The following is a 115,343-nucleotide window of genomic DNA, read 5'->3' as shown; positions in this document are numbered from 1 at the left end:
CATCCGGCGTCTTCGCCCCACCACCACCGCCAGCGGAGGCAGCGACTTCCATCCCTTTGCATTCCTGCCCCTGAACGCACACCTGGCCGACCGGCTCGAGGCGCTTGGCAATGTCGTCATTCGTCGCAGCTTGAGCGCTGACAGCCCAGAGGGCCAGTACGGTTGCTGGTGCGGCCAGCATTTTCATAATTAGGTTCACGCGTTCACCCTCAATGGTGGCTATTCACGCCTGCGGCCACGGTTCGCAGGCGGGCGCAAGTATAGCGGGTAGCCCGCCACACTGAAACAACCCCATAGTCGAAGGGGTTATACCGCGCTGTGGAAAAACTCATCGGATGCCTTCACCGTCATGGCCTGGCACCTCTGTCTTTAAAAATTCGCCGGCGTGGCTGCGCTGATTAGTCGCGCGGGCGCGTCGAACGGATTACGGAAACGGTGCGGCTTGGTACTTTCAAAATAGTAGCTGTCGCCGGCTTCGAGAATAAAAGTTTCCAGACCCACCACCAGTTCCAGACGCCCTTCCACCAGAATCCCGGTTTCTTCGCCTTCATGGGTGAGCATTTCTTCGCCGGTATCAGCGCCCGGCGGGTAGATTTCGTTGAGAAACGCGATGGCCCGGCTCGGGTGCGCGCGGCCGACCAGTTTCATGGTCACCGCGCCGTCGGAGATGTCGATCAGCTCGTTGGCCTTGTAGACGATCTGGGTCGGGACTTCCTGCAGGATTTCTTCGGAAAAGAACTCGACCATGGACATGGGAATCCCGCCCAGTACCTTCCTCAGCGAACTGATCGAAGGGCTGACGCTGTTCTTTTCGATCATCGAAATGGTGCTGTTGGTGACGCCCGCGCGTTTGGCGAGTTCACGCTGGGAAAGCCCTTTGAGCTTGCGGATCGATTGCAGTCGTTCACCGACGTCCAAGGCGGGAGCCTCCTGATGTTGTAAGAATATTGAGCGTTATCATGGCGACAGCGTTCAGTATTTACAACACTTGGCCCCCGCAGCGGCGTCAACCCTCGGAATAGAGCCTTGGTACGCGACGCAGGTTGCAGAAGATCTGATACGGAATGGTGTCCGCCCACTGCGCCACTTCGCTGGCGAGGATGTTCTTGCCCCACAGCTCGACGGTCGAACCGAGGTCGGCTTCCGGCACATCAGTGAGGTCGATGCAGAGCATGTCCATCGATACGCGGCCAAGCAGGCGGCTGCGTTTGCCGGCCACCAGCACCGGCGTGCCGGTCGGGGCATGACGCGGGTAGCCATCGGCATAGCCCATGGCAACCACGCCGATGCGCATCGGCTTGTCGGTGATGAATTTGGCGCCGTAGCCGATCGGCTCGCCGGCGGGCAGTTCACGCACGCAGATGACTTTCGATTCGAGGGTCATCACCGGTTGCAGACGCTCGGCCACGGCGTTGGCTTCTTCGAACGGGGTCGCGCCGTAGAGCATGATGCCCGGGCGCACCCAGTCGCTGTGGATTTGCGGCCAACCGAGCACGGCCGGCGAGTTGCGCAGGCTGACTTCAGCCGTCAGGCCCTGACGCGCCGCCTCGAACACCGCGACCTGATCGGCGCTGCTCTGCTCATGCAGTTCATCGGCGCGGGCGAAGTGGCTCATCAGCACGATTTTCGCCACTTTGCCGCTGGCCAGCAGGCGCTGGTAGGCCGCCGCGTAGTCCTTCGGATGCAGGCCGACGCGGTGCATGCCGGAATCGAGCTTGAGCCACACGGTGATCGGTTTGCTCAGTGCCGCCTGCTCGATGGCTTCAAGTTGCCACAGTGAATGCACCACGGTCCAGAAATCATGCTCGACGATCAGTGCCAGTTCATCGGCTTCGAAGATGCCTTCGAGCAACAGCACCGGGGCCTTGATGCCGGCGGCGCGCAGCTCCAGCGCTTCTTCGATGCAGGCCACGGCAAACCCGTCGGCCTCGGCTTCCAGCGCCTGGGCGCAACGCACCGCGCCGTGACCGTAGGCATCCGCCTTGATCACGGCCAGCGCCTTGGCGCCGGTGACTTCGCGGGCAATTCGGTAGTTGTGACGCAGGGCTTCTAGGTCGATCAGGGCACGGGCAGGACGCATGGCGGCAGACTTCTAGGCGGTCATGGAAATAAAAAACCGGCGCCGACTGACGACGTGAACCGCCAACAGCGCCGGGAGAGGGATCTTTGAAACGGTTACGGCAACGCGGCGACGATGGAAATCTCGACCAGGATGCTCGGCTTGGCCATCTTCGCTTCGACGGTGGCCCGGGCCGGCGCGGCGCCTTTGGGCAGCCACTGATCCCACACCGAGTTCATCCCGGCAAAGTGCGCCTCGATGTCGTTCAGGTAGATCGTTGCCGACAGCAGATGCTGCTTGTCAGTCCCGGCCAGATCCAGCAAACGCTCGATATTGGCGAGCACCTCGCGGGTCTGCTGCTCGACCCCGGCGTCGAAGTCGTCGCCGACCTGCCCGGCCAGATACACGGTGCCGTTGTGGGTGACGATCTGACTCATGCGCTCATTGGTGAGCTGGCGCTGGATTGCCATGTTTTGCGGACTCCTGAGGCTTGTTGCCGTAACGGGAAATATCGAGGCCTTCGGCGCTGATCTGCGGCTTTTTCTTCGCCATCAGATCGGCCAGTAAACGACCGGACCCGCACGCCATGGTCCAACCCAGGGTGCCGTGACCGGTGTTGAGGAACAGGTTCTTGAACGGCGTGGCGCCAACGATCGGCGTGCCGTCCGGGGTGGTCGGACGCAGACCGGTCCAGAAGCTCGCCTCGGCCAGATTGCCGCCCTGAGGATAAAGGTCGTTGACGATCATCTCCAGGGTTTCGCGCCGACGCGGGTTCAGCGACAGGTCAAAACCGGCGATTTCCGCCATGCCGCCGACGCGGATGCGGTTATCGAAACGGGTGATCGCGACCTTGTAGGTCTCGTCGAGAATGGTCGAGGTCGGGGCCATGGCCGGGTTGGTGATCGGCACGGTCAGCGAGTAACCCTTGAGCGGATACACCGGCGCCTTGATGCCCAGCGGCTTGAGCAGTTGCGGCGAGTAGCTGCCGAGGGCCAGCACGTAGCGGTCGGCGGTTTCCAGCTTGCCGTCGATCCACACGCCGTTGATGCGGTCGCCGGCGTAGTCGAGGCGCTGGATGTCCTGACCGAAGCGGAATTCCACACCGAGTTTCACGGCCATTTCCGCCAGACGCGTGGTGAACATCTGGCAATCGCCGGTCTGATCGTTCGGCAGACGCAGGGCGCCGGCGAGGATGTCGGTGACATTGGCCAGGGCCGGCTCAACGCGGGCAATGCCGGCGCGGTCGAGGACTTCAAACGGCACGCCGGACTCTTTCAGCACGGCGATGTCTTTAGCGGCGCCATCGAGCTGTGCCTGAGTGCGGAATAGCTGGGTGGTGCCGAGGCTGCGGCCTTCGTAAGCGATGCCGGTTTCGGCGCGCAGTTCATCGAGGCAGTCGCGACTGTACTCGGACAGACGCACCATGCGCTCCTTGTTCACTGCGTAACGGCTGGCGGTGCAGTTGCGCAGCATCTGCGCCATCCACAGGTACTGGTCGATGTCGGCAGTGGCTTTGATCGCCAACGGCGCGTGGCGCTGCAGCAACCACTTGATGGCCTTGAGCGGCACGCCCGGCGCGGCCCACGGCGAGGCGTAACCCGGCGATACCTGGCCGGCGTTGGCGAAACTGGTCTCCATGGCCACGGCTGGCTGCCGGTCGACCACCACCACTTCAAACCCGGCACGGGCCAGATAGTAAGCACTGGCGGTACCGATAACGCCGCTACCCAAGACCATTACGCGCATTTTTGTATCCCTCATCGCGGCGGGGCCGCGTACGTCTGTTGTTAGAGCAATGATGCGCGCAGTGTAAAAAAGAATGGCCAGTGCATTTCACTATATAAGCGCCTATATTTGGCGACAATTCTCGGCAAAAACCCTTTTCACGGAGGCGCATCCCCTATGCGTACCAACACTCAGACCAAACGTGAGCTGGACAAGATCGACCGCAACATCTTGCGGATCCTGCAGGCGGACGGGCGCATATCGTTTACCGAACTCGGGGAGAAGGTCGGACTGTCCACCACGCCGTGTACCGAGCGGGTGCGGCGGCTGGAGCGCGAGGGGATCATCATGGGCTACAACGCCCGCCTGAATCCGCAGCACTTGAAGGGTAGCCTGCTGGTGTTCGTCGAGATCAGCCTAGATTACAAATCCGGCGACACCTTCGAAGAGTTCCGCCGCGCGGTGCTGAAACTGCCGCACGTGCTGGAATGCCATTTGGTGTCAGGGGATTTCGACTATCTGGTGAAGGCGCGGATCTCCGAGATGGCCTCGTACCGCAAGCTGCTGGGCGACATTCTGTTGAAGCTGCCGCATGTGCGTGAGTCCAAAAGCTATATCGTGATGGAAGAGGTGAAAGAGAGCCTGAGCCTGCCGATTCCAGACTGAAGATTGGCATCGCTCCATTCGCGAGCAGGCTCGCTCCCACAGGGGAATGCATTTCAAATTTGGGAGCGACCCTGCTCGCGAAGGCGTCAGCTCGGTTCCAAGTGAACCGGTTAAACCAGCACCTGCCGATTCGCCGCCATGTATTCGAAGATCTGCTTTTCAACGCGTGGATGAATCAGCTCTACCGGCCCTCGCCCGTTCGGGCATGGCAGGGTTTTGGTGGTACCGAACAACCGGCAAATCAGCGGTCGCTCGCCATACACCGTGCAGCCATTCGGCCCCAGGTGTACACAGTTCAGTTCTTCCATCGCCGCATCCTGCTCGGCGCGGGTCTTGCGCGGCAGGCGTGACATTTCTTCCGGCGAGGTGGTCACCGGCCCGCAGCAGTCATGGCAGCCCGGCACGCACTCGAACGTGGGGATCTGCTGACGCAGGTCGCGAATGGTCTGGCGGTTGCAACTCATCGAAACGGTAATCCACATGAAATAGGCGGCAATTGTGCCGCAAAAGCCGAGATCCACACAGCAACGGCCGACCAGTGTTGCCCGTCTTCGGCCGTGCGGCTTATGCTCCGTCAAATTTTCTCGACACCCAGCCGTTGGATGATGCCCATGAATGCCCGCGCCCGAACCTTCGCGAGCCAACCCCACGTTGCCTCTTACTACGCCGCCAGCAGCCTGCCGCAGCCCGACTATCCGGCGCTGCAAGGCGAGCTGAGCGCAGACGTGTGTGTGGTCGGCGGCGGCTTTTCCGGGTTGAACACCGCGCTGGAACTGGCCGAACGCGGCCTCAGTGTGGTGTTGCTGGAAGCGCACCGGATCGGCTGGGGCGCCAGCGGCCGCAACGGCGGACAGTTGATTCGCGGGGTCGGCCACGGTCTCGACCAGTTCAGCAACGTCATCGGCGCTGACGGCGTTCGCCAGATGAAACTGATGGGCCTGGAAGCGGTGGAAATCGTCCGCCAGCGCGTCGAGCGTTTCCAGATCCGGTGCGATCTGACCTGGGGCTACTGCGATCTCGCCAACAAACCGGCCGATCTCGAAGGCTTTGCCGAAGATGCCGAAGAGCTGCGCAGTCTCGGCTATCGCTACGAAACCCGCCTGCTGCAAGCGGATGAAATGCACACCGTGGTCGGCTCCAAACGCTATGTCGGTGGCTTGATCGACATGGGTTCCGGGCATCTGCACCCACTGAACCTGGCGCTGGGCGAAGCCGCTGCCGCACAGCAATTGGGCGTGCAGCTGTTCGAGCAATCGGCGGTGACGCGTATCGATTACGGCCCCGCAGTTCGCGTCCACACCGCTCAAGGTTCAGTGCGGGCAAAAACCGTGGTGCTGGGCTGCAACGCTTACCTCAACGATCTCAATCCGCAACTCAGCGGCAAAGTACTGCCCGCCGGCAGTTACATCATTGCGACCGAACCGCTGTCCGAAGAACTGGCGCACAGCCTGCTGCCGCAAAACATGGCGGTCTGTGACCAGCGGGTGGCGCTGGATTACTACCGGCTCTCGGCGGATCGGCGCCTGCTGTTCGGCGGTGCCTGCCACTATTCCGGGCGCGACCCGAAGGACATCGGCGCCTACATGCAGCCGAAGATGCTCGAAGTGTTTCCGCAACTGGCGGGCGTGAAAATCGACTATCAATGGGGCGGCATGATCGGCATCGGCGCCAACCGTCTGCCACAGATCGGCAGGCTCAATGATCAACCGAACGTGTATTACGCCCAGGCCTATTCCGGGCACGGAGTGAATGCCACCCACCTGGCGGGCAAGCTGCTCGCCGAGGCGATCAGCGGGCAGCACAGCGGTGGCTTTGATCTGTTTGCCAAGGTGCCGCACATCACCTTCCCCGGCGGCAAGCATTTGCGCTCGCCGTTGCTGGCGTTGGGGATGTTGTGGCATCGGATTAAAGAGTTGGCCTGACGGATATGTGGCGCCTTTGCCGACGCCTTCGCGAGCAGGCTCGCTCCCACACTTGGAATGCATTTCCCTGTGGGAGCGATCCTGCTCGCGAATGGTCCTCACGATCACTGAAGGTTTCAGATCCGCCAGAACGGCTTCAACCCCTCTTCATTTGCCTGCTCCCGGGTCAACCCGACGTCCTTGAGCTGCTCCGGCGTCAGATTCAAAAGCGCCTTGCGCGTGTGCAGACGATGCCAGAACAGGCCCCAGCGACTCAGGCCGGATGGCGCGTTACGCATGGCGCTATTCCATGCACTGTCCTCCTGCCCTGCCGCCAGTTCCTGACTGCGTAACGTCAGCCGCACATCGCTCAAGCCGTTCATTTTTGTTGCTCCTGTTTACTTGGGTAGCCAGAGATTCCATGATGCGCGGGTCGGCAAAAGCATTACAGATTCAACACATCTGTATTAATTCCATACAGATTTGCCATTCCTGAGACTGAATCACCGATTTTTGCTGCATCTGTACTGGTTTAACGAATCACCTGCATCGAGGCAGTGCCATGACCCTGTATGTGAACCTCGCCGAGCTGCTCGGCACCCGCATCGAACAAGGCTTCTACCGTCCTGGCGATCGCCTGCCTTCGGTGCGCGCCTTGAGCGTAGAACACGGGGTCAGCCTCAGCACGGTGCAGCAGGCCTATCGCATGCTTGAGGACAGCGGTCTGGCAACGCCGAAACCCAAGTCCGGCTACTTCGTGCCGGTGGGTCGCGAGCTGCCGGAACTGCCCGCGGTCGGGCGTCCGGCGCAGCGACCGGTGGAGATTTCACAGTGGGATCAGGTGCTGGAGCTGATTCGCGCGGTGCCGCGCAAGGACGTGGTGCAACTGGGTCGCGGCATGCCCGACGTGACCACGCCAACGATGAAACCGCTGTTGCGCGGACTGGCGCGGATCAGCCGCCGCCAGGACATGCCCGGTCTGTATTACGACAACATCCACGGCACCCTCGAACTGCGCGAACAGATCGCCCGGCTGATGCTCGATTCCGGCTGCCAGTTGAGCGCCAGCGACCTGGTGATCACCACCGGTTGCCACGAAGCGCTGTCCACCAGCATCCACGCGATCTGCGAACCGGGCGACATCGTCGCGGTGGATTCGCCGAGCTTCCACGGCGCCATGCAAACCCTCAAAGGGCTGGGCATGAAAGCCCTGGAAATCCCCACCGATCCGCTCACCGGCATCAGCCTCGAAGCGCTGGAACTGGCGCTGGAGCAGTGGCCGATCAAGGTCATCCAGATCACCCCCAACTGCAACAACCCGCTGGGCTACATCATGCCGGAGTCGCGCAAGCGCGCCCTGCTCAACCTGGCACAGCGTTTCGACGTGGCGATCATCGAGGACGATGTGTATGGCGAGCTGGCCTACACCTACCCGCGTCCGCGCACGGTCAAGTCCTTCGACGAAGATGGTCGAGTGCTGCTGTGCAGCTCGTTTTCCAAGACCCTGGCGCCGGGGCTGCGCATCGGCTGGGTCGCGCCGGGTCGTTATCTGGAACGGGTGCTGCACATGAAATACATCAGCACCGGTTCCACCGCACCGCAGCCGCAGATCGCCATCGCCGAATTTCTCAAGGGCGGCCATTTCGAACCGCACTTGCGGCGGATGCGCAGCCAATACCAACGCAATCGTGACGCGATGATCGACTGGGTTACCCGCTACTTCCCGGTCGGGACCCGCGCCAGTCGTCCACAGGGCAGCTTCATGTTGTGGGTCGAATTGCCGGAGGGTTTCGATACGCTGAAACTCAATCGCGCGCTGCATGACCAAGGCGTGCAGATTGCCGTCGGCAGCATCTTTTCCGCATCGGGCAAGTACCGCAATTGTCTGCGGATGAACTACGCGGCGAAACCGACACCACAGATCGAAGAGGCGGTTCGCAAGGTTGGCGCGGCGGCGATCAAACTGCTGGCCGAAGCCTGATCATTCCAGCTGAAACGTACCGAATCCCTCAAATCGCTGAAGGTCGGCGACACGACTTGAGGCATCACTGACGCGCGCTTCGATTTCCAGCTCCACCTCCAGATGGCGCCCGGCGGCGAGGCTGCCAGAGCGCCAGGCGGTAATGCGATCGCCAGGCTGCAACAGGCCCGCCTCGCCATCATCGCGCTGCCATTGCACCGGCGCGCCATCCAGACGCGCCGCCACAATGCGTATCTGCAACCGTCCCGGTGCCCAGCGGTAATGCAGCGCATCGCTGCTCGGGGCAGCAAAGTACCACCTGATCGCGCGCGCAGCCGGACATTGAATCCGTATATGAACCGTGCGCACACCAAAACTGCCGTCATTGCCCGATGGCCGGGCGAGCAGCTCCGCCCGCGTCGAAACGCCATAGTCCACAGCGCTCGGTGAGAGTGTCATCTGACAGGCCTCGCTGGCCATGACCGAGGTCGATGCCAACGATGCCAGCGTGATCAGGACAATCCATCGATGCATGCGCAATAACTCGGTCATGTAAGGTTCAAAGGCCGACAGAGCGCGTCGACGGGCTCGATCAATGCTTGCTCGTCCGGCGCTTCAGCCAGATTGAATTGCAGGTCGCAGTGCGCGCTATCCGACAGTTGCACCCGCAGCGACTGACCGGGTTTGATGTCCGGTAGAAAGATCGCCCCGGCCTCAAGCACCGTGGTCACGTATTCGCCTTGCCCGTTGTGTACGGCGAGGCCACTGGGCAACCATTGCCGGTCAAGCGTCCTGGCCTTCAACAGCACACGCCGCACGCGGGTGATGGAAAAATCCATATGCTGAACCGAGCCACGCCCGGCCTCGACCTCCTGATAACCGTCGAGCACCTCGACGTTGCGCGGCAAACTCAACGGATCGACTTCCAGCCGGGCTGTGGAATAGGCCGGCAAACTCGCCACCACCGCCCGGCCCAATCCATCCGTCCACACCGGGCCTTGCGGCGTGTACAGCTTCAGACCCGCACGGTCGCCAGCCTTGAGCACGGCAAAGGTCTCGCGCAGCGGATACGGCGACAGCGTCACACCGTCGCGATGCAACGCCATGCCACCGCGCAGCCCCAGGTCAAATTCGCTTGCCCCTGCTCGCTGGTTCAGGCCCAGATCCAGACTGGTGTAATGCGCCAGTGCGTTGACCCGCAAACCCAGCGATGGCGCCGCGGCTTCACGCTGTTCGGCACTGGCGCTATAGGCCAGGGTTTCACTGAGCACTTCACTCATCGACACGCCACGGCGCATCCCGGATCGCGGATCGCTGCGCAGGTAGCTGCGAGCCCTGCGCTGATCGCCCAATGGCATCCCGGCCGTCAGATAGACCGAGGTGCCCCGCTGCCTCGCGTCGGCATCGCCGATCCCTCGCTCCAGACTCAACGACAGGCTGATGCGCGCGGGCAGTGTCTGCGACCAGGACAATCCCAGGCGCATGTTGGGTGGCTCGTCCTCGCTGGTGTAGTGCGACCAGGTCATGCCGAATGCCCCCCAGCGCTCGACAGTACCGTTGAGCGAAAATGTCCAGTGATCTCGCCCGGGGGCGTCGGCCCGTCCCTGCTGCTGGCTCCAGCCGGTGTCCGACAGGCTGCGAAAGCCCTTGCCACGGTGCACCGCAACCACACTGGTGGACAGATTCGGCGACAACACGGCACTGACGGTCATTTGCACCTCATGACCTGCAATGCCTGTGTCTCGATCGCTGGACAGCACCTGGCGCACGCCGGTGCTCAGATTGCCTGGCCATTGACGCTGCAGCCCCCAGCCTGCCGACAGATAATCCGCTCCACCGAGGAACCCGCCGCTCACGCGCAACGCTCGTGACAGACTCCACTCTCGGCCAAGGGTGGCAAATGACGGCGCCTGACGATCATCCGAACCTTGGCGTCGCACCGTGCCCAGCGCCAGATTGAAGCCGTCGGCGCGATCGAATTGTGGATCCTGCAGGCTGGCTGCCGGGACGCGAAAGCGCCGCACTGGCCCTTCCTGCTCGTGCACGCTGACTTCGAGGTCGAGCTGGTTGCTCAACAACGGCAGCGCGCGCAAGGTGAAGGGGCCGCCGGGAACCAGCGTGGTGTAGATCAGCACGCCGTTCTGCCGGACTTCGATTCGCGATGGCGACCAGGCTATGCCCTCGACCTCGCCACGTGTACCCTCCTGTGCCGCGCGCATTTGCGCGAACGCACCTTCCGGCAGAATCTGCACACCGTTGAACGATTCGCCGGCGAACAATGGCGACTGCAGGTTCAACTGGCCGATCTGCACGTTGGCTTCGTAGTCTTCCAGGGTGCGCGTGCCGTAGGCATACAGATGCTCGAAGCGAGTGCTATCGGGCAATTGCGTATAGGACTGGCGACTGCGCAAGACCCAGTTGCCGGCATTCAGGCCGAACTCCGAACCCAGTCTGCGAAAGTCACTACGTTGCCCCTCGTGCTGGCTGCCCATGACCAAAACATCGTAGTTGAACACGCCGCCCACTCCGCCATTGGCGAAGCTGCGTGGCTGGAATTCCGGCAACGCCAACAGGTCCGTCGGCAGCAGCAGGTCGATCTGTTCCTTACCGGGATGCAATGCAATGGTGGCCGCTGGCAGACCTTCACCCAGCGTCAGGCACTGCTGCCGTTCCGCGCGGGTCAAAGCCGCTTGCGCGCGCACGCCAGCAGCCTTGAGCAAGGCCGGTTGCAGGCACGGCTCGCCCTGTTCATTGAATGTCACGAACACCCGCCCCCGTGGCTGTCCATTGACCTCAAGCGCGACCAGCCAGGTGCCTTGGGAGAAACGCGGTGCCTGGCGAAAGTACTCAGCCAATGCGGGGTCGAGCCCGCGCTCGCGAAGCACCTGCGCATCGAATTCCACCCCTTCACTGGCCATCGTCATGCCGATCGCATTCGCAATCAGCAGTGCCAGTCCCTGACGGGCACACGCGCGCATCAGTGCGTAACCGGGGCATCAAAGTGATCGACCGCAAAGCCATATGTGGTCGCCGGAAAGATCCGCACTGCCATGGTTCGCACTGTCACGTTCAACGGCAACCCGACAGACAGGCGCTCCCCTGGCAGGATCCAGGTACGCGGCAGATCCACCGCCTGCGTGCCCGGTAGCGGAACAATCGCTTTAGCCAGGCGCACCACGTAAGGACTGGGATTACTGACCAGCAAACCTTCAGCCGTGGCTGACCAGCTCAGGCGTTTCCATGGCTCGCGCTCCACTGGCAGACCGGCGGGACGCAGGATCACCGGCAGGTTTTGGCGAACCCCCAGATTGACCCGGGCACCGTCGACACCTGCCACAGGATTGATCCCCTCAAAAATCACCCGTTTCAGACGCTCGGTCTGCAATGGTTCGGTGCTCTGCAACATGAACCGTACCTGCTGCACCGCACCAGGCTCGACACGGGCAATCGGCGGACTGAACAGCAACAGCTGTTGATCGTGCGGCTCGATATTTTCGACCGTGGTGTGCAGCAGGGCCGGACGCGTTTCGGTGTTTCGCACATTCATCGTCGCTTCACCGACACCCTCATCCACCACCAGCACAGGGGTTTGCGGCACCATTCCGGCAGCGTGAACCCCGGGCATCAAAATCAAGACGAGCAGGCACAGTGGCAACGCCCGCAAGCCTGGGCGGCACATTGAAATCGGCATCGGTATTGCTCCGCAGGGGGCAGCGCACCCGGCAAAGGGCGCGCTGAATGAACCTGAAAGAACCCGGTAATGGCCGGGTTCTGACGATCAGAGGTAGAACATCTCGAAGGTCACCGAGCCATCGAGCGGGATCTCGCTGGTGATCGGCAGCGCGTTGCTCGGGCCGATGATCGGCAACAGGCTCATCGGAAACCCGTGGTGACGGGCCGCGACCGGGCCAGCTGCCACGCCGGGACCCCATGAGTAGAGCGCCGGGGCATTGCCCACCAGCGGCGAAGCAGGCAATTGCCACGCCGGTGCTGCCAGAGTGCGTGTCATCAGAGTCTGCGGCGCACCGTCGGCTTCCGGACGACCGTGACGCAGCGCAAATCCGCCGATACGGATGCCGTTGATTTCACCCAGGCCGTAGAACAAAGCCGGATCGTTATTACCGGCACCATCGTTGATGCCCGGCAATTTGGTGGCTGTACGATTGTCTCTGACCGACACCTCGACCGATGCCTCTGCATCACAGTTGATGTGCAGCGAAATGTCGTGGGTCGGCAGCAGCGTCTGCGTGGTCTTGTTCAGGGTGGCTGCGGATATCTTGCGCAAATCTACCGTGCCGCCACCGGCAAATGCGGGGATGCACGACGTCGGAATAATGGTTCCGACCACACTCAGGTCTACGCTCTCGGCGACCACCAGGGTGGGTAATACTGCAGCCGCGACGGCTACCATCCATGTTGTTTTTTTCATCAGTCCCTACTTCATCGGTTATTGATCAATGGCAGTTGTTGAGCGCATTGCCTTCACAAGACGCTGAACACCGGGGCGATGATTTCGTTTTTTGCAGGATTCGTATGTAGGAATAGGCACCGACCAGGAGCTGAAAAAACAACAAAGCAAATAGTCCAAAACCACAGGCGAACTCATTCCTACTTTTGAACGACTAATTGTTTACACAGTGTGGCGAGGATCCGCCGGAAACGGTCTTGGAAATCCTCTGCGTGCCATACTCCGTCACCCCCTGCCTCCAGCCGAGAAACCAACGTGCAACCCGGAAAAAAATTGCTCGCTGTCTGTGTGTTGTGTTCGTTGGCCAGTGGTTGCGCCACCCTCGATGCGCCGCGCGAACCCAGCCAGGCGTTGCCGGCCGCGGGCTCCGCATTCGGTCGCTCGATTCAGACCCAGGCAGCGCCCTGGCAGGGCCGTTCCGGCTTCCGCTTGCTGTCCAACAGCTCAGAAGCCTTCACCGCCCGCGCCGAGCTGATTCGCAATGCGCAAACCAGCCTCGACTTGCAGTACTACATCGTCCATGACGGCGTCAGCACGCGGATGCTGGTGGAGGAACTGCTCAAGGCCGCCGACCGCGGCGTGCGCGTGCGCATCCTGCTCGACGACACCACCAGCGACGGCCTCGACACGATCATCGCCACGCTGGCGGCGCATCCACAGATCCAGATCCGCCTGTTCAATCCGCTGCACCTGGGCCGCAGCACCGGCGTGACCCGCGCTGCCGGACGCCTGTTCAACCTGTCGCTGCAACACCGGCGCATGCACAACAAACTGTTCCTGGCGGACAACAGCGTGGCCATCGTTGGCGGGCGCAATCTGGGCGACGAGTATTTCGATGCCGAGCCGAATCTGAATTTCACCGACATCGACATGCTCAGTGTCGGCCCGGTGGCAGAGCAGCTCGGGCACAGTTTCGACCAGTACTGGAATAGCGCGCTGAGCAAGCCGATCGACGAATTCCTCTCCAGTAAACCAAGCGCCAAAGACCTGCAGAACACCCGCACGCGTCTGGAAGAGTCGCTGGATGAAACCCGTAAACAGAATCACGCGCTGTATCAACAGTTGATGACGTTCAAGACCGCGCCACGCATGGACATCTGGCGCAAGGAACTGATCTGGGCCTGGAACCAGGCGCTGTGGGATGCGCCGAGCAAAGTGCTGGCCAAGGACGAACCGGACCCGCAACTGCTGCTGACCACGCAACTGGCGCCGGAGCTGCGCGGCGTCAGCAAAGAGCTGATCATGATCTCGGCGTACTTTGTGCCCGGCCAGCCGGGGCTGGTGTACCTGACCGGGCGCGCCGACGCCGGGGTCTCGGTGAGCCTGCTGACCAACTCGCTGGAAGCCACCGATGTGCCGGCGGTGCACGGCGGTTATGCGCCGTATCGCAAGGCGCTGCTGGAGCACGGGGTAAAACTGTATGAGCTGCGCCGTCAGCCTGGGGATAACTATGGCAGTGGCCCGCACATGTTTTACAGCAAGTCTTTCCGTGGTTCGGATTCCAGCCTGCACAGCAAGGCGATGATTTTCGATCGGCAGAAAGCGTTCATCGGCTCGTTCAACTTCGATCCGCGCTCAGTGCTGTGGAACACCGAAGTCGGGGTGCTGGTGGACAGCCCGGAACTGGCCGAACACGTGCGCGAACTGGCGCTGCAAGGCATGGCGCCGGCCCTGAGTTATCAGGCGAAACTGCAGGATGGCGAGATCGTCTGGGTGACCGAGGACAACGGCCAAATGCACACGCTGAGCAAGGAACCGGGGAGTTGGTGGCGGCGCTTCAACGCGTGGTTCAGCACCACTGTCGGTCTTGAGCGGATGTTGTAATCGCATTTGTATGCGCTCCCACAGGGAAGTATTCAAGCAGTCTGTGGTTCGGTGCCGAATGCCCCCTGACGCATCAGTAGAATCACCAATCCAAACGCCCCCGCCGCCATCAACAACGGCAACGCATGCCCGCTGATCCACTGACTGCCCGCCCCCGCCAGCAACGGCCCGATCAGACAGCCGACACCCCACAGCTGCGCAATGTGCGCATTGGCCCGCACCAGCGCATCGTCGCGATAACGCTCGCCGATCAGAATCAGTGACAAGGTGAACAGGCCACCGGCACTGGCGCCGAACAACACCCACAACGGCCAGATCAGCAGCGTGTCGATCAACAGCGGAATCGCCAGACTCGACAGCATCAGGATCACTGCGCAACCGGCGAACAACGTGCGCCGCGACAGGTAATCCGCCAGCGCGCCGATCGGCAGTTGCAACAGCGCATCGCCGACCACCACCGTGCTGACCATCGCCAGCGCAATCTCGGCGGTGAAGCCCTGTTGCAGGCAATACACCGGCAACAGCGTGAGGATCATCGCTTCGAACGCAGCGAACAGTGACACCGCCCAGGCAATCGCCGGCAGCTCCCGGGCAAACCCCCACAGATCGCTGAACGTCACACTGCTGGCTTCACTGCTCGGCGCACCGCTGCGACCCATCAACAGCAATGGCGAGACTGTCAGCAGCCCGACACCGACCCAGAAACCATAATCATGCTCAGTGCCTAGCGCACCCAGCAGCAGCGGACCAGACAGTTGGCTCAGCGCATAGCTGCTGCCATACAGAGCGACCAGACGACCGCGCCAGTGTTCGACGACCAGTTGATTGATCCAGCTCTCGCCGAGGATGAATACGATGGTCAGGATCACCCCGATCATCAGGCGCAGCACCAGCCAGACCGGATAACTCGGCAACAGCGCGAGCAAGCCGATCGACAACGCCCCGGCCCACAGGCAAAGACGCATCAGGTTCGCGGTGCCGAAACGTGCCGCCAGATGACTGGAAATCTTCGCGCCCAGCAATACGCCAATCGCCGGCATCGCCGCCATCACGCCGATGGCGAAAGAGCCGTAACCCCAGCTCTCCAGACGCAACGACACCAGCGGCATGCTGACCCCCAGGGCCAGGCCGACACTCAAGACAGACGCCAACACGGCGAAATACGTCGCCCAACGCATGGTCCACGCTCCTGTGGATATTCTTATATGCACCACAAAACCACTGTGGGAGCGGGCTTGCTCGCGAAAACGATTTCACATTCAGCAGATGTGCTGACTGATACACCGCTTTCGCGAGCAAGCCCGCTCCCACAGGGGATCTCCGTAAGTTCGGGAGCCTGAACGAATCAGGCTCCCGCTAACGGCTTACAGCTTGATCCACGTCGCCTTCAGCTCGGTGTATTTGTCGAACGCGTGCAGCGACTTGTCGCGACCGTTGCCCGACTGCTTGAAGCCGCCGAACGGTGCGGTCATGTCGCCGCCGTCGTACTGGTTGACCCACACGCTGCCGGCGCGCAGTGCTTTGGCAGTCAGGTGCGCCTTGGAGATGTCCTGAGTCCATACCGCAGCGGCCAGGCCGTACGGCGTGTCGTTGGCGATCTGGATCGCTTCTTCGGCGGTATCGAAGGCGATGACCGACAGCACCGGGCCGAAAATCTCTTCCTGAGCGATCTTCATCGCGTTGCTCACACCGTCGAAAATCGTCGGCTCGACGTAAGTGCCACCGGTTTCCTGGAGGATGCGCTTGCCGCCCGCCACCAGTTTGGCGCCGTCGGTGTGACCGGATTCGATGTACGACAGCACGGTGTTCATCTGCTGGGTATCGACCAGCGCACCGACATTGGTTGCCGGGTCCAGCGGATTGCCCGGCTTCCAGGCTTTCAGCGCCTCGATCACCATCGGCAGGAATTTGTCCTTGATCGAGCGTTCGACCAGCAGACGCGAACCGGCGGTGCAGACTTCGCCCTGGTTGAAGGCGATGGCGCTGGCGGCGGATTCGGCAGCGGCTTGCAGGTCCGGAGCATCGGCGAAGACGATATTCGGGCTCTTGCCGCCGGCTTCCAGCCACACGCGCTTCATGTTCGATTCGCCGGAGTAGATCATCAGTTGCTTGGCGATCTTGGTCGAACCGGTGAACACCAGCGTGTCGACGCCATTGTGCAGCGCCAGCGCCTTGCCGACGGTGTGACCATAGCCCGGCAGCACGTTGAGCACGCCTTTCGGGATACCGGCCTCAACCGCCAGCGCAGCGATGCGGATGGCGGTCAGCGGGGATTTTTCCGACGGTTTGAGGATCACCGAGTTACCGGTCGACAGCGCCGGGCCGAGTTTCCAGCAAGCCATCATCAGCGGGAAGTTCCACGGCACGATGGCGCCGACAACGCCCACCGGCTCGCGGGTCACCAGACCCAGTTGATCGTGCGGCGTGGCGGCGACTTCGTCGTAGATCTTGTCGATCGCCTCACCGCTCCAGCTCAGCGCTTGCGCCGCGCCCGGCACGTCGATGTACAGCGAGTCGCTGATCGGCTTGCCCATATCGAGGGTTTCGAGCAATGCCAGCTCTTCAGCGTGCTGCTTGAGCAAGCTGGCGAAACGGATCATGGTGGCTTTGCGTTTGGTCGGCGCCAGGCGCGACCACACGCCGGAATTGAAGGTGGCGCGGGCGTTTTCCACGGCGCGTTGGGCGTCGGCGGCGTCACAGCTGGCGATCTTGCCCAGCAGACGGCCATCGACCGGGCTGATGCACTCGAAGGTTTCGCCGGAGACGGCGTCGGTGTATTCACCGTTGAGGTAGGCGCGGCCTTCGATCTTCAGGTCGCGAGCACGTTGTTCCCAATCGGCACGAGTCAGGGTGGTCATTCGAGTGTCCTCCTCTTGTTGAATAGAGCGCCGCGTTCTTCGCGGTCGTCTTCAGGAATGCTGCCCGGCCAGCCTGCTTTTCGGCCCAAGGCACCCGCCACCCTAAACCAGCGGCCGGGGTTGTTTCAATATATTTGACATAAGCGCGCCATACGCCCTTGCGGTGTTCATTTTAATAAACATAGACTTTGGCCCTTTCAAGCCACCGCGCCGTCATCACGGGAGAAAACAACAATGAACATCCAGAACGTCGTCGATATCAGCCTGACCAGCAGCGAAGCCGAACGCTATCGCCCGGATCCGGCCAAAGTGCTCAAGGGCGATCCAGAGCAAGCGGTGTTCAATCAGTACGACAGCCCTTGTGGGCAAATGGGTGTTGGCGTGTGGGAAGGTGCGGTCGGGCAGTGGACGGTGAACTACACCGAGCATGAATACTGCGAAATCCTGCAAGGGGTTTCGGTGCTGCGTGACAGCGATGGCAATGCCAAGACCTTGCGTGTTGGCGACCGCTTTGTGATTCCGGCCGGCTTCCGTGGTACCTGGGAAGTGCTGGAGGCTTGCCGCAAGATCTATGTGATCTTTGAAAAGAAGGCCTGAGTCTTTCGCTGATATTACCGGCCCCTTCGCGAGCAGGCTCGCTCCCACATTCGACCGCATTCCATTGTGAGAGCGAACCTGCTCGCGAAAGCGTCGCAACAGTCAGCACAAAACTCAAGGCAACAAAAAAGGCCCGCATCTCACGATACGGGCCTTTTTCGTAAGTCGGGAAAAATCAATTACTTGATTTTGCCTTCCTTGTAGATCACGTGCTTGCGAACAACCGGATCATATTTCTTGATCTCGATTTTGTCCGGGGTAGTACGCTTGTTCTTGTCGGTAGTGTAGAAGTGACCAGTACCGGCGCTCGAAATCAAACGAATCAATTCACGCATGATTAGCTCCCTTAAATCTTGCCATCGCGGCGAAGTTCGGCGAGCACGACACTGATGCCACGCTTGTCGATGATGCGCATGCCTTTGGCAGATACGCGCAGACGCACAAAACGTTTCTCTTCTTCAACCCAGAAGCGGTGATGCTGCAGGTTCGGCAGGAAACGACGACGGGTTTTGTTGTTTGCGTGGGAAATGTTATTCCCGGTTACCGGACCCTTACCGGTAACTTGACATACTCTCGACATGCCTCAGCCCTCTAAAACCACATGCCCAACCCGGCATGGGTTGGCCGCTTAATCTCTCAGTCATTTGGCGCCAGGCGCCGCGTTTCTTTAGAGGTCTTACCGGCTACACCTACAGTGAAGGAACCGGGCCCCTAGAAAAGAGCGCTGCTTTATACCAGAAAGACCGGAGTGCAACAACAATGGATGTGCAATCGACCGGTAAAAAGGCGCATTTTCCGCCTGCAGACGCTTTGGATAAAGGCTGAGGCGAGTTTTGACCACTCGTCGCAGAAAACCGCTCTAACAGACGTTTTCGACTTTTCCTCGTGCACCGTGGTCTGAAAAACGTCACTGGGCTGCCCCAAAAATGCAAAAAGGGGATAGTCATTTGCAATCCAGCCCTCTAGGGTAACCCTTTTCCAGACTGCACCTGCAGATGGCCTTCGATCTGTAAAGGAAGCCGACCATGCGCCTCGCTGCCCTACCCCTGTTGCTCGCCCCGCTTCTGCTGAGCCCCCTGGCCCAGGCTGCCGCCCTGAGCGTGTGCACCGAGGCCAGCCCTGAAGGGTTTGACGTGGTGCAATACAACTCGCTGACCACCACTAATGCCTCGGCCGATGTGCTGATGAATCGCCTGGTCGACTTCGACACCGCCAGTGGCAAAGTCGTGCCGAGCCTGGCCGACAGCTGGGAAGTCAGCACCGACGGCCTGACTTATGTCTTCAAGCTGCACCCGCAGGTGAAGTTTCACAGCACTGACTATTTCAAGCCGACCCGTACCCTCAGCGCCGAAGACGTCAAATTCAGCTTCGACCGCATGCTCGATCCAGCCAACCCATGGCACAAAGTGGCGCAAAGCGGCTTCCCGCACGCCCAGTCCATGCAGTTGCCGGCGCTGATCAAGAAGATAGACGCGCTTGACCCGCTGACCGTGCGCTTTACCCTCGACCACCCGGACTCGACGTTCCTCGCGACCCTGAGCATGGGCTTCGCCTCCATCTATTCCGCCGAATACGCCGACAAGCTGCTCAAGGCCGACGCCACCGACAAGCTCAACAGCCAGCCGATCGGCACCGGTCCGTTCGTGTTCACGCGCTTCCAGAAAGACGCCTCTGTGCGCTACAAGGCCAACCCCGACTATTTCGGCGGCAAGCCGGCGGTCGACCCGCTGATCTTCGCCATCACCCCGGACGCCAACGTGCGCCTGCAAAAGCTGCGGCGCAACGAGTGCCAGATCGCCCTGTCGCCGAAACCGCTGGACGTGAAGGCTGCGCAGGAAGAGCCGACGCTGAAAGTGGAAAAGACTGACGCCTTCATGACCGCTTTCGTCGGCATCAACAGCCAGCATCCACCGCTGGACAAGCCGGAAGTGCGCCAGGCGATCAACCTCGCCTTCGACAAGGCCAACTACGTCAAAGCCGTGTTCGAAGACACCGCCGAACCCGCCAATGGCCCTTACCCGCCGAACACCTGGAGCTACGCGAAGAACCTGCCGGGCTATCCGCACGACGTGGCCAAAGCCAAGGCGTTGCTGGCCAAGGCCGGACTCAAGGACGGCTTCCAGACCACCATCTGGACGCGTCCGTCCGGCAGTCTGCTTAACCCGAATCCGAGTCTGGGCGCGCAATTGCTGCAGTCGGATCTGGCGGAAATCGGCATTCAGGCGGAAATCCGCGTGATCGAGTGGGGCGAACTGATTCGCCGCGCCAAGGCTGGCGAGCATGACCTGCTGTTCATGGGCTGGGCTGGCGACAACGGCGATCCGGACAACTTCCTCACGCCGCAGTTTTCCTGCGCGGCGGTCAAATCCGGCACCAACTTCGCCCGCTACTGCAATGCCGACCTAGACAAGCTGATCAGCGCCGGCAAGACCACCAGCGAACAAGGCGTACGCACCAAGCTGTACGAACAGGCGCAGGCGCAGATTCAGCAGCAGGCGCTGTGGCTGCCGCTGGCGCACCCGACCGCTTATGCGCTGACGCGCAAGGATGTGCAGGGTTACGCAGTGAGCCCGTTCGGGCGCCAGGACTACTCCAAGGTCAACCTGAAATAACCCGTCACAACACAATTCACCTGTGGGAGCGGGCTTGCTCGCGAAGGCGTCGGATCAGCCAAACTCTTATTGACTGACACATCGCCTTCGCGAGCAAGCCCGCTCCCACAGGGGTTGGTGTTTGTTGTTGAAAGCTACATCCAGCCACACTCCGCCATCGACAGCGGCTCGCCGTCGCCAATGATGAAGTGATCCAGCACCCGTACATCAATCAGGTCCAGAGCCTTCTGCAAGCGCTTGGTCAGTTGTCGATCCGCCTGGCTCGGATCGCTGTTCCCCGACGGGTGGTTGTGGCAGAGAATCACCGCCGCCGCGTTGTTGGCCAATGAGCGTTTCACCACTTCCCGAGGATGCACGCTGGTGTTATCGATCGAGCCGCGAAACAGCGCCTCGAACGTCAAAACCTGATGCTTGGAATCAAGAAACAGGCAGCCGAACACCTCGTGGGGCTCATGGCGCAGCATGGATTTCAGATAGTCCCGAACTGCCTGCGGATTCTCCAGTGCTGGCTTTTTACGCATGCACTCGGCCAGATGTCGCCGCCCCATTTCCAGCACCGCCTGCAACTGCGCGAATTTCGCAGGCCCCAATCCCAACTGCCCGCTGAACGCCGCGAGATCGGCCTCCAGTAATGCGCGCAGGCTGCCGAATTGCGTCAGCAGGTGTCGCGCCAGATCCACCGCGCTCTTTCCCGTGACTCCGGTACGAAGAAAAATCGCCAGCAACTCGGCATCTGAAAGACTTCCCGAGCCCTGTTCAAGCAGCTTCTCCCGCGGCCGTTCCGCCGCCGGCCAATCGCGAATACTCATACACCTTCCTTGTCTGTGGGCACCGCTGTTCCATAGCGGTCGCTGTGATATCGTAGCCCATCTTTTTTGCGGGCGAATTCACCCTGGGGAGGGGGTTTCGCCACGTATGTCACCCACGAAATGTAAAGGCAGACCTATGCAGCGGCTGTATCGGAAACGCATCGTTCTGGGCGTCGGCGGCGGCATTGCGGCCTACAAGAGCGCCGATCTGGTTCGTCGCCTGATCGACCAGGGCGCTGAAGTGCGCGTGGTCATGACCCATGGCGGCGCCGAGTTCATCACCCCGCTGACCATGCAGGCCCTGTCCGGGCACCCGGTTCACCTCGACTTGCTCGACCCGGCCGCCGAAGCGGCGATGGGCCACATCGAACTGGCCAAATGGGCCGATCTGGTGCTGATCGCCCCAGCCACTGCCGACCTGATTGCGCGTCTGGCCCAAGGCATCGCCAACGATCTGCTGACCACCCTGGTGCTGGCCACCGACGCCGTGGTGGCCGTCGCGCCAGCGATGAATCAGGCGATGTGGCGCGATCCGGCAACCCAAGCCAACCTGCAAATCCTTGAAAGTCGCGGCCTGAAGACTTTCGGCCCGGCCTCTGGCAGCCAGGCCTGCGGCGACGTCGGCATGGGCCGGATGATGGAAGCCACCGATCTGGCGCAGTGCGCGGCGGATTGCTTCCAGCGTCAGGCGCTGACCGGCAAGCACGTGGTGATCACCGCCGGCCCGACCCAGGAAAACATCGACCCGGTGCGCTACATCACCAACCACAGCTCCGGGAAAATGGGCTTTGCCCTCGCCGAAGCGGCGGTGGAAGCCGGCGCCCGTGTGACCCTGATCAGCGGCCCGGTGCACCTGCCGACGCCGGATCGCGTCACCCGCATCGACGTGGTCAGCGCCCGCGACATGCTCGCGGCCTGCGAATCCGCCATCCCGTGTGATGTGTTCATCGCCTCGGCAGCGGTGGCGGACTACCGTCCGGAAGTCGTTGCCCCGCAAAAACTCAAGAAAGACCCTACAAGCGGCGACGGCTTCGTCCTGCAAATGGTGCGTAACCCGGACATCCTGGCCACCATCGCGACCCGCCCCGACCGGCCGTTCAGTGTCGGCTTCGCCGCCGAGACCGAACACCTGCTCGACTACGCTGCACGCAAGCTGAAAGACAAGAATCTCGACCTGATCGTCGCCAACGACGTCGCCAACCCGAGCATCGGTTTCAACAGCGAAGAAAACGCCTGCAGCGTGATCGACCGTGAGCTTCATGCCACTGTTTTCGCCCAGACCAGCAAGAGCAAGATCGCTCGCCAACTGGTCACTTTTATCGCCGAACGTCTGAACCAGGTTTAATTTACATGCACGCTTTGCAAGCCAAGATCCTCGACCCACGCATCGGTAGCGAATTCCCGCTGCCGCAATACGCCACCCCGGGCTCCGCCGGCCTCGACCTGCGCGCCATGCTGGAACAGGACATCGTGATCAAGCCGGGTGAAACCGTGCTGATCCCTACCGGTCTGTCGGTGTACATCGGCGACCCGAACCTCGCCGCGCTGATCCTGCCGCGCTCGGGCATGGGCCATAAGCACGGCATCGTGCTCGGCAACCTCGTCGGCCTGATCGACTCGGATTATCAGGGCCCTTTGATGGTGTCCTGCTGGAACCGTGGCCAGAACGACTTCACCATGACCGTCGGCGAGCGTCTGGCGCAGCTGGTGTTGGTGCCGGTGGTGCAGGCGCATTTCGAAATGGTTGAAGAGTTCGTCGAAACCGAACGCGGCGCGGGCGGATTTGGCCATACCGGCACTAAATAACCCTGAAATATTATTGTGGCGAGGGGATTTATCCCGATGGGCCGCGAAGCGGCCCCAAGGCTTTTGGATCTGCTGCGCAGCAATCGGGGATAAATCCCCTCACCACAAAATTTGTGCTTTTTCGGCAGCAGGTTTTAGCACCGAAAATCAAGGTTTTGCCGGCCACAAGCCACGCCAGCCGAGGCGTCATGGCCCTTTCACACCACGAACTCTCTGTGGAAAACGCCGTCATACCCTTCAGTTTGAGCCTGCCGCCGAGTGAATCGTCGGTGTGTCCCGCCACTTTCGAGATGGAGCATTTGTGCAGATGAGCACCCCCGCCAAGATCGCCCCGAAGCTTCCTGACAGCATCTTCCGCGCCTATGACATTCGCGGCACTGTGCCGGAATTCCTCAATGCCGAAACCGCCTACTGGATCGGCCGCGCCATCGGCTCGCAGAGCCTGGCCCAAGGTGAACCGAATGTTTCCGTCGGTCGCGACGGTCGCCTGTCCGGCCCGGAGCTGGTTGCAGAACTGATCCGCGGTATCGCCGAGAGCGGCTGCCACGTCAGCGACGTCGGCCTGGTCCCGACGCCTGCGCTGTATTACGCGGCCAACGTATTGGCCGGCAAGTCTGGGGTGATGCTCACCGGCAGCCATAACCCGTCGAACTACAACGGCTTCAAGATCGTGATCGCCGGCGACACCCTCGCCAACGAGCAGATCCAGGTGCTGGACGAGCGCATCAAGACCAATGACCTGACCAGCGGTCAGGGCAGCGTGACCCAGGTCGAAATCCTCGACCGCTACACCACCGAAATCGTCCAGGACGTCAAACTGGCCCGACGTCTGAAAGTCGTGGTCGACTGCGGCAACGGCGCGGCCGGCGTGATTGCCCCGCAACTGATCGAAGCGCTGAACTGCGAAGTCATCCCGCTGTTCTGCGAAGTCGACGGCAACTTCCCCAACCACCACCCGGATCCGGGCAAGCCCGAGAACCTCGTCGACCTGATCGCCAAGGTCAAGGAAACCAACGCCGACCTTGGCCTGGCCTTCGACGGTGACGGCGACCGTGTCGGCGTGGTGACCAACACCGGCAGCATCGTCTACCCGGATCGCCTGCTGATGCTGTTCGCCCGCGACGTGGTGGCGCGCAATCCGGACGCGGAAATCATCTTCGACGTCAAATGCACCCGCCGCCTGGTGCCGCTGATCAAGGAATACGGCGGTCGCCCGCTAATGTGGAAGACCGGTCACTCGTTGATCAAAAAGAAAATGAAACAATCCGGTGCTCTATTGGCCGGTGAGATGAGCGGCCACATCTTCTTCAAGGAGCGCTGGTTCGGTTTCGACGACGGCATCTACAGCGCCGCACGGCTGCTGGAGATCCTCAGCAAGGAAAAATCCACCGCCGAAGAGCTGTTTGCGACCTTCCCGAACGATATTTCTACGCCGGAAATCAATATCCATGTGACCGAAGAGAGCAAATTCAGCATCATTGATGCATTGCACGACGCACAGTGGGGCGCAGGCGCCGACCTGACCACCATCGACGGCGTGCGAGTCGATTACGCCAAAGGCTGGGGCCTGGTACGCGCCTCCAACACCACTCCGGTGCTGGTGCTGCGCTTCGAGGCCGATGACGAGGCTGAATTGCAGCGCATCAAGGACGTGTTCCACGCCCAACTGAAACGCGTTGCACCTGATCTCCAACTACCGTTCTGATTCACCCGGAGCCCTGAATGACCCTCGAACGCGAAGCCGCCGCCCACACCGCCCAGGTCCTGTCCGAAGCGTTGCCTTACATCCGACGTTATGTCGGCAAGACCCTGGTGATCAAATACGGCGGCAACGCGATGGAAAGCGAGGAGCTGAAAACCGGCTTCGCCCGCGACATCGTCTTGATGAAAGCCGTGGGCATCAACCCGGTGGTGGTTCACGGCGGCGGCCCGCAGATCGGTGATCTGCTCAAGCGCCTGTCGATCGAAAGCCACTTCGTCGATGGCATGCGCGTCACCGACGCCGCGACCATGGACGTGGTGGAAATGGTCCTCGGCGGTCAGGTCAACAAAAGCATCGTCAACCTGATCAACCGTCACGGCGGCAGCGCCATCGGCCTGACCGGTAAAGACGCCGGGCTGATTCGGGCGAAGAAACTGACCGTCACCCGCCAGACCCCGGAGATGACCCAGCCGGAAATCATCGACATCGGTCAGGTCGGTGAAGTGGTCGGAATCAACACCGAGTTGCTGAACCTGCTGGTCAAAGGCAACTTCATCCCGGTGATCGCGCCGATCGGCGTGGGTGAGAACGGCGAGTCGTACAACATCAACGCCGACCTGGTGGCCGGTAAAGTCGCCGAAGCGCTGAAAGCCGAGAAGCTGATGCTGCTGACCAACATCGCCGGCCTGATGGACAAGTCCGGCACCGTGTTGACCGGCCTGAGCACCCAGCAGGTCGACGACCTGATCGCCGACGGCACCATCTACGGCGGCATGCTGCCGAAGATCCGCTGCGCACTGGAAGCGGTTCAGGGCGGTGTTGGCAGCTCGCTGATCATCGACGGCCGCGTACCGAACGCGATCCTGCTGGAAATCTTCACCGACACCGGTGTGGGCACGCTGATCAGCAATCGCAAGCGTCCGTAAGCAATGACGTAAACAAAAAGACCCCGTTCAGCCTGGCTGAACGGGGTCTTTTTTTGCCTGCAATCCCTGTAGGAGCTGCCGCAGGCTGCGATCTTTTGATGTTTTGCTTTCAAAAAACAAGATCAAAAGATCGCAGCCTTCGGCAGTTCCTACAAGGGCAGCGCGTCAGACGCCGAACTGGGCGCGATACGCTTCCACGGCTGGCAAATGCTGCTTGAGCTGCGGGTCGTCGGCGAGGAATTCCAGCACCTGGTTCAGCGAAACGATGCTGATCACCGGAATACCGAAGTCACGCTCGACTTCCTGGATCGCTGACAATTCGCCGTTGCCACGCTCCTGACGGTTCAAGGCGATCAGCACGCCGGCGGCCTTGGCGCCGTCCTGCGAAGCGATGATCTGCATCACTTCGCGGATCGCGGTGCCGGCGGTGATCACGTCGTCGATGATCAGCACGTCGCCGGTCAGCGGCGCGCCGACCAGGCTGCCGCCTTCGCCGTGGGCCTTGGCTTCCTTGCGGTTGAAGCACCATGGCAGGTCACGGTTGTGGTGTTCGGCCAACGCGACAGCGGTGGTGGCTGCCAGCGGGATGCCTTTGTAGGCCGGGCCAAACAATACGTCGAAAGGAATGCCGCTTTCGGCGATGGCTGCCGCGTAGAAACGCCCCAGCTGCGCCAGGGCCGAACCCGAGTTGAACAGGCCGGCATTGAAGAAGTAAGGACTGGTGCGCCCGGACTTCAGGGTGAACTCACCGAAGCGCAAAACGCCGCGATCGATGGCAAAACGAATGAAATCGCGCTGATACGCTTGCATGAAAAAAACCCCAAATACCACGGATTTAGCTAATTAGCTTGACGCCGTGTATCATACACGCACGCGATTTTTGGGGCCATTTATGCGGATCATCAGTGTGAACGTCAATGGTATTCAGGCTGCAGTCGAGCGTGGTTTGCTCAGTTGGCTGCAAGCACAGAATGCCGACGTCATCTGCCTGCAGGACACCCGTGCCTCCGCCTTTGAACTGGATGACCCAGCCTTCCAACTGGATGGCTACTTCCTTTATGCCTGCGATGCTGAAGTCCCTGCCCAAGGTGGCGTGGCTTTGTATTCGCGGTTGCAACCGAAGGCTGTCATCAGCGGTCTCGGTTTCGAGACGGCCGACCGCTACGGGCGCTACCTGCAAGCAGATTTCGACAAAGTCAGTATTGCCACCTTGCTGCTCCCTTCGGGGATGAACGGCGATGAGGACTTGAACCAGAAGTTCAAGCTCATGGACGACTTCGGCAAGTACCTGGACAAGCAGCGGCGTAAACGTCGCGAGTACATTTATTGTGGCTCGCTGTACGTTGCGCAGCAGAAGCTCGACATCAAGAACTGGCGCGACAGCCAGCAATCCCCGGGCTTCCTGGCGCCAGAACGCGCCTGGATGGACGAGATTGTCGGCAACATGGGCTATGTCGATGCCCTGCGCGAAGTCAGCCGCGAAGGCGACCAATACAGCTGGTGGCCGGACAACGAGCAGGCCGAGATGCTGAATCTGGGCTGGCGCTTCGACTACCAGCTGCTGACCCCGGGCTTGCGCCGTTTCGTACGCAGCGCACGCCTGCCACGTCAGCCACGGTTCTCGCAGCACGCGCCGCTGATCGTTGACTACGACTGGACGCTGACCATTTAAGCGTCGATTCGTGGATGCAAAAAAGCCGACATTGCTGTCGGCTTTTTTGTGGGCAAATGCTTTTCAAATGGGGGAGCGGGCTTGCTCGCGAAGGCGTCGTGTCAGTCGACATCAATGCTGAATGACCCACCGCATTCGCGAGCAAGCCCGCTCCCACAAGGGGAAATAGTCGCTGATTATTATTTGATCAGTCGCCAAGTGAATGGATAACGGTAGGGAAAGCCTTCGTTCGCCTTCACCCCGGCAATGATCGTCAACACCAGCGCCCCGATGGCCAGCAGGCCCAGCAAGAAGAAGCCGATGATCAACACCATCAGCAGCAGACAGATCGCGGCGGCAATCGCCACGGTGATCTGAAAATTCAGCGCTTCCTTGCCCTGAGCGTCAATGAACGGATCGGTTTCGCGCTTCATCTGCCACAGGATCAGCGGTCCGATCAGGTTGCCGAACGGAATCCAGATCCCCAGCAAGGCGGACAAGTGACAAAACATCGCCCATTGGCGAACATCCTGGCTCGGCTTGGGCAGCAACTCTTGCTCATCACTCATCACGTCCTCCTTGCGGGTTGCGAACCTGCTCAGTCGGCCAGTGCAGCCTTTTGCAGTTCGAAGATTTCGTTCATGCCTTTCTTCGCCAGTTCCAGCATGGCGTTCAGATCTTCAGGCTGGAACGGCGCGCCTTCGGCGGTGCCCTGGACTTCGATGAAGCCACCGGTGCTGGTCATCACCACGTTGAGGTCGGTCTCGGCGGCGGAATCTTCAAGATAGTCCAGATCCAGCACTGGCTCGCCCTGATACATGCCGACCGACACCGCGCCGATCATTTGCTTGAGCGGGTCGCCGCCTTTCAGGCCGCCGCGCTTCTTGATCACTTTCAGTGCATCAACCAGGGCCACCATGGCGCCAGTGATGGAGGCGGTGCGGGTGCCGCCGTCAGCCTGGATCACGTCGCAGTCGACGTACAGGGTCACATCGCCCAGCTTGGACATGTCCAGCGCAGCGCGTAGCGAACGGCCGATCAGGCGCTGGATTTCCAGGGTGCGGCCGCCCTGCTTGCCACGGCTCGCTTCACGCTGGTTACGCTCGCCAGTGGCGCGCGGCAGCATGCCGTACTCGGCGGTCAACCAGCCCTGGCCCTGGCCTTTGAGGAAACGCGGCACGCCGTTTTCGACGCTGACGGTGCAGATGACCTTGGTATCACCGAATTCGACCAGTACGGATCCCTCGGCGTGTTTGGTGTAGTTGCGGGTAATGCGGATCGAGCGAAGCTGATCGGCAGCGCGACCACTTGGACGTTTCATAGGGAATACCTGTACTGGGGACGGAAAACTGCCGAGCATTATAGAGCGCTGCACCGCGCCTGGGCACGGGTTAAAAATTCCGGCCGTCGACCCAGGGCCCTGAAACGCGCATAACCGACGGCCTGCAGCCCTTTGTCACACCGTGTGTTTGGGCGCATCCGCCGCACTGCGCTACAATCCTGCGCCTTTGCTGCCAGTCGGCTTAAATTCATTGATATCGAGCCTGCGGAACATCCCTTCTGCGCCGATCTGCATTGCGAGGTCACCGCCATGGTGCACAGCATGACCGCCTTCGCCCGCGTCGAGAAAGCCGGCGTCCAGTGCACCCTGAGCTGGGAGCTGCGCTCGGTCAACAGCCGCTATCTGGAACCGCACCTGCGCCTGCCGGAGTCGTTCCGCGACCTCGAGGGCGCGGTACGTGAAGCCCTGCGTCAGGGCCTGTCGCGGGGCAAACTGGAATGCACCCTGCGCTTCACCGAAGAAAGCACCGGCAAGCCGTTGCAGGTCGACCGCGAGCGCGCCGCGCAACTGGTCGCCGCCGCCGAAACCGTTGCCGGCCTGATCAAGAACCCGGCAGCACTCAACCCGCTGGAAGTGCTGGCCTGGCCCGGCGTGCTGGTGGCCGACGCCACTGATCCACAGGCGCTGAACGCCGATGCGCTGGCGCTGTTCAATCAAGGTCTCAAGGAACTCAAGGCCGGCCGCGAGCGCGAAGGCGCGGAGTTGGCACGCCTGATCAACGAGCGCCTGACTTCCATTGAAGAGGACGTCGTGACCTTGCGTGAACTGGTGCCGCAGATGCTCGCGACCCAGCGTCAGAAAGTCCTCGACCGCTTCAACGACATGAAGGCCGAACTGGACCCGCAGCGCCTGGAACAGGAAATGGTCATGCTCGCGCAAAAGAGCGATGTGGCCGAAGAGCTGGATCGCCTGAGCACCCACATCATCGAAGTTCGCCGGGTACTCAAGTCCGGCGGTGCCGCCGGTCGGCGCCTGGACTTCCTGATGCAGGAGCTCAACCGCGAAGCCAACACACTGGGCTCCAAGGCCTTCGACCCGCGCAGCACCCAGGCTGCCGTCAACCTCAAGGTGTTGATCGAGCAGATGCGCGAACAAGTGCAGAATATTGAGTAAGGCAACAGACATGACCCACAGCACCGGCACCCTGTACATCATTTCCGCGCCATCGGGCGCAGGCAAAAGCAGCCTGGTCAAGGCTTTGACCGATGCAAATCCGGAGATCCGCGTCTCGATCTCCCACACCACCCGCGCCATGCGTCCGGGTGAAGTGGACGGCGTGAACTATCACTTCGTGACCCGCGAAGAGTTCGTGAAGATGGGCGAGCACGGCGATTTCCTCGAACGCGCCGAAGTCTTCGGCAACTTCTACGGCACCTCGCAAAGCCGCCTACAGCAGACGCTGGACGAAGGTCACGACCTGATTCTGGAAATCGACTGGCAAGGCGCCGAGCAAGTGCGCAAGCTGATGCCGCAGGCACGCTCGATCTTCATCCTGCCGCCGTCGCTGCAGGCCTTGCACCAGCGCCTGACCAACCGTGGCCAGGACAGTGACGAGATCATTGATGGCCGGATGCGCGAAGCCGTCAGCGAGATGAGCCACTATGTCGAGTACGACTATCTGATCATCAACGACGATTTCGCCCATGCACTGGACGATCTGAAGGCGATTTTCCGCGCCAATCAGCTGCAACAGAAACGCCAGCAGGTACGTTTCGGCAAATTACTGGCCGAACTGCTCGGTTAATCAGCACTTCCCAAAACCGCTGCAAGCGCTTTACATTGGTGCTTGCAGCGCGTTGAAGGGTCTGGTCAAAAAATCAGCGCTTCCCTAATCGCTGGTGATTTTTTAAACTGCTCAGTCCGCTCGCCCAACCGGGCAGCGCGCATATTGCATTCGCTCCGAGGAATACCATGGCCCGCGTAACCGTTGAAGACTGCCTAGAACACGTGGAAAACCGCTTTGAGCTGGTCATGCTCTCTACCAAGCGTGCCCGTCAACTGGCCACCGGCGGCAAAGAGCCACTGGTCCAGTGGGAAAACGACAAGCCGACCGTTGTCGCCCTGCGTGAAATCGCAGAAGGCCTGATGAGCTACGAGTTCATCGCCGAGCAGGAAATCGTCCACGAAGACCCGGTCTTCGCTGCGTTCGAGGACGAGTCCAACGAGGCCGTCTAAGCCTATGCCTGGTCGACGTAGCACGGCGCGGGAACACAGCCTACGGCAGGAGTCATCATGCCGAGCATAGACGCCCTCGCCGATCGCTTATCGACCTACCTCGGCAACGACCAGGTCAACCTGGTCCGCCGAGCGTATTTCTACGCCGAACAAGCCCATGACGGTCAGCGCCGTCGCAGTGGCGAGGCGTACGTCACGCATCCTCTTGCGGTGGCGAATATTCTTGCCGACATGCACATGGACCATCAGAGCCTGATGGCCGCGATGCTGCATGACGTGATCGAAGACACCGGTATCGCCAAAGAAGCGCTGCAAGCGCAGTTCGGTGAAACCGTGGCCGAACTGGTCGACGGGGTCAGCAAACTGACCCAGATGAACTTCGAGACCAAGGCCGAAGCCCAGGCCGAAAACTTCCAGAAAATGGCCATGGCCATGGCCCGCGACATTCGCGTGATCCTGGTCAAGCTTGCCGACCGCCTGCACAACATGCGCACGCTGGAAGTACTGTCCGGGGAAAAACGCCGCCGGATCGCCAAGGAAACCCTCGAAATCTACGCGCCCATCGCCAACCGGCTGGGCATGCACGCCATTCGTATCGAATTCGAAGACCTCGGCTTCAAGGCGATGCACCCGATGCGTTCGGCGCGGATCTACCAGGCAGTCAAGCGCGCCCGGGGCAACCGCAAGGAAATCGTCAACAAGATCGAAGAGTCCCTCGGCCATTGCCTCGCGATCGACGGCATCCAGGGCGAAGTCAGCGGTCGCCAGAAACACCTCTACGGCATCTACAAGAAAATGCGCGGCAAGCGTCGGGCCTTCAACGAGATCATGGACGTCTATGCGTTCCGGATCATCGTCGACAAGGTCGATACCTGCTACCGCGTGCTGGGTGCTGTGCATAATTTGTACAAACCGTTGCCGGGACGCTTCAAGGATTACATCGCGATTCCCAAGGCCAACGGCTATCAGTCGCTGCACACCACGCTGTTTGGCATGCACGGCGTACCGATCGAGATCCAGATCCGCACCCGCGAAATGGAAGAAATGGCCAACAACGGCATTGCCGCACACTGGCTGTACAAATCCAGCGGTGACGAGCAGCCGAAAGGCACCCATGCCCGCGCCCGCCAATGGGTCAAAGGTGTGCTGGAAATGCAGCAACGTGCCGGCAACTCGCTGGAATTCATCGAGAGTGTGAAGATTGACCTGTTCCCGGACGAGGTCTACGTGTTCACGCCCAAAGGCCGGATCATGGAGCTGCCCAAAGGCTCCACGGCGGTCGACTTTGCCTATGCGGTGCACACCGACGTCGGCAACAGCTGCATCGCCTGCCGGATCAACCGCCGTCTCGCACCGCTGTCCGAACCGCTGCAAAGCGGCTCCACGGTCGAGATCGTCAGCGCACCGGGCGCGCGGCCGAACCCGGCGTGGCTCAACTTCGTGGTCACCGGCAAGGCCCGTACGCACATCCGCCATGCGCTGAAACTGCAACGTCGTTCCGAATCCATCAGCCTCGGCGAACGCCTGCTGAACAAGGTGCTCAACGGTTTCGACAGCTCACTGGAGAAGATCCCGGCCGAGCGCGTCAAGGCGATGCTCACCGAATACCGCCTCGAACTGATTGAAGATTTGCTCGAAGACATTGGTCTGGGCAACCGCATGGCCTATGTCGTGGCGCGCCGCCTGCTTGGCGAAGGCGAACAGCTTCCGAGCCCGGAAGGCCCGTTGGCGATTCGCGGTACCGAAGGCCTGGTGCTCAGTTACGCCAAATGCTGCACGCCGATCCCCGGCGACCCGATTGTCGGGCACCTGTCGGCGGGCAAAGGCATGGTCGTGCACCTGGACAACTGCCGCAACATCAGCGAAATCCGGCACAACCCGGAAAAATGCATCCAGCTCTCGTGGGCCAAGGATGTCACCGGCGAATTCAACGTCGAGCTGCGCGTCGAGCTGGAACACCAGCGCGGCCTGATCGCCCTGCTGGCCAGCAGCGTCAACGCGGCCGACGGCAATATCGAGAAAATCAGCATGGACGAGCGCGATGGCCGCATCAGCGTCGTCCAACTGGTGGTCAGCGTCCACGACCGTGTGCACCTGGCCCGCGTGATCAAGAAACTGCGCGCCCTGACCGGGGTCATCCGCATCACCCGCATGCGTGCCTAATTCACACCTAACAAGGAGTCATACATGACCAAGACCGTTATCACCAGCGACAAGGCCCCAGCCGCCATCGGTACCTATTCCCAGGCGATCAAGGCCGGCAACACCGTCTACATGTCGGGCCAGATTCCTCTGGACCCAAAGACCATGGAACTGGTTGAAGGCTTCGAAGCCCAGACCGTCCAGGTGTTCGAGAACCTCAAAGCCGTGGCTGAAGCCGCTGGCGGTTCGTTCAAGGACATCGTCAAGCTGAACATCTTCCTCACCGACCTTAGCCACTTCGCCAAGGTCAACGAGATCATGGGCAAGTACTTCGACCAGCCGTACCCAGCGCGCGCCGCCATCGGCGTTGCTGCCCTGCCGAAGGGTTCGCAAGTCGAAATGGATGCCATCCTGGTCATCGAGTAATGCGCACGGCGCAGCCTTCAAACGCTGCGCCGACTGCTCTGCGGTAAAGAAAAGGTTTTGAAAGGATTCCACCATGCGCAAAGCGCTTGCTCTCTCGCTGCTCGCCATTTTCCTCGGCGGCTGTGCCAGCGACCCCGCCGACCGTGACATCAGCGGCACCTGGATCAACCAGGTGGCGATCGACGCTGCTGCCAAGGGCGGCCCCCTGCGCGAAGCGCTTCAGGCCTATGGCCCGAACCTGGAGTGGGACGTCAACACCAAGGCCGGTCAGGCCCGCTACACCAACGGTTTCGAGAACGTTGAAGGACGGCTGCAGGGGGAACAGTCCGGCGCCTGGAAAGTCGACTTCTATGGCAGCTCCGGCAGTGAGCTGAAACGCGACGGCGGACGGATGAAACAAGCCGCCACCGAGAACGAGCCGGATCAGTTGTTCGACCGCGCACAAATCCCCGTGCCGGAAGGCGCACCAATCGGTGCCAGCTTCGAACGGGCGCTGTATTCGGCCTATCTGGGCGGCAGCTGGAAGATCGCCAGCGGCGACGGCGAAGGCAACACCGTGCAGTTCCAGGCCGACGGCCAGGTCTCCGGCCTGCCCGGCGCCGACCGCTATGCCCTGTGCCTGGCAGGCGACTGCGCCTCGATGAACAGCGACCACGACAGCATGTGGCTGCAACTCAACGGACAGGGCAACAACTGGATCTTTGCCCGCAAAGGCAAGGCGCTGGAGATTTTCCAGGCAGTGAATACCGCACTGGCGGATGAAATGCCGCAGTTCACCCCGGGTGAACGCAAGTGGTTGCTTGAAAAGCAATAACCACACCTGAGAACAATATATAACCCTGTGGGAGCGGGCTTGCTCGCGAAGAGGGTGTGTCAGTCGACATCATGTTGCCTGACACACCCTCTTCGCGAGCAAGCCCGCTCCCACAGTGGTTTGTGGCGTTAGAAAGTCAGCACTTACCTTCAAGAATCGCCGCATAGCCTTCACGGTAACTCGGATACGTCGGCGTCCAGCCCAGTGCCTTCGCCCGGGCATTGCTGCAGCGCTTGCTGCCGGTGCGGCGTACGCTGGCGTCTTCCGCCCAATCGGTGACACCCAGATACTCGCGCAACCAGGCGACCACTTCGGCCAGCGGTGCCGGCGCATCGTCCACACCGATATAAACATCCTGCAACGGCGCGCCCTGATGAGCTGCCTGCAGCAGAAACGCCATCAGCCCCGCCGCGTCATCAACATGAATGCGATTGCCGTACAGCGGCGGCTCGACCGCCACCCGATAACCGCGACGTACCTGGGTCAACAGCCATTCACGTCCCGGGCCGTAAATGCCGGTCAGGCGCACAATGCTCGCCGGGATGCCGCTGTTCAGCGCCACTTGCTCAGCTTCGAGCATCAGTCGCCCGGAGTATCCGCTGGCGACGGTCGCTGAATGCTCGTCGACCCACTCCCCTTCCTGCTGGCCGTACACGCTGCTGCTGGACACGAACAGCAGTCGCTCAGGCACCTGGCCAAAGTCATTCAGCCAGCTCAGCACATTCTGCAAACCCTGTACGTAGGCAGCGCGATAACCGGCTTCATCGTGATCGGTCGCCGCCGCGCAATACACCAGATAATCCACCGCCCCGAATGGCCAGTTTTCCGGGCAGTCTTCCTTGAACAGGTCACCCGCCACGCCGATGACGCCATCCGGCAAACGCGAAACATCACGGCGCAGACCATGCACCTCCCAGCCGGCGGCCAACAATTGCGTAGCCAGACGACTGCCGACGTCACCGCAACCGGCAATCAAAACAGAAGGCGCGGACATCAAAAAACTCCCAAACGAAAGGAACAGATTAGCCCTCGCAAAGGACGAACGGCTAGCAATGAAGGAAAAAAAGAAACTCTATTACTTTTGTTAACAAGAATTACTTGCAATAATGCACCCCACTTTTGTTCTCGGCCTCACGAGGCCTGGAAGAGCATCAACCGTTTTCTACTTCAGGTCCGGCCAGCATGACACGTAATCAAAACCCCGCTTCGCCAACCAAACGACCTCGCGCCTTCAGCGCGGTGGCGGCCCTGCTGCTCAGCCTGATGCTGGCGCCGACCGCCGCCTTCGCCGATGCCCAGGCGCCAGCCGCCCCGGCTGCCACCGAACAACACGCACCTGCCGCCGCCGCGCCAGCCACCACCGATCCGGTGCAGGCGGTAGATGCCAGTCCGGCCGACGCGCCTGAAGTGCTCGAACCTGACAACAGCTTGGGCATGGCCCACGACCTGTCGCCATGGGGCATGTACCAGAACGCCGACATCATCGTGAAAATCGTGATGATCGGTCTGGCCATCGCTTCCATCATCACCTGGACCATCTGGATCGCCAAAGGCTTCGAGCTGATGGGCGCCAAGCGTCGTCTGCGCGGTGAAATCGCTGCCCTGAAAAAAGCCGCGACCCTCAAGGAAGCCAGCGCCACTGCGACAAAGGAAGGCACCCTCGCCAACCTGCTGGTGCACGACGCCCTCGAAGAGATGCGCCTGTCGGTCAACAGCCGCGAGAAAGAAGGCATCAAGGAGCGCGTCAGCTTCCGTCTTGAGCGCCTCGTCGCAGCCTGTGGCCGTAACATGAGCAGCGGCACCGGCGTCCTCGCCACTATCGGCTCCACCGCGCCGTTCGTCGGCCTGTTCGGTACCGTGTGGGGCATCATGAACAGCTTCATCGGCATCGCCAAGACCCAGACCACCAACCTCGCCGTCGTGGCGCCGGGCATCGCCGAAGCGCTGCTGGCTACCGCGCTGGGTCTGGTTGCTGCGATTCCTGCAGTGGTGATCTACAACGTGTTCGCCCGCTCCATCGCCGGCTACAAGGCGCAGGTGTCCGACGCTTCGGCGCAGGTCCTGTTGCTGGTCAGCCGCGATCTCGACCACCAGCCTGAGCGCAGCTCGCAGCCGCACATGGTCAAAGTGGGGTAATCGGCCATGGGCCTGCATTTGAAAGAAGGCGCAGACGACGATCTGGCCGAGAACCACGAAATCAACGTCACGCCGTTCATCGACGTGATGCTGGTGCTGTTGATCATCTTCATGGTGGCCGCGCCGCTGGCGACCGTGGACATCAAAGTCGACCTGCCAGCCTCGACCGCCAAACCGGCGCCGCGCCCGGAGAAACCGGTGTTCCTCAGCGTAAAAGCCGATCAGCGCCTGTACATCGGCGACGACGAAGTCAACGCCGATACCCTTGGCGCCGTGCTCGACGCCAAGACCCAGGGCAAGAAAGACACCACCATCTTTTTCCAGGCCGACAAGGGTGTGGACTACGGCGACCTGATGAGCGTGATGGATAAATTGCGTTCGGCCGGTTACCTGAAGGTCGGTCTGGTAGGACTTGAGAGCGCAGCCAAGAAATGATCACGACGCGCCATAAGCTGACGCGTTACAGCGGTAGCCTGGCCGTGGTGCTGGGCGTTCACGCGCTGGCCATCGCGCTGGCGCTGAACTGGACCGCCCGCCCGCCCATCGAACTGCCGCCGCAGGCAATGATGGTTGAGCTGGCACCGGTTCCGACCCCGCCACCGCCTGCTCCGCCGAAAGTCGTCACACCGCCGCAGCCACCGGCTCCGGTCGAAGAGTTGCCGATTCCGAAACTGGCTGAAGCACCCAAGCCCGAGATTGCCGTACCGAAGCCCAAACCCAAGCCAAAGCCGAAACCGCAGCCGCCCAAACCGGTGGAGAAAAAACCGGAGCCGGTGAAGGAAAAACCTTCCGAGGAAAAACCGGCGGAGACGCAGCCGACCCAGGCCCCGACGGAGAAATCCGCCCAGCCGGCACCGGGACCGTCGCCCGCACAAATGGCCGCCAAGGCCAGCTGGCAAAACACCCTGCTCGCGCACTTGGGCAAGTACAAGAAGTATCCGGCCAGTGCGCAGGCTCGCGGCAAGGAAGGCTTGAACCGTCTGCGTTTCGTCGTCGACGCTGAAGGCAATGTGTTGTCGTTCGAACTGGTGGGCCGCTCGGGCAACGCCGATCTGGACCGGGCCACCCTGGAAATGATCCGCCGCGCACAACCGCTGCCCAAGCCACCGGCCGACATGCTGAACAATGGCTCGATCGAAATTGTCGCGCCGTTTGTGTACTCGCTGGATAAACGCCGCTAACGCGATGCAAAACCTGTGGGAGCTGGCTTGCCAGCGATTGCAGTGTGTCAGACAAGGATTTATGAACTGACCCTCCGCTATCGCTGGCAAGCCAGCTCCCACAAGTTTCTGTGTCAGCCAGAAGAACCCGACCCAAAAGGCACCGAAAGGTGCCTTTTGCCTATCTGGCAACGGCAAACTCACATTGCCCGGTGTCGCATTCCTCACTCAGTCTGATAACGTGCGTCTATCGATTGCAGCCGTTATGCTTGGCCCGCAACTTCATGGACGCTTGCTATGACCCTCACAGAATTACGCTACATCGTTACCCTCGCCCAAGAGCAGCACTTCGGCCACGCCGCCGAGCGTTGCCACGTCAGCCAGCCGACCCTGTCGGTGGGCGTGAAAAAACTTGAAGACGAACTCGGTGTGCTGATTTTCGAGCGCAGCAAAAGCGCCGTGCGCCTGACCCCGGTCGGCGAAGGTATCGTCGCCCAGGCGCAGAAAGTCCTGGAGCAGGCGCAAGGCATCCGTGAGCTGGCCCAGGCCGGCAAGAACCAGCTGACCGCTCCGCTGAAAGTCGGCGCGATCTACACCGTCGGGCCGTACCTGTTCCCGCACCTGATTCCACAACTGCACCGGGTCGCCCCGCAGATGCCGTTGTACATCGAAGAAAATTTCACCCACGTGCTGCGCGACAAGCTGCGCAACGGCGAGCTCGACGCGATCATCATCGCCCTGCCGTTCAACGAAGCCGACGTGCTGACCCTGCCGCTGTACGACGAGCCGTTCTACGTCTTGATGCCAGCCCAGCACCCGTGGACGCAAAAAGAATCCATCGACGCCGCCCTGCTCAATGACAAGAGCCTGCTGCTGCTCGGCGAAGGCCACTGCTTCCGCGATCAGGTGCTCGAAGCCTGCCCGACCCTGACCAAGGGCAACGACGGCGCCAAGCACACCACGGTGGAATCCAGCTCGCTGGAGACCATCCGCCACATGGTCGCCTCCGGCCTGGGGATCTCGATCCTGCCGTTGTCGGCTGTCGACAGCCATCACTACGCCCCGGGCGTGATCGAAGTACGCCCGCTGTCGGCGCCGGTGCCATTCCGCACCGTGGCGATTGCCTGGCGCGCGAGCTTCCCGCGGCCGAAAGCCATCGAAATCCTCGCCGACTCCGTTCGCCTGTGCTCGGTGGCCAAACCCGCCGCGCCGGTCACGGCCGGTTAAGCCAGAGTCATGACTGAGCTGTCGCAAGTGTCGGTGACGGCACTCAAGGGTGTCGGCGAAGCCATGGCCGAGAAACTGGCCAAGGTCGGCCTGGAGAATCTCCAGGACGTGCTGTTTCACCTGCCGCTGCGTTATCAGGATCGCACCCGCGTGGTGCCGATCGGCCACTTGCGACCGGGCCAGGACGCGGTGGTCGAAGGCACCGTCAGCGGTGCCGACGTGGTCATGGGCCGGCGCCGCAGCCTCGTCGTGCGCATGCAGGACGGCACCGGCGGCCTGAGCCTGCGCTTCTACCATTTCAGCAATGCACAGAAAGAAGGCCTCAAGCGCGGCACGCGGATTCGCTGCTACGGCGAAGTCCGGCCCGGCGCTTCGGGGCTGGAAATCTACCACCCGGAATACCGCGCCATCACCGGTGACGAACCGCCGCCCGTGGATGAAACCCTGACCCCGGTTTACCCGCTCACCGAAGGCCTGACCCAACAGCGCCTGCGCCAGTTGTGCATGCAGACCCTGACCCTGCTCAAGCCGAACACCCTGCCCGACTGGCTGCCGACCGAACTGGCCCGCGACTACCAATTGGCGCCGCTGGCCGATGCGATCCGCTACCTGCACAACCCGCCCGCCGATGCCGATGTCGATGAGCTGGCCCTCGGTCATCACTGGGCCCAGCATCGCCTGGCCTTCGAAGAACTGCTGACCCATCAACTGTCGCAACAGCGTCTGCGCGAAAGCATGCGTTCGCTGCGCGCGCCGGCGATGCCGAAGGCGAAAAAACTGCCACCGAAATACCTGGCCAACCTCGGCTTCAACCCGACCGGCGCGCAACAACGCGTGGGCAACGAAATCGCCTACGACCTCAGCCAGCACGAACCGATGCTGCGGCTGATTCAGGGCGATGTTGGCGCGGGCAAAACCGTGGTCGCCGCCCTCGCGGCACTGCAAGCGCTGGAGGCCGGTTATCAGGTCGCGCTGATGGCGCCGACCGAGATCCTTGCCGAGCAACACTTCATCACCTTCAAGCGCTGGCTCGAACCGCTGGGCATCGACGTCGCATGGCTGGCCGGCAAGCTCAAGGGCAAGAATCGCGTCGCCGCGCTGGAACAGATCGCCAGCGGCACGCCGATGGTGGTCGGCACCCACGCGCTGTTCCAGGACGAAGTGCAATTCAAGAACCTGGCGTTGGTGATCATCGACGAACAACACCGCTTCGGCGTGCAACAGCGTCTGGCGCTACGGCAGAAAGGCGTCGGCGGGCGCATGTGTCCGCACCAACTGATCATGACCGCCACGCCGATCCCGCGCACGCTGGCGATGAGCGCCTACGCCGACCTCGACACCTCGATCCTCGACGAACTGCCGCCCGGTCGCACCCCGGTCAACACCGTACTGGTCACCGACACCCGTCGCGTCGAAGTCATCGAACGGGTGCGCAGCGCCTGCGCCGAAGGGCGTCAGGCCTATTGGGTGTGCACCCTGATCGAAGAGTCGGAAGAGCTGACCTGTCAGGCCGCCGAAACCACCTTCGAAGACCTCACCGCCGCCCTCGGCGAGCTGAAAGTCGGGCTGATCCACGGGCGCATGAAGCCCGCCGAAAAAGCGGCGGTCATGGCCGAATTCAAGGCCGGCAACCTGCAACTGCTGGTTGCCACCACGGTGATCGAAGTCGGCGTCGACGTGCCCAACGCCAGCCTGATGATCATCGAAAACCCCGAGCGCCTCGGCCTCGCGCAGTTGCACCAGTTGCGCGGTCGCGTCGGTCGGGGCAGCGCGGTCAGCCATTGCGTGCTGCTCTACCATCCGCCGCTGTCGCAGATCGGCCGTCAGCGCCTGGGCATCATGCGCGAGACCAACGACGGTTTCGTCATCGCTGAAAAAGACCTCGAACTGCGCGGCCCCGGCGAAATGCTCGGCACCCGTCAGACCGGTCTGCTGCAATTCAAGGTCGCCGACCTGATGCGCGACGCCGATCTGCTACCCGCCGTGCGCGATGCTGCGCAAGCGCTGCTGGAACGCTGGCCGACTCACGTCAGCCCATTGCTCGACCGTTGGTTGCGCCACGGGCAGCAATACGGCCAAGTGTGAGCACCGTCGCAGTTTGTGCAGGATCGTTCCTACAGAGCTGGTTATACTCCTGCCATTGTTTCAAAAACGGATACAGACCATGACTGACGCAGCTCTCGCCCCCGAACTCCCGCACGCGCCGTCTGTAATTCGGCTGCTGCTCGGCAAGCTGGGGATCGCCTACGAAGAAGTGCTCGACCACCACGGCCTCAACGCTTCGCGCAAGGTACAAGCCGTGTTGCTGGACGATGCCGTCGGCGCGCTGATGGTGCTGTTTCCGCAGAGCCAGTTGCTCGACCTCAACCGCCTCGCCGAACTCACTGGCCGACGCCTGACCGCCGTGTCCACCGAGCGCCTGGAAAAGATGCTCGGCAAACACAGCCTGAGCCTGCTGCCGGGCCTGCCGGCGCTGACCAGTTCGCCGTGTCTCTACGAAGAGAGCCTGCTGCGCGAACCGAAGCTGCTGATCAACTCCGGCGAGCCGGGCCTGCTGCTGGAAATCACCAGCGAAGCCTTCAAGAGCATGCTGACCAAGGCCAGCGCTGCCAACTTCGGCGAAGCCCTGAGCAGCATCCGCCCCAACCTCGACCGCCCGGACGATGACCGCGAGGAAATCACCCAGGCCGTGCAGGCGTTCACTGCACGCCGGATCCAGCAGCGTCTGGAAGCGACCATCGAGATTCCACCGCTGGCCGAGACCGCGCAAAAAATCATCAAGCTGCGCGTCGACCCCAACGCCACCATCGACGACATCACCGGCGTGGTCGAAACCGACCCGGCGCTGGCTGCACAAGTGGTGAGCTGGGCGGCGTCGCCGTACTACGCCTCGCCGGGCAAGATCCGTTCGGTGGAAGACGCGATCGTTCGCGTGCTGGGTTTCGATCTGGTGATCAACCTCGCCCTGGGCCTGGCCCTCGGCAAGACCCTGAGCCTGCCCAAAGACCACCCGCAACACACCACGCCGTACTGGCAGCAATCGATCTACACCGCCGCCGTCATCGAAGGCCTGACCCGCGCCATGCCGCGCGCCCAGCGCCCGGAAGCCGGCCTGACCTACCTCGCCGGTCTGCTGCACAACTTCGGTTACCTGCTGCTGGCCCACGTGTTCCCGCCGCACTTCTCGCTGATCTGCCGCCACCTGGAGGTCAACCCGCACCTGTGCCACAGCTACATCGAGCAACACCTGCTCGGTATCAGCCGCGAACAGATCGGCTCGTGGCTGATGCGCTACTGGGGCATGCCCGATGAACTGGCCACCGCCCTGCGCTTCCAGCACGACCCAAGCTACGACGGCGCCTACGCCGAATACCCGAACCTCGTCTGCCTGGCCGTGCGCCTGCTGCGCGGTCGCGGCATCGGCTCCGGCCCCGACGAAGACATCCCCGACGCCCTGCTCGAACGCGTCGGCCTGACCCGCGACAAAGCCAACGACGTCGTCAGCAAAGTCCTCGAAGCCGAAGTCCTGCTGCGCGAACTGGCCTCGCAGTTCAGCCAGGCCTAAAAACTTCGCGAGCAAGCTCGCTCCCACAAGGTTTCGGTGACCTCCTGTGGGAGTGAGCTTGCTCGCGAAGAATCCAACCCAATTTACCTGCCTGACACAAAACCTGTGGTGAGGGGATTTATCCCCGACCGGCTGCGCAGCAGCCGCAACTAGGCCAACAGGGTGTTTCAGGTAAATCGAGATCTCAGGTTTTGGGGCTGCTTCGCAGCCCATCGGGGATAAATCCCCTCACCACAACAGCCCCTCCACTCAAGCCCGTCTACTCAAGCCTTCGGCTTGGCCTTCCTCGGCTTCAAATACTTCATCAACCCCTGAAACCACATCACCAGCGCCGGATTCCCCTTCAGCTGGATCGACTTGTCCTGAATCCCCTGCATAAACGCCAGCTGCTTGTTCTTCGCCTGCATCGTGGCAAAGGCATAACCCGCATCCTTGAACGCAATCGCAAACGCCGGCTCCGCCACCACCCCAGACTTGCTGGTAACGCGCTGATTCTTCACCACGAAATGCCGTGCCACCTTCCCGTCCAGCGTCTGCAGCTGAAACACCAGATCCTTGTCACCCAACTGCTGCTGGAACGCAGGATTTGTCCGGCTGGCCTTACCCATCAACAAACCCATCATCCACAGAAGAAAACGAAATTTCATGCGCACAGCCTCAAAAGGAAAATGAACGGCCGGGGCAGTGTAAGGGATTCAGACGATAACGCCACTATCGACCGCTATTGGAAGATGATGCAGACCATTTCCCGCACGATGACCGCCAAGTCACACTTCTGCACCCACCGTCCTACACCTGTTGAAACACATCCCTGTAGAAGCTGCCGAAGGCTGCGATCTTTTGATCCTCCGGCCTGCAAACCTATGGGAAATTTCCTGCAAGGCGTGGTGTTGTGCGAGAACTAGGCAGGTTGGAGCATCGTCGATAGCCTGTGTGTGTCTCCGCAAAATCGGTGACTCGGACGTGCAAGTCCAGACTCGTCATGCATTCAGTTATGGCTATTCGCCGGGTGTTTTCCTATGCTCGCGAACTGTTATGGCGGCTGTGTATGGGAGGCCTTCGGGTCTGCCGGTTTCCGAGTCCGGTCTTGCACACCTATGCACAGCTGCCACCCTCTCGAAGCAAGCGAAACGGTGTTGGCTCCATAACTCGGAAAATACTTATGATCAAACCAACACCCAATCCCCCCGAAACCCCAGACATATCGCCCTACGAATCGCTGGAATCCAAGAAATTCCACGAGGCCGCCGAACGCGCCCTCGACCACCATTTCAAACCGCGCACCGAATCCCAACCCAAACGCGAAACCGGCCTCTTCAGCCTCACCCCCGGCACCGACGCCGAAGCCCTGATGGCCAACGCCTCCGAAGACCTCCTGTCCATCAGCGCCATCGCCTGCGACCTCGCCGACGACCTCCACGGCTCCCGTCGCTCGGTAGCACTGGCCCTGAGCAGAATGGCGGATGGGGTGCGATTGATGGTGGAAGGGACGCTCGACCATATTGAAGTGCGAAACCTGGCAGCCAAGTCGTAGCGGGATTTGCGGATGAAAAAAGGGGACGTTAAGTCCCCTTTCTCAATGAACCCCGGCTCACCACTGACAGCCTGTTTCTGGCGAAGCGTTCTTTAGCGGTTCATGGGTAATTGAAAACGCATCCTCACCGCGCAGTAGGCGACGTCTTCACGCCACAGACGGCCAGCCATCTCACAATGCCCTTCTGCGTACGTCTTCCAAAGGGGATCATTGAACTCATCCCCTCCCAGTCGCTCAATGGCGGCCGCTAAATTTCTCTCACGATCCTTCCCCGCAATCGCAGATGCGGCTTTGTAAAAGCCATCTAGCGATAAGCCCGTCTGCAGGGCAATCAACTCTCCCAACCGGGCATTGGTCGTTTGTACCAGACACCCCAGTCTCTCGATTGGCGCCTCAGCGCCCGGCAAAGTGGATTGATAAAGCTCCTCGCAAAACGACTCTTTGAAACGCACCCAGTTCTTTTGCACATCTCTCAGATGGCTCTGCTCCGCAGGAGCCAAACTCGTCAGCGCTTTTTTGTATTGCTCGTTCAACACAGCGTCGACCTTCTCGAAGGTTTGCTGGCCGCAAATGATCAAGTCTGGGTTGGAAAAACTGTCTGGGTTACACGTCTCTACCGCAAGCGCCGTCGAGGAGGCTACCAATACCAAGCAGCCGAGCAGAATCGAAAATCCTTTCACGCTATAGCTCCTTCATTACCAATATGCCCAATGCCCAGTTATTGAGTGATTTTTTGGCGATCGTGGACATACAGCCAGCTCAACGGCGGCAATAGCACGAGCAATGCAAAAGCATCGAGCCACAGGTGCGACCAGACCTGCAGTTGCGCCGAGAGCCACATGTCTTGTGGCGCCCATAACAGGATCCCGGCAATCAGCCAGCCCCAGGCTGCCGAGGTTTTGAGACGGTTGCCAAGGTGCACCAGCGCGAGCATGTACAAGGAATAACTTTGCAGCGTCGCGCCGAACAGCGCGAGCCACCAGATCTGCTGTTCGTGGCCGGCGGCAGGGACTGCACCTGCGCCCCAGAATGCGAGTTCGAGATTGTGCAAGTAGCTGTCGAGTAAGCCGGAATGCCCGGCCCAGGTCAGGGTGAGGCCGGCGAGAATGTGCACGATCGCAGCGGCGTATAGCCAGAGCACGAGTGCTGGGCGGAGCGAGGTAGAGGGGGCTGGCATTCCGTGTCCTGAGCGCATTCCTTGGGGGGATGGGGAGCTTAAAGGAAAATCGCTGTCGTCAGATGCTCAAGTATTAAACTTTTAAGCGTGACGGACTCAGACTTAACATTTGCGGAAGCGCATCAAACATCACCCCGAACTTCAAATGCAGTGACTGGCCTTGATCGGCTGCGACCCCAATCGCTTCAAACTGTTGATGCTCGACTCATCACCTTTGTCAGCCGCCATCTGATAACAGGCTAACGCCCGAGACATATCCTTCGCTCCCAACTCACCACCCTCAAAGGTAGAAGCCAGATAACTCATCGCATCTGTGGAACCCATGGTGATCGCCCGAATGACCTGCTCTTCTGCCTGCTTGGGATGGAGGCAAGGGCCGTTATAGTCGGTGGAGTTTCCTGAACAAAGAAACGTGGCATAGCCCAGCGCGCCACTTGGTATTTTCGAGGCCGCTTTGAACAGCGCCTCAACCTTGCTGATTTCCAGCTGAGAGGCCATCTGCGAAAGACTCAGGCGTGCCGCCGACAGGCTCGCCTTCGCGTCACCCGACTCCGCAGCACATACATAATTTTCCAGCGACGCCTCAATCAACTCCGCAGTCAGCGGATATTGCTCAAGAAATCCCAGCCCTCCTAAAGCTTCAGCACGTTGTTCACAGAAATTCTCTGCGCGGCTCATTCCCAGATTACGTGTTGCGACAAGATCCTTCTCACTGATCGACCAGTCCTCAATCCCCTCCAGCACCCAGCACGCCTGACGAGAGAAGTTGAAGATCTTGATATTACTGTTGCCCGCCCGTTTATCCACCACCTTGACGTGACTGTCATCAACCTCTTCGATCTCGACCCCTGGTGTCTTGCCGGGTGTGATTGCAGCCATCAGCGGATAGGTGAAAGTAGCTCCACTGACACCCGAGGTCGAAGGCTCAAAAGTACTTCGCTCCTTTCCCGCTACCGGTTTCAACACCAGCGACTTGACCGTCATCGCAGTGAGCCGGCGTTGTGATTCGCTGTTGGCGGAAAACGCAGTCAGGAAAGGGGCGAACTCCTCCGAGGGGCAAGCGTCGCTGGTGGGAGCCGTCGAAGCGCTCTTATCGGATGCAAGCGCAGGGACGATCTTGTCCAGATACGCCGAGCGCTCGCGGCTCATTCTGGCGATGCACGAGTTAACGGCGAACACATGCGCCGGCATCCCCGCCTCGATCTCGAATGCCTCCAACGGACAATTCGCATCACGCAATTTCAACCATGCACGCTGCGACTCCTTGACCTTCGCCGCGTACTCCACACCCAACGCCGGATCTGTCCGATAGTCAGACTCAAGCCGCGTCATCAACTGCTTGTAGCTGACGTTCAACTGCGCATCGGCAGCCTTCTTCGCCGCCTCCGAGCAGGGCACCATTTCCAGACTTGAGGTGACATGGCTGCAGTCGTCCTGCGCATAGACCGCTGAAACAGGCAGCAGAACGGACAGAAGGGTAAAAACGAAACGGTTCACTGTGTTCATCCTAGAGTCATTCAGGTTTTGCGCTTGGCGAACCGGGGCCAAACCATGTTCGCGCATAATAAAGCGTGGCCTGCCCTATTAAACGCAAAGCATTGGCAGCCATCGCTATTTAGCACCATTTATTTTCTTTATATAAGATTTTATCAACCCTGCATTAACATAAGGAAAATGTTGCTCCTCACCTTCCTGATACCCTTCCATCCCACTCAAGTTCTTATCAAACCTGACAAGCTTATTCACAACCAGTTTATTGTCCGCACTTTTTCCATACCCATAAACTTGATAAAGGGTTCCGTACGTCCCGATTCCTCTGCTCGTAATTTCCCAAGAAACCAAAACAAGCACATTTTTTTTACCCTTTACCGGATAAAAGAAAATCGACTCAATTTTTGGATCTGACCCAGCTACATCGTATTTATCGACAAGACTTCTATTTTTTTTATTATCAGCACCAACAACATCCAAAACCAAGGAAACCGGAAACTCTGCGCTCCCTGTCTGCAAAAAGTACAGTTCCCCACCATTTACAACATTAGTTTTAAACGGGCCCTGAATCACTCGACCCTGAAGATAATCCACATCTTGCGCACTGCTGGAATTTGCTATAAGAAAAACGAAAGCAAACATGAAAAAACGAAGCATAGCGAATGACCCTTAGTTAATATTCATTAGTGCAGCGAGGGCTTGGTATCTGTTGTTCCTGTCCGTATACCCGTTTTGACCTCCATTCACCATTTGCGTTACATCGACCACGCTACCCGTCTTGGCAACTTCGCACAATTTTGTGCCTCCCTGACCAGTTTTGGTAAACCAGAAGACGGAGGCGGACTCAACACCGTATTCGGTTGAGGAAATCAAGAGATCTGGATTGGCCACGAAATCCTGAATATCTGAAGGATTTCGCTGATTATGCACATAAGAAAAATGGGGACAGACCACGGTTTTCGAGCAATTACTAAAACGTGGCCTGTCCCCATTACACTGCGGGTCAACTTACGGCATCACTGCCGAAGGCTTAAGCAATTCCCGCAAAAATGTCGAGCCTGGATTAACCACACGCCCACCCACGCGATCACCGCACATACGCCTCGGTGGTGCGCATGCCGCCCAGGATCGAAACCTCCCTCGCGTCGCTATTTCGCCCGTTCAGCAACGCGTGCAGGCACTTTTCCGGCTTTACCTTCCGCGATCATGGCGTCAGAGTATTTTTTGTAATATTTCGCAGCCTCGGAAGTTTCTTTCAAATTCCACAAGGAGTCCGCGATATTGAGCATCAGCACAGTCCGCTTACCAACTTTTTCTATTTCCCGATAAATCCTCAGTGCGGACGAATCATCACCTGCTTGTGCTAGATAGAAACCGACATTGTTCAAGGCTTGGACGTTCTTACTGGCCGGGTAGCAACTCATATAAGATTCGACACCCATGAATAGTTGGTCTTTTACAGCAAGTCCCTTCGCAGACGCATTATTAATCGATTCCACTGACTTTATTAGGTTGTTAGGAGAAATCGTCTCCAAGTTCGGCACAATCACCTCTCCCCTATCAGTCAACCAATTTCCCCCTTTCCAACTTCCTGAACACGCTTCAGCGGAGCGAGACAAAAGTACGCAACCAGTATCCATTGAAACCATATCGCAATAATTATTCTCGGTGGCAACCACCTCTTGCCCATTGCTCAACTCTCCAAATACAGTTCGCTGAACCAACGCATATTTTTTGCTGGGTGAAAGAGAATCAGAGTTAATACCTACGCCAACTGAAGTTTTGTTCCCATTATCGTATAAATCATAGCTGTCGTTCATCTTGGAGAAGGTAGCGCGCTTCCATACAGCGGCACCTTGATCCCAAGAAGAAAACTTGAGCATCGCACCATCGGCACTCGTCAAACTCGAATCTGCGGCATTACAAAAAGATCCAATTGAAAAAATTAGACATGTACCTATAAAAAATTTTGCCTTTAACATTTTCAAAGCCCTGCCTTTAAGTGATTATAACGGAGAGATGGATTCGTCATTCTTCTGTTATTACCATACAAATCGAGAACCTTCCGCTCATTCGCGCCGTGCGCCGCCCCCCAGGTATCAATATTCCTACTTACCGCCGGATTCTGGGAGAAAAACGTGTCGAGCGCTGCACCTAAATCATCCTTGACAAAGGCGGGCCTATTTATATCATGATCAAGTACTACAGCCTTTCCTAAAGGAGACTTAAATAACTTTTCGGCACTAAAGCTGTACCCCGCGGGCACTTTACTCAATGCAGCATGCAGCCTATCAATAAAATCCATTATTTGTATTTCCACGTATAGCGGGCTAGCAATTGCACACGCCATCGCAGAAACTGGTTGGCAATCAATTACCTTGCCAAAGGTCGCTTCATTACATCCAAGTTGCAGGTTTTCTTTTAGCGCCTGTTTTTCCAATTTAGCGCCGTTAGCTCGAGCCTCCCCCTGATAATATAATTGCGGGGATACACCAGCTTCATCTAATTTCCAACCTTTAGATTCAAAAAATTCTACATATGCATCTGGATATTGATCCTTGAATTTTTTAATTTGATCTGGCAGCTCACCGCCACCGGTGACTTTCATTGTTTTCTGCATCGCTCCCGCAGTGATCACTTCACTGTCATAACACTGTACCCCATTGATTTTTGCTTCATTCCCCGACATGACAACAATAATTTTCTTTTCATCCGCTGTAATCCTCCCCGCAGATACTAGCTCATCCCATTGAGGAGCACTGCCTAACTCTTTATCACCGGTATGTAGCGGGCCATAATGGGTCATAGTGCTAGAATTCCAACGAGTCACTTTAACAATAGCATTGCACTCGCAGATTTTTTTAGCGGTCATATTTTTTATGAATTCAACCGGATGAAAATGCCAAACTACATCTGAACTAACAGCGGCCTTACCAGACAGCTCACTCCAAAAAACATATTTGCTTATCCGTTCTTTTTCGTGCTTCAACTTTTTTGGAGATGCTTCTAGTATTTTATCCAACTTACTCCACTTAACCGACTCCGCCTTGTCCTTCCACTCAGTTGGATGGTGAGCAATGAGCTTCGCCCAGTGATCTCTCATATCAACATTTTTCAATGCCTCAGAGAGTTCATTGCTATCAACATCCCCGTCGTGGTTTTTATCAATTTTGACGAAAAGATCTTTGAAGAACTGAGGCATGTCTTGAGGGTCGAGGAATCCATCGGCAACGGTGTTTGTTTCTTCCACGATCTGAAAACCCAATTTCTCCCAGTCGTGCTGAGTGATGAGCGTTGCGCCAGATTTTTTAACAAGTCCCTTTAACGGTTGATCGTCTTCCACCACACTGACGTCATACCAGCTTTCATCGCCTTCCTTGATCACGGGAGCCTTGCTTAAATCAACAACATGCTCCTTTTTGACCGGAATACTACCGGTAGCAGGCGCCTTTTTCTTGAGCTCAGCTCCTGCCAAAAGATGTAGATATTGTTTACCTATCTTCAAATCAGCAGCGTTTTGAAGAAAATTTTCTACGTCGACATCAGCAGTGAATATCTCGACATGAACCTGATACTTATTGGTTACGCCGCCATCTTCGCCTGTGAGGTTTTCTGTCAGCCCTAAGTATCCGATCGGATCACCTGCCTTGATACCGGTACTTGCAGGCTCTACAGAATTGAAGCTACTCGGGATTACATCCCAGGCAACATATTCGTTTTCCACAATCACCCAGAAGCTGGGAGGAAGGTTTCCCGTCCCAGCCAAGCTACCGCTGCTGGTACATTTCGCCATTCTACGAATTGTCCCTGCAACATTGAGGTTCAGTACCTCTTTGCTTTCAAATTCCACAGAACTTTGAGGGTTAAGTTGCAGCGAGCCAATCTTATCACCGGCATTCTGCCCATTTTGGGCAGAGATAGGACCCTGATAAAGATCCAATCTTGTCAACGCGGTTCCTTTCACCTTACCTTGCCAATATTTTGGCTTTAAACGCTCCGGGATCGGGTCTGCCAGCCATATACGTGCGGGTTTGGAGTTTTTGTAGGGTTCTCCGTCTTTCAAGTATGCGAACCAAACCTCTTTGCCAGTCTCGCGAACTTTGTGACCGCTTTTTTTCACACTACCTGACAGGATTTTCCCTTTTGCGTAGGTAACTGTGCCTAGGGCCTTTTGATCCAGTATTTCAAGTTTGGTCCCCGCAACGAGCTTGCCGACGTTCTGAACGCTACTGGATTCAGGGAAATCGTCGTAAGCGTTGAAGTCACTTACTTTCATGGTCACTTGAGGCTTCGGAGTTTCTTCCTCAGTCAGCGGATAACGCTTGAAGGGCAGAAGGTGCATGTACAAGCTGTAGAAATTCAGCTTGTTTTGCTTGCCTTTATTAGGTCCGTCTTCTGGGTTCGGCGCAGATTTGTACTCATGTCGCACCAAACAAAACGAGTTGGAATACTTCAGTTTTTTCTCATTTTCACCGAACGTAGACTCCAAATAATCTTCGTTAAGTCGGTAGGCCACGACTTCACCGTCGGCCATACACCGAATTGGTTCGTTCAAGATGCACTGAGGAGCGCTGGCATTGCTGATGTGAATGCCGCCATGCCAGAACTTGTTGCTGCCTAGCAAGTAGTGGCCAGCAGTTTCAGCCTCGAGGGCTTTGTAAACCTCCTCAGCATCAGCGAACTGTTTACCGTCAGCTTTTCTGAACGGATATTGAAAGTTCATCAGAGGGGCGGGGCCTGCCGGTGCAGGTGCTGCCGACGGCGCGGGAGCTGGCGTGGCACCTGTCCGATATTCCTCCTTAGCTCTCAGAAATTTTGTTGGAACAGGCCAGTAGTAAGCAGGCGGGTTAGTTCCAAAGAATGCTTCTGAAGGTCCGTTAGTGGTCTGAGCACCAAAAATTTTTCCTTGACGCGTCGCCGCGTTGTACTCCATGACAATGCCAGTATGAAACAGACGACGACTACCTCCCGTTAGAGGAAGTATGTCAATCCAAAGAGCAATGTCCCCTTTCTTGACCTCTGTCGGCGGCACTACGGTGTAAAAGCGAGAGGAGGCGTTCATAGCTCTCGTCTCCTCATACTCAATCTGGTAGCCCGCGCCAGTGAGCAGAAGGTTCACCATATGTGAACAATCGATCAGTTTTTTTCCCGCCGCGTTGGTTTGAGTGCCATTACCTCCCATCAAGTAGACGTAATCACCGCCGGTGTACTGGTTTCTTAAATCGAGTGGTTCGGTCATTTCTGCATCCTGCAAATTAATAGCAATAGCTGGTCTTGGTAGAAGCAGCAGCGTCTTGCGCGTTTAAACGTTTCAGATTTCCGGCAGCGGTGTCGTTACCCTTGTCAGCGGCGAGGCGATAGCAGGCAAGCGCTCTGGACATGTCTTTGGTAACGAGCCTTCCTTCTTCAAACGAGTAACCCAAGTAATTCATCGCATCGACCGAACCCATTGATGCAGCGCGAATAAGCTCTTTTTCGGCTTGCTCTGGATGTCGGCAAGGCCCTTCGGGTACAGGGTTGTTCCCGTAGCAATAGAAAGTCGAAAGAGAGGCTGCACCGTCGGCAAGCGTTGTCGCGGCAGCCTTGAAAAGCGCCTCGACTTTTTCCGTTTCCAACTGTGGTGCCATTCCAGAAAGACTCAGACCCGCAGCACTCAAACTTGCTTGTGGGTCTCCAGAAGCAGCAGCGCACTCATAGTTTTCCAGCGCAGCCACAAACAGTTCACCGGTTAGCCGATACTGCTCTAACCCACCTAACCCAGCGAAGGCTTGCGCGCGCTGATAACAAAAATTCTCGGAGGTGTTCATGGTCGGCGTACTCGCCACTACGAGATTTTTCTCACTAATCGACCAATCCTCAACACCCTCCAAAACCCAACACGCCTGGCGAGAAAAGTTAAAGATCTTGATGTTGCTGTTACCTGCACGCTTATCAACAACGTTGAAGTGACTGTCGTCAACCGCTTCGACTTCGACACCTTCTGTCTTACCTGTGGCTATGGGCGCCATCAGTGGAAAGGCCAATGTCGAGCTTTTGACTCCCGTCGTTTGCGGCTCAAAATTTCCGCTCTCCCCAGCAGGTTTCAAAACCAGCGATTTCACCGTCATCGCAGTCAACCGCTGCTGAATTTCAGCACTCGCAGAGAACGCCGGCAGGAACTGGGAAAAGTCCTCGGACGGACACTCATCCGCATAAGCGCTTCCATGAACCAGGCTCAACAGCGAGGCGGTGAAAGCCGCTACGGCGAAGCCATTGCTCTTCTTCAACAAACCATTCATGTCGATCACTCAGAAAATACAAAAAAAGCCTTCGGCTTAACCTTCTCAGGCACCGCATTCCCCAACGCCTGATCCATCAAACTCCCCGCCTTATCCTTATCCGCAGCCCCCGGCAGCACCGGTGGCTTAATCCCGATGCCAGTCCCACTCCCCGGCGACCCACCCGCATTAATCTTCACCACCGGCCCAACCACCGTCACACCACCGCCATCAAGCTTGATAAAGCTCCCACCCCCCAGGATGGTCAGCTCTGTCCCCGCCTCGATAACAATCTTGTCCCCAGCCTTGAGGTGAATCTCTTTCCCCACACTGGTGAGCTGCGCCGTACCGAGTTTGACGTGTTGGTTCTGCCCAACCGTGAGGTGATCATCCAGCTTCGCTTCAACCTTGCGGTCGGAAATCGTCGTGCGGTGTTCTTCAGCCTTGAGCTCGGTGTAAGTGTTCTTCACCACGGTGTCGTGACGTTCGTTGCCGACACGAATCTTCTGGTCGTGCTCGATGTTCTCGTCCCAGTCGCGCTGGGCGTGGATGTAGATTTGTTCGGCGCCTTTTTTGTCTTCGATGCGCAGTTCGTTGTAGCCGCCGCCACCCGGGGAGCTGAGGGTTTTGAAAACGCTGCGGGTTTTATTTGCCGGCAGGGCGTACGGCACCGGGTTTTCCTTGTGGTACAGGCAGCCGGTGACGAGGGGTTGGTCGGGGTCGCCTTCGAGGAAGGTGACGAGGACTTCCATGCCGATGCGCGGAATGCTGATCGCACCGTAGCGGTCGCCGGCCCAGGAGCTGGAGACGCGTAGCCAGCAGCTGGTTTTGTCGTCGGCGAGGCCTTCGCGGTCCCAGTGGAACTGGACTTTGATGCGGCCGTATTGATCGCAGTGGATTTCTTCGCCTTTGGGGCCGGTGACCATGGCGGTCTGGCTGCCGAGCACCCGCGGTTTCGGGTGTTCGAGGGCCGGGCGGTAGAACACGTCCCACGGGGTGGCGAGGAAGGTGTTGCGGTAGCCCTGGTGGAAGTCGTCCTTGTTGTCGGTGGTGTCGCTGGTCACGCCTTCTTCGAGGACTTGCGGCTGTTTGCCTTCGTGGAAGATTTCGGTGAGCAGCCACAGGTCGTTCCACTCGCTGCGCGGGTGGTCGGACATGGCCATGAAGTGGCCGCTGACCAGCTTGGTCTGGTCGCCGCGACCTTCGGCTTGGCGGTAGTCGGCGCGGTGGCGTTCGAGGGCGCGCTGGCTGAGGAACTTGCCGCGTGCGCGGTCGATGAAGCGGCCCGGGTAGTCGTAGTCTTCGAGATCCGGTTCAGTGCTCTCGCCATCCGGCTTGTAAGCCGCTTCCATCTGCAGGCGCGGTTTTTCGAAGTCGTAGTCGCGGCGCGTGGTGCGGCTGGTGCGGGTTTCCAGGCGCAGTTTGAAACCTTTGATCACCGGTTCTTCGGCGACCATGCCGCTGCCCTGTATGTAGGCGGTCGGCTGGCCGAGATCGGGGAACACGGTCTGGTCGTCGCCGAACACCAGCAGGTGAGCCTTTTCGCTGTGCTGGAAGTGGTAGTGAATACCCTCCTCTTCGCATAGGCGCTGAACAAAGTGCAGATCGGTTTCGTCGTACTGCACGCAGTAGTCGCGATCCGGGCAAGGCTGGCTCAGCTGGAAGCTGTAGGCGTTACCCTTGATCCCGTGTTCATCGAGGATCAGCGCGATGATTTTCGGCGCCGACATCTGCTGGTAGATGCGCTGGTTGGTGCGGTGATGCAGGTATTGCAGTTGCGGCACCAGCGAGACCTTGTAGCGGGTCAGGCGCTTGCCGGCATCGCCCTGGGCGACGCGGTAGATCTGGCCGTGAATGCCTGAGCCCTGCGGATCGAATGCGAGAAACGCCTGCTTGTGCAGGAGTTTTTCCAGGTCCAGATCGGGGTTTTCGCTGACCAGTTCGAGGTCGAAACGAAACGGCTGGCTGATGCCTTCGGTGCCGGTGAACGACAGCACTTGCAGGTCGCCCACGTAATCTTCGACCTTGAGGCTGAAGTGGGTTTCGTTAGCTGGGTTGAACATAAAGCGCTCCCTGTTCGAATGTCGTCCGTTACGCCCGAAGTCGCAACCGTTGCAGCCAGGACGAAGTGGCGCCCAAGGCGTCACGCAATTGATCGGCAGTGATGGTGCGTTCTGCCGCATTGAAGCTCAGCGCCGTTCGCAGCGCTGGCCAGCCGTGTTTCGGTAAGTTCGCCGGAGCTTGCAGCTCGCGCTCCAGGTGCTCGTCGCGGGCCTGGGTCGAGGGCAAGCGGCGGAACGGGTGTTTGCCGCTCGCCAGTTCATAGATCACGCAAGCCACGCCGTACACGTCCGCGCTGGCCGACAACGGTTGGCCCTCAAGCAGTTCGGGGGCGGCGTAGCCCGGGGTCCAGGCGTTGAAACGCTCGCGGCTCAGGTGTGGCAGGCCGGGCAACACGCCCTCGTCTGCCTGGCCGAGACCGAAGTCGAACAGGCGCAAGCCGTCTTCGCTGAGCATGACATTGCTCGGCTTCATGTCACCGTGCAGCACGCCGCGACGGTGGGCGTAGGCCAGCGTATCGAGCAGCGGCAGCGCGATGTCGCGCGTTTCTTTCCACGGCAGGCCCAGAGGCCGCTCGCAGAGCAATTTGTCCAGGGTCAGGCCACGCATGTATTCCATGGTGATGAAGGCCCGCTGGCAGTCGGTATCGACTTCAAAAGTGTGCGCACGCACGACGTTGTCGTGGCGCAAGCGTCGGGTCAGGGCGAACTCGCTGTAAAGCAAGGCACTGGCGTCCGGCGATTCGGCAAATTCTTCGCTGAGGATTTTCAGCGCAATGTAAGGGTCGGGATCGCCGAACTGCTCGTGCAGCAGATCCCGCGCCCGGTAGACCGCGCCCATGCCGCCCGCCCCGAGCAGACGCTCGAGGTGGTAGCGGCCGGCGAGTACGTCCGGCAGTGCACCGATGCTGGCCTTGGTCGGCGCCAGCAACGGCTCGGCGTTGTTTGCCTTGGCGAAGGCGAAGTAGGTCAGGTTGCTGGCCTGCTCTTCGCTCATCAGCAAGTCATCGACTGAGGATTCGATTTCAGTCATTGGCGGATCACCACGGCAGTCAGGTTGTCCCGAGCGGCGCCCCGCAGGGCGCCGTCGAACAGACGTTCCAGCGCCACATGCGGCGCGCTGAGGCTGAGGGCGTTGCCGAGGGCATCGCTGCTCAGGCCCTGATACAAACCATCGCTGCACAGCAAAAACGCATCGCCCGGATAGACCTCGAGTTCGAGGACATCCAGGGTCAGTTGTTCGGCCGCACCGACGGCTCGGGTCAACGCCTGAGCCGCCGGGTGCGCTGCCGCCTGTTCGACGCTCATCTGTTGCTCGTCGATCAGTTGCTGCTGCAGCGAATGATCCTTGGACAGCTGATACAGCCGCTGCCCGCGCCACATGTAACAACGGCTGTCGCCGGCCCAGATGCAGGCCGCGCGATTGCCTTCCACCAGCAACGCCACAACGGTGCTGCCCATGATGCTGTCGTGGCGTCCGGCGGTGACCGTCAACTCTTGCCCCAAGCGCCGGTTCAGCCAGTGCAGGCACTGGCGGATGGCTTTGAGGCGTTCGTCGAAGTCCTCGTGCTGCGGCAGTTCAGCCAGGCTGGCGACGATCAACTGGCTGGCGATGTCGCCACCCTGATGACCGCCCATGCCGTCCGCGACCACCCACAGCCCCTGCTGTGGCGAGTCGAGGAAGGCATCTTCGTTGCGCGCCCGCACCTTGCCCGGGTCGGTACGCGCCGCGCTGCGCCAGGGACTGGCCACCAGCATCAGAGCTGCACCGGCATACGGAAGGTGCGCAGCACGCCCATGTCGAACGGGTTCGGCGTGCGCTGGCTGGTCAGCAGGTAGTTGGCGCGCAGGCCACCCACGTCAGCTTTCAGCACCAGCACGTCGCGTCCGGTCAGGTACTCGGTCTGCATCAGGTCAAACAGACGGAACAGCGACCATGGGCCGGAGTTCTTCTCGATACCGATCGGACGCCCGGCCATCTTGTCCATCACCAGGCTGGTGCGACCGTCTTCAGCGTCGGTCGGCCACTTGAACGTCATTGGCAGGATCGGACCGTGGCGGTACTCCATGGTCTTGTCGCCGAACTTGAACTCGGAACGGCTCACCGCCGGATCGAGGGTGTACGGCTCCAGTTTGAACTGCACGGTCGGCTCGGCCGGGTTGATCGAGAAGAAGCTCTGGCGAATCGTCAGCGCCGCCGCCATCTGGTCGAGGTACATCTTCGATACCGGCAGGCTGTGACCGTCGACGCTGCGCATCCGGTAGTTGCCCGGATCACCGCTGACGAACGGACGCATGTAGCTGTCGAAGAAGCGATCGACGGTGCCTTGAGCGCGGAAGAACTCGCGGAAGTCGCTGATCGCCACGTCGCTGGTGCTGCTGGCGCTGAACGGATAACGCTTGCTGATAGTTTTGCCATACACGCTGTACAGCTCGTTCTGATAACGGCCGTTCAGGTATTGGTAAGCGTCGTTGAGCACCAGGCGCCACGAGTCTTCGGCCAGCACGTTGAACCACACGCTCAGCGGACGCGGCAGGCGACCCGAGGCCGCACGCAGGTTGGTCAGCGCATCACGCTGGCCGCTCATGCGGGTTTTCGCCATTTCGAACGCGGCTTGTTCCGGCGTGCTGGAACGGGCCAGACCGGACAGTTGCAGTTGCAGGTCGTTGAGCGCGCTGATGGCCGGGGTGAGGTCTGCGGCCGGGCCGTTGTTGTCATCGAGCAAGCGATGCAGCGGCTCGAAGCGACGTTGCAGCGACTTCTTCGCGGTGTCCGGGAGGCTCTTCGCCACGGCCATCGCCGAAGCCTTGTCCGCCACGGCAGACGCCAGTTTGCCGACCTTGCCCAGTTTGCCCTTCTGCCCTGCCAGTGCATCGGCGGCATCACCGGCTTCATCCACCGGATCGGCAGCAGCCGGGAAGCGCGTGTTCTCGCGCACTTCAGTGAGCAACGCCAGCACAGGCGAGTTGGCCGACGTCAGGCCCGCCAGTTGCTCGGCGCCTTCACCGGCGTCGCTGATCGGCGGCAAGGCCACCTGGCCAACGGCCTCGCTCCAGTAGTTGGCGTAGTCGCGGAAGTACAGTTGCTCCAGTTCGACCATCAGGCGACGCAAGTCCATGTCGCTGATGCCCGCACCTTCGCCCAGCACCCAGTTGTCACGCAGGATGTCGGTGACCAGCGCCGAACCCTGCACCGAGAAATACTGCTGATAACCCTGCTGGGTGTAGAAGCCCGGGATCACGTATTCGGTGCCGATGAACAGCGAGCCCTGCGGGCCGAGGTGTTGGCTGAAACGGTATTCCGGCAGGTTGCGCGCTTGCTCGCGGAGCATGCGGTAGACCACGGTGGCCAGCGATTCGGCGCGCAGCACCTGACGTGCCTGAGTCACCAGTTGATCGTTCAGCGGGTAGATGAACGGCTGCTTCAGCAGGCGCTCAAGGTGGGTGTTCAGACCATTCTGCACCGCGGTGTTGCCGGTGTAGCGCTGCGACCAGTCAGTGGCGACCCAGTCCTTGAGCCACACGGCGTCACGACGGTCTTTCATGTTTAGCATCAGGTACGCACGCAGGCTGTTGAGCAGCTTGTCGCGGTCCTTCATGTTGGCGCGAATCTGCCCTTCGAGCATCGTCGCGACCCGTGGCAGCAATTGCGCTTCGAGCTCATGTTCGTAGGCTTGCTTGACCACCGGATTGACATCTTCGCCCTGATACAGACCGCCACGTTCGTGGTACGAGACGTCGCCCTTCTTCGGGAACACCTGAGTCGCGGCGTAGCTGGTGTCGAGGGTTTTCAACACGCCCATCGCGTCATCACGCGGGGTCAGCGCCGAACGCTGCTGAGTCCAGTTCTGCGCCAGCGTGCGCAGGTTTTCCAGACGCTCATAGTTGGCCGAGAAACCACCGGCCCAGAGCATGCCGAACAGCGCCAATGCCGCTAGTGCGCCAACGTACAACGCACGCTGACCCCAATGGATGCGGCTGCGCTCGCGTTTGTCGAGGCCGGCCAGATCCGACTCCGGAAAAATCACCCGACTGAACAGATGATGGATGAAGCGCGAACGGCCACTGCGCAGGGTCGGCAGCACACCGGCATTCATGCCGAGGTTGGCGCCGATGCCGGCGGTGGTCGCGTCCATTTCCTGCGTCAGGTGCGGAGCACTGGTCAGGTAGAAACCCCGCAGCAGCGACGCGCGCTGATACCGGTTGCCAGTGAACGCCATGTCGACGAACAGGCACAGGCGCTCGCCGATCTGCCCCAGTTGATGCGGGAAGTCGAGGATGCGGCCACGGCGCTGGGTATCGCGCTCGGAGTGCATGCGCATGATCACCTGATTGTTCAGGCGCCGCAGCAGCTCTTCGAATTCGCCGCGCAGTACCGCGACGTCGGTACCAACCTGATCCTTGCGGAAACTGGTACCCAGCACCTGATCGCTTTCTTCGCGGGTCAGTTGATCGAAGAACTCGTCAAAACCGAGCAGCTTGTCCGCCTTGCTCAGTACCAGATACACCGGCACGTCGACGTGCAGTTTCTGATAGACGTCTTGCAGACGACCGCGCACCTGGCGCGCCAGGGTGTCGATGTCCTGCTCGCTGCCACCGATCAGCGATTCCACCGGAATGGTCACCAGCACACCGTTCAACGGACGCCCGCGACGACGCTTGCGCAGCAGTTCGAGCAAGGTGGTCCAGGCATTGCCGTCGACTTCCGCGTCCGGCTGCGTGGTGTAGCGCCCGGCGGTGTCGATCAGCACACCGTGATCGGCGAAGTACCAGTCGCAATGACGGGTGCCGAGGGTGTCGCGGGTCAGCTTGCGGTCGATCTTGTTGATCGGGAATTCCAGCCCGGAGAAGTCCAGCAGACTGGTCTTGCCGGAAGCCTGCGGACCGATCAGCAGGTACCACGGCAAGTCGTTGCGCCAGCGTTCGCTGCGGCCGCGATATAGGCTCGAAGTCTTCAGGGTTTTCAGCGCGTCCTTGAAGCGCGCCTTCAACTCTTTCTGCTCTTCTTCGATCAGCTCGTCACGACGGATGCGATCCTGGCCATCTTCGGTTTCTTCGACGGCTTTCTTGCGGATGCCCGCGCGCCAGCTGACGAAGACCATGGTCAGGCCCCAGATCAGGAACAACACGGCGATGGTCAGCAGACGCGAGGTCGCGCTTTCCCAGAACTTGTAGTCATCCACCGCCAACAATGGGCCGACGAACCACACCAGCAGCGCCACGAACAGCACCAGCAGCAGAGTCCAGACCCAGGTCTGGCGCAGGAAGGCGCCGACTTTCTTGAAAAACTTTTTCATCACACGTCCCTGTTTACGGCTGCGACTGCGGTTGCACCGCGGCCGGATCAAGCGGCTGATAAGGTTGCAGAACGGTGTCGCGCTGCTCGCCCAGGACCCAGGCGAAGCCCGAATACATCACCACCAGGCAGACCAACGTGAACAGCACCACCATCCACGCCGGCACGATGCGCACCAGGTTGCGGCGCTGATCGTTGAGGCCTTCCCAGTGCGGCGACAACTCGCGCGGCACGTCGCCACGCAACTGACGGATCTGCCGGTACAGGGCGTCGCGGATGCCTTCAAGCTCAAGCATGCCACGGGCCTGCACGCGGTACTTGCCCTCGAAACCGAGGGACAGGCACAGGTACATCAGCTCAAGCATCGGCAGGTGCTTGACCGGGTTCTTCGACAGCCGATCAAGCAGCTGAAAGAACTTCTCGCCACCGAACGTCTCGTTGTGGAAGCTGCTGAGCAGGCTCATCTGCGACCACTCGCTTTCGTTGCCCCACGGCGTGGTCACCACAGCTTCGTCGACCACGGTGCAGAGCACGTAACGCGCGGCCATCACCTGGCTGCTTTCGGCGCCGTTGTGCAGGGCGCGCACTTCAAACAGCTTGAGCCCGGCGGTCAGGCGCTCGTTGAGCGCGTAGAGGTCTTCGCGGGTTTCGCTGTGCTTGAGACGCACCACTTCCGAAAGCAGTTCGGACGACGCCGCCACCAGCGAATTCAGGCTGATGTTGAACGCTTCCGCCGGGCGCAGGCGCGCGGCGTAGATCATCCGTTCTTCCAGTTGCTCGAAACGCGGCGGTGCGGCGAAGTCGGTCAGCGGACTGGCTGCCGGTCCGTGGCCCTGACGATCGAGCAGGACGGTTTTGTCGTCCTGGTTGTAATCCGTTTCCTTGATCATGGCGGTCAGTTCCTGATGGCCCAGAATTTCAGTTCAAGCTCGGCGAATTCGCCGGACACGTGGAACGCGAAGCCGCCGGAGCGCTCGAGTTGCGCCAGGTCTTCGGAACTGAGTTCGAGGATGAAGTAGGTTTTGTTCGAGTGGAACGCGATCTGCCGCGGGGCCACCGGCAACGGTTTGACCTTGATCCCCGGCAGGTGCAGGTTGACCAGTTGGCGGATACGCTCCACCGGGCCGACCTTGAGGTGCGCCGGCAAGCGGTGGCGCAGTTCTTCGGAGTCGCAGTTGGCACTTGCCGCCAGCACGAACGATGCCGAGCCGAGCAGTTTGTGGTCGTGCAACGGCGACACGATGATCCCGTACTGACGCGCCTGCAGAATCAATTCGATAGCGTGCTGTTCGAGCACCATCGACAGCACCTGACGAATCGCTTCCATCAGTTTGCGGAAGCTCGCGCCCTGATCGGCGTGGGAATAGCGGCTGTCCAGACGCGGGCGCTTGCTGTCGCTGGAGAAGGTCGCCAGATCGCCAAGCATGGTCAGCAGCGTGCGGTACAACTCTTCCGGGTGCACCTGCTCCAGACCGAGGTAGTGGCGCAGCAGCAGTTCAGTGCGGTTGATCAGTTGCAGCATCATGAAGTCGCCGACTTCCGCACCGCCGACCTTGCCGTTGGAGCGAATCCGCTCGGCAATCGTGTCGCCCCGGTGGTTGAGCATGCTGATGACTTCTTTCAGGCACGACAGCAGATAGCTGGACGCGTGGGCCTGGATGTAGGTCGGCACGAAATCCGGGTCGAGGCTGATCACGCCGTCCGGCGTGGTGTCGAGCACATCGCAGATCTTCAACTTCACGTAGGCCTGATCGCTCTGCTGCTCGCCGAGCAACAGTTTGAAATCCGGGCGACCACAGCTGACCTGACTGGCGGAATCGTCGCCGGCGTTGGAGTCGGCCACTTCGGCGTCGTACGCGGTGTAACGCGCGAGCACGTCGGACTGCTCCGGACGGCGCGCTTCGATGTGGTTCCCGGTGACCAGCGGCAGCGCCAGGTAAATCGGCGTGTTACCGGTGTTCGGCGGCACGTCCAGCGCCAGCGGCTCGGTGTTGCCGCCGAGTTCGAACAGGCTGCCATCCGGCAGGATCCCCGAGGCGGCACTGATCACCAGTTTGCCCATGTTGAGGAACTGCAGGTCGATCTCCAGATTGAGGAAACCCCAGGTGTAGCCACCCAGCAACTGGGTGCGGGTTTTCATCTGGTGATCGTAATAGCGATCGTTGTGCTGGAAGTGCTGCGGCCGCAGCAACATGCCTTCCTGCCAAATGACTTTATGGGTATTCATGTTCAGTCATCCGCCTTGGCGAGCGCTTCATGGGTGTTGCGGATACCGGCCTGATCGAGGGTCAGATCGGCCTCGGTCAGCTCCAGCGGGGTGACCTGAACGGTGTAGCGCCACTTGGTTTCCGGCAGATCGCGGTAGGCGGCGAGAACGCCGACGTAGCGGCTGCCCTCCTCCACGCTGAGTTTCATTTCCACGGTTTCACCCGGGCGCAGTTCGAGTTCTTCGCTGGCCACCAGATCCGGGTTGAGCGATTCCTTGGCGCGCTCGTAGAGGCTGAAGAAATCAGCGTTCTCGAAAGTCACCGGGTGCTTGAGTTCGAACAGGCGCACGACGATCGGCGAAGGACGGCCGTTGAGGTCCGGGTTAAGCTGATCGCTGCCGGTCAGCTTCAGATTGATCTTGGTCACTTTCGAGTACGGCGACAGCGACGAGCAACCGGCGAGCAGCACCAGCACGGTGAGCGCAGTCAGCGTCTTGAAAAAAGCGGTCGAGCGGCGAGACATGCGCATCATCCTTGGTGGTCGGTGTGGAGGGTGGAGATCAGGCGGATCTGTTCTTCGTAGGCCTGGGCGAAGTCGCGGGCCAGCAGACGCTCGCTCCAGTCATCGTCCTGACGCAGGGCCTGGTGGTAGCGGCCGAACGCTCTCCAGCGTCCGCCCGACGTGGCGATCAACGGCTTGTTGTCGCGCTCGAAACGCAGGGTCAGTTGTTCCGGCGAGAAGTGCTCCAGCGTGCCGCGTACGGCGGCGCGGCTAGCCGTGAGCAAAGCCACCTGATGCGCCTGCAGATCGCGGAACGCTCGGGAAATCGCCTGCTCGGCCGGCAAGTGCCCTGGCTTGTGCGGCTGCAACAGAATCTCTAGCGCTTCGCTCGGATCGACGGCGAATTTCAGCGGGTTCTTGTTGGTGCCTTGCACGGTGGTCTGGGCCAGACGCAGTTCGTTCTTCAGCTCCGAACGAGTGCGCAGGCTCTGCTGCAAACCGCCGATGCTCTGGCGCAGCAGACGCGCGGCATTCAGCGCCAAGGCTTCGCGGGCGTCGTGATCCAGACCTTTGACATCCACGCCCAGCGCCGCGCCGAAATGCTCCCAGAAACCTTCGCTCTGACGCTCGACGGCTTTCGGGGCCGGAGCTGGCTCGGGCTCAACCGGGGCGATCAGCTCCGGCACCATCAGGCTTTCCATGTCGATGCGCGCGTAGTCGGCACGCTGACGGGAGTCCTCGGGCTTGGCCGTCGGCGCCAACAGTTCGTCGATTTCCGAATAGACGCGCTCTTGCTGTTCGATCGCGTTCAACGGATCGAGGTCGAGGAAGGCGTCGTCCGGAATGATGCTGCCGGCGGCACGCGGACGGCCAACTTCGCCGTCGAAGGTCGCCGGATCGCGCACCAGCCGTGCACGAATCTCGAAGTCACCGAGCACGTAGGTGCTGCCGTGCTCGATGCGCACCGGTTCGCCCTTGTGCAGGCGTGCGCCGCTGCCGCCGTCCTGGACGCCGTTGCTGCTGGTGTCGGTGAGGAAAAACATGCCTTCGCGGTAGCTGACAATCGCGTGGTGATTGGACAGATGCCGCTTGCGGTCAGGAATGATCCAGTCGCAGTCCTCGCCCCGCCCGATCACGCCGCCGGCCTGTTTGAAGGTCTTCTGGCACAACTCGGTGGGCACGAACTGCTTGGTGTTCAGCATTTCGAAAACCAGTTCCATGTTTGATGCTCCTTGCGGTCACTTGCCGCGATTGACCGCTTGCGGATCACCCAACGGGCGATAGTCGTTGTCGTTGAATTTGTAATTGCCGCTACAGCCGCCAAGGCCGCATAGAACGACGAGGGTCAGCAGGACAGCGTGCCAGTGACGAACAGACATCAGAGGGTCTCCAGGGGTAGACAAAGCACAAAGCGCCGACCCTTGCGGGCGGCGCTGAAATTAATTCTTTGAATGGTCTCGAAGGCTCTACATCGGGGCCTTGAGCCAGACCAGCGAGGCGCACGCACCTCCTGTGGCAAGTGAGCAACTTGTGGTGAGGGGACTTGTCCCCGATGGGCTGCGAAGCAGCCCCAAAACCTGATTACCGGTTCTTTCAGGAGAACCGCGTTTGCTGGATTACGGCTGCTGCGCAGCCGATCGGGGATAAATCCCCTCGCCACAGAGAAGTCCTTCAAGACAGGAGTTGTGCAAACGGCAAGAGCCAGGTTCAGATCAACCATCGAAGTCACCCAGGTTGATATTCAACCGCCCGAGGCGGTACAGCAGGGTGCGGCGCGGCAGGCCCAGTTCGCGGGCGGCGAGGGTCTGGTTGCCGTCGTTCTTGCGCAGGCAGTCGAGCAACAACGTGCGTTCGACTTTTTCCAGGCGTTCGCGCAGATTCAGGCCGCTGTGGTCTTCGGGCATCGGCTCCATGCGCAGGGAGAAATGCTCGGCCAGCAATTCGCCGCCCTCGCACAACAGCACCGCGCGTTCGACCAGTGCCTTGAGTTCGCGCACGTTGCCGGGGAAGGTGTAACCGGACAGGTGTTCCAGCGCCGCGCTCGACCAGCGCACCGGATCACGCTGCAAATATGCGCAGGTCTTCTCGGCAAAGTGCTGAGCCAGTTCGAGGATGTCGCCTTCGCGCTGACGCAGGGCCGGCAGCTCGATCGGAAACTGCGCCAGTCGGTAATACAGGTCCTCGCGGAATTTGCCTTCGCTGACCAGCGTCGACAGATCGCGGTGCGTCGCGGCGATGATGCGCACGTCGATCTTGTGCGTGTCGTTGGAACCCAGCGGACGAATCTCGCCCTCCTGCAACACCCGCAGAATCTTCGCTTGCAGCGACAGCGGCATGTCGCCGATCTCGTCGAGCAACAGCGTGCCACCGTTGGCCGCATCGAACAGCCCCGCACGGTCGCGGTCGGCGCCGGTGAAAGCGCCTTTGCGATAGCCGAACAGCTCGCTTTCCAGCAGGTTTTCCGGGACTGCCGCGCAGTTCTGCACGATGAACGCCTGAGAGCGGCGCGGGCCGCAATCGTGAATCGCCCGGGCCACAACTTCCTTGCCGGTGCCGGTCTCGCCGCGCAGCAGCACGGTGTACGGGCTGTGCAGGACTTTGCTGATCAACGAGTGGGTCTGGCGCATGGCGGCGCTTTTGCCGATCAGGCCATAGCCGTTGATGCTCGGCACACTGCGCGCCACCGTAGCCGATTCGGCCGGCGGCTGGCGCAGACGCTGCAGCAAGTGCAACTGACCGAGCACGAACGAGCCGAGCTGGCCAAGGGAATCGGCAAAACCCTGCAGATCGACGTGACGACGACTGGCGCACAGCAGCAGGCCTTCAACCGCCTTCTGCTGATTGACCAGCGGCACGCACAGCAGCGATTGCCAGCGGCCGGTGGTGGCCGGCAGGAAACTGGTTTCGTGCAGGCTGGCACCCAGATCGTCGAGGCAGACCACGCGGTTCTGGCACAGGGCAAACTGCAGCAGCTGCTCACCGTTGTAGTCCGCCGGCAGGCTGGTGGCGGCGCGCGGTTGCAGCGCGCCGTCGAGGCATTCGGCGTTCATCCCCAGGCAGGTGTGGGTGGCGTCGAGCAGGTACAGCTGCGTCAGTTCGCAACCGCTCAGCTCGGCCAACCCGCGCACGAAGTCACCCAGCAGCGCAGCACCGTCCGCCGCGCGCGACAGGCTGGCGAACTGCGCCAGCAAGGCTTCGGCATAGACCAGTGGCTGCGGCACTTGAGTGAACATCACACCCACCTCAGGCGAACTCGCACGTCACGCTGGCGTTGCCGTCGAGCGTGGCATGCACACGCTTGAGGCTTTCACCGGTGGCCATTGCATCGAGCAAGCGGTCGGCCACCAGCGGCAGCACGTGCTGATCGAGCAGATGGTCGATCAGACGCGCACCGCTCTCGCTTTGCGTGCAGCGCTCGGACAGGTGATCGACGAGGTTCTGGCACCAGCTGAAATCCAGCTGACGGCGGTTGAGGCGCTCGCCGAGACGACCGAGTTTGATCTCGATCAACTCGCGCAGCACCGGGCCGCCCACCGGGTAGTACGGCACCACTTTCATCCGCGCCAGCAGCGCCGGTTTGAAGTGTTTGCTCAGCACCGGGCGAATGGTCTCTTCGAGCAACTCGGCGGTCGGGCGGGCGCCGTTTTCGCAGAGGTCGCTGATCTTGTCGCTACCGAGGTTCGAGGTCATCAGGATCAAGGTGTTGCGGAAATCGATTTCGCGACCTTCGCCGTCGTTGGCCACGCCCTTGTCGAAGATTTGATAGAACAGGTTGAGTACGTCCGGATCGGCCTTCTCGACTTCATCGAGCAGCACCACCGAGTACGGCTTCTGGCGCACCGCTTCGGTGAGCATGCCGCCCTCGCCGTAACCGACGTAGCCCGGTGGCGCACCGATCAGACGCGATACGGTGTGCTTCTCCTGGAATTCGGACATGTTGATGGTGGTGATGAAGCGGTCACCGCCGTACAGCAGGTCAGCCAGGGCCAGCGCGGTTTCGGTCTTGCCGACGCCGCTCGGGCCGACCAGCAGGAACACGCCGACCGGCGCATCCGGTTTGTTCAGGCCGGCGGCAGTGGCGCGCATCGAGCGATCCAGCGCGTGCACGGCTTGCTCCTGACCGCGGATGCGCGTGCGCAGGTCGGTGGCGAAACTCGCGACTTTGGCGTTGTGTTCGCGGGCCAGTTGCGCCAGCGGCACTCCGGTCCAGGCGCTGATCACTTCGGCCACCAGACGCGGGCAGACTTCGAAGCTGACCAGACGCTCTTTGACCTGCGCAGCGGTCAGCGCGCTGTGGGTCTGGTGCAGTTCGGCTTCCAGCGCTTCGACGCTCTGGCCTTCCTCGACCTCGGCGGCGATGGTTTCGATCACCGTGCCTTCGGCGTCTTCTTCAACGCTGACGGTCGGCTCGACAGCGGCAGCTTCGCGGGCCTTGGCCAGTTGCTGACGCAGTTCCAGCAGGCGCTCGGCCAGTTGTTTCTGCTCGGTCCACAGGGTTTCCAGCGCGACCATTTCGCTTTCGGCTTCGTCGAGCCGCGCTTCAAGCGCATCCAATGCTTCGTGGTCGATCAGCAGACCGGCCTCGGCATCGCGACGCAGGGCCTGACGCTGACGGCCACCTTCGGCCAGTTCGCCACGCAGGCGTTCGAGGCTTTCCGGGGCGGCGGCGAGGCTGATGCGCACCCGGGCGCACGCAGTGTCGAGGACGTCGACGGCTTTGTCCGGCAGTTGGCGACCGGCCAGATAGCGCGCCGACAATTCCGCCGCCGAGACCACCGCGTCATCCCGCAGGTAGATGCCGTGGCTCTTCTCGTAGACCTGCGCCAGCCCACGGAGGATGGTCACCGCTTCGCTGACAGTCGGCTCATGCAACTGCACCGGTTGGAAACGCCGGGCCAGCGCCGGGTCCTTCTCGAAGTATTTCTTGTACTCGGCCCAGGTGGTGGCGGCGATGGTGCGCAGTTCGCCACGGGCCAGTGCCGGCTTCAGCAGGTTGGCCGCGTCGGAACCACCGGCATTGCCACCAGCGCCGATCAGGGTGTGGGCTTCGTCGATGAACAGGATGATCGGTTTCGGCGAGGCTTTGACTTCGTCGATCACGCCTTTGAGGCGACGCTCGAACTCACCTTTGACGCTGGCGCCAGCCTGCAGCAGGCCCATGTCCAGCGACAGCAGCTCGACGCCCTTGAGCACCTGCGGCACTTCACCGGCAGCGATGCGCGAGGCCAGGCCTTCGACGATGGCGGTTTTACCGACACCGGCCTCACCGACCACGATCGGGTTGTTCTTGCGGCGACGGGCGAGGATGTCGACCATCTGGCGGATCGCGCCATCGCGGCACAGCACCGGGTCGAGTTTGCCGTCACGCGCCTGCTGGGTCAGGTTGTGAGTGAAGCGCTGCAGCAGCGATTCGCCTTGAGCGGCCGGCTTGCCGTTAGCGGCCGGTTGCTCCTGTTGCGACAGGGCAAATTCTTTCAGGCGATCGATGTTCAATTTGGCGAGCAGCGGCTGGTAACGGCTGCCGGCATAGCGCATCGGGTTGCGCAGCAGCGCAAGGATCAGCGCGGCATCTTCGACCTGGGTCTGGCCCAGTTCGAGGTTGGCCACCAGCAGTGCGTCTTGCAGCCATTGCACCAGTTCCGGGGCGAACACCGGGTTGCGCGAGGCGCTGTGTTCAACGCGAGATTGCAGTGCGGCGCTCAGTTCACCGGCATCGACGTCGGCATCCTGCAACGCACGCGAGAGCAAGCCGTTCGGGCGCTCCAGCAGGCCCAGCAGCAAGTCTTCGACGAGGATCTTGCTGCCACCACGGGCCACACAACGTTCGGCCGAACGCTCCAGATCGCGACGGGTTTCGGCGTCCAGCGCCTGGATGAGTTGTTGCAGGTCTACGTTGATCATGGCTCACGTCCTTAATGAATTTTGCTGCCGAGGGTGACCACGCCGTCTGCTTTTTCGCAGCCCAGCCAACTGGTCCACCCCAGGCGACAGTCGTTCTTCTCACCAATGCGCAGTTCGCGGATTTCTTCCGGGCGCAGCACCAGGCGAATGTCGTAATCGAGCGGGTCACGCAGGGTGAACCGCACCAGCGCGCACAGCGGCTGGTAACCGAAACCGATCGGCAGGAATTCGTGGAATCGCTCCCAGTCGAGTTCGGTGATGTGAATGCGGAATTTGCCGCTGCGGTCGCGCACCTGCTCGCCCAGCACCAGGTCTTCACCAAGCAGGCTGTTGGCGCGACCGAGGCGGTTGCGCTGCTCCTCGAGGATCTCCACGCGGCGCTCGATGCACTGCTCGATGACCAGGTCTTCGTGCTTGAAGTAATAACGCAGCACGGCTTCGATCAGCGCCGCCGAGTGCGCGCGCAAGCTGAGCAAACCGAGATACGGCAGCAGGCGCTTCCAGTTCAGTTCCTTGGCCTTGCGGATCTCGTCGCCACCCAGACCGATCAGCGCGAACAGCTGCGACGAAAACGGGTCGATCGCGCCGCTCTGGAAGCTGGCGCGATAGCGGTACTTGCGCCAGATCGGCAGCATCAGCCGTTGCAGGCGATGGTGGAACAGGTCGAGGAAATTGCGCGTCGGGTTGCCGTCCTCGCTGTCGCCCAGCGCTTGTTCGCCATAGAACGCCGGCAGCGGCGAACCCGAGCCGACCAGCCCGATCAGGTTGAAACGCATGCGCGCGCGCATCTGCCCGTGCTCTTCGAAAAACTCCACGCGATCGACGTCGCTGCGCGGAAAGCCCAGGCTCGGGTTCGCCTGGAACTCCACCTGATCGTACAGATCGTCTTCGCTCAGGTACGGGTGCGCCTCGCGCAGCCGGTCGATCACCAGCAGCACGGCCTGAAACAGCGAGTACTCGCGTATTACCTTGGTCAGCCCGCTTAAAGCAGGGGCTGCAGGCCCATACGTGGTGTCCATTGGTACACCTCTCCCTGTGTGCTTTTTACCCGCAGCTCGTGGTACGAATTGAGACTGGCGTAAAGCGCGAAAAACTCGTTAAGAACCGAGGCGAAAACGAACAGGTCGCCTTCGCCGATATACCCTTCCGGGTCGATGGTCAGTTCGGTGCGCAGACCACGTACCGGCAAGCCACGGTGCAGCCGGTCGACGTGGTGGTGCTTGATGTGCTTGAGGCCGCCGAGCAGGCGTTTGCTGACCTTCTCCGCGTGCTGGTCGTAGTAGCGCGGCAGGTCGTAGGTTTCGAGAATCACCTTCAACGCGTTGACGTCGGCCAGCGACAGATAGTTGAGCGACATGTTGCTGATCAGCTTCCACAGGAAGTCACGGTTCAGCGGCGGCGCAAAGCTCGACGTGGCCGGGGTGATGTTGCGGAAACTGAGGAACTCCGGGGTCTCTTCACAGGCCATGCAGATGTCGCCGAGCTTGAGCTTGCGCGGCAGGTTCTGGTTGGTGCAGATCAGCTCGATCGACAGGGTTTCGTGGGCTTCGGTGTGACGGATGCCGAAGCTCAGGTAGGTGTCGAGGCCGTCATGCAGCAACGACGAACGCTGGCGGATGCTGTAATGCGGACGGCTGTTGGGCACGTCGAAACTCGGGTCATGCTCGAAGGATTCGAACGGCACGTACTCCTGATAACCGAGGCCGCCGGGCTTCCAGCCGGTGACGGTTTCCACCGAGAACACGCCGCAGTTTTCCAGATCGTATTCCGCCGGCAGCAGCAGGTATTCATCCTGTTTGCCATCGAGGCGGATCGGCAGCGCGTCATGCGCGAACAGGTTGGCAATCGGCGTGCAGAACAGCTTCACGTTATCCAGGGTCGGACGCATGCGCATGATCCCGCTCTTGCGGATATCGAAACGCAACTCCAGGCCGCGCATCTGCTTGAGGGTGTCTTCCGGCAGCGCCTTGAGGATGTCCAGACCGTTGACGTCGACGAACAGGAACTTGTCCTGGAAGGCGAAGTATTCCTGCAGGTAGCGATAGCCACGGAAGGTGTTCAGCGGATATGGGATCAACGCTTCTTCTTCGGCAAAGCCCACCGGCTTGACCCGGTCACCGGGAATCTTGAACGCCATCGGCTTGCCCGCCACGCCATCGATTGGCTTGCCGGCGCCGTCGAGCGGGATCAGCTCGATGCCTTCGAGGTTGCGCAGCAGGCTCAGGTAGAGCATCTGGCTGATGTAGCGCTCGCCGGCAAAATGCAGGCGCAGTTTGCTCAGTTCCAGCTCACCGAGGTGGCCGTCGGCGCTCATTTCCAGACGCAGACTGAGCAGCGAACCGTCGCCCTTCACCGAGTAGTTCAGCGCGGCCAGATCCAGCGGCAAGACTTCGGTCGGGTAGCAGGTGCGGAAGCGGCAACGCACGTCTTCGATCGGTTTGCTTTCAATCGGCGTATCGCGCTCGACCACCAGCGCCGGCCCGGAACGCTTCAGCGGATCAAACTGCAGAATGCTGAACGCCGGCAGCGGACGCATGTAGTTCGGCCACAGCAGTTGCATCAGCGAATGGCTGAGCTCGGGCAGCTCGTCATCGAGCTTCTGCCGCAGCCGCCCGGTGAGGAACGCAAAACCTTCCAGCAACCGCTCCACATCCGGATCCCGCCCAGCCTGGCCCAGAAACGGCGCCAACGCCGGACTACGCTCGGCGAAACGGCGACCCAGCTGGCGCAGTGCGGTGAGTTCGCTTTGGTAGTAGTGGTTAAAGGACACGGGTTACCTGCCTGGTAGTGGAACTCATGGAATAACTGTCCTGCGGAGTACGCTCGATGTCCGACCTGGTCATTGGATTGCACCTGCAGGCTGACTTGGCTGAATGCGACCTGCGATGTTTCGCAAAGCCCAACGCAACTCGATGACTTGAGTGGTGAGGATCGCCAGCAACGTGACGCAGCCTTGAGCTACGCCGTAAAACAGGGCTCTTAACGGGTTGTCGGGTAGCATCCAGAGCAGGATGAAGCCCACCATCAGAAAAAGGATGGCCAGCTTGGCGACCAGACCTGGAATTAGCGCAACGATCAGGTTGACGCCCAGAAAAATGTAAAACAGTGCGTAACTCGCAATGCCGATGGCGACACCATGGGAGGTAAATCCGCCGTTAAAAAGCCTGTAAGCATGCACAACCGCGTCATTCAAAAATGCATAAGCCACGCATCCGAGGGCGTGGATTAATAGGCATAGGGCGAGACGAACGTAGCTACTCATGTAAGCCTCAAATTCCCATACCACGAACCAAAGCCATGGATAGCAACAATGGCTACCAGAACCGAAAACGTCATCACACGGTGCAGGCGCGAATTCCGAGCAGCGGGAAAAATTGCTGCCGCGAGTAAAAAAAAGCTCAACAGGGCCAGCCAGCCGAACAGGTCGCTGTCGGCAACAAAGGCGAGGTAGCCTTGAATTTCACCTGCTTCAGATATTTTCATCAGCTTCCAACGTATACCCAAGAATGCCTTTTAATATTTGCTCATAGCTATTTCGCTTTAGCTTTTTCAGAACTTAGGACTTTGCGTTGCTGAAGATAAATAACACCTTCTCCTGAAAAGGCAATTACACTGTTAGATGTGAGTGGCTCGCTATTCTCGTCTCCAAACTTGAGCCATCCTTCATCCCACAACTCACCACTTTCATGCCTGACTTGAACGAAATAATATGGAGGTTCTGACTTAGTCACTTCAATGTATTGACCTCCATCAGCACCACCTCTCCAATGAGCATTTGGATATTCGCTGAGTACATGCGGCTTATCTTCTGAAAAATCCATAAAAAACATTACCCCGAATGCTATCAACAGAGACAGTGCACCAACGGTCATCAGAAAACGCTTCAACCAGATCAATCTTTTATCTCCAACGTATCGCTGCTGAATGTGTAATCCAGATCTGGCTTTGTTTCTTGGAAATCCTCCATATAATCTTTTGGTATCACTGCAAAATAGGATCTTTTAGGCGCACCGAGATCCAGACTATCAACTAAATCAGCCACAAACGTCATACAGTTGTGGCTTCTTATGCTGTACGGTTCTCTATTCATGTTGTCATTGTCTTTTTCTTTATTTTTAAGCCATGCTTCGGCCTGAGAAAAAGCGGCCCCCCTGAGTACAACCCCAGACACATTGCTCGACTGACCATAAGCTGAAGACATACTTCTCAACGTTTTTTTGAGTGATGACTCAGTAATCGCTCCGCCTTTGATCGTCACATTAGGAACAGGGCGTAACCTCACAATTCCCGGTGGACCTGCTCCTTCATAACGCCCGTACTCTCCGTACTTCGTCAGCCCCGTTTTACCGTTGACAATTAGTACACCTGCGTGGCCTAAGTCAGAGAACTTATGACTAATACCCAAAGCCTCCACATGAATTTTGTAGTCCGGAAACACAACAGGAATCACAAAATCATGATCACTTACCAAGTAAATTTGTACTGGGGTCTTATCCTTAGCAGGAGTGGTCGCTACAGTTGCGAGTTTTACGGCTTGAGGCATTTCACTCTCCCCTAACCAACCAATTTGGTATAGCCGAAATTTGTATATTTTGGACTTGAGCTTTTGAGCCCAGCGACTTGGATAGTCCGGTCTCGTCTGTTACGCCTCGAATTTCCGAACCATCCTCAAGCGTAGCGGTGTATGCAATATTTTTAAGTGGGGCTCCCGATACTGGGTCCATTAACTGAACACGTACATCAAAGCCAAATATATTCAACGGAATTGGTGGCACAAACGGCGCCGGCGAGTGCGAATTACCGATAATCACCGTCCCGGAACCTGCCGTGACCTTGTTGCCGTGAGCACCAACCGAACCTACGGTCGCAGCGGGTTTGCCATTGATCAAAACCGTGGTCGCCAGATCGCCAACCAACGCACCACCACACGCCGAGGCATCGCCTTGGCGGGCGGCCGCGAGGCCGTCGAAGAACACGTCGCCGGAACCGGCGGCGATCGGGTTGGTACCGTGGCCAGGAAGTGGGCAAGCGGTGGGGTCGGATACGCGTGCTGCGGGTTTGCCAGACATCGGGGATCTCCTTAGGTGACCTTCACTTGGCCGCTGCCATCCAGGCGCGCGGAAAAACTGACCTGACGCTTGAAACCCTCGACTTCCAGCAGGCCTTCGATGCTGAAGGCCAGACGTAGCTGGTCGTGATCACGCGGCAGGGAAATGACACGCACGTTGCTCAGGCGCGGCTCGTAGGCTTCGATGAAGTTTTCGATGGCCAGACGGGCCTGACTCAGGGAGTCGTGCAGGCTCAGACGCATGTCATTGAGATCGGGCAACCCGTAGTCGGCCAGCGTTTGCACGCTGCCGGCCCGGGTGCTGAGCATTTTGGCCAGATGGGCAGCCACTGACGCCATGGCACAAGCCTCGAGGCTGTTGCCCTTGCGTAGTTGCGCGTCGCCGTTGAGGCGCTCGAACAGGCTGCCGTATCCGTCCATGAGTCGCTCTTACTCTTTGTCCAGCTTGCCAACCAGCGACAGGGTGAAATCGGCACCCATGTACTTGAAGTGCGGACGCACGTTCAAGCTGACGCGGTACCAGCCCGGCTCGCCTTCAACGTCGCTGACGATCACTTGCGCAGCGCGCAGAGGACGACGGCCACGCACTTCGGCGCTCGGGTTTTCCTGGTCGGCGACGTACTGGCGGATCCACTTGTTCAGTTCCAGCTCGAGGTCGGTACGCTCTTTCCACGAACCGAGTTGCTCGCGCTGCAGCACTTTCAAGTAGTGAGCCAGGCGGTTGACGATCATCATGTACGGCAGTTGGGTGCCGAGCTTGTAGTTCAGCTCTGCCGCCTTGCCTTCTGCGCTGATGCCGAAGAACTTCGGCTTCTGCACCGAGCTGGCGGAGAAGAACGCCGCGTTGTCGGAGCCTTTGCGCATGGTCAGGGAGATGAAGCCTTCCTCGGCCAGTTCGTATTCACGACGGTCGGAGACCAGAACCTCGGTAGGGATCTTGGTTTCGATTTCGCCCATGCTTTCGAAGTGGTGCAACGGCAGATCTTCAACCGCGCCACCGCTCTGCGGGCCGATGATGTTCGGGCACCAGCGGAATTTGGCGAAGCTGTCGGTCAGCTTGGTGCCGAACGCGAACGCGGTGTTGCCCCACAGGTAGTGCTCGTGGCTGTTGGCAACGGTTTCCTTGTACACGAACGATTTCACCGGGTTTTCTTCCGGATCGTACGGGTTACGCAGCAGGAAACGCGGCACGGTCAGGCCGACGTAGCGGGAGTCTTCCGAAGTACGGAAGCTCTGCCATTTGGCGAATTGCGGGCCTTCGAAGTGGTCTTTCAGATCCTTCAGATCCGGCAGGCCGGTGAAGCTTTCCAGACCGAAGAATTTCGGGCCGGCCGCGGCGATGAACGGCGCGTGGGACATGCAGGAAACGCTGGCCACGTACTGCATCAGTTTCACGTCCGGCGAGCTTGGGGACATGAAGTAGTTGGCGATGATCGCGCCCACCGGCTGACCACCGAACTGGCCGTATTCAGCGGTGTAGATGTGCTTGTACAGGCCCGACTGCATGACTTCCGGCGAGTCTTCGAAATCGTCCAGCAGGTCTTCTTTGGAGACGTTGAGGATTTCGATCTTGATGTTTTCGCGGAAGTTGGTGCGGTCGACCAGCAACTGCAGGCCACGCCACGACGATTCCAGAGCCTGGAAGTCCGGATGGTGCAGGATCTCGTCCATCTGACGGCTGAGCTTGGCATCGATCTCGGCGATCATGCGGTCAACCATGGCCTTCTTGACCGGCTCACCGTTGTTCTGCGGCTTGAGCAGTTCTTCGATGAACGCCGACACGCCACGCTTGGCGATGTCGTAGGCTTCGTCGTCCGGAGTCAGACGGGTTTCGGCGATGATGCTGTCGAGAATGCTGTACTCGCCGCTTTCGGCGCTCTTCTCTTGTGCTGCGCTAGTGCTCATTGTGTTGGCTTCCTTGGCTGGAGTCTCAGGCGTCCGGGGCTGCGGCGTTCAGGCCCAGCTCACCGAGTACGCGACCGCGGGATTCGTCGTCGGCGAGCACGCCTTCGATCGCTTTACGGAACGCAGGTGCGTTACCCAGCGGGCCTTTGAGGGCCACCAGCGCATCGCGCAGTTCCATCAGTTTTTTCAGCTCAGGCACTTGCTCGACCAGGCTGGCCGGGTTGAAGTCCTTCATCGAATTGACGCGCAATTGCACAGCCAGCTCGTCGGCCTCGCCATCTTCCTGCAGACGGTTCGGCACGCTCAGCGTCAGACCCAGCTCTTGCTTGGCCAACACTTCGTCGAAGGTCATCTTGTCGATGCTGATCGGCTTGCGATCTTCGATTTTGCGATCGTCCTTGCGGTGGGTGTAGTCACCGATTGCCAGCAGCTTCAGCGGCAGTTCAATCTCTTCCTGAGCACCGCCGGTGGCGGGTTTGAAGGTGACGTTGATGCGTTCCTTGGGGGCTACCGAGCCTTCTTTGGCCATGGCTTTTCTCCTTGCGGTTGTGGCCCTGGGGCCTATTCGAGTACCACTTCGAGGTCGAGGTGGCACAGCCTGCGATAAATCTCTTCCTTGCGTTCACGCACTGCATGGTTCTGCGGCAACAACTCGCAGCAACTGTGCAGCAGGTGCAGCACTTCCAATGCAAGATCGGGCTCCCAGGCGTGCAGGCCTGAGTCCTGTAATGTCTGATCGAGGGTTTCGAGCTGGTTCTTGGCCAGTTCGTACTTCTTGGCCATGAAGCACAGCCGGGCAAGGGCGAACTGCCAGAAGAACCGCTCGCGTCCACCGTGAGCCGATTGCAGCCCTTGCTTGAGCGTCTGCACGGCAGGCTTCAGGCCTTCCTTGCGCAGCATCGGCAGCACGTCCTGAAGGGCCTTTTCCCAGGCGGGCTGGGTTTCGACGTCGTCGGTTTCGACCTTGCGCGGCGCACTGGCGCTCTGCAGGTGCGGCATGACATTGCCGGCGATCCACGCCCGGGTGGACGGATCGGCAAACGGCGCGCCGTCATGGAAACGACATTCGATGATGCCGGGCAGGCGTTGAACCAAAAGCGCGAAGTGGATTTCCACTTCGCGCATTGCCATCTCGGCGTTGAGGTTCTGGAGACATTCCCAGACCATCCTCTGGCCATCGAACCAGAACGGCGCCTTCGCCAGGCTCGCCTCCAGTTCCACCAGCAGGTCGGCGTATTTGCCCTGATCGAAGCGATCCTGATACTGCTTGAGTTTGTCCACCGGCAGGCCGCGTAGCACGGTGATCTGCTCGGCGTTGCGTTCGGGCACCGCGTCGATCGGCAGCCAGAGCAAAGTGCGGTTCAGGCGCAGGGCGCGCAAGTCGGTGGCCTTCTGCTTGAGCCACCAGGCACACAACGGACGCGCGCTTTCCTGCTGCGCGCGCAAAGCCTTGTAGGCGTCTTTTTCGTTGTCGATCGGTGCGCCGGGGGTCAGCAACTGGCTCGCGGCCTGCTTGACCTGCGCCACCGCTGCGCCCACCACACCGGGGGCCGGCTGATTGTCGGCGGCACGCTGGATCATGGTTTTCAGGCGACGCGAGAGCGGCAGCAACAGCGGTGCATCATCGCCCAGGTGCTCGGTGCATGCGGCATCGAGGCCGGCCAGATGCTCGGACAGTTGCCGGAACATTGGCAGCTGTTCCTTGATCGCAATGTTTTCGGTGAGCACCTGCTCCAGACGCGGCACCAGCCAGCCGATGGCGGCCGCACGGGTGCGCGGTTTGAGCGGGTGAACGTCGGCCCAGTGGTTTTCCGACAGATGGTGCAGCAGACCGAGGCCGGCCAGCAGCCCGGGGAAGGATTCACGCTGGTACAACGACCAGGTCAGCCAGGCGCCGACACGCAAATCCTTGGATTGGGTACGCAGCAGATTTTCGCTGTTTTCACGGATTTTCAGCCAGTCGATCTGCCCGCTTTCGTGCATCGAAGAGGCTTTGGCCAGCTCGCTTTCCAGCGCCTCGAATTCGCTCGAAAAACGAACGTCTTCGCCCGCGAAATTCTCTTTGGAAACAGAGACTTTTGCGAGTTCGAGGTAATGGGCGGAAAGTTTGCTTGAGTAGGACATCCATGGCCTTTAATTAGGATTACAGTCATGCGCCTATTGGAGTTGCTGCGGCGCGGGACAGTATCGAAGAGCAGTGAAGCGACTCATCCAATTGAGATGTGCTCTTTCAAGTGGGCGCATCGTAATCACTATGATGGCCACTAGCAAGCATCTGGTTAAACAACAAGACGAAGTGTTCATTGGACCGTGTAGGAGATCGCCCTATATGTGGCAGGGGAATCCCTGATGGCGATTTATATTGTGAACATTTGCCCTGCGCCCTCAGAACCCTTGATCCAGAGCGGCCCGATCCCGCCTGCGCGAATCGCGTCGAACATCCGTCCTATTACACGGGGGCCAGCATGACAACTCTCGAAAAAAATAGAAGTAGGATTTTTCCGAGAACCCGCTGGAATTACAAACAATTCAGCGGCGACAACGCTCAACAAAAAAAGTGCCATCAATTTGATGGCAATTCATTTTTCTGAAACTTTATTCATCTCGTGAATGCTGTACTTCAGTGCCAACTCAATAATTATCGAAGTGCGATCCAACAGACATTTCCACCACTTACGCAACACTTCCACGCCGAAAATACTCTGACAAATGTCAGGGATAATTCTTACATCGTTTTATTTCCCACGCTGCCAGCTTGCCTTGGTAAATTCTTTTCGCCCGGCAATGTCAACCAGACCGGCTGACTGTTGAGCCACGATCCGAAGCCTGCATCTAATTCGGCTCCTGAACCCGGAGCCGCCAAGGAGCTTTACCTCATGGAATTGAAACCCCTGTTGTTCGCAGCACTGATGTGGCTTCCCGTCACTCACGCCTCTGCAGATACCCCGCCACTGGACGGTCATTACTATCTGACCGGCGCAATGGAAATGGGCGCCGAATTGCTGCTGCGCAAGGACGGCACGTTTGACGCGGGCGTGGCGTATGGCAGCGCAGATGGCTTTGCCAAGGGCACCTGGCAGGTGCAGAACAACACCGTAACGCTGAAGAGCGAAACCAAACCGGCGTCGAACAGCGATTTGTCCGGCCTGTTCCAGGATCTGCAACTGGCGATCGAACCGAATTGCCTGGCCGTGGATTTCGGCAACGGCAAGGCCTGCTTCCGGCGTCAATAAGCCATTTGCAGCCACAAAAAATGGGCACCCGACCGCAATCGGTGTGCCCATTTTTTATTGCAGTTCTCCCCGCTACTCAGGGAGTTCGCCACAATTTAAGGATTGACGCTGTCTTTCAACGACTTGCCTGGCTTGAATGCCACGGTGTTGCTGGCCTTGATCTTCACCGGCTCACCGGTTTGCGGGTTCTTGCCGGTGCGGGCGCCGCGGTGACGTTGCAGGAAGGTGCCGAAGCCCACCAGCGTGACGCTGTCCTTGCGGTGCAGAGCGCCGGTGATTTCTTCGAGGACGGCGTTGAGAACGCGGTTGGCCTGTTCTTTGGTCAGATCCGCTTTTTCAGCGATTGCAGCGGCGAGTTCTGGTTTACGCATTAGTGAAGCCCCTTTGACGGTTTTTTGTTGTTATGTCCGTGCTGTTCTCGTTGGAACAGCGCCCAAGGCGCCGCAGGCTCTACTCTGCGGCAGACGGGAGTGAGAATGGCACGCGGATACCGGCGGCGCCAGTCTCCCCGCGACCTTTGTGGGGGCAAAAGCGGGGTGATTCCGACAGAACGACCGGTATTTACGCCAGCAGGGGCGGAAGCTGTTTGTTCAGAGCAAGTTTTTCCATCACCGCCGCACCGGTCAGTGCATAGCCGAGCAACTGACCATCGGCACTGTGGCACAGGGCCTTGATGTCGGCGCCCTGCCCTTCGACGGTCCAGACGCCTTCGCTGCCCCGTGGCGGTGGCGAAACGACCAACGGGCACACCGGAGTTTTCACCGTGATCGGCATCGGGCCGTAACTCACGGCCGTCGGATTGCCCGCCAGGGTTTGTGCCAGCGCACGCGCACAGCTCATGAGGGGCATCACGTACAACAAATTCAGCCCATCGACCTCGGCACAGTCGCCCAGGGCGTAAATATTGGCGTGGGACGTCTTCAGATACCGGTCGACTACGACACCGCGATTGACCTGCACCCCGGCCGCCGCGGCCAGATCGATGCGCGGGCGCAGGCCGATGGCCGATACCACCACATCGCAGGCAATCACCTGCCCGTCGGACAGATGCGCTTCCAGCCCGTCCGCGACTTTTTGCAGGCGAGTCAGCACCGGGCCGAGGTGGAAACGCGCGCCGAGGCTTTCCAGCCCGGCCTGCACGGCTGCTGCAGCGGCCGGGTGCAGCAGCATCGGCATCACTTGCTCGCACGGCGCCACCAGTTGCACCTCGTAGCCGCCGAGGATCAGGTCGTTGGCGAATTCACAGCCGATCAGCCCGGCGCCTAGCAGCAATACGCGGCGCTTGCCCGCAGCGGCTGCACGAAAGCGCGCGTAATCTTCGAGATCGTTGATCGGGAACACCAGATCAGCACCGTCACCTTCGATCGGCACTCGCACGGTTTCCGCACCCCAGGCGAGGATCAGGTCGCGGTAGTACACCGCTTCCTCGCCGATCCACAGGCGCTTGTGGCCGGCGTCGATGCCGCTGATGCGCGTGTGGGTGCGCACTTCGGCCTTCAACTGCTCGGCCATGGCGCCGGGTTCGGCCATGCTCAGGCCATCGGCGTCCTTGTTCTTGCCGAAACCGGTGGAGAGCATCGGCTTGGAGTAAGAGCGCCCGTCATCGGCGGTAATCAGCAGCAGCGGGGTTTCGCCATCGAGTTTGCGAAACTCCCGGGCCAGGTTGTAACCCGCAAGCCCGGTGCCGACGATTACGACAGGTGCGTTCATGCCTTACTCCTTGGTTTTTCTCAGTTGATTTCGATCATTTCGAAGTCCGACTTGCCCACGCCGCAGTCCGGGCACAGCCAGTCTTCCGGCACGTCCTGCCACAGGGTGCCCGGCGCGATGCCGTCATCCGGCCAACCGTCAGCTTCGTTGTAGATCAGGCCGCAGACGATGCATTGCCACTTTTTCATTCAGGTACTTCCTCAGGATTCAGGCTTTTGTCGGCGCGGATGGTCGATGGTGGTTGCGCTGCCATCCGGCTCAGGGCGTTTTGTACTGAGGGTGCCGGGCAGATGCAAGCCTGTTCGGCGCAACGGCGCCCCGGATCCATCAAATTCGCAGCACGCCATGTTAAGCTCGCCGCCTCATTTGCGGCCAATAATGACTCATTGTGCAACATTCAAACGCCTGCCCGGCCCCGCTCTGGCTGACTCAAAGCCGACTGACGCCCCTTCCCGATTCGTTGACCCTGAACTGGTTGTTCGACGAAGGCTCGCTGACCCGCCGCCTGACGCGGCTGTCGAATGACGGCTTCAGCGTCACACCGTTGTTCGAAGGCTGGGACACTTTGCGCAGCGACGAATGCGCGGCGCTGGATTTGGCCGAAAGCAGCGAAGGCTGGGTGCGCGAGGTGTATCTGCGCGGTCACGGCGAGGCCTGGGTGTTCGCCCGTAGCGTGGCGTCACGCGCCGCCCTGCAAGGCGACGGCCTGCACATGGACGAACTGGGCAGCCGCTCGCTGGGCGAACTGCTGTTTTGCGACCACGCCTTCCAGCGCCGCGCCATCGAGGTCTGTCACTACCCGCAAGACTGGCTGCCGCCAGCCTGCCGCGCCCCGGAGCTGTGGGGCCGGCGCTCGCGCTTTGACCGTGGCGCCTTGAGCGTACTGGTGGCGGAGATTTTCCTGCCGCCCCTGTGGAGCGCCACCCGCGCCCATCCGGAGAACTGCTGATGTACCAGAGCCTGCTCAAGTCCCTGAACCGCTTGAACCCGCGCGCCTGGGATTTCATTCAGCTGACGCGCATGGACAAGCCGATCGGCATCTACCTGCTGCTGTGGCCGACCCTGTGGGCGCTATGGATTGCCGGTAAGGGCTCGCCGTCGCTGGCCAACATGGTGATTTTCGTCCTCGGCGTGGTGCTGACCCGTGCCGGTGGCTGTGTGATCAACGACTGGGCCGATCGCAAGGTCGACGGCCACGTTAAACGCACCGCGCAACGACCGCTGGCCAGCGGCAAGATCAGTTCGAAAGAGGCGCTGGTGTTCTTCGCGCTGCTGATGGGCGTGAGTTTCCTGCTGGTGCTGTGCACCAATGCGCCGACCATCTGGCTGTCGCTGGGCGGTCTGGCGCTGGCGTTCACCTACCCGTTCATGAAGCGCTACACCTATTACCCGCAAGTGGTGCTCGGCGCGGCGTTCTCGTGGGGCATGCCGATGGCGTTCACCGCTGAAACCGGTGAACTGCCCGCCGCCGCGTGGCTGCTGTGGATTGCCAACCTGCTGTGGACGGTGGGTTACGACACCTATTACGCGATGACTGATCGTGACGACGACCTGAAGATCGGCGTGAAATCCACGGCGATTCTGTTCGGCGAGGCGGATCGGGTGATCATCCTGACGTTACAGGCGCTGTCGCTGGGCTGCCTGTTGCTGGCCGGGTCGAAGTTCGAGCTGGGCATCGGGTTCCATCTCGGCCTGTTGGTGGCCGCTGGATGCTATGCGTGGGAATTCTGGTACACCCGTGATCGCGACCGCATGCGTTGCTTCAAGGCGTTTTTGCACAACCACTGGGCCGGGTTGGCGATTTTTGTCGGGATCGTGCTGGATTACGCACTGCGTTGATCCACAAAACCTGTGGGAGCGGGCTTGCTCGCGAAGGCGTCGTGTCAGTTGGCCTCTTCGTCAACTGACACACCGCTTTCGCGAGCAAGCCCGCTCCCACAGGGGATTTGCGTTTACTTGGCCTTGGCGACGTGCCAGGCGCCGTCCATCTTGCCTTCACCGGTCATGTCACCAGCCTTCTTGTCCATGACGAAGGTGTACAGCGGTTTGCCCTCGTAGGCCCATTGCATCTTGCCATCGTCACGCTTGATCACGGTCCAGTCGCCCATGGACTTGTCGCCGGCCGTAGCCATTAGTGGTGGCCAGTTCGCCGCGCATTTGTCGTTGCACATGGACTTGCCCGCAGAGTCTTTGGCAAAGGTATACAGGGTCATGCCCTTGTGATCGGTAAACATGCCGTCCTTCTCCATCGCTGGCTCAGCAGCAAACGCCATGGTCGGTAAAGCAACGGCAGCAGCCATCAGCAGAGCTTTGAAAGAAGCAGTCATTTGAGTCATGGAAACCTTCTTTTGTGGTTGTCAGGATTCGGACTTAGAGCTTAGTCCAGGATCACGCCAACCGCCGGGCGACTAAAATACTGTCACACGACTGCAATAATTCCGTTATCTAATGCGGCGCAAGACAGTTAAATGACAAGAGGATTAAGGCATGGTTGGCAGGAGCATTCTGATCGTCGACGACGAAGCGCCCATTCGCGAAATGATCGCCGTTGCGTTGGAAATGGCCGGCTATGACTGCCTCGAGGCGGAAAACTCGCAGCAGGCACACGCCATCATCGTTGACCGCAAACCGGACCTGATCCTGCTCGACTGGATGCTGCCCGGCACCTCCGGCATCGAACTGGCCCGCCGCCTCAAGCGTGACGAGCTGACCGGGGACATCCCGATCATCATGCTCACCGCCAAGGGCGAAGAAGACAACAAGATCCAGGGTCTTGAAGTCGGCGCCGACGACTACATCACCAAACCGTTTTCCCCACGCGAACTGGTCGCCCGCCTCAAGGCTGTGCTGCGCCGCGCCGGCCCGACTGATGGCGAAGCGCCAATCGAAGTCGGCGGCCTGCTGCTCGACCCGATCAGCCACCGCGTGACCATCGACGGCCGTCCGGCCGAGATGGGCCCGACCGAATACCGTCTGCTGCAATTTTTCATGACCCACCAGGAACGCGCCTACACGCGCGGGCAGTTGCTGGATCAGGTCTGGGGCGGCAACGTCTATGTTGAAGAGCGCACCGTCGACGTGCACATCCGCCGCCTGCGCAAGGCCCTCGGCGACGCCTACGAAAATCTGGTACAAACCGTGCGCGGCACCGGCTACCGGTTTTCCACCAAGGCCTGATCCGACCGCCAGACTCGCTGACAAGGACCGTATTTTCCGTGAATCAAAACTGGCATGGCACCCTGATTCGCCACATGCTGTTGCTGGTCACAGCGTGTCTGGTGATCGGCCTGATCACCGGCTATTACGGCTGGAGCCTCGCTGCCGGCCTGGGCATTTACTTGGCCTGGACGCTCAAGCAACTGTTGCGTCTGCACGAATGGCTGCGCCTGCACCAACCCGATGAAGCACCGCCCGACGGCTATGGCCTGTGGGGCGAGGTGTTCGACAGCATCTACCACCTGCAACGCCGCGACCAACGGGTGCGCGGGCGCCTGCAAGCGGTGATCGACCGGGTGCAGGAGTCCACCGCCGCGCTCAAAGACGCGGTGATCATGCTCGACAGCGACGGCAACCTGGAATGGTGGAACCGCGCTGCCGAAACCCTGCTCGGCCTCAAGACCCCGCAGGACAGCGGCCAACCGGTGACCAACCTGGTACGGCATCCGCGCTTCAAGGAATACTTCGAGCAGGACAGCTATGCCGAACCGCTGGAAATCCCCTCGCCGACCAATGATCGGGTGCGCATTCAGCTGTACCTGACGCGCTACGGCAACAACGAACACCTGATGCTGGTGCGAGACGTCACGCGCATCCATCAGCTGGAACAGATGCGCAAAGACTTCATCGCCAACGTCTCCCACGAACTGCGCACGCCGCTGACGGTGATCTGCGGCTATCTGGAAACCCTGCTCGACAATGTCGAGGAAGTGAACCCGCGCTGGAGCCGCGCGCTGCAGCAGATGCAACAACAGGGCGGGCGCATGCAGACGCTGCTCAACGACCTGCTGCTGTTAGCGAAACTGGAAGCCACCGATTACCCGTCGGACAACCAGCCAGTGCAGATCGACGCCCTGCTGCAGTCAATCAAGAGCGACGCCCAGCAGTTGTCCGGGCAGAAGAACCAGAAAATCACTCTCGAAGCCGATGCGCGCATCCTGCTCAAGGGCAGCGAGGCGGAACTGCGCAGCGCCTTCTCCAACCTGGTGTTCAACGCGGTGAAATACACCCCGGCCGAAGGCAATATCCGCATTCGCTGGTGGGGTGACGAGCAAGGCGCGCACCTGAGCGTGCAGGATTCCGGGATCGGCATCGACAGCAAGCACCTGCCGCGCCTGACCGAACGCTTCTACCGCGTCGACTCCAGCCGCAACTCCAACACTGGCGGCACCGGGCTGGGCCTGGCGATCGTCAAACACGTGTTGCTGCGCCACCGCGCGCGGATGGAGATCAGCAGCGTGCCCGGTCATGGCAGCACATTCACCTGTCATTTCGCTCCGGCGCAAGTGGCCAGCGCACGGGCGATCAGCACCGCTGAGTAATGTCGCACTAGGCAATCGCCAGGTCAGCCGCTACATTGGCTGACTTGCGCCTGCCTTTCAGGCGCGACTTTTCTCTCTTTTGAATCACACGGAACCCGCAAAACTCCATCATGGACCCTTCCCCTGGCTTGTCCCTCGCTACGATTTTCGCCGATTTCGGCATGATTCTTTTCGCTCTGATCCTGGTTTTGCTCAACGGCTTCTTCGTTGCGGCGGAATTCGCCATGGTCAAACTGCGCTCGACCCGGGTCGAGGCCATCGCCGACAAGAACGGCTGGCGCGGGCATATCCTGCGCACCGTACACAGTCAGCTCGATGCGTACCTCTCGGCGTGTCAGCTCGGTATCACCCTCGCCTCCCTCGGTCTGGGCTGGGTCGGTGAGCCGGCATTCGCGCACATTCTTGAACCGCTGCTGAGCGCGGTCGGCGTGCAGTCGCCGGAAGTGGTCAAAGGCATTTCGTTCTTTACCGCGTTCTTCATCATTTCCTACCTGCACATCGTGGTCGGTGAGCTGGCGCCCAAGTCGTGGGCGATCCGCAAACCGGAGCTGCTGTCGCTGTGGACGGCGGTGCCGCTGTACCTGTTCTACTGGGCGATGTACCCGGCGATCTACCTGCTCAATGCCAGCGCCAACGCAATTCTGCGGATTGCCGGCCAGGGCGAACCCGGCCCGCACCACGAACACCATTACAGCCGCGAAGAACTGAAACTGATCCTGCACTCCAGCCGTGGCCAGGACCCGAGCGACCAAGGCATGCGCGTGCTGGCCTCGGCAGTGGAAATGGGCGAGCTGGAAGTGGTCGACTGGGCCAACTCCCGCGAAGACCTGATCACCCTGGAATTCAACGCGCCGCTGAAAGAAATTCTGGCGATGTTCCGTCGCCACAAGTTCAGCCGGTATCCGGTGTACGACAGCGAACGTCAGGAGTTCGTCGGCCTGCTGCACATCAAGGACCTGCTGCTGGAGCTGGCGGCGCTGGACCACATTCCGGAGTCGTTCAACCTGGCTGAACTGACCCGTCCACTGGAGCGCGTGTCGCGGCACATGCCGCTGTCGCAGCTGCTGGAGCAGTTCCGCAAGGGCGGCTCGCACTTCGCCGTGGTGGAAGAAGCCGACGGCAACATCATCGGCTACCTGACCATGGAAGACGTGCTGGAAGTGCTGGTCGGCGATATCCAGGACGAACACCGCAAGGCGGAGCGCGGGATCCTCGCGTATCAGCCGGGCAAGCTGCTGGTGCGTGGTGATACGCCGCTGTTCAAGGTTGAACGCCTGCTCGGAATCGACCTGGATCACATCGAAGCCGAAACCCTCGCCGGTCTGGTCTACGAGACCCTGAAACGAGTGCCGGAAGAGGAAGAAGTGCTGGAAGTCGAAGGCCTGCGGATCATCATCAAGAAGATGAAAGGGCCGAAGATTGTGCTGGCGAAGGTGTTGATGCTGGATTGATGGGCTGATCGGGCACCGCGCCGATTCCTTCGCGAGCAGGCTCGCTCCCACAGTTGAAATGCATTCCAGGGTGGGAGCGAGCCTGCTCGCGAAGGGGCCAACAGATACAACACATCACTGTTTGCCCAACGCAAAGTTGGGCAACGCCCCCAGTGGCTGGTTGAACTGATACGGAATCGACACCAGCCCCTGCCCGGTATTGCGCTGCACCACAAAGTGCAGGTGCGGGCCGCTGCTGTTGCCGGTATTGCCGGACAGCGCCAGCGGGCTGCCAACCGTCACCCGCTGCCCCTCGCGTACGCTCACCGAACCTTGCTTGAGATGCAGGTACACACCCATCGTGCCGTCGTCGTGCAGCACCCGGACGAAATTGCCGGAGGCATCATTGCCGCGCCCGCTCTGTGAATTTTCGGTTTTCACCACCACCCCGGCCCGTGCGGCAATGATCGGTGTCCCCACCGGCATGGCGATGTCCATCGCATACCGGTTCTTCGGCCCATAGTGGCTGTACTGGCCGTTGGCGCCCTGACTCAGACGGAACGGCCCGCCCCGCCAGGGCAGCGGATAGCGATAGCTCTGCGCAGCACCTGCGGGGTCACCCAGCGAATACTGGAACTGCGGCGAATACACCAGCGGCTGACCCCGGCTGATCGCCGTCAGCAACGCCAACCGCGTATTGCTGCGCGCCGGCAGCACCCGGCGAATCGTCTGCGCCGGAGCGCCACGCACATTGCTCAGGCCGGTAAACGCCAGCGCAATTTCGACCGGCGCATACAGATCGTTGCGCACGAACACCACGTCGCTGCCCTTCTGCTTCTTGATATCGAGGTACACCTGACGTTCGAGGTGCTCGACCATGCGGTCCTGAAACACGAACACCTGCGAGCCTTTGCTCGGCCGGTCGCTGTACGAGACCACGCCGTTGGCATCGGTGGATTTGTAGATGGTCATGGCCACAGTCGAGGTGGAGGCCAGGAAAAGACCACAGAAAAACAGCAGGCGCGCGAGCATGGGCAAAGAGTCTGTCGAAGGAAGGCCTGGAAATGAGCCTAGCAGGTGAAGCAGACCAGGCTAGTCGACAGATGTTTCAAATTGGGCGGTCTGGGAAATCGATGTCGTAAGTGATGGCCCCTTCGCGAGCAGGCTCGCTCCCACCTATGAAATGCATTTCAAGGTGAGAGCGGGCTTGCTCGCGAAGGCGGTGTGTCAGGCGACGAGGATCAAGCGCCCGGAACGAAGTGCTTCTGCGCCGTGCCGCGGGCGATCAGGCGGGAGATGTAATCGAGCTTCTGCGCATCCTGGTCGACGAAACGGAAAGTCAGTTGCAGCCAGTCGCTGTCGGCTTTCTGCTCGTGGGCAACGATGGCGTGCAGGTAGCCGTTGAGGCGGGCGATTTCGGCGTTGTCGCCCTGCTCCAGGTCGAGCACGGCGCTGTCGAGGATCTGCGGCAGGGTGTCAGTGCGTTTCACTACCAGCAGCGCTTCCTTGATGCTCAGGGCCTTGATCACGCATTGCTGGGTGCCACTTGGCAGGCGCAACTGACCCTGGCCACGACCACCGACTGGCGCTTTCGAGGCAGCCGGTGCCTGCACCGGCGGGCTGTTAAGCAAACCGCGCGACGGCGCAGCAGCTGGCGTTGGCGCGACAACCGCTGGCTTGGCGAACGGATTGACCGCAGCAGCGGCCGCCGGCGCAGCACCGACCACGGCAGGCTTGCCGCCGGTCAATGCGCTCAGGGAATCGTTGCCGAACGCCGAGTTCATCTTGGTCGGCGCGCTGTTCATCAGGGTGTCGAGCTTGCCAACCTTGTTCAGCGCCTGCTTGACCTTGGTCAGCAGTTGTTCGTTGGTGAACGGCTTGCTGACGTAGCCGGAAACCCCGGCCTGGATCGCCTGCACCACGTTCTCTTTATCGCCACGGCTGGTGACCATGACGAACGGCATGGTCTTGAGATTGTCCTGCTCGCGGCACCAGGTCAGCAGCTCGAGGCCGGACATTTCCGGCATTTCCCAGTCGCACAGCACCAGGTCAAACGCTTCCCTGGCCAGCATGGCCTGGGCCTTTTTGCCGTTGACGGCGTCCTCGGTGCGGATCCCCGGGAAGTAATTACGCAGGCACTTTTTCACCAGGTCACGAATGAACGAAGCATCGTCCACGACCAACACACTGATCTTGCTCATCCAACACCCCTATAAAAATCCCGGCAAGCATACCGCTTTTACTGATGGCACATTGCCAACAATCTTCAGTCACGCCGGGACTTTTCGTTCGCGGGTGCTGCTTTTTAATTCGATTTCCTGATTCAGGCGCCCTAAAAAAAACGCCCGGCCAAAGGGCCGGGCGCTTTTCTCAGGCAATCTTACTTATCGTCAGCATTGCCCGGAACATTAGCGGTTTCGCCGCTTGTGCCTTCAACTTCTTCTTTCATGCGTTTGAGGCCCAGGTGACGCACGTCGGTGCCGCGCACCAGGTAGATCACCAGTTCCGAGATGTTGCGCGCATGATCGCCGATGCGTTCCAGCGAACGCAGCACCCAGATGATGCTCAGAACCCGCGAGATAGAGCGCGGGTCTTCCATCATGTAGGTCGCCAGCTCGCGCAGGGCGGTCTTGTATTCGCGGTCGATGACCTTGTCGTATTGCGCCACCGACAAGGCCAGATCGGCATCGAAGCGGGCAAACGCGTCCAGCGCATCGCGAACCATGTTGCGCACCTGATCGCCGATGTGACGGACCTCGACGTAACCACGCGGCGCTTCGCCTTCTTCGCACAGCTGAATGGCGCGACGGGCGATCTTGGTCGCTTCGTCGCCGATGCGCTCCAGATCGATCACCGACTTGGAGATGCTGATGATCAGCCGCAGGTCGGACGCCGCCGGCTGACGACGGGCCAGAATGCGCAGGCATTCTTCGTCGATGTTGCGTTCCATCTGATTGATCTGGTCGTCGATCTCGCGCACCTGCTGGGCCAGACCGGAATCGGCCTCGATCAGCGCGGTGACCGCGTCGTTGACCTGCTTCTCGACCAGCCCGCCCATGGCCAGGAGGTGGCTGCGCACTTCCTCAAGCTCGGCGTTGAACTGCGCGGAGATGTGGTGGGTAAGGCCTTCTTTACTAATCATGGTGGCGTCCTTGGAGCGTCCGGTAAGGTGCGGTGGGCCGCAGCGTCAATTCTGTGAATAACCGCAACTGTCAGCCATAACGACCGGTGATGTAGTCTTCGGTCTGTTTCTTCGCCGGATTGGTGAACAGGGTATCGGTGTCGCCGAATTCCACCAGTTTGCCCATGTACATGAACGCCGTGTAGTCGGAAACCCGCGCGGCCTGCTGCATATTGTGGGTGACGATGACGATGGTGAACTTGGACTTCAGCTCGTAGATCAGCTCTTCGACTTTCAGGGTCGAGATCGGATCGAGGGCCGAGCACGGTTCGTCGAGCAGCAACACTTCCGGCTCAACGGCGATGGTGCGCGCGATCACCAGACGCTGCTGCTGACCACCGGACAGGCCGAGTGCCGAGTCGTGCAGACGGTCTTTGACTTCGTCCCACAGTGCCGCGCCTTTCAATGCCCACTCGACCGCTTCGTCGAGAATGCGCTTCTTGTTGATGCCCTGGATGCGCAGCCCGTAGACCACGTTTTCGTAGATGGTTTTGGGGAACGGGTTGGGCTTCTGGAACACCATGCCGACGCGGCGACGCAGCTCGGCAACGTCTTCACCTTTGCGGTAGATGTTGTTGCCGTACAGGTTGATCGCACCTTCGACACGGCAACCGTCAACCAGGTCGTTCATACGATTGAAGGTACGCAGCAGCGTGGACTTGCCGCAGCCGGACGGGCCGATAAACGCGGTCACGCGCTGTTTCGGGATGTTCATGCTGACGTCGAACAGCGCCTGCTTCTCGCCGTAGAACAGGCTCAGGCCCGGGACTTCGATGGCCACGGTTTCCTGCTCGAGGCTCAGGCTCTGCTTGTCGCGACCCAGGGCCGACATGTTGATGCCGTGGGTATGTGTTTCGTGCTGCATGGGAGGCTCCCTGTGCTAACAAATTCGGTTCGGTTTTTGTGGGAGCCAGCCTGCTGGCGATTCAGGCGCTGCGGTTTGTCTATGAAACCGCGGTGATGCCTTCGCGAGCAGGCTCGCTCCCACATAGAAATCAGTGCTGCAAAATCAGCTGTCCAGTGCTTTGTATTTTTCGCGCAGGTGGTTACGAATCCACACCGCCGACAGGTTCAACGTGGCGATCACCAGCACCAGCAGCAGCGCCGTGGCGTACACCAGCGGTCGTGCCGCTTCGACGTTCGGGCTCTGGAAGCCGACGTCGTAGATGTGGAAGCCCAAGTGCATGATCTTCTGGTCCAGGTGCAGGTACGGGTAGTTGCCGTCCACCGGCAGCGACGGCGCCAGTTTCACCACACCCACCAGCATCAGCGGCGCCACTTCACCGGCGGCGCGGGCTACGGCGAGGATCATGCCGGTCATCATTGCCGGGCTGGCCATTGGCAGGACGATCTTCCACAGCGTTTCCGCCTTGGTCGCGCCCAGCGCCAGCGAGCCTTCACGGACGGTGCGCGGGATACGCGCCAGACCTTCCTCGGTCGCCACGATCACCACCGGCACCGCCAGCAGCGCCAGGGTCAGCGAGGCCCAGAGCAGACCCGGAGTACCGAACGTCGGCGCCGGCAGTGCTTCGGGGAAGAACAATCGGTCGACCGAACCACCCAGCACGTAAACGAAGAAGCCCAGACCGAACACGCCGTAGACGATCGCCGGAACGCCGGCGAGGTTGTTCACGGCGATGCGGATGATCCGGGTCAGGGCGTTCTGCTTGGCGTACTCACGCAGGTAGACCGCCGCCAGCACGCCGAACGGGGTGACGATCATCGCCATGATCAAAGTCATCATCACCGTGCCGAAAATCGCCGGGAAGATCCCGCCTTCGGTGTTCGCTTCACGCGGGTCGTCGGAAAGGAATTCCCAGACCTTGCTGAAGTAGAAACCGATCTTGGTCATCGTGCCCATGGCATTCGGCTGATAGGCGTGAACCACTTTGCCCAAGCTGATTTCGATCTCTTTGCCGTTGGCATCGCGTGCAGTCAGCGCGTCGCGGTTGAACTGCGCATGCAGATCGCTCAGACGCGCTTCGATGTCCTGATAACGGGCATTGAGTTCGGCACGCTCGGCGTCCATGTCCGCTTGCGCGGTGGCGTCGAGCTTGCCGTCGAGTTCCAGTTTGCGCCCGTGCAGACGGATGCGCTCGAGCCCTGCGTTGATCGCACCGATGTCGGTCTTTTCCAGCGACTTGAGTTGTGCAGCAAGGCCGTTCACACGGTTGATCCGCGCTTGCAGCTCAGGCCAGGCCGCTTCGCCTTCGGCGATCACCTTGCCGTCCTGTTTGACGTTGACCAGGTAGCCGTAGAAGTTGCCCCACTCGCGACGCTCGATCGCCATCAGTTCCGGCGGCGTGGTCTGCTTGGTCAGCCACTCGCCGACCACCCAGGTGAAGTCGTTGCCGTTCAGGTCACGGTTGCCGACCTTGATCAGCTCGCGGGTCATGAATTCCGGGCCCTGATCAGGCACCGGCAGGCCGGCGCTCTTCAGGCGTGCGCGCGGCACTTCTTCTTTCTGTACCACTTCGCCAATGACCAGGTGATTGGCCTGGCCCGGTACGTCGTAGCTGGCGTGGATCAGGTCCGCCGGCCAGAAGTGACCCAGACCGCGCACGGCAATCACCGCCAGCAGGCCAATGGTCATGATGACCGCGATGGACACCGCGCCACCGCTGATCCAGACGCCCGGGGCGCCGCTCTTGAACCATCCATTCAGGGAGTTCTGTTTCACAGACTTCTACCTTTCTTAAAGCGACGAGTATTTCTTGCGCAGACGCTGACGAATCAGTTCTGCCAGGGTGTTCATGACGAAGGTAAACAACAGCAGCACCAGCGCCGAGAGGAACAGCACGCGGTAGTGGCTGCCGCCGACTTCCGACTCGGGCATTTCCACCGCGACGTTGGCGGCCAGGGTGCGCAGGCCTTCGAACAGGTTCATTTCCATGACCGGGGTATTACCCGTGGCCATCAGCACGATCATGGTTTCGCCGACCGCACGGCCCATGCCGATCATCAGTGCGGAGAAGATGCCCGGGCTGGCGGTGAGGATCACCACGCGGGTCATGGTCTGCCACGGCGTGGCACCAAGTGCCAGGGAGCCGAGGGTCAAGCCACGCGGCACGCTGAACACGGCATCTTCGGCAATCGAGTAGATGTTCGGGATCACCGCAAAACCCATCGCCAGACCGACTACCAGAGCGTTGCGCTGGTCGTAGGTGATGCCCAGGTCGTGGGAGATCCACATGCGCATGTCACCGCCGAAGAACCAGTTCTCCATGTACGGACTCATGTACAGCGACAGCCAACCGACAAACAGGATCACCGGAATCAGCAGCGCACTTTCCCAGCCATCCGGGACTTTCAGGCGGATCGACTCAGGCAGACGACTGAAGGTGAAGCCGGCGACCAGAATGCCGATCGGCAACAGCATCAGCAGGCTGAAGATGCCCGGCAGATGTCCTTCCACATACGGGGCGAGAAACAGACCGGCGAAGAACCCGAGGATCACCGTCGGCATCGCCTCCATCAGCTCGATCACCGGTTTGACCTTGCGGCGCATGCCCGGGGCCATGAAGTACGCGGTGTAGATCGCGGCGGCAACCGCCAGCGGCGCGGCCAGCAGCATGGCGTAGAACGCTGCCTTCAGGGTGCCGAAGGTCAGTGGCGACAGGCTCAGTTTCGGTTCGAAATCGGTGTTGGCGGCGGTCGATTGCCAGACGTACTTAGGTTCGTCGTAGTTCTCGTACCAGACCTTGCTCCACAACGCGCTCCACGACACTTCCGGGTGCGGGTTGTCGAGCAGCAGCGGTTGCAGCTTGCCGCCGGCCTCGACGATCACCCGGTTGGCGCGCGGCGACAGACCGAACAGGCCCTGGCCTTCGGCTACCGGCTCGACCAACAGGGTGCGGTGCGCGGTGCTGTGGAACACGCCGAGCTTGCCGCTGGCATCGAGGGCCACGAAACCCTTGCGACGCTCTTCGGCGGTGATTTCAACGATCGGCGTGGTGCCCATCTGGAAGGTACGGATCTGCTTCAGGCGCAGCTCGCCATCGGTATCGCGAGCCATGAACCACTGGGCCAGACCACCCTTGGAATCACCGATGATCAGCGAGATGCCGCCCACCAGTTGCGTGCTCGCGGTGACTTCGGCGTCAGCGTTTTCCAGCAGTTTATAGCGACCGTTGAGGCTCTTGTCGCGCAGGCTGAACACGTCGGCCTGGGCACGCCCGTTGACCACGTACAGCCATTGCTGGCGCGGGTCGACGAAGATGTTCTTCACCGGCTCGGTCATCTGCGGCAGCTCGATACGCTTCTGCTCGTTGGTGACTTCGCCGGTCATCATGTTTTCTTCGCTGGTCAGCGCCAGCACATTGAGCTGCGAACCGGTAGAACCGACCAGCATCAGCGTCGAATCGGTGGCGTTGAGGCTGACGTGCTCCAGTGCCCCGCCGCCCTCGTTCACCGCGATCAGCGCTTCGCCATACGGGTATTCGATGGCCGGAGTGATGGTTTTCTTGCCATCGGGGTAGCTGACTTTATAGGTGTGACGGAACACCAGCGCCTGGCCGTTGGACAGACCCACGGCGACCAGCGGATGACCTGGCTGGTCTTCGCCAATGGAAGTTACGCTGGCGCCGGCAGGCACCGGCAGATCGACGCGCTTCAATTCAGCGCCACTGTCGATGTCGAAGAACAGCGCCTGGCCCTTGTCGGAAACGCGCATCGCCACCTGATTCTGCTCTTCGAGCGAAATCATCAGCGGCTTGCCGGCGTCCTGCATCCAGGCTGGGGTAATGGCCTCTTTCGCGGTCAGGCTGGCACCCTGGAACAACGGTGCAACGACGTAGGCGAGGAAGAAGAAGATCAGGGTGATGGCTGCCAGCACCGCCAGACCGCCAACGAGGACGTACCAACGGGTGAAGCGATCCTTGAGCGCGCGAATGCGGCGCTTGCGTTGCAGCTCAGGCGTATTGAAATCAATGCGCTTGGGAGGGGAAGTCGTAGTCATTGGGGAATTGGCCAGATCATTCATGCGCTCACCCTAGCGATCCTGTATGACAGAAAGATGACAGTGCAGTGACGCAGCAAATCCACCGCCAGCGGGACTGGCAGAGGATCGAAAATTTGAGGTGTGTAAAAGGCCGGTCTGCGGGCAGAGCCGGCCTTTTACCTGAGTCCGGTGGGGTTCACCTCGGACTCAGTTTGTTACTTTTTTGCGACTTCAGCGCCGCCTTCCTGCAGACCCAGGTCAGCCAGTGCTTTTGCAGCAACCTTGGCCGGCAGTGGGATGTAGCCGTCTTTCACCACAACTTCCTGGCCCTGTTTGGACAGAACCAGTTTCACGAACTCGGCTTCCAGCGGGGCCAGAGGCTTGTTCGGGGCCTTGTTCACGTAAACGTAGAGGAAGCGCGACAGCGGGTACTTGCCGTTCAGGGCGTTTTCTTCGGTGTCTTCGATGAAGTCAGTGCTGCCTTTCTTCGACAGAGCAACGGTCTTCACGCTGGCAGTCTTGTAGCCGATGCCCGAGTAACCGATGCCGTTCAGCGAGGAGCTGATCGACTGCACGACCGACGCCGAACCTGGTTGCTCGTTGACGTTAGGCTTGTAGTCGCCTTTGCACAGGGCTTCTTCCTTGAAGTAGCCGTAGGTGCCGGATACCGAGTTACGACCGAACAGTTGCACTGGCTTGTTGGCCAGGTCGCCGGTCACGCCCAGGTCGCCCCAGGTTTTCACGTCGGCTTTGGCGCCGCACAGACGGGTGGACGAGAAGATCGCGTCAACCTGTTCCATGGTCAGGTGCTGGATCGGGTTGTCCTTGTGCACGAACACCGCCAGGGCGTCCACGGCCACCGGGATAGCGGTTGGCTTGTAGCCGTATTTCTGTTCGAAGGCCGCCAGCTCGGTGTCCTTCATCTTGCGGCTCATCGGGCCCAGGTTGGAGGTGCCTTCAGTCAGCGCAGGTGGCGCGGTGGCGGAGCCAGCGGCCTGAATCTGGATGTTTACGTTCGGGTATTCTTTCTTGTAGTTCTCAGCCCACAGGGTCATGAGGTTAGCCAGGGTATCGGAGCCGACGCTGGACAGGTTGCCCGACACACCAGTGGTTTTGGTGTAGCTCGGGATAGCAGGGTCAACAGCGGCAACCGCGTTGGCAGTCGCAACGCCAGCAGCGACAAAAGTCATTGCCGCCATCAAACGCTTCAGTTTCATGCCTTACTCCTAGCAGATAGGGTGTGTTAAGTCGGGGCCAAGTATCAGCAGGCCGTGTGAACACTCTATGGCTGAAATATGACAATTGGATGAAAGGCCAGCATCGGAGTTTTTACTGGATGATTCGAGTCGTCCCCATTCGCGAGCAGGCTCGCTTCCACAATTGAAATGCATTCCAATGTGGGAGCGAGCCTGCTCGCGAAGGAGCCGGTACTGCTGGAGGAAATTCCGGATCAGCGCCCCTTTTTCCAGAGCCACGCCCCCACCAGAATCCCCATCGCGCACAGCACCGCCACATAGTAGGCCGGGCCCATCGCACTCTCTTTAAGCAGCAGGCTGACCACCATCGGCGTCAGGCCACCGAAGATCGCATACGCCACGTTGTACGAGAACGACAATCCGCTGAAGCGCACCACCGGCGGGAATGCCTTGACCATCACGTATGGCACCGCACCGATGGTGCCAACCAGCAGACCGGTCAACGCATACAGCGGGAACAGCCAGTTCGGGTGATCGGCGAGGCTGTGATAGAAGGTCCAGGAGCTGATCAGCAAGCCCAGGGAACCGAAGACAAACACCCGGCCGGCGCCAAACCGATCCGCCAGGGCACCGGAGATGATGCAACCGACGCTGAGGAACACGATCGCCAGGCTGTTGGATTGCAGCGCCACTGTCGCTGAGAAGTGATAGACCGTCTGCAGCACGGTCGGGGTCATCAGGATCACCACGACAATCCCGGCGGACAGCAGCCAGGTCAGCAGCATCGAGACCGCAATCGCCCCGCGATGGTCACGCAGCACCGCACGCAGCGGTACTTCTTCGGCCAGCGCCTTGCGCAGTTGTAGCTCAGCGAACACCGGAGTTTCGTGCAGCCAGCGGCGCAGATAGACCGAGAACAGGCCGAATACGCCGCCGAGCAGGAACGGAATCCGCCAGGCGTAATCCGCGACTTCCCCAGGTGTATAGATGCTGTTGATTGCCGTGGCGACCAGGGAGCCGAGCAAGATGCCGGCGGTCAAACCGCTGGTCAGCGTCCCGCAGGCGTAGCCGATGTGCTTTTGCGGCACGTGTTCGGAAACGAAGACCCACGCCCCCGGCACTTCCCCGCCAATCGCCGCGCCCTGGATCACTCGCATCAGCAACAGCAGGATCGGCGCCCACATACCGATCTGCGCGTAGGTCGGCAGCAGGCCCATGATCAGGGTCGGCACGGCCATCATGAAAATGCTCAGGGTGAACATCTTCTTGCGCCCCAGCAGGTCGCCGAAGTGCGCCATGACGATGCCGCCCAGCGGCCGCGCAAGGTAACCGGCGGCGAAAATGCCGAAGGTCTGCATCAGGCGCAGCCACTCGGGCATGTCGGCCGGGAAGAACAGCTTGCCGACCACGGTGGCGAAGAACACGAAGATGATGAAATCGTAAAACTCCAGCGCACCGCCCAGGGCCGATAGCGACAGAGTCTTGTAGTCATTGCGGGTCAGGGGGCGTGCAGGTTGCTCGGGCTGCGCGAGGCTCGAAGGCGCTGTGGTCATGGCAAGGGCTTCTCTTATAGGCGGATCTACCGCCACAACAACGCTGGCTGTGGCTTGGGCAGGTTCGGCACCATAGCAAATTGTTCGAAAAAGCACATAGAGGCGCGTATTTGCCGGTCAAAATCAGAACCCGATGGTCGTCGCGGAGTCTACCGACCGATATACTCGCAACCTTGCTCCGGTTTGTAGGGGGTTGCTGTGCGAAAACGTCGTTGGCCCGGCCTTTGAACGGGATCAGCCGGTTTCGCAGAGTTTCCCCTTTAGACGCCTATGGAAAACGTGACGAACGCAGTATGTTCGGTGCTGAATCGTTTTTCCTGAAGACGGCTACCACCAGCAATACCAACGAAGAGTCACGGGTCAGAGGCACCCCCGGCATGATAGAGCTCGAACAAGAAGATCCGATCCCGCAAGGCGACCTGGCCTTGCAAATTACCGCACTCCCGCGCGAAACCAACGGCTTTGGCGATATTTTCGGCGGCTGGCTGGTGGCGCAGATGGATCTGGCGGGTACCGCAATGGCCAGCCGCGTGGCCGGTGGTCGCGTAGCCACTGTCGCCATCGACCGCATGGCCTTCCTGGTGCCGGTCGCGGTGGGCGCGCAATTGTCCTTTTATACCCAGACCCTGGAAATCGGCCGCAGCTCGATCCAGATGATGGTCGAAGTGTGGAGCGACGATCCGCTGTCCAGCGAGTGGCGTAAAGTGACCGAGGCGGTATTCGTCTTCGTCGCCATCGACGGCAGCGGTCGCACCCGCTCGGTGCCACCACGCGCGCGTTAAACATCGCCGCGGTTTTGCGGTCGATAGTCGTCCCAAGTGTCTGATCGAGAGTTGCCCCATGAACACGCCCAACGTTGAAGCGGTGAAACTGGATGAACTGAACTGCTGGCGCATCCGCCACGGTCAGGCCGAAGTGCTGGTGGCCCAGCAAGGCGCGCACATCCTCAGTTATCAAATCGACGGCCAGCCGCCGATCATCTGGCTCAACGACAAGGCTGTGTTCAAGACCGGCAAGAGCATCCGCGCCGGTGTGCCGGTGTGCTGGCCTTGGTTCGGCAAGTTCGAACGCAACCCGCAGAGCGTGCAGGCAATGTACACCGGTGAGCAACCGGCACCCGCGCACGGTCTGGTGCGGGCGATGGATTGGGAGCTTGGCGGCATCGAATCAGAGGCTGACGGCGTCAAGGTCGAATTCAAGCTGCCCTACCCCGAAGGTGGCCTGCCGGGCTGGCCACATCAGGTCGATCTGACCCTGACCCTGCATCTGAATGATCAGTTGCACATCAGCCTGACCAGCCATAATCGGGGTGTCGAAACCGTCAGCATCAGCCAGGCGCTGCACACTTATTTCGCAGTCAGTGATGTGCGCAACGTGCACGTCGACGGTGTGGCCGGTCTGGATTACATCGAGACGCTGGATGAGTGGAAAACCCACAGCCAGCAAGGTGACCTGCATTTCGCTGGCGAAACCGACCGCATCTACCTCGACGCGCCAGCGCAACTGAGCATCGTCGATCCGACCTGGGAACGACGCATCGTACTGAGCGCCAGCGGCTCACGCACGGCAGTGATCTGGAACCCGTGGATCGACCGCGCGGCAGCGCTGACCGACATGGACAACGATGGCTGGCAGCGCATGCTGTGCATCGAGACGGCGAATGTGATGGATGATGTGGTGAATCTGGTCTCGGGTGCGAGCCATACGATGGGTGTCAGCATCGGCAGTAAACCGTTCTAACCAACACCGCAATATCAATGTGGGTGAAAGCCTTTGTGGTGAGGGGATTTATCCCCGATGGCCTGCGGAGCAGGCCCCTGCCCTTGATTCAAAGCGGGGGTCGCTTCGCAACCCATCGGGGATAAATCCCCTCGCTACAATTGTTCAGATGTTAGAGATCAGACTCCTGCACCACCCGCACTTTGTCAGCTTCCAGCGCATACGCCGCATCGGCCAGGTCATTGCTGACTTTCTCGATCTTCAGCGTGCCGGTTACCCACAGCGGCGTGTAGATATCGTCCAGCTTCAAACCTTTGGGATAACGCACCAGCACCAGTTGATTCGGTGGTGGCGGTGGCACGTGGATGCAGGCGCCAGGGTACGGCACCAGGAAGAACAGCGTGCTGCGGCCCTTGGCGTCGGATTCCAGCGGCACCGGGTAACCCCCGATGCGAATGTGCTTGTCGTTCATCGACGCCACGGTCTTGGTCGAATACATCACCGCCGGCAGGCCTTTAGCCTGTTTCATCCCGCCCTTCTCGGTGAAGGTGCCGGTGGCTTCCGGGGAGTTGTGGTCGATTTCGGGCATGGCCTCGAGGGCTTTCTGGTCCGACTTGGGCATCAGTTCCAGCCAGTCGGTTTCCGGCAGTTCGCCGGCGTGGGCCAGACCGCTGCCCAGCAAAAGGAGAGTCAACAGAAGACGGCGCATGGAGGTGCTCGGTTAAAAATGCTCGGATAGAGGAAGGACGTTGAATCGCCGAGCATTCTAGCCCTCCCTGCCGCGTTGGCAGAGAGGACTTGGTCGCTTGGATCAGTTCTTTTTGATCAGGCCGTAGATCACCAGCAGCACGATCGCGCCGACCAGTGCACCGATGAAGCCTGCGCCCTGACCTGCCTGATAGATACCCAGGGCCTGGCCGCCGTAAGTGGCCGCCAGCGAACCGCCGATACCGAGCAGGATGGTCATGATCCAGCCCATGCTGTCATCGCCCGGTTTGAGGAAGCGTGCCAGCAGGCCGACGATCAAGCCGATAAAGATGGTTCCGATAATTCCCATGGCATTTCCCTCTGATTTGGTAGATATGCCAAAGCCTAGTCAGACTTTGGCATCCTGCCATGAGAGAACGGCGGCTCCCGAAGGTTCCGCCGTTGCCACATGAAACTGTTTACTCGGCGATAAGCGCTTCGACCTTGACGATCTGTGCTTGCAGCGTGGCCATGTCGGCGCAGCGCAGGTTGGCGTGACCGACCTTGCGCCCGGCCTTGAAGGCTTTGCCGTAGTGGTGCAGATGGCAATCTTCGATGGCGATCACTTTCTCAACCGGCGGAACCACGCCGATGAAGTTGAGCATCGCGCTCTCGCCGACCTTGGCGGTCGAACCCAGCGGCAGGCCGGCCACGGCACGCAGGTGGTTTTCGAACTGGCTGCACTCGGCGCCTTCGGTGGTCCAGTGCCCGGAGTTGTGCACGCGCGGGGCGATCTCGTTAGCCTTGAGGCCACCGTCGACTTCAAAGAACTCGAACGCCATCACGCCGACGTAATCCAGCTGCTTGAGCACACGGCTCGAGTAGTCTTCGGCCAACGCCTGCAGCGGGTGATCGGTGCTGGCCACCGACAGCTTGAGGATGCCGCTGTCGTGGGTGTTGTGTACCAGCGGATAGAACTTGGTTTCACCATCACGGGCACGCACGGCGATCAGCGAAACTTCGCCGGTGAACGGCACGAAGCCTTCCAGCAGGCAGGCAACGCTGCCCAGCTCGGCGAATGTACCGACCACGTCTTCCGGCTTGCGCAGGACTTTCTGACCCTTGCCGTCGTAACCCAGGGTGCGGGTTTTCAGCACGGCCGGCAGACCGATCGAAGCCACGGCGGCGTCCAGGTCGGCTTGCGATTGAATGTCGGCGAAGGCCGGGGTCGGGATGCCCAGTTCCTTGAACATGCTCTTCTCGAACCAGCGGTCGCGAGCGATGCGCAGGGCTTCGGCGCTCGGATAGACCGGGACGAATTGCGAGAGGAACGCCACGGTTTCGGCCGGGACGCTTTCGAACTCGAACGTCACCAGGTCGACTTCATCCGCCAGTTGGCGCAGGTGATCCTGATCGCCATAATCGGCCCGCAGGTGTTCGCCCAGTGCTGCGGCGCAAGCGTCCGGCGCCGGGTCGAGGAAAGCGAAGTTCATGCCCAGCGGAGTGCCCGCCAGCGCCAACATGCGGCCCAACTGGCCGCCACCGATTACACCGATCTTCATCTCAACAACCTCAGGCAATACGTGGGTCTGGATTGTCCAGGACGCTGTCTGTCTGCTCGGCACGGAAGGTCTTCAGTACCGCGTGGAACTGTGGATGCTTGGCGCCAAGAATGCTCGCCGAGAGCAGCGCGGCGTTGATCGCGCCGGCCTTGCCGATAGCCAGGGTGGCAACCGGAATGCCCGCCGGCATCTGCACGATCGACAGCAGCGAATCGACACCCGAGAGCATCGACGACTGCACCGGAACGCCCAGTACCGGCAGGTGAGTCTTGGCCGCACACATGCCTGGCAGGTGGGCTGCGCCACCGGCACCGGCGATGATCACCTCGATGCCGCGGCCCTCAGCCTCTTCGGCGTACTGGAACAGCAGATCCGGGGTGCGGTGGGCGGAAACCACCTTGACCTCGTACGGGATGCCGAGCTTTTCCAGCATATCGGCGGTGTGGCTAAGGGTGGACCAATCGGACTTGGAGCCCATGATCACGCCAACCAGTGCACTCATCGTCGCGCCTCTTCTCTCTGGGCGCCCGCAGGCGCGTCAAAAACAACAAGCCACGCAGGATTGCGTGGCTTGATTGTACGAAAAATGGCCGGACGTACCGGCCGAAGGCCGCGCAGTATACCGCAAAGAAAGCAATAAACAGCCCCCGAAACGACCATCTGTCAAATCAGCGAAAGGCCCGGTTTTATTGACTTGAAGGTCAGCGACAGAACACCGCAAATCCCCCCTGTGGGAGCGGGCTTGCTCGCGAAGGCGTCAGGTCAGATACATGAATCTCGACTGACACCGTATTCGCGAGCAAGCCCGCTCCCACAATTGGATCTGCGATGGCTCAGGAAGCCTGTGCAGCGCCGCCTTCAAGCTTGCGCCACAGCAACCGCACGTTGGCCTTGCGCACCAGCGCGCAGCGATACAGGCGAATCTCCAGCGGTACATGCCATTGCGGGCCGCCGCAGACCACCAGTTCGCCACGGGCCAGTTCGGCACGCACGCTCAGTTGCGGCACCCAGGCGATGCCGAGCCCCTCCAGGGCCATGCTCTTGAGGCTGTCGGCCATGGCGGTTTCATAGATGGTGGTGAAACGCAGCTGGCGCTGGCGCAATAATCCATTCACCGAACGCCCGAGAAACGCCCCGGCGCTGTACGCCAGCAGCGGTACGCTGGCGTCGCCTTCCAGATCGAACAGCGGTTTGCCATCGGCATCGGCTGCGCACACCGGCAGCATTTCAGTCTGGCCCAAGTGCAACGACGGGAAAATTTCCGGGTCCATCTGCATCGCCGCGTCCGGGTCGTAGAACGCCAGCATCAGGTCGCAGCCGCCTTCGCGCAGCGCATGCACCGCGTCGCCGACGTTGGTTGCCACCAATCGCGTGGCGATGTTCAGCCCTTCGTTGCGCAGTTGTGCGATCCAGCGTGGAAAGAAACCCAGCGCCAGCGAGTGCGCCGCCGCGACCTGGATCACTTCGCCCTGCCCGCCTTCCAGGTGATGCAGATGGCGCAGCACTTCGCCGAGCTGTTCGACCACGGTGCGCGCGGTCACCAGAAACAGCTGCCCCGCTGCCGTCAGCTCGATCGGCGTGCGCGAACGGTTGACCAGCGTCAGCCCAAGCGCAGCTTCCAGGCTGCGGATCCGCCGACTGAACGCCGGCTGGGTCACGAAGCGCCGTTCGGCCGCCTGCGAGAAGCTGCGGGTGGCGGCCAGGGCACTGAAGTCCTCGAGCCATTTGCTTTCCAGATTCATCACGTCCTCCCGGACACGCACCAAAACAGGTCACACGTCTGCCGCGCAGGCGGCGTCACATAGGCATTATGCCGAATGTGCATAGGCCAGTGTTTAACAGCATTGGCCCAAAAAATCCCACAAGCCTAGCATTCGCAGCGTTCCGGCACAGACCGGGTCCATATCGAGATGATTTCTATCATGTCCTCCGCTGCATCTTTCCGCACAGAAAACGACCTGCTTGGCGCCCTCGAAGTACCGGCTCAAGCGTATTACGGCATCCAGACCCTGCGAGCGGTGAACAACTTCCGTCTCTCCGGCGTTCCGATTTCGCATTACCCGAAACTGGTTGTCGGTCTGGCGATGGTCAAACAGGCCGCCGCTGACGCCAACCGTGAGTTGGGTCATCTGAGCGAAGCCAAGCACGCTGCCATCAGCGAAGCCTGTGCCCGATTGATCCGCGGTGATTTTCACGAAGAATTCGTGGTCGACATGATTCAAGGTGGCGCCGGTACTTCCACCAACATGAACGCCAACGAAGTGATCGCCAACATTGCGCTCGAAGCAATGGGTCACCAGAAAGGCGAGTACCAGTACCTGCACCCGAACGACGACGTCAACATGGCGCAGTCGACCAACGACGCCTACCCGACCGCGATCCGCCTGGGTCTGCTGCTGGGTCACGACGCGCTGCTGGCCAGCCTCGACAGCCTGATTCAGGCCTTCGCGGCCAAGGGCAAAGAATTCGATCACGTCCTGAAAATGGGCCGTACCCAGCTGCAAGACGCCGTGCCGATGACTTTGGGTCAAGAATTCCGTGCTTTCGCCACCACCATGGGCGAAGACCTGGCCCGTCTGAAGACGCTGGCCCCGGAACTGCTGACTGAAGTGAACCTGGGCGGCACCGCGATCGGCACCGGCATCAACGCCGACCCGCGCTATCAAGCGCTGGCCGTTCAGCGTCTGGCGCTGATCAGCGGTCAACCGCTGGTGCCGGCCGCCGACCTGATCGAAGCCACCTCCGACATGGGCGCCTTCGTGCTGTTCTCCGGCATGCTCAAGCGCACCGCGGTCAAGCTGTCGAAGATCTGCAACGACCTGCGCCTGCTGTCCAGCGGCCCACGCACCGGCATCAACGAGATCAACCTGCCGGCGCGTCAGCCAGGCAGCTCGATCATGCCCGGCAAGGTCAACCCGGTGATTCCGGAAGCCGTTAACCAGGTGGCCTTCCAGGTCATCGGTAACGATCTGGCGCTGACCATGGCAGCCGAAGGCGGCCAACTGCAACTGAACGTGATGGAGCCGCTGATCGCGTTCAAGATCCTCGACTCGATCCGTCTGCTGCAACGCGCCATGGACATGCTGCGCGAGCACTGCATCGTCGGCATCACCGCCAACGAAGCCCGCTGCCGCGAACTGGTCGAGCACTCGATCGGTCTGGTCACCGCACTGAACCCGTACATCGGCTACAAAAACGCCACCCGCATCGCCCGTATCGCCCTTGAAAGCGGCCGCGGCGTGCTGGAACTGGTGCGCGAAGAAGGTCTGCTCGACGAAGCCATGCTCGCCGACATCCTGCGCCCGGAAAACATGATTGCCCCGCGTCTGGTTCCGCTCAAAGCCTGAGCCGACGCGTTATTTGTAGCACCGCTCACCAGGTCGAGGGACTAGACACCTCTCACCTTTTGAGGGCTTGGGGATTTGTCCCCAAGCCCTTTTTTTTAACTTTCTGATCCTGAGACCCGTATGTCTGGGGACTGAACAATGTAGAGGTGAGTCATTGTGATGAGGGGGGATAAATCCCCTCACCACAGGGTTTGCATCAACAGAAGAGCAGTTCCCGCACAAGCCCGGCGCCGGTAACGCCGGGTGTTTCAACGCTTCGTTTCGTCGCTTGCACCACGAGCGTGCAGACGGGCGCCGCACTGATCGGTATAGTGCCGCCCCTCTTCGCGTGAGCGGTCGTCGGTAACGAGGCCATAACCCATGCGAAACCCGAACTAATAACAAACCCGCGAAATGGATCCGGGACGAAACCTTCGCCTCACCTGTCGTGCCGCGCGCAAACCGGTGTAACGCGATGTTTCTGAACATCCAGCATTTGCTTACACAAAAAACAGCGAGGAAAAATCCATGCTCGAAGTCATCAACGACTTCCTCTCAGGGAAAGTACTGATCGTGCTCATTGTCGGGCTCGGTAGCTACTTCACGATTCGCTCGCGTTTCGTTCAATTGCGCCACTTCTTCCACATGTTCGCGGTGTTCCGCGACAGCCTGAAAAGCAGCGGCGGGCAACTCAGCTCGTTCCAGGCCCTGATGCTCAGCCTTGCCGGCCGCGTCGGTGCAGGCAACATCGCCGGTGTCGGCATCGCCGTGACCCTCGGTGGTCCGGGTGCGGTGTTCTGGATGTGGGTGACCGCACTGGTCGGCATGTCCAGCAGCTTCTTCGAATGCACCCTGGCGCAGGTCTACAAGCGCGCCGATGGCGACGGTCTGTACCGTGGCGGCCCGGCCTACTACATCCAGCACGGCCTGAAGTTGAAAGGCATGGCAGTGGTGTTCTCGGTCCTGCTGCTGGTCACCTACGGCTTCGCCTTCATCGGCCTGCAGTCCTACACCGTGACCCACTCGCTGCAGAACGCCTTCGCCTTCGACCCAAGCCACACCGGGATCGTCCTGGCGGTGCTGCTGGCCATCACCTTCATCGGCGGCATCAAGCGCATCGCTGCAGTGTCCGATCTGCTGGTACCGGTCAAGACCCTGGCGTACATCGGCGTGACCCTGTACGTGATCGGCACCCAGATCGAACACGTGCCAGCGATGCTGGAAACCATCTTCAAGAGCGCCTTCGGTCTCGACCCGGCCTTCGGCGGCCTGCTCGGCAGCGCCATCGTCATGGGCGTGAAGCGTGGCGTGTTCGCCAACGAAGCGGGCCTGGGCAGTGCGCCGAACGTCGCCGCCGTGGCCTCGGTGAAACACCCGGGCGCCCAGGGCGTGGTTCAGGCCTTCAGCGTGTTCCTCGACACCTTCGTGATCTGCACCTGCACCGCGCTGCTGATCCTGTTGTCGGGCTTCTACACCCCGGGCTTCGAAGGTGACGGCATCGTCCTGACCCAGAACTCGCTGGCCGCCGTGGTCGGTGACTGGGGCCGCATCTTCGTCAGCGTCGCGCTGTCGCTGTTCGTCTTCACCTGCATCCTCTACAACTACTACCTGGGCGAAAACAGCCTGCAGTTCCTCAGCCGCAACCGCGCCTTGCTGATGGTTTTCCGCGGTCTGGTCCTGGCGCTGGTGGTATGGGGTTCGATGCAGGATCTGTCGACCGTGTTCGCCTTCGCCGACATCACCATGACCTGCCTGGCCTTCGTCAACCTGATGGCCCTGGCCATGCTGTTCAAGGTCGGCATGCGCGTGATGCGCGACTACGACGAACAGCGCCGTGCGGGCATCAAGCAGCCGGTGTTCGACTCCAGCAAATTTGCCGATCTGGATCTGGACCTGAAGGCCTGGCCGACCGAGGCGCCAGCTGCCGACAAGACCGCAGCCGAGCCGCAAGGCGTGCCTGCAGCGCAACGCTGACAGGTGAATGACGGGCGCATCCCCTGCGCCCGTCAGTTATTGTGATGCAATAACTTGTAGGAGCGAGCCTGCTCGCGATAGCTGTCTTTCAGCCAACATCAATGTTGAATGATGAACCGCTATCGCGAGCAGGCTCACTCCTACAATGTCATCTCTTGTGGAGACCCTCAGATGATTGCCAATTCCTTTCCCGCCGCCCAAAACGTCATGGTGCTCTACACCGGTGGCACCATCGGCATGCAGGCCAGTGCCAACGGTCTGGCCCCGGCGTCCGGCTTCGAAGCGCGGATGCGCGACTACCTGCACAGCCAGCCTGAACTCGTTGTGCCGCAGTGGCGCTTCCGGGAAATGTCGCCGCTGATCGACAGCGCCAACATGACCCCGGCCTACTGGCAGCAACTGCGCGAAGCGGTGGTCGATGCGGTGGACGTGCAAGGCTGCGACAGCGTGCTGATCCTGCACGGCACCGACACCCTGGCCTATAGCGCCGCGGCGATGAGTTTTCAGTTGCTCGGCCTGCATGCCCGTGTGTGTTTCACCGGCTCGATGCTGCCGGCCGGCGTCACCGACAGCGATGCCTGGGAAAACCTCGGTGGCGCGCTGGTTGCTCTGGGTCAGGGTCTGGCGCCGGGCGTGCACCTGTACTTTCACGGCGAGCTGCTGGCGCCGACGCGCTGCGCGAAAGTGCGCAGCTTCGGCCGTCATCCGTTCAAGCACCTGGAGCGTCAGGGCGGCGGGGTGAAAGCGCCGTCGATTCCGGCCGCACTGAACTACAACCAGCCGAAACAACTGGCCAAGGTTGCTGTGCTGCCACTGTTCCCCGGCATCGGCGCCGAGGTGGTTGATGGCCTGCTGGCCAGCGGTATCAAAGGTCTGGTGCTGGAGTGCTACGGCAGCGGCACCGGACCGAGCGACAATCCCGAGTTCCTTGCCAGCCTCGGCCGCGCACGGGACAACGGTGTGGTGGTGGTTGCGGTCACGCAGTGCCATGAAGGCGGGGTCGAGCTGGATGTGTATGAAGCCGGCAGCCGTTTGCGCGGCGTTGGCGTGTTGTCCGGTGGCGGCATGACCCGAGAAGCGGCGTTCGGCAAGCTGCACGGCTTGCTCGGTGCGGGTCTGGACAACGCCGAAGTGCGGCGTCTGATCGAACTCGACCTGTGTGGCGAATTGCGCTGAGCCTGGTCCGGCGCCGGCGATAGTCCGACGCCCTACATATCTACCACCCACGCTGCATCGTGCCTCCCTAGCATGGAGCGATCCCGAGACTTGTCCTCGGGATCGCCTCCATCACCAGAACGCAGGGACGCACGATGAGTTCAGCAACCACAAGCTCCACCCGGCAGACGGCTGCCGGCACCAATCCCACCGAAGCCCTGATCACCCAATTGAGTGTCGGCCCCGACTTGCGCGACGTGGCCGCCGTGCTGTTGCGCGAACATTTGCGCAAGCTGTACCCCACGCTTGATCTGGAGCCGAGCATTACCATGATCGGCACGCCGCAATGGTCCATCGTCGACGAACAGATCGTTGCCGGAAATCCGACCTACCAGGCCTTGACCGAAATCCTCGCCGCCCAGGTCGTGCAGGGCACGCCGACGCTGTATATCGAAGGTGAACACTTTCTGACGCAACAACCGATCAGCGATCCGGCCGTCCACCTGCCGGTACGGATCGACGAAATCGCCAGCCTGCTCAACCTGCTGGCACCGGTCATGCTCACGGCGTTTCAGGAGCAACAGCTGGCGTACTGGAACAACGCCGACGACAGCAACGGCCCGCGTTGGCATACATTGTCGAACACCCTGCGCGAGATCTGGAACGTCAATCAGGTACAAGGCTGGAGCGAGAGTGACTGCGCAATGGCCCGCGCGCTGTATCGCACTGCCGGTCTGGCCGGCAGGAAAATCGATGACCAGAACAGCGCCTGCCTGATCGCCATTGATCTGATCGATGGCACAACCGTAAAGCATCTGAACGAAGTATCGATGGCCGTGCTGATCGGCACACAACAGGGAAAGACGGTCATCCTCGCCCATTCACTGCTCAAGGGTTATCAGAAGTTCGACTCTCTTGATGACCTGGGCAAATCCTTGCCTGCGCACGTGGGCAATCTTCAGCCGTACCAGCAGTTGAACTGGCGATTGCTGGAACCCTCGGGCAGCATCTTCGATTATCAGGCGTGTGCACTGGTCTCGATTCAGATCGATGTGATCGGCGCGCTGGATTTTTCTCCTGCCACACCTGCCCCGCTCGACAAGCCATTGTCCACGGCCACCCCCGAAGTCGACGCCACGGCGAAAAAGCCCGGCCCGCCATTGAGCTGGTTTCAGAATGCCTTGCCTGACTGGCTCATTGCTGCATCACTGCCGGATCTGAACAACTATTCCCGGCACTTGAAGGATCTGGCTGCACTGCATAACCAGAACACCGGCAAGTCCTATCTGGATGGCATCCTGCCAATCAGCGAATACGCGCTGAGCGAAATGAACGCCTTGCATGCCGAGACCCTTCGCGCGCACGCCGATGCGCAGCGTACCGATCTTGAAACAGCTCTGGAGTCGATCCAGTTGCGGGTCAAAAGTCCGGTGATCTGGGGCACCTTTACTGTTCCGGGAAAAATCGAGACTTACAATTTCAGCGTCACCGATCTGGCCTTGCAGAATCTGATTGCAGTGCCGGTAGGCAACAAGACCCTGCACTCCACCCGTGGCAAGCCATTGCCGACATGGCTGACCGTAAGCTATCTGGAAGACCTGGTAACCCGCGCGGATATCGGTACGACCTACCCGGCGCTGATCAAGCGTCAGTTGGTCGACACCACGCCAGCTTCCGCCGGGAGACAGGCACTGTTCACTCAACACTTGCGCATCCAGTTGCCGCTGCTGGCCCTGCAATCGAAAATTCGCGGCAAGGCCGGTATCGACGCACGCGGTTACCGCTATGTCGTCGCGGTGCTGGATCCCGACAGCAACCATCGCATGGTCGAGGACCAGACCATCGTCATGCGGCCTCTGGCTTTCGTACCTCAACGCAGAACAGACGGCAGCCATGACGAAGTCGCCAACATGTTCGTGATCGGTCCTGAGGACCCGAGCGGCGGGCCGTGCCTGCTGTATCGACCGATGCTCGACCAGCCGTTGACCCAATACCCTTCCCCCAGCAACTTGCTGTACGCCATCCAGCAATCCGCCAGTCTGCGTGACTCGGTGCTCGCCTGGCTCCCGGACCGCGTGCGCAGCGACTACGCCAACTATGTGTTTCCAGGCACGTTGCCCTCCCCCTGGGCCGTCACCGAGTTTCTGGTGGATGCGGAAAAAATGAGGGTCATGAGTGGGCCGATCAGCCTCGGTAGAAAGACCGTGGAGGGCGATCTGCCAGGCGCTCTGTACAAAGCCAACGCGTCGGCGCTGGTCGAGCTGGCCGACCGCCAGTCGGTGTCAAATGCGGAAAGTCGCTGGGCCAGTTTCAAACAGGCCGGATGGACCCTGTTCAATGCCGTATTGCCGTTCCTCGGACGCACGGTGGGTGTCGCGACGTGGATCTGGCAGGTGATGGAGCAACTGCAAGCCCTGAAGGAAGCCCGGGAGCAGGATGACTCTTCCGCGCAATGGTCAGCGTTCACCGAGGTGTTGCTCAATCTGGGGATGGCGATCACGTTGCACATCGCAGGTCGCTCCCGACCACGGCTGGCCCATGAGACAGCGGCACGCGAAACACCGAAAAACCCTGACCCCACGACCACTGAAATCACCGTGCAACAACTGGAAAAAAGTGCTCCCCATGAAACCGCTGACCTGCAGCAAACCCTGAATATCAGCGGCGCCGCGAATCGCACGCCCGCAAGTCTGGGCACCGTGCTGTCCCACTTCAAAATCCTTCGCCCGCAACGTCTGGGTAGCGCCAACACCACGCCAGGGCTCTATCGCAATCTCTACAGCTACAACAGCAAATGGTACGCCCCGGTGGGCCATGACTGGTTCGAGGTCGCGGTGGACGAAAACGGTACCGTCATGATCATCGATCCGCAGGATCCAACCCGTACCGGCCCAGCCTTGATCGGCAATCTGCGTGGCGATTGGTTCGTCGATACCCGACTGCGTCTGCGCGGTGGCGGCTCGGCCGGCCTGACACAGCTGGCTGAAGCACAACGCCGCATCGAAGCGGAAAAACTGCGCACCCGCCTGACCGCCTTCGAAAGCCGTAAGGCGGCAGCGCAAGGCGAGCTGGAACAGGTCCGCCAGGCAATGAACGCTGCCACCGCTCAGACCGCTGCGGCCCACCGCCAGCTCTTTCTACAGTCTCTGGACAGGCAACGCGTCGCTTATGCCCAGGCGTTGAGCGATCTCAAGGCGTTGCATGCATTCTCGCCAACGGCTGACTACCAACAGAGATCCCTGAGCTACCTGAAGGCGCAGCTCGAACTCATCCATGCAGGGATTCGCGAAGCGCTGACCCTGTTCACGCCGACATTGCGCAGCGTACTCAATCATCTCGAAGAACAGGCTGAACAGCCCCAGAACCGGCATATTGCCGAAACGCGGCAGATGCTTGAGCTCAATCTGGACATGATCACGCGTCTGGAGCAGATCCAGGCACAATTGGTGCAACTCAAAGAGTTCGAGAGAGACGGCTTGCGCTTGATTCAACTGACCCGCAAGGCACTCCCGGCGTACTCGATCGAGGATCTCAAGGCACTGCAGGTGACACTGGCGCGCAATGTCTGCCTGCCCGAACACTCGGTAGCGACCGCCGCGGATGCCTGGCTCAGTCTCGACCAGATTGTCGATACCGCCGATATCGCCGTTCAAGCGCTGCGCGACACCCTTGAGGAGCGCAGCGTTTCCCGGCTCGACGAACGCATCGACTGCCTCAACGATCTGATCGAACAATTCAACGTACTCGACGAGCGCCTGGCAGACTTCAAGTCCGCGTTCGCTGACAGTGTGCAAGAGGCACCGCTGACAAACCTTCGCCAACAGCTCGAGCAATTCAACCGCAGCGCCCGCCACAACCTGGTGCTGTTGCTCGAAGAGCGCGACACCCTGCGCAGCCGCCCGGCGCTCCCCGTGCAACCGCCAAGGCCGAAAAAGAAGTTCATCCGCACCCGCTACAACGGCGTGCTGATCGGCGAGCCGCGCCTGACGGCACAGGGCCTGGAAACCGACCTGGTCGACATCAAGTCACCGCTCACGGACAAGGTCATCTCGACCTTTCATCAAAAAACTCCCGGGGTATGGGTCGAACGTGTCAGCACCGCCCTGCCGATGCCGACACCCACGCTCGAAACCAGCCTGAACAAGGGGCAGGATCTGCTCGACGGCCTGCCGGCGTTCACCCTGCGCATGAACGAACTCATGAAGCAGGCCGGACGCTCGGCAGTCGGTATCGAGTACCTGTTTCACCAACACGCCCTGCAACTGGAACACGTCAGCGCGGCCATTGAACAGGCCCTGACCGACAGCAACGCCACGGACAGCAGCCAGCGCTCGGCTGCGGTGCTGAACAAGGCGCTGAGCGATGCAGTCGACAGCCTTTATCAGCAGGCCAAAACCGCCATGTCGATGATGACCAGGGCACAATCACCCACACCATCAGGTGTCGCCTGGCTTCAGACCAATGACAGCATCCGTATTGCAAAAACTGTCAGTCGACGCCGCCTCAAGGGCGGCAAGGCGCTCTACCTGGACGAATACAGCATCACTGACCAGACCACGCGCAAGGTGCTGTGGTACGCGCATTTTCTGTACTCCACCTCATGGGTGCCGGACAAGGCCTTCCTCTCTGCACGTTTGAAAACCCCCGCGGAGCGGCAACTGGGATCCGATGCCGACAGCACTCGCGGGTTGAGCCGGGCCGAACGGCTGGCGTACTACCGCAGCATGATCGGCGTGGAGCAGGCCCGACAGCTGTTTTTCAGCGCGAGCTAAGGCATACGCTGATGACCGTGCACGACGTCGCCCCTGCCTGTGGGCGTCGTGCACGGCACGCTACTTGCTGCCTCTTTTGCCAAAAACCAGCGGATGCCGCCTCATGCTCCACTCCCACCTCACGACGCTCAATGCCGTCTCACTGGTACTCAACACCTTCAAGACCGAAGGCCTGTCGAGCGAAGCGCTGCTGGCCGGCAGCGGCATCAGTGCGGCGGATCTGGCCCGTGCCGACACACGCATCACCACCAATCAGGAAATGCAGGTCTGCGCCAATGCGGTCGCGCTCAAGCATGACATCGGCCTGGAACTGGGCCGACGGATGCACGTTTCCTGCTACGGCATCCTCGGTTACGCCCTGCTCACCAGTGCCACCTTAGGTGACGCTTTGCGCCTGGCGATTCGCTATCCGGCGCTGCTGGGAACACTTTTCGAACTGAGCCTGGAAGACGACGGCGAGCGGGTCTGGTTCGTCGCCGCCGATTACCGCGAGAGCCCGTCGATGGCGGTGTTCAACGCGGAGTTCTGCCTGGTGTCATTGAAGGTCATCTGCGACGATTTGCTTGGGCATCCGCTGCCGCTACTGGCGACACGTTTTGAACATGCCGCGCCGGATTACCGCGACAGCTACGCTGAGCACTTCAACAGCCCTCTGCACTTCGGCGCCAAGGACAATGCTTTCGCCTTTGACCGGCGCTGGCTCGATCAGCCGTTGCCTTTGGCCGACAGCATCACCCACCAGGCCATGGCCGACCGCTGCCGCAAACAGAACATCGAGTTCACCGGACGTCAGGCGTGGCTGGGGCGGATTCGCCAGTTGCTCAGTGCCCAGCTCAATGCAGCACCGGGGCTGGAGGGGCTGGCCCAGCAAATGAAGTGCTCGCCGCGCACCTTGCGCCGCCATTTGAAGGACATGGGCAGCAGTTATCAGGAACTGCTCGACGAACTGCGCTTCGAGCGGGCCAAGCAGATGCTGTGTGAGGATCAACTGCCGATCTACCGCATCGCCGAGACCCTGGGCTTCAGCGAGACCGCGAGTTTCCGCCATGCGTTCGTGCGCTGGAGCGGGGTGGCGCCGAGCCAGTTTCGCCCTCATTGATGTTCCAATGTGGGAGCGGGCTTGCTCGCGAATTCGCAGTGTCAGTCGCGATCAATTTATCTGACATACCGTATTCGCGAGCAAGCCCGCTCCCACCGGGACGCATTTCATGCCTGAATCGAAGCAAGGCTGTACTGAAAAGAGGGGCGAATTGCGGTCAGAGTTTTTGGCCATATCGATCCCCTTTTGGCCTTTCCTGCCGTTCTCCGATTCGCCGCGCGCCGCAACACTGGGGGCAACCGAATCAGCCCCCTGCGGAGAACAACAAATGCTGACGATCTACTCGGACGATCACCACCTGCACCACGGCCGCTGCGAACTCATCGACGGCCAGCTCAAGCCGTGTTTCGAAATGCCGTCGCGCGCCGACCACGTGCTGCAACGGGTACAACACCAGAACCTCGGTCCGGTGGAAGCACCGAAGGATTTTGGCCTCGAACCGATCGCGCGCATCCACAGCCGCGATTACCTCGACTTCTTCAAAGGTGCATGGGCACGCTGGACCGAATTCAACACCGACGGCGACCTGCTGCCCTACACCTGGCCCGCCCGCACTCTGCGGCAAATCAAACCGACCAGCCTGCACGGCCAGCTCGGCTACTACAGCTTCGACGGCGGCGCGCCGATCACCGCCGGCACCTGGCAAGCAGCCTACAGTGCAGCGCAAGTGGCGCTGACTGCCCAGGCGGAAATCCAGCGCGGTGCACACAGTGCCTTCGCCCTGTGCCGACCACCGGGACACCACGCCGCCAGCGACTTGATGGGCGGTTATTGCTACCTCAACAACGCTGCTATCGCTGCTCAGGCATTCATCGATGCCGGCCACAGGAAAGTCGCGATCCTCGACGTCGATTACCACCACGGCAACGGCACCCAGTCGATTTTCTATGAGCGCAGCGACGTGCTGTTCACCTCGATCCACGGCCACCCGGAAGCCGAGTTTCCATTCTTCCTCGGCTATGACGATGAACGCGGTGAAGGGGCCGGTGAAGGCTTCAACTTCAACTATCCGCTGCCGGCCGGTTCCGGCTGGGATGTGTGGAGTGCGGCGCTGGAACAGGCCTGCAACGAGATCGACAGCTACGGTGCCGACATCATCGTCGTGTCGCTGGGCGTCGACACCTTCAAGGACGATCCGATCTCGCAGTTCAAGCTCGACAGCCCGGATTACCTGGCCATGGGCAAACGCATCGCCGCCCTCGGCAAACCAACCCTGTTCGTCATGGAAGGGGGTTACGCGGTGGAAGAAATCGGCATCAACGCGGTGAACGTGCTGGAAGGTTTTGAACAATGAACCGACTCAAGCACTGCATTGCGCCA

The 115,343-nt window shown here is 60.2% G+C and carries 105 protein-coding genes and 2 pseudogenes (2 of these 107 running past the window's edge); 40 read left to right on the top strand and 67 right to left on the bottom strand.

Going from position 1 to position 115,343, the window contains the following annotated elements:
* From H043_RS0101565 to dadA, 5 genes are all read right to left on the bottom strand, one after another.
* Positions 1-187: the 5' end (the start) of a cytochrome c5 family protein gene (locus tag H043_RS0101565; protein ID WP_041071964.1), read on the bottom strand. 230 nt of this gene lie to the left of the window's left edge; 187 of the gene's 417 nt are visible here — the first part of the coding sequence; its start codon is at positions 185-187; the stop codon falls past the left edge of the window.
* Positions 188-369: 182 nt separating this feature from the next.
* Positions 370-918, bottom strand: coding sequence for a cupin domain-containing protein (locus tag H043_RS0101560; protein WP_007920393.1), 549 nt, complete (start codon positions 916-918; stop codon positions 370-372).
* Positions 919-1,006: 88 nt separating this feature from the next.
* A complete protein-coding gene (gene alr, locus H043_RS0101555; protein WP_027610427.1) occupies positions 1,007-2,080 on the bottom strand; it encodes an alanine racemase in 1,074 nt (357 codons plus the stop codon).
* A gap of 95 nt (positions 2,081-2,175) precedes the next feature.
* Positions 2,176-2,529, bottom strand: coding sequence for a RidA family protein (locus tag H043_RS0101550; RefSeq protein WP_027610426.1), 354 nt, complete (start codon positions 2,527-2,529; stop codon positions 2,176-2,178).
* A complete protein-coding gene (gene dadA, locus H043_RS0101545) occupies positions 2,501-3,805 on the bottom strand; it encodes a D-amino acid dehydrogenase (RefSeq protein WP_007962383.1) in 1,305 nt (434 codons plus the stop codon). The genes H043_RS0101550 and dadA overlap by 29 nt, the downstream gene beginning before the upstream one ends.
* 156 nt (positions 3,806-3,961) lie before the next feature.
* Here dadA and H043_RS0101540 point away from each other — a divergent pair, with 156 nt between their 5' ends.
* Positions 3,962-4,450, top strand: a complete 489-nt coding sequence (locus H043_RS0101540; protein ID WP_003177284.1) for an Lrp/AsnC ligand binding domain-containing protein — start codon at positions 3,962-3,964, stop codon at positions 4,448-4,450.
* A 110-nt stretch (positions 4,451-4,560) separates the two neighbouring features.
* Here H043_RS0101540 and H043_RS0101535 read toward each other — a convergent pair whose 3' ends face one another.
* Positions 4,561-4,914: a YkgJ family cysteine cluster protein gene (locus H043_RS0101535; RefSeq protein WP_027610425.1), complete on the bottom strand. Its 354-nt coding sequence runs from the start codon at positions 4,912-4,914 to the stop codon at positions 4,561-4,563.
* A gap of 147 nt (positions 4,915-5,061) precedes the next feature.
* Between H043_RS0101535 and H043_RS0101530 the strand changes: the two genes are divergently transcribed.
* Positions 5,062-6,372: an FAD-binding oxidoreductase gene (locus H043_RS0101530; protein WP_027610424.1), complete on the top strand. Its 1,311-nt coding sequence runs from the start codon at positions 5,062-5,064 to the stop codon at positions 6,370-6,372.
* A 116-nt stretch (positions 6,373-6,488) separates the two neighbouring features.
* Here the strand turns inward: H043_RS0101530 and H043_RS0101525 are convergent, their stop codons facing one another.
* Positions 6,489-6,734 (bottom strand): DUF1127 domain-containing protein, encoded by a 246-nt coding sequence (locus H043_RS0101525; protein WP_027610423.1) that lies wholly within the window; start codon positions 6,732-6,734, stop codon positions 6,489-6,491.
* A 179-nt stretch (positions 6,735-6,913) separates the two neighbouring features.
* On the opposite strand from H043_RS0101525, the gene H043_RS0101520 reads away from it, so the two are divergent.
* Positions 6,914-8,332: a PLP-dependent aminotransferase family protein gene (locus H043_RS0101520; protein ID WP_027610422.1), complete on the top strand. Its 1,419-nt coding sequence runs from the start codon at positions 6,914-6,916 to the stop codon at positions 8,330-8,332.
* Here the strand turns inward: H043_RS0101520 and H043_RS0101515 are convergent, their stop codons facing one another.
* The 4 genes from H043_RS0101515 to H043_RS0101500 form a co-directional block, all read right to left on the bottom strand.
* Positions 8,333-8,863, bottom strand: coding sequence for a hypothetical protein (locus tag H043_RS0101515; protein ID WP_027610421.1), 531 nt, complete (start codon positions 8,861-8,863; stop codon positions 8,333-8,335). It lies immediately after the preceding gene.
* Positions 8,860-11,289, bottom strand: coding sequence for a fimbria/pilus outer membrane usher protein (locus tag H043_RS0101510; protein ID WP_027610420.1), 2,430 nt, complete (start codon positions 11,287-11,289; stop codon positions 8,860-8,862). Before H043_RS0101510 ends, H043_RS0101515 begins: the two co-directional genes overlap by 4 nt.
* Complete coding sequence (locus H043_RS0101505; protein WP_027610419.1) at positions 11,289-12,002, bottom strand: fimbria/pilus chaperone family protein; 714 nt, start codon at positions 12,000-12,002, stop codon at positions 11,289-11,291. The genes H043_RS0101510 and H043_RS0101505 overlap by 1 nt, the downstream gene beginning before the upstream one ends.
* 87 nt (positions 12,003-12,089) lie before the next feature.
* On the bottom strand, positions 12,090-12,740 hold the full coding sequence (locus H043_RS0101500) for a DUF1120 domain-containing protein (protein WP_027610418.1): 651 nt from the start codon (positions 12,738-12,740) through the stop codon (positions 12,090-12,092).
* A gap of 294 nt (positions 12,741-13,034) precedes the next feature.
* On the opposite strand from H043_RS0101500, the gene H043_RS0101495 reads away from it, so the two are divergent.
* Positions 13,035-14,603 (top strand): phospholipase D family protein, encoded by a 1,569-nt coding sequence (locus tag H043_RS0101495; protein ID WP_049827799.1) that lies wholly within the window; start codon positions 13,035-13,037, stop codon positions 14,601-14,603.
* Between the two features lie 32 nt (positions 14,604-14,635).
* Here the strand turns inward: H043_RS0101495 and H043_RS0101490 are convergent, their stop codons facing one another.
* Positions 14,636-15,781 (bottom strand): MFS transporter, encoded by a 1,146-nt coding sequence (locus H043_RS0101490; RefSeq protein WP_027610416.1) that lies wholly within the window; start codon positions 15,779-15,781, stop codon positions 14,636-14,638.
* Between the two features lie 186 nt (positions 15,782-15,967).
* Entirely contained in the window at positions 15,968-17,461 is a 1,494-nt protein-coding gene (locus H043_RS0101485) for an aldehyde dehydrogenase (protein ID WP_027610415.1), read from the bottom strand.
* Between the two features lie 234 nt (positions 17,462-17,695).
* On the opposite strand from H043_RS0101485, the gene H043_RS0101480 reads away from it, so the two are divergent.
* A complete protein-coding gene (locus H043_RS0101480) occupies positions 17,696-18,058 on the top strand; it encodes a cupin domain-containing protein (protein ID WP_027610414.1) in 363 nt (120 codons plus the stop codon).
* 179 nt (positions 18,059-18,237) lie between these two features.
* On the opposite strand, the gene rpmG is transcribed toward H043_RS0101480, so the two are convergent.
* Entirely contained in the window at positions 18,238-18,393 is a 156-nt protein-coding gene (gene rpmG / locus H043_RS0101475) for a 50S ribosomal protein L33 (RefSeq protein ID WP_003177274.1), read from the bottom strand.
* An 11-nt stretch (positions 18,394-18,404) separates the two neighbouring features.
* Complete coding sequence (gene rpmB / locus H043_RS0101470; protein ID WP_003229474.1) at positions 18,405-18,638, bottom strand: 50S ribosomal protein L28; 234 nt, start codon at positions 18,636-18,638, stop codon at positions 18,405-18,407.
* Positions 18,639-19,083: 445 nt separating this feature from the next.
* Between rpmB and H043_RS0101465 the strand changes: the two genes are divergently transcribed.
* Positions 19,084-20,670 carry an ABC transporter substrate-binding protein gene (locus H043_RS0101465; protein WP_027610413.1) on the top strand — a complete coding sequence of 529 codons (1,587 nt, stop codon included), beginning with the start codon at positions 19,084-19,086 and terminating at the stop codon, positions 20,668-20,670.
* Between the two features lie 134 nt (positions 20,671-20,804).
* Here the strand turns inward: H043_RS0101465 and radC are convergent, their stop codons facing one another.
* Positions 20,805-21,479 carry a DNA repair protein RadC gene (gene radC, locus H043_RS0101460; protein WP_027610412.1) on the bottom strand — a complete coding sequence of 225 codons (675 nt, stop codon included), beginning with the start codon at positions 21,477-21,479 and terminating at the stop codon, positions 20,805-20,807.
* A 136-nt stretch (positions 21,480-21,615) separates the two neighbouring features.
* Between radC and coaBC the strand changes: the two genes are divergently transcribed.
* The 4 genes and pseudogenes from coaBC (at position 21,616) to argB (ending at position 25,913) form a co-directional block, all read left to right on the top strand.
* Positions 21,616-22,824, top strand: a complete 1,209-nt coding sequence (coaBC, locus tag H043_RS0101455; protein ID WP_027610411.1) for a bifunctional phosphopantothenoylcysteine decarboxylase/phosphopantothenate--cysteine ligase CoaBC — start codon at positions 21,616-21,618, stop codon at positions 22,822-22,824.
* Positions 22,825-22,829: 5 nt separating this feature from the next.
* Positions 22,830-23,285 (top strand): dUTP diphosphatase, encoded by a 456-nt coding sequence (dut, locus tag H043_RS0101450; protein WP_027610410.1) that lies wholly within the window; start codon positions 22,830-22,832, stop codon positions 23,283-23,285.
* A gap of 307 nt (positions 23,286-23,592) precedes the next feature.
* Positions 23,593-24,990: pseudogene (locus H043_RS0101445) on the top strand (phosphomannomutase/phosphoglucomutase); the annotation flags it as partial.
* Positions 24,991-25,007: 17 nt separating this feature from the next.
* The gene (argB, locus tag H043_RS0101440) at positions 25,008-25,913 is read left to right on the top strand and encodes an acetylglutamate kinase (RefSeq protein ID WP_003229488.1); all 906 of its coding nucleotides are present in this window, start codon (positions 25,008-25,010) and stop codon (positions 25,911-25,913) included.
* Between the two features lie 165 nt (positions 25,914-26,078).
* On the opposite strand, the gene pyrE is transcribed toward argB, so the two are convergent.
* Positions 26,079-26,723: an orotate phosphoribosyltransferase gene (gene pyrE / locus H043_RS0101435; RefSeq protein WP_011336558.1), complete on the bottom strand. Its 645-nt coding sequence runs from the start codon at positions 26,721-26,723 to the stop codon at positions 26,079-26,081.
* An 82-nt stretch (positions 26,724-26,805) separates the two neighbouring features.
* Between pyrE and H043_RS0101430 the strand changes: the two genes are divergently transcribed.
* Entirely contained in the window at positions 26,806-27,585 is a 780-nt protein-coding gene (locus tag H043_RS0101430) for an exodeoxyribonuclease III (protein ID WP_003229491.1), read from the top strand.
* 179 nt (positions 27,586-27,764) lie between these two features.
* Here the strand turns inward: H043_RS0101430 and H043_RS0101425 are convergent, their stop codons facing one another.
* Together H043_RS0101425 and rph are read right to left on the bottom strand one after the other, a co-directional pair.
* Positions 27,765-28,133 carry a DUF4870 domain-containing protein gene (locus H043_RS0101425; RefSeq protein ID WP_027610408.1) on the bottom strand — a complete coding sequence of 123 codons (369 nt, stop codon included), beginning with the start codon at positions 28,131-28,133 and terminating at the stop codon, positions 27,765-27,767.
* Positions 28,134-28,162: 29 nt separating this feature from the next.
* Positions 28,163-28,885, bottom strand: coding sequence for a ribonuclease PH (gene rph / locus H043_RS0101420; RefSeq protein ID WP_027610407.1), 723 nt, complete (start codon positions 28,883-28,885; stop codon positions 28,163-28,165).
* 270 nt (positions 28,886-29,155) lie between these two features.
* Between rph and H043_RS0101415 the strand changes: the two genes are divergently transcribed.
* The 6 genes from H043_RS0101415 to H043_RS0101390 all read left to right on the top strand — a co-directional run bounded on the left by H043_RS0101415 (position 29,156) and on the right by H043_RS0101390 (position 34,463).
* Positions 29,156-30,019: a YicC/YloC family endoribonuclease gene (locus tag H043_RS0101415; RefSeq protein ID WP_027610406.1), complete on the top strand. Its 864-nt coding sequence runs from the start codon at positions 29,156-29,158 to the stop codon at positions 30,017-30,019.
* 10 nt (positions 30,020-30,029) lie between these two features.
* On the top strand, positions 30,030-30,650 hold the full coding sequence (gene gmk / locus H043_RS0101410) for a guanylate kinase (protein ID WP_003229498.1): 621 nt from the start codon (positions 30,030-30,032) through the stop codon (positions 30,648-30,650).
* A gap of 167 nt (positions 30,651-30,817) precedes the next feature.
* Entirely contained in the window at positions 30,818-31,081 is a 264-nt protein-coding gene (gene rpoZ / locus H043_RS0101405) for a DNA-directed RNA polymerase subunit omega (protein ID WP_003229503.1), read from the top strand.
* A 57-nt stretch (positions 31,082-31,138) separates the two neighbouring features.
* Complete coding sequence (gene spoT, locus H043_RS0101400) at positions 31,139-33,244, top strand: bifunctional GTP diphosphokinase/guanosine-3',5'-bis pyrophosphate 3'-pyrophosphohydrolase (protein WP_007920338.1); 2,106 nt, start codon at positions 31,139-31,141, stop codon at positions 33,242-33,244.
* Between the two features lie 24 nt (positions 33,245-33,268).
* Complete coding sequence (locus tag H043_RS0101395) at positions 33,269-33,649, top strand: RidA family protein (protein WP_003229509.1); 381 nt, start codon at positions 33,269-33,271, stop codon at positions 33,647-33,649.
* Positions 33,650-33,722: 73 nt separating this feature from the next.
* Positions 33,723-34,463, top strand: a complete 741-nt coding sequence (locus tag H043_RS0101390) for a hypothetical protein (RefSeq protein ID WP_027610405.1) — start codon at positions 33,723-33,725, stop codon at positions 34,461-34,463.
* Between the two features lie 136 nt (positions 34,464-34,599).
* Here H043_RS0101390 and H043_RS0101385 read toward each other — a convergent pair whose 3' ends face one another.
* A complete protein-coding gene (locus H043_RS0101385) occupies positions 34,600-35,457 on the bottom strand; it encodes an SDR family oxidoreductase (RefSeq protein WP_027610404.1) in 858 nt (285 codons plus the stop codon).
* A gap of 188 nt (positions 35,458-35,645) precedes the next feature.
* Here H043_RS0101385 and exbB point away from each other — a divergent pair, with 188 nt between their 5' ends.
* The 6 genes from exbB to H043_RS0101355 all read left to right on the top strand — a co-directional run bounded on the left by exbB (position 35,646) and on the right by H043_RS0101355 (position 42,551).
* Complete coding sequence (exbB, locus tag H043_RS0101380) at positions 35,646-36,599, top strand: tonB-system energizer ExbB (protein ID WP_027610403.1); 954 nt, start codon at positions 35,646-35,648, stop codon at positions 36,597-36,599.
* Positions 36,600-36,605: 6 nt separating this feature from the next.
* Positions 36,606-37,034, top strand: a complete 429-nt coding sequence (exbD, locus tag H043_RS0101375; protein ID WP_007962355.1) for a TonB system transport protein ExbD — start codon at positions 36,606-36,608, stop codon at positions 37,032-37,034.
* Positions 37,031-37,780 carry an energy transducer TonB gene (locus tag H043_RS0101370; RefSeq protein ID WP_027610402.1) on the top strand — a complete coding sequence of 250 codons (750 nt, stop codon included), beginning with the start codon at positions 37,031-37,033 and terminating at the stop codon, positions 37,778-37,780. The genes exbD and H043_RS0101370 overlap by 4 nt, the downstream gene beginning before the upstream one ends.
* A gap of 276 nt (positions 37,781-38,056) precedes the next feature.
* On the top strand, positions 38,057-38,986 hold the full coding sequence (locus tag H043_RS0101365) for a hydrogen peroxide-inducible genes activator (RefSeq protein WP_027610401.1): 930 nt from the start codon (positions 38,057-38,059) through the stop codon (positions 38,984-38,986).
* A gap of 9 nt (positions 38,987-38,995) precedes the next feature.
* Positions 38,996-41,071 (top strand): ATP-dependent DNA helicase RecG, encoded by a 2,076-nt coding sequence (gene recG, locus H043_RS0101360; RefSeq protein ID WP_027610400.1) that lies wholly within the window; start codon positions 38,996-38,998, stop codon positions 41,069-41,071.
* A gap of 79 nt (positions 41,072-41,150) precedes the next feature.
* Positions 41,151-42,551, top strand: coding sequence for an aminoacyl-tRNA deacylase and HDOD domain-containing protein (locus H043_RS0101355; RefSeq protein WP_027610399.1), 1,401 nt, complete (start codon positions 41,151-41,153; stop codon positions 42,549-42,551).
* A gap of 263 nt (positions 42,552-42,814) precedes the next feature.
* Here H043_RS0101355 and H043_RS0101350 read toward each other — a convergent pair whose 3' ends face one another.
* Positions 42,815-43,198, bottom strand: a complete 384-nt coding sequence (locus tag H043_RS0101350; protein WP_003229522.1) for a helicase — start codon at positions 43,196-43,198, stop codon at positions 42,815-42,817.
* A gap of 515 nt (positions 43,199-43,713) precedes the next feature.
* On the opposite strand from H043_RS0101350, the gene H043_RS0101345 reads away from it, so the two are divergent.
* Positions 43,714-44,085, top strand: coding sequence for a DUF6124 family protein (locus tag H043_RS0101345; protein WP_027610398.1), 372 nt, complete (start codon positions 43,714-43,716; stop codon positions 44,083-44,085).
* Positions 44,086-44,177: 92 nt separating this feature from the next.
* On the opposite strand, the gene H043_RS0101340 is transcribed toward H043_RS0101345, so the two are convergent.
* The 29 genes from H043_RS0101340 to tssA form a co-directional block, all read right to left on the bottom strand.
* The gene (locus tag H043_RS0101340) at positions 44,178-44,765 is read right to left on the bottom strand and encodes a lysozyme inhibitor LprI family protein (RefSeq protein ID WP_027610397.1); all 588 of its coding nucleotides are present in this window, start codon (positions 44,763-44,765) and stop codon (positions 44,178-44,180) included.
* Positions 44,766-44,803: 38 nt separating this feature from the next.
* The gene (locus H043_RS0101335; protein WP_027610396.1) at positions 44,804-45,262 is read right to left on the bottom strand and encodes a hypothetical protein; all 459 of its coding nucleotides are present in this window, start codon (positions 45,260-45,262) and stop codon (positions 44,804-44,806) included.
* Positions 45,263-45,403: 141 nt separating this feature from the next.
* Entirely contained in the window at positions 45,404-46,759 is a 1,356-nt protein-coding gene (locus tag H043_RS0101330; protein ID WP_027610395.1) for a lysozyme inhibitor LprI family protein, read from the bottom strand.
* A gap of 114 nt (positions 46,760-46,873) precedes the next feature.
* Positions 46,874-47,410 (bottom strand): hypothetical protein, encoded by a 537-nt coding sequence (locus H043_RS0101325; protein ID WP_027610394.1) that lies wholly within the window; start codon positions 47,408-47,410, stop codon positions 46,874-46,876.
* Positions 47,411-47,901: 491 nt separating this feature from the next.
* Positions 47,902-48,735, bottom strand: coding sequence for a type IV pilus biogenesis/stability protein PilW (locus H043_RS30215; RefSeq protein ID WP_143503114.1), 834 nt, complete (start codon positions 48,733-48,735; stop codon positions 47,902-47,904).
* A gap of 2 nt (positions 48,736-48,737) precedes the next feature.
* On the bottom strand, positions 48,738-51,992 hold the full coding sequence (locus H043_RS0101315) for an EF-hand domain-containing protein (RefSeq protein ID WP_027610393.1): 3,255 nt from the start codon (positions 51,990-51,992) through the stop codon (positions 48,738-48,740).
* 16 nt (positions 51,993-52,008) lie between these two features.
* The gene (locus tag H043_RS0101310; RefSeq protein ID WP_027610392.1) at positions 52,009-53,031 is read right to left on the bottom strand and encodes a tetratricopeptide repeat protein; all 1,023 of its coding nucleotides are present in this window, start codon (positions 53,029-53,031) and stop codon (positions 52,009-52,011) included.
* A 5-nt stretch (positions 53,032-53,036) separates the two neighbouring features.
* Entirely contained in the window at positions 53,037-55,073 is a 2,037-nt protein-coding gene (locus H043_RS0101305; RefSeq protein WP_027610391.1) for a type VI secretion system tip protein VgrG, read from the bottom strand.
* A gap of 28 nt (positions 55,074-55,101) precedes the next feature.
* Positions 55,102-56,103 carry a serine/threonine-protein kinase gene (locus H043_RS0101300; protein ID WP_027610390.1) on the bottom strand — a complete coding sequence of 334 codons (1,002 nt, stop codon included), beginning with the start codon at positions 56,101-56,103 and terminating at the stop codon, positions 55,102-55,104.
* Positions 56,100-56,828, bottom strand: a complete 729-nt coding sequence (locus tag H043_RS0101295) for a PP2C family serine/threonine-protein phosphatase (protein WP_027610389.1) — start codon at positions 56,826-56,828, stop codon at positions 56,100-56,102. Before H043_RS0101295 ends, H043_RS0101300 begins: the two co-directional genes overlap by 4 nt.
* Positions 56,828-60,367: a type VI secretion system membrane subunit TssM gene (tssM, locus tag H043_RS0101290; RefSeq protein WP_027610388.1), complete on the bottom strand. Its 3,540-nt coding sequence runs from the start codon at positions 60,365-60,367 to the stop codon at positions 56,828-56,830. The genes H043_RS0101295 and tssM overlap by 1 nt, the downstream gene beginning before the upstream one ends.
* A gap of 13 nt (positions 60,368-60,380) precedes the next feature.
* The gene (gene icmH, locus H043_RS0101285) at positions 60,381-61,256 is read right to left on the bottom strand and encodes a type IVB secretion system protein IcmH/DotU (RefSeq protein ID WP_003229559.1); all 876 of its coding nucleotides are present in this window, start codon (positions 61,254-61,256) and stop codon (positions 60,381-60,383) included.
* A 5-nt stretch (positions 61,257-61,261) separates the two neighbouring features.
* Positions 61,262-62,593 (bottom strand): type VI secretion system baseplate subunit TssK, encoded by a 1,332-nt coding sequence (gene tssK, locus H043_RS0101280; RefSeq protein ID WP_007962327.1) that lies wholly within the window; start codon positions 62,591-62,593, stop codon positions 61,262-61,264.
* A 2-nt stretch (positions 62,594-62,595) separates the two neighbouring features.
* Positions 62,596-63,096 (bottom strand): type VI secretion system lipoprotein TssJ, encoded by a 501-nt coding sequence (gene tssJ, locus H043_RS0101275; protein ID WP_007962325.1) that lies wholly within the window; start codon positions 63,094-63,096, stop codon positions 62,596-62,598.
* Between the two features lie 5 nt (positions 63,097-63,101).
* Entirely contained in the window at positions 63,102-64,295 is a 1,194-nt protein-coding gene (tagH, locus tag H043_RS0101270) for a type VI secretion system-associated FHA domain protein TagH (protein ID WP_027610387.1), read from the bottom strand.
* An 18-nt stretch (positions 64,296-64,313) separates the two neighbouring features.
* The gene (locus H043_RS0101265) at positions 64,314-64,454 is read right to left on the bottom strand and encodes a hypothetical protein (RefSeq protein WP_003229566.1); all 141 of its coding nucleotides are present in this window, start codon (positions 64,452-64,454) and stop codon (positions 64,314-64,316) included.
* A gap of 333 nt (positions 64,455-64,787) precedes the next feature.
* Positions 64,788-66,308 carry a sigma-54-dependent Fis family transcriptional regulator gene (locus H043_RS0101260; protein WP_027610386.1) on the bottom strand — a complete coding sequence of 507 codons (1,521 nt, stop codon included), beginning with the start codon at positions 66,306-66,308 and terminating at the stop codon, positions 64,788-64,790.
* Positions 66,309-66,318: 10 nt separating this feature from the next.
* Complete coding sequence (gene tssH / locus H043_RS0101255) at positions 66,319-68,976, bottom strand: type VI secretion system ATPase TssH (protein ID WP_027610385.1); 2,658 nt, start codon at positions 68,974-68,976, stop codon at positions 66,319-66,321.
* An 11-nt stretch (positions 68,977-68,987) separates the two neighbouring features.
* On the bottom strand, positions 68,988-69,995 hold the full coding sequence (tssG, locus tag H043_RS0101250; RefSeq protein WP_027610384.1) for a type VI secretion system baseplate subunit TssG: 1,008 nt from the start codon (positions 69,993-69,995) through the stop codon (positions 68,988-68,990).
* A complete protein-coding gene (gene tssF, locus H043_RS0101245; RefSeq protein WP_007962320.1) occupies positions 69,959-71,746 on the bottom strand; it encodes a type VI secretion system baseplate subunit TssF in 1,788 nt (595 codons plus the stop codon). The genes tssG and tssF overlap by 37 nt, the downstream gene beginning before the upstream one ends.
* 69 nt (positions 71,747-71,815) lie before the next feature.
* Entirely contained in the window at positions 71,816-72,238 is a 423-nt protein-coding gene (locus H043_RS0101240; RefSeq protein ID WP_027610383.1) for a hypothetical protein, read from the bottom strand.
* Entirely contained in the window at positions 72,235-72,459 is a 225-nt protein-coding gene (locus H043_RS0101235; protein WP_047597110.1) for a hypothetical protein, read from the bottom strand. The genes H043_RS0101240 and H043_RS0101235 overlap by 4 nt, the downstream gene beginning before the upstream one ends.
* Positions 72,460-72,506: 47 nt before the next feature.
* Positions 72,507-72,863 carry a hypothetical protein gene (locus tag H043_RS29505; RefSeq protein WP_256214096.1) on the bottom strand — a complete coding sequence of 119 codons (357 nt, stop codon included), beginning with the start codon at positions 72,861-72,863 and terminating at the stop codon, positions 72,507-72,509.
* A gap of 5 nt (positions 72,864-72,868) precedes the next feature.
* Complete coding sequence (locus H043_RS0101230; protein WP_027610381.1) at positions 72,869-73,519, bottom strand: hypothetical protein; 651 nt, start codon at positions 73,517-73,519, stop codon at positions 72,869-72,871.
* 1 nt (position 73,520) lies between these two features.
* Positions 73,521-74,045 (bottom strand): PAAR domain-containing protein, encoded by a 525-nt coding sequence (locus H043_RS0101225; protein WP_027610380.1) that lies wholly within the window; start codon positions 74,043-74,045, stop codon positions 73,521-73,523.
* An 11-nt stretch (positions 74,046-74,056) separates the two neighbouring features.
* A complete protein-coding gene (gene tssE, locus H043_RS0101220; RefSeq protein WP_007920274.1) occupies positions 74,057-74,464 on the bottom strand; it encodes a type VI secretion system baseplate subunit TssE in 408 nt (135 codons plus the stop codon).
* A gap of 9 nt (positions 74,465-74,473) precedes the next feature.
* Entirely contained in the window at positions 74,474-75,949 is a 1,476-nt protein-coding gene (gene tssC / locus H043_RS0101215) for a type VI secretion system contractile sheath large subunit (protein WP_003229584.1), read from the bottom strand.
* A 25-nt stretch (positions 75,950-75,974) separates the two neighbouring features.
* Complete coding sequence (tssB, locus tag H043_RS0101210) at positions 75,975-76,478, bottom strand: type VI secretion system contractile sheath small subunit (protein ID WP_003229587.1); 504 nt, start codon at positions 76,476-76,478, stop codon at positions 75,975-75,977.
* A gap of 32 nt (positions 76,479-76,510) precedes the next feature.
* Positions 76,511-78,073, bottom strand: coding sequence for a type VI secretion system protein TssA (gene tssA, locus H043_RS0101205; protein WP_027610379.1), 1,563 nt, complete (start codon positions 78,071-78,073; stop codon positions 76,511-76,513).
* 752 nt (positions 78,074-78,825) lie between these two features.
* Between tssA and H043_RS0101200 the strand changes: the two genes are divergently transcribed.
* Entirely contained in the window at positions 78,826-79,182 is a 357-nt protein-coding gene (locus H043_RS0101200) for a hypothetical protein (RefSeq protein WP_027610378.1), read from the top strand.
* 95 nt (positions 79,183-79,277) lie between these two features.
* On the opposite strand, the gene H043_RS0101195 is transcribed toward H043_RS0101200, so the two are convergent.
* The 3 genes from H043_RS0101195 to H043_RS0101185 all read right to left on the bottom strand — a co-directional run bounded on the left by H043_RS0101195 (position 79,278) and on the right by H043_RS0101185 (position 81,080).
* Entirely contained in the window at positions 79,278-79,553 is a 276-nt protein-coding gene (locus H043_RS0101195) for an HU family DNA-binding protein (protein WP_003213368.1), read from the bottom strand.
* A gap of 190 nt (positions 79,554-79,743) precedes the next feature.
* Positions 79,744-80,892 (bottom strand): NAD(P)/FAD-dependent oxidoreductase, encoded by a 1,149-nt coding sequence (locus H043_RS0101190; RefSeq protein ID WP_027610377.1) that lies wholly within the window; start codon positions 80,890-80,892, stop codon positions 79,744-79,746.
* A gap of 20 nt (positions 80,893-80,912) precedes the next feature.
* Positions 80,913-81,080, bottom strand: coding sequence for a rubredoxin (locus H043_RS0101185; protein ID WP_003229600.1), 168 nt, complete (start codon positions 81,078-81,080; stop codon positions 80,913-80,915).
* A gap of 200 nt (positions 81,081-81,280) precedes the next feature.
* Here H043_RS0101185 and H043_RS0101180 point away from each other — a divergent pair, with 200 nt between their 5' ends.
* From H043_RS0101180 to H043_RS30600, 3 genes and pseudogenes are all read left to right on the top strand, one after another.
* Positions 81,281-81,841 (top strand): chorismate lyase, encoded by a 561-nt coding sequence (locus H043_RS0101180; RefSeq protein WP_027610376.1) that lies wholly within the window; start codon positions 81,281-81,283, stop codon positions 81,839-81,841.
* The gene (gene ubiA, locus H043_RS0101175) at positions 81,841-82,731 is read left to right on the top strand and encodes a 4-hydroxybenzoate octaprenyltransferase (protein ID WP_027610375.1); all 891 of its coding nucleotides are present in this window, start codon (positions 81,841-81,843) and stop codon (positions 82,729-82,731) included. The genes H043_RS0101180 and ubiA overlap by 1 nt, the downstream gene beginning before the upstream one ends.
* Before the next feature lie 12 nt (positions 82,732-82,743).
* Positions 82,744-82,833: pseudogene (locus tag H043_RS30600) on the top strand (metal ABC transporter ATP-binding protein); the annotation flags it as partial.
* 11 nt (positions 82,834-82,844) lie between these two features.
* On the opposite strand, the gene H043_RS0101170 reads toward H043_RS30600, so the two are convergent.
* Positions 82,845-83,228 (bottom strand): hypothetical protein, encoded by a 384-nt coding sequence (locus tag H043_RS0101170; protein WP_027610374.1) that lies wholly within the window; start codon positions 83,226-83,228, stop codon positions 82,845-82,847.
* 151 nt (positions 83,229-83,379) lie between these two features.
* Here H043_RS0101170 and phoB point away from each other — a divergent pair, with 151 nt between their 5' ends.
* From phoB to H043_RS0101150, 3 genes are all read left to right on the top strand, one after another.
* A complete protein-coding gene (phoB, locus tag H043_RS0101165) occupies positions 83,380-84,069 on the top strand; it encodes a phosphate regulon transcriptional regulator PhoB (protein WP_003229608.1) in 690 nt (229 codons plus the stop codon).
* A 74-nt stretch (positions 84,070-84,143) separates the two neighbouring features.
* The gene (gene phoR / locus H043_RS0101160) at positions 84,144-85,430 is read left to right on the top strand and encodes a phosphate regulon sensor histidine kinase PhoR (protein ID WP_256214113.1); all 1,287 of its coding nucleotides are present in this window, start codon (positions 84,144-84,146) and stop codon (positions 85,428-85,430) included.
* 110 nt (positions 85,431-85,540) lie between these two features.
* Positions 85,541-86,881 (top strand): hemolysin family protein, encoded by a 1,341-nt coding sequence (locus H043_RS0101150; protein WP_003229612.1) that lies wholly within the window; start codon positions 85,541-85,543, stop codon positions 86,879-86,881.
* Between the two features lie 114 nt (positions 86,882-86,995).
* Here H043_RS0101150 and H043_RS0101145 read toward each other — a convergent pair whose 3' ends face one another.
* From H043_RS0101145 to H043_RS0101110, 8 genes are all read right to left on the bottom strand, one after another.
* Positions 86,996-87,892: a M23 family metallopeptidase gene (locus H043_RS0101145; RefSeq protein ID WP_027610372.1), complete on the bottom strand. Its 897-nt coding sequence runs from the start codon at positions 87,890-87,892 to the stop codon at positions 86,996-86,998.
* Between the two features lie 209 nt (positions 87,893-88,101).
* A complete protein-coding gene (locus tag H043_RS0101140) occupies positions 88,102-89,061 on the bottom strand; it encodes a response regulator (RefSeq protein WP_027610371.1) in 960 nt (319 codons plus the stop codon).
* 179 nt (positions 89,062-89,240) lie between these two features.
* Positions 89,241-90,002, bottom strand: coding sequence for a phosphate signaling complex protein PhoU (gene phoU / locus H043_RS0101135; protein WP_003229617.1), 762 nt, complete (start codon positions 90,000-90,002; stop codon positions 89,241-89,243).
* A 70-nt stretch (positions 90,003-90,072) separates the two neighbouring features.
* Complete coding sequence (gene pstB, locus H043_RS0101130; protein WP_007962289.1) at positions 90,073-90,906, bottom strand: phosphate ABC transporter ATP-binding protein PstB; 834 nt, start codon at positions 90,904-90,906, stop codon at positions 90,073-90,075.
* A 144-nt stretch (positions 90,907-91,050) separates the two neighbouring features.
* On the bottom strand, positions 91,051-92,721 hold the full coding sequence (gene pstA, locus H043_RS0101125; RefSeq protein ID WP_007962288.1) for a phosphate ABC transporter permease PstA: 1,671 nt from the start codon (positions 92,719-92,721) through the stop codon (positions 91,051-91,053).
* A gap of 15 nt (positions 92,722-92,736) precedes the next feature.
* On the bottom strand, positions 92,737-94,770 hold the full coding sequence (locus tag H043_RS0101120) for an ABC transporter permease subunit (protein ID WP_177325598.1): 2,034 nt from the start codon (positions 94,768-94,770) through the stop codon (positions 92,737-92,739).
* Between the two features lie 425 nt (positions 94,771-95,195).
* Positions 95,196-96,197 carry a phosphate ABC transporter substrate-binding protein PstS gene (locus H043_RS0101115; RefSeq protein ID WP_011336616.1) on the bottom strand — a complete coding sequence of 334 codons (1,002 nt, stop codon included), beginning with the start codon at positions 96,195-96,197 and terminating at the stop codon, positions 95,196-95,198.
* Between the two features lie 233 nt (positions 96,198-96,430).
* Positions 96,431-97,729: an MFS transporter gene (locus H043_RS0101110; RefSeq protein ID WP_027610369.1), complete on the bottom strand. Its 1,299-nt coding sequence runs from the start codon at positions 97,727-97,729 to the stop codon at positions 96,431-96,433.
* 377 nt (positions 97,730-98,106) lie between these two features.
* Here H043_RS0101110 and H043_RS0101105 point away from each other — a divergent pair, with 377 nt between their 5' ends.
* Positions 98,107-98,511: an acyl-CoA thioesterase gene (locus H043_RS0101105; protein ID WP_003229628.1), complete on the top strand. Its 405-nt coding sequence runs from the start codon at positions 98,107-98,109 to the stop codon at positions 98,509-98,511.
* 58 nt (positions 98,512-98,569) lie between these two features.
* Positions 98,570-99,469 (top strand): D-hexose-6-phosphate mutarotase, encoded by a 900-nt coding sequence (locus H043_RS0101100; RefSeq protein WP_027610368.1) that lies wholly within the window; start codon positions 98,570-98,572, stop codon positions 99,467-99,469.
* Between the two features lie 151 nt (positions 99,470-99,620).
* On the opposite strand, the gene H043_RS0101095 is transcribed toward H043_RS0101100, so the two are convergent.
* From H043_RS0101095 to H043_RS0101075, 5 genes are all read right to left on the bottom strand, one after another.
* On the bottom strand, positions 99,621-100,157 hold the full coding sequence (locus H043_RS0101095; protein ID WP_027610367.1) for a DUF3299 domain-containing protein: 537 nt from the start codon (positions 100,155-100,157) through the stop codon (positions 99,621-99,623).
* Between the two features lie 102 nt (positions 100,158-100,259).
* Entirely contained in the window at positions 100,260-100,505 is a 246-nt protein-coding gene (locus tag H043_RS0101090; RefSeq protein WP_003229635.1) for a GlsB/YeaQ/YmgE family stress response membrane protein, read from the bottom strand.
* Between the two features lie 109 nt (positions 100,506-100,614).
* Positions 100,615-101,697 carry a 5-(carboxyamino)imidazole ribonucleotide synthase gene (locus H043_RS0101085; RefSeq protein ID WP_027610366.1) on the bottom strand — a complete coding sequence of 361 codons (1,083 nt, stop codon included), beginning with the start codon at positions 101,695-101,697 and terminating at the stop codon, positions 100,615-100,617.
* 10 nt (positions 101,698-101,707) lie between these two features.
* Positions 101,708-102,199 carry a 5-(carboxyamino)imidazole ribonucleotide mutase gene (gene purE / locus H043_RS0101080; RefSeq protein ID WP_003229641.1) on the bottom strand — a complete coding sequence of 164 codons (492 nt, stop codon included), beginning with the start codon at positions 102,197-102,199 and terminating at the stop codon, positions 101,708-101,710.
* A 331-nt stretch (positions 102,200-102,530) separates the two neighbouring features.
* Positions 102,531-103,439 (bottom strand): LysR substrate-binding domain-containing protein, encoded by a 909-nt coding sequence (locus tag H043_RS0101075; protein ID WP_027610365.1) that lies wholly within the window; start codon positions 103,437-103,439, stop codon positions 102,531-102,533.
* A 180-nt stretch (positions 103,440-103,619) separates the two neighbouring features.
* Between H043_RS0101075 and aspA the strand changes: the two genes are divergently transcribed.
* The 7 genes from aspA to H043_RS0101040 form a co-directional block, all read left to right on the top strand.
* Complete coding sequence (gene aspA / locus H043_RS0101070; RefSeq protein WP_027610364.1) at positions 103,620-105,044, top strand: aspartate ammonia-lyase; 1,425 nt, start codon at positions 103,620-103,622, stop codon at positions 105,042-105,044.
* A gap of 507 nt (positions 105,045-105,551) precedes the next feature.
* Positions 105,552-106,997: a sodium:alanine symporter family protein gene (locus H043_RS0101065; RefSeq protein WP_027610363.1), complete on the top strand. Its 1,446-nt coding sequence runs from the start codon at positions 105,552-105,554 to the stop codon at positions 106,995-106,997.
* A gap of 171 nt (positions 106,998-107,168) precedes the next feature.
* Complete coding sequence (locus H043_RS0101060) at positions 107,169-108,173, top strand: asparaginase (protein ID WP_027610362.1); 1,005 nt, start codon at positions 107,169-107,171, stop codon at positions 108,171-108,173.
* 134 nt (positions 108,174-108,307) lie between these two features.
* Positions 108,308-112,924, top strand: coding sequence for a hypothetical protein (locus H043_RS0101055; protein WP_027610361.1), 4,617 nt, complete (start codon positions 108,308-108,310; stop codon positions 112,922-112,924).
* 103 nt (positions 112,925-113,027) lie between these two features.
* Positions 113,028-114,023: an AraC family transcriptional regulator gene (locus H043_RS0101050; protein WP_027610360.1), complete on the top strand. Its 996-nt coding sequence runs from the start codon at positions 113,028-113,030 to the stop codon at positions 114,021-114,023.
* A gap of 268 nt (positions 114,024-114,291) precedes the next feature.
* A complete protein-coding gene (locus H043_RS0101045; protein WP_027610359.1) occupies positions 114,292-115,317 on the top strand; it encodes a histone deacetylase family protein in 1,026 nt (341 codons plus the stop codon).
* On the top strand, positions 115,314-115,343 hold the 5' end (the start) of the coding sequence (locus H043_RS0101040) for a polyamine ABC transporter substrate-binding protein (RefSeq protein WP_027610358.1). The gene runs 1,071 nt beyond the window's last position; only the first 30 of its 1,101 coding nucleotides appear in the window; the start codon lies at positions 115,314-115,316; the stop codon falls past the right edge of the window. Before H043_RS0101045 ends, H043_RS0101040 begins: the two co-directional genes overlap by 4 nt.

This window comes from Pseudomonas sp. URIL14HWK12:I6 (assembly GCF_000514195.1).
GTDB lineage: Bacteria > Pseudomonadota > Gammaproteobacteria > Pseudomonadales > Pseudomonadaceae > Aquipseudomonas > Aquipseudomonas putida_A.
The sequence above is the reverse complement of the archived record's forward strand: the minus strand, read 5'-3'. Positions and strand labels throughout refer to the sequence as shown.

Bases quoted from the DNA above. Each gene is read 5' to 3' on its own strand.
- alr (WP_027610427.1), bottom strand. From the start codon at position 2,080: ATGCGTCCTGCCCGTGCCCTGATCGACCTAGAAGCCCTGCGTCACAAC.
- H043_RS0101550 (WP_027610426.1), bottom strand. From the start codon at position 2,529: ATGGCAATCCAGCGCCAGCTCACCAATGAGCGCATGAGTCAGATCGTC.
- dadA (WP_007962383.1), bottom strand. From the start codon at position 3,805: ATGCGCGTAATGGTCTTGGGTAGCGGCGTTATCGGTACCGCCAGTGCT.
- H043_RS0101540 (WP_003177284.1), top strand. From the start codon at position 3,962: ATGCGTACCAACACTCAGACCAAACGTGAGCTGGACAAGATCGACCGC.
- H043_RS0101535 (WP_027610425.1), bottom strand. From the start codon at position 4,914: ATGAGTTGCAACCGCCAGACCATTCGCGACCTGCGTCAGCAGATCCCC.
- H043_RS0101530 (WP_027610424.1), top strand. From the start codon at position 5,062: ATGAATGCCCGCGCCCGAACCTTCGCGAGCCAACCCCACGTTGCCTCT.
- H043_RS0101525 (WP_027610423.1), bottom strand. From the start codon at position 6,734: ATGAACGGCTTGAGCGATGTGCGGCTGACGTTACGCAGTCAGGAACTG.
- H043_RS0101520 (WP_027610422.1), top strand. From the start codon at position 6,914: ATGACCCTGTATGTGAACCTCGCCGAGCTGCTCGGCACCCGCATCGAA.
- H043_RS0101515 (WP_027610421.1), bottom strand. From the start codon at position 8,863: ATGACCGAGTTATTGCGCATGCATCGATGGATTGTCCTGATCACGCTG.
- H043_RS0101510 (WP_027610420.1), bottom strand. From the start codon at position 11,289: ATGCGCGCGTGTGCCCGTCAGGGACTGGCACTGCTGATTGCGAATGCG.
- H043_RS0101505 (WP_027610419.1), bottom strand. From the start codon at position 12,002: ATGCCGATTTCAATGTGCCGCCCAGGCTTGCGGGCGTTGCCACTGTGC.
- H043_RS0101500 (WP_027610418.1), bottom strand. From the start codon at position 12,740: ATGAAAAAAACAACATGGATGGTAGCCGTCGCGGCTGCAGTATTACCC.
- H043_RS0101490 (WP_027610416.1), bottom strand. From the start codon at position 15,781: ATGCGTTGGGCGACGTATTTCGCCGTGTTGGCGTCTGTCTTGAGTGTC.
- H043_RS0101485 (WP_027610415.1), bottom strand. From the start codon at position 17,461: ATGACCACCCTGACTCGTGCCGATTGGGAACAACGTGCTCGCGACCTG.
- H043_RS0101480 (WP_027610414.1), top strand. From the start codon at position 17,696: ATGAACATCCAGAACGTCGTCGATATCAGCCTGACCAGCAGCGAAGCC.
- rpmG (WP_003177274.1), bottom strand. From the start codon at position 18,393: ATGCGTGAATTGATTCGTTTGATTTCGAGCGCCGGTACTGGTCACTTC.
- rpmB (WP_003229474.1), bottom strand. From the start codon at position 18,638: ATGTCGAGAGTATGTCAAGTTACCGGTAAGGGTCCGGTAACCGGGAAT.
- H043_RS0101465 (WP_027610413.1), top strand. From the start codon at position 19,084: ATGCGCCTCGCTGCCCTACCCCTGTTGCTCGCCCCGCTTCTGCTGAGC.
- radC (WP_027610412.1), bottom strand. From the start codon at position 21,479: ATGAGTATTCGCGATTGGCCGGCGGCGGAACGGCCGCGGGAGAAGCTG.
- coaBC (WP_027610411.1), top strand. From the start codon at position 21,616: ATGCAGCGGCTGTATCGGAAACGCATCGTTCTGGGCGTCGGCGGCGGC.
- dut (WP_027610410.1), top strand. From the start codon at position 22,830: ATGCACGCTTTGCAAGCCAAGATCCTCGACCCACGCATCGGTAGCGAA.
- argB (WP_003229488.1), top strand. From the start codon at position 25,008: ATGACCCTCGAACGCGAAGCCGCCGCCCACACCGCCCAGGTCCTGTCC.
- pyrE (WP_011336558.1), bottom strand. From the start codon at position 26,723: ATGCAAGCGTATCAGCGCGATTTCATTCGTTTTGCCATCGATCGCGGC.
- H043_RS0101430 (WP_003229491.1), top strand. From the start codon at position 26,806: ATGCGGATCATCAGTGTGAACGTCAATGGTATTCAGGCTGCAGTCGAG.
- H043_RS0101425 (WP_027610408.1), bottom strand. From the start codon at position 28,133: ATGAGTGATGAGCAAGAGTTGCTGCCCAAGCCGAGCCAGGATGTTCGC.
- rph (WP_027610407.1), bottom strand. From the start codon at position 28,885: ATGAAACGTCCAAGTGGTCGCGCTGCCGATCAGCTTCGCTCGATCCGC.
- H043_RS0101415 (WP_027610406.1), top strand. From the start codon at position 29,156: ATGGTGCACAGCATGACCGCCTTCGCCCGCGTCGAGAAAGCCGGCGTC.
- gmk (WP_003229498.1), top strand. From the start codon at position 30,030: ATGACCCACAGCACCGGCACCCTGTACATCATTTCCGCGCCATCGGGC.
- rpoZ (WP_003229503.1), top strand. From the start codon at position 30,818: ATGGCCCGCGTAACCGTTGAAGACTGCCTAGAACACGTGGAAAACCGC.
- spoT (WP_007920338.1), top strand. From the start codon at position 31,139: ATGCCGAGCATAGACGCCCTCGCCGATCGCTTATCGACCTACCTCGGC.
- H043_RS0101395 (WP_003229509.1), top strand. From the start codon at position 33,269: ATGACCAAGACCGTTATCACCAGCGACAAGGCCCCAGCCGCCATCGGT.
- H043_RS0101390 (WP_027610405.1), top strand. From the start codon at position 33,723: ATGCGCAAAGCGCTTGCTCTCTCGCTGCTCGCCATTTTCCTCGGCGGC.
- H043_RS0101385 (WP_027610404.1), bottom strand. From the start codon at position 35,457: ATGTCCGCGCCTTCTGTTTTGATTGCCGGTTGCGGTGACGTCGGCAGT.
- exbB (WP_027610403.1), top strand. From the start codon at position 35,646: ATGACACGTAATCAAAACCCCGCTTCGCCAACCAAACGACCTCGCGCC.
- exbD (WP_007962355.1), top strand. From the start codon at position 36,606: ATGGGCCTGCATTTGAAAGAAGGCGCAGACGACGATCTGGCCGAGAAC.
- H043_RS0101370 (WP_027610402.1), top strand. From the start codon at position 37,031: ATGATCACGACGCGCCATAAGCTGACGCGTTACAGCGGTAGCCTGGCC.
- H043_RS0101365 (WP_027610401.1), top strand. From the start codon at position 38,057: ATGACCCTCACAGAATTACGCTACATCGTTACCCTCGCCCAAGAGCAG.
- recG (WP_027610400.1), top strand. From the start codon at position 38,996: ATGACTGAGCTGTCGCAAGTGTCGGTGACGGCACTCAAGGGTGTCGGC.
- H043_RS0101355 (WP_027610399.1), top strand. From the start codon at position 41,151: ATGACTGACGCAGCTCTCGCCCCCGAACTCCCGCACGCGCCGTCTGTA.
- H043_RS0101350 (WP_003229522.1), bottom strand. From the start codon at position 43,198: ATGAAATTTCGTTTTCTTCTGTGGATGATGGGTTTGTTGATGGGTAAG.
- H043_RS0101345 (WP_027610398.1), top strand. From the start codon at position 43,714: ATGATCAAACCAACACCCAATCCCCCCGAAACCCCAGACATATCGCCC.
- H043_RS0101335 (WP_027610396.1), bottom strand. From the start codon at position 45,262: ATGCCAGCCCCCTCTACCTCGCTCCGCCCAGCACTCGTGCTCTGGCTA.
- H043_RS0101325 (WP_027610394.1), bottom strand. From the start codon at position 47,410: ATGCTTCGTTTTTTCATGTTTGCTTTCGTTTTTCTTATAGCAAATTCC.
- H043_RS30215 (WP_143503114.1), bottom strand. From the start codon at position 48,735: ATGTTAAAGGCAAAATTTTTTATAGGTACATGTCTAATTTTTTCAATT.
- H043_RS0101315 (WP_027610393.1), bottom strand. From the start codon at position 51,992: ATGACCGAACCACTCGATTTAAGAAACCAGTACACCGGCGGTGATTAC.
- H043_RS0101310 (WP_027610392.1), bottom strand. From the start codon at position 53,031: ATGAATGGTTTGTTGAAGAAGAGCAATGGCTTCGCCGTAGCGGCTTTC.
- H043_RS0101305 (WP_027610391.1), bottom strand. From the start codon at position 55,073: ATGTTCAACCCAGCTAACGAAACCCACTTCAGCCTCAAGGTCGAAGAT.
- H043_RS0101300 (WP_027610390.1), bottom strand. From the start codon at position 56,103: ATGACTGAAATCGAATCCTCAGTCGATGACTTGCTGATGAGCGAAGAG.
- H043_RS0101295 (WP_027610389.1), bottom strand. From the start codon at position 56,828: ATGCTGGTGGCCAGTCCCTGGCGCAGCGCGGCGCGTACCGACCCGGGC.
- tssM (WP_027610388.1), bottom strand. From the start codon at position 60,367: ATGAAAAAGTTTTTCAAGAAAGTCGGCGCCTTCCTGCGCCAGACCTGG.
- icmH (WP_003229559.1), bottom strand. From the start codon at position 61,256: ATGATCAAGGAAACGGATTACAACCAGGACGACAAAACCGTCCTGCTC.
- tssK (WP_007962327.1), bottom strand. From the start codon at position 62,593: ATGAATACCCATAAAGTCATTTGGCAGGAAGGCATGTTGCTGCGGCCG.
- tssJ (WP_007962325.1), bottom strand. From the start codon at position 63,096: ATGTCTCGCCGCTCGACCGCTTTTTTCAAGACGCTGACTGCGCTCACC.
- tagH (WP_027610387.1), bottom strand. From the start codon at position 64,295: ATGGAACTGGTTTTCGAAATGCTGAACACCAAGCAGTTCGTGCCCACC.
- H043_RS0101265 (WP_003229566.1), bottom strand. From the start codon at position 64,454: ATGTCTGTTCGTCACTGGCACGCTGTCCTGCTGACCCTCGTCGTTCTA.
- H043_RS0101260 (WP_027610386.1), bottom strand. From the start codon at position 66,308: ATGTTCACTCAAGTGCCGCAGCCACTGGTCTATGCCGAAGCCTTGCTG.
- tssH (WP_027610385.1), bottom strand. From the start codon at position 68,976: ATGATCAACGTAGACCTGCAACAACTCATCCAGGCGCTGGACGCCGAA.
- tssG (WP_027610384.1), bottom strand. From the start codon at position 69,995: ATGGACACCACGTATGGGCCTGCAGCCCCTGCTTTAAGCGGGCTGACC.
- H043_RS0101240 (WP_027610383.1), bottom strand. From the start codon at position 72,238: ATGAGTAGCTACGTTCGTCTCGCCCTATGCCTATTAATCCACGCCCTC.
- H043_RS0101235 (WP_047597110.1), bottom strand. From the start codon at position 72,459: ATGAAAATATCTGAAGCAGGTGAAATTCAAGGCTACCTCGCCTTTGTT.
- H043_RS0101230 (WP_027610381.1), bottom strand. From the start codon at position 73,519: ATGCCTCAAGCCGTAAAACTCGCAACTGTAGCGACCACTCCTGCTAAG.
- H043_RS0101225 (WP_027610380.1), bottom strand. From the start codon at position 74,045: ATGTCTGGCAAACCCGCAGCACGCGTATCCGACCCCACCGCTTGCCCA.
- tssE (WP_007920274.1), bottom strand. From the start codon at position 74,464: ATGGACGGATACGGCAGCCTGTTCGAGCGCCTCAACGGCGACGCGCAA.
- tssC (WP_003229584.1), bottom strand. From the start codon at position 75,949: ATGAGCACTAGCGCAGCACAAGAGAAGAGCGCCGAAAGCGGCGAGTAC.
- tssB (WP_003229587.1), bottom strand. From the start codon at position 76,478: ATGGCCAAAGAAGGCTCGGTAGCCCCCAAGGAACGCATCAACGTCACC.
- tssA (WP_027610379.1), bottom strand. From the start codon at position 78,073: ATGTCCTACTCAAGCAAACTTTCCGCCCATTACCTCGAACTCGCAAAA.
- H043_RS0101200 (WP_027610378.1), top strand. From the start codon at position 78,826: ATGGAATTGAAACCCCTGTTGTTCGCAGCACTGATGTGGCTTCCCGTC.
- H043_RS0101195 (WP_003213368.1), bottom strand. From the start codon at position 79,553: ATGCGTAAACCAGAACTCGCCGCTGCAATCGCTGAAAAAGCGGATCTG.
- H043_RS0101190 (WP_027610377.1), bottom strand. From the start codon at position 80,892: ATGAACGCACCTGTCGTAATCGTCGGCACCGGGCTTGCGGGTTACAAC.
- H043_RS0101185 (WP_003229600.1), bottom strand. From the start codon at position 81,080: ATGAAAAAGTGGCAATGCATCGTCTGCGGCCTGATCTACAACGAAGCT.
- ubiA (WP_027610375.1), top strand. From the start codon at position 81,841: ATGTACCAGAGCCTGCTCAAGTCCCTGAACCGCTTGAACCCGCGCGCC.
- H043_RS0101170 (WP_027610374.1), bottom strand. From the start codon at position 83,228: ATGACTCAAATGACTGCTTCTTTCAAAGCTCTGCTGATGGCTGCTGCC.
- phoB (WP_003229608.1), top strand. From the start codon at position 83,380: ATGGTTGGCAGGAGCATTCTGATCGTCGACGACGAAGCGCCCATTCGC.
- phoR (WP_256214113.1), top strand. From the start codon at position 84,144: ATGCTGTTGCTGGTCACAGCGTGTCTGGTGATCGGCCTGATCACCGGC.
- H043_RS0101150 (WP_003229612.1), top strand. From the start codon at position 85,541: ATGGACCCTTCCCCTGGCTTGTCCCTCGCTACGATTTTCGCCGATTTC.
- H043_RS0101145 (WP_027610372.1), bottom strand. From the start codon at position 87,892: ATGCTCGCGCGCCTGCTGTTTTTCTGTGGTCTTTTCCTGGCCTCCACC.
- H043_RS0101140 (WP_027610371.1), bottom strand. From the start codon at position 89,061: ATGAGCAAGATCAGTGTGTTGGTCGTGGACGATGCTTCGTTCATTCGT.
- phoU (WP_003229617.1), bottom strand. From the start codon at position 90,002: ATGATTAGTAAAGAAGGCCTTACCCACCACATCTCCGCGCAGTTCAAC.
- pstB (WP_007962289.1), bottom strand. From the start codon at position 90,906: ATGCAGCACGAAACACATACCCACGGCATCAACATGTCGGCCCTGGGT.
- H043_RS0101120 (WP_177325598.1), bottom strand. From the start codon at position 94,770: ATGCAGGACGCCGGCAAGCCGCTGATGATTTCGCTCGAAGAGCAGAAT.
- H043_RS0101115 (WP_011336616.1), bottom strand. From the start codon at position 96,197: ATGAAACTGAAGCGTTTGATGGCGGCAATGACTTTTGTCGCTGCTGGC.
- H043_RS0101110 (WP_027610369.1), bottom strand. From the start codon at position 97,729: ATGACCACAGCGCCTTCGAGCCTCGCGCAGCCCGAGCAACCTGCACGC.
- H043_RS0101105 (WP_003229628.1), top strand. From the start codon at position 98,107: ATGATAGAGCTCGAACAAGAAGATCCGATCCCGCAAGGCGACCTGGCC.
- H043_RS0101100 (WP_027610368.1), top strand. From the start codon at position 98,570: ATGAACACGCCCAACGTTGAAGCGGTGAAACTGGATGAACTGAACTGC.
- H043_RS0101095 (WP_027610367.1), bottom strand. From the start codon at position 100,157: ATGCGCCGTCTTCTGTTGACTCTCCTTTTGCTGGGCAGCGGTCTGGCC.
- H043_RS0101090 (WP_003229635.1), bottom strand. From the start codon at position 100,505: ATGGGAATTATCGGAACCATCTTTATCGGCTTGATCGTCGGCCTGCTG.
- H043_RS0101085 (WP_027610366.1), bottom strand. From the start codon at position 101,697: ATGAAGATCGGTGTAATCGGTGGCGGCCAGTTGGGCCGCATGTTGGCG.
- purE (WP_003229641.1), bottom strand. From the start codon at position 102,199: ATGAGTGCACTGGTTGGCGTGATCATGGGCTCCAAGTCCGATTGGTCC.
- H043_RS0101075 (WP_027610365.1), bottom strand. From the start codon at position 103,439: ATGAATCTGGAAAGCAAATGGCTCGAGGACTTCAGTGCCCTGGCCGCC.
- aspA (WP_027610364.1), top strand. From the start codon at position 103,620: ATGTCCTCCGCTGCATCTTTCCGCACAGAAAACGACCTGCTTGGCGCC.
- H043_RS0101065 (WP_027610363.1), top strand. From the start codon at position 105,552: ATGCTCGAAGTCATCAACGACTTCCTCTCAGGGAAAGTACTGATCGTG.
- H043_RS0101060 (WP_027610362.1), top strand. From the start codon at position 107,169: ATGATTGCCAATTCCTTTCCCGCCGCCCAAAACGTCATGGTGCTCTAC.
- H043_RS0101055 (WP_027610361.1), top strand. From the start codon at position 108,308: ATGAGTTCAGCAACCACAAGCTCCACCCGGCAGACGGCTGCCGGCACC.
- H043_RS0101050 (WP_027610360.1), top strand. From the start codon at position 113,028: ATGCTCCACTCCCACCTCACGACGCTCAATGCCGTCTCACTGGTACTC.
- H043_RS0101045 (WP_027610359.1), top strand. From the start codon at position 114,292: ATGCTGACGATCTACTCGGACGATCACCACCTGCACCACGGCCGCTGC.